Source organism: Ruegeria pomeroyi DSS-3 (genome assembly GCF_000011965.2).
Classification (GTDB): domain Bacteria; phylum Pseudomonadota; class Alphaproteobacteria; order Rhodobacterales; family Rhodobacteraceae; genus Ruegeria_B; species Ruegeria_B pomeroyi.
On the sequence record NC_003911.12, the window covers coordinates 1,787,273 to 1,898,814 of the forward strand.

Here is a 111,542-nt window from a genome sequence, read left to right on the forward strand (position 1 = left end):
ATAACGAGGATTACATCGCCGGGCGCGACAGCCGGGGACAGGAGATTCGCGACGGAAAGGATATTCGCGTCGGCGACTGGGTGCAGGTCTATCGCGCCGGTGACGTGATCCCCAAGATCGCCGATGTCGATCTGAACAAGCGGCCAGAGGGCGCGAACCCCTTTGAGTTTCCAGAGCAATGTCCCGAGTGCGGCAGCCCCGCCATTCGCGAGGAAGGCGACGCCGTGCGCCGTTGCACCGGCGGTGTGATCTGCCCGGCGCAGGCGGTGGAAAAGCTCAAGCATTTTGTCAGCCGCGCCGCCTTTGACATCGAAGGGCTGGGCGCCAAGCAGGTGGAACAGTTTCACGCCGATGGCTGGATCCGTGAGCCCGCCGATATTTTCGAGCTGCGCAGCCGCTATGGCGAGGGGCTGCAACAGCTGAAGAACCGCGAGGGCTGGGGTGAGAAATCGGCAACCAACCTGTTTCAGGCCATCGACGACAAGCGCCGCATTCCGCTGGCCCGTCTGATCTTTGCCCTGGGCATCCGCCACGTGGGCGAGGTGGGCGCCAAGGATCTGTCGCTGCATTATCGAGACTGGGACGCGATGGCAGCGGCACTGGACACAGCGCGCCTCGCCGCACTCGCCCATCGTGCCGCCGATACCGCCGAAGAGCAGGAGCGCCAGCAGGCCCAGGCCGAGGGCCGCCGGGCCCGCATCAGCGATACCCGCGCCGCTGTGATCGCCGCGCAAGAGGTGCCGCCCGAGGCCGCCGCCGCCTGGGCCGACCTGATCGGCGTCGACGGGATCGGCGCTACGCTGGGCCTGTCCTTGTCCGATGCCTTTGCCAATGGTGACGAACGTGCCGCCTTTGATCGGCTGAGCGCGCATCTGACGGTGATCCCCCCCGATGCCCCGGCACGCGACAGCCCGGTTGCGGGCAAGACCGTGGTCTTTACCGGCTCGCTGGAAAAGATGACCCGGGCCGAGGCCAAGGCCCGGGCCGAGGCGCTGGGGGCCAAGGTTGCAGGCTCGGTCAGCAAGAAGACCGATCTGCTGGTGGCCGGGCCGGGCGCGGGCTCCAAGCTCAAGACCGCCGAGAGCCTGGGGATCGAAACCCTGGACGAAGACGGCTGGCTGAAACTGATCGAGGGGCTATGAGCGGGCGGCCGGAACAGCTCTTCCCGCTGTTCGCGGGTCTGGAGACGCTCGAAGGGGTGGGGCCCAAGACCGCGCAGCTGTTTGCGCATCTGGATGTGGAAACCCCGCGCGACCTGTTGTTTTCGCTGCCTTATTCCGTTGTCGACCGACGCCGCCGCGACACGATCCGGGGCGCCGATCTGCCCGCGACGCTGACGGTCGAGGTGACGGTGGGCGCCCATCGCCCGGCCCGCGGGCGTGGCGGCGCCTATCGTATCTTTGTCGAGGATGCGCAGGCCGATTTCCAGCTGGTCTTCTTTCACGCGCGCGGCGACTATCTGAAAAAGGTGCTGCCCGAAGGGTCGCGCCGCGTCGTGTCGGGCAAGGTCGAGCTGTTCGATGGTATGGCCAACATGGTCCATCCCGACCACATCCTGCCGGTGGCCGAAGCGGGCGAGATCCCCGAATTCGAACCAGTCTACCCGCTGACCCAAGGGGTGAGCCAGCGCACTGCCTTCAAGGCGGCGCGATCGGCGCTGGCACGGCTGCCCGATCTGGCCGACTGGATCGACCCGGCCCTGCGCGCGCGCGAAGGCTGGCCGGACTGGGCCGATGCGATGCGCGCGGCCCATGCGCCGCAGGGGCTGGACGATGTGGCCGCCACCGCCCCGGCGCGGATGCGGCTGGCTTACGATGAACTCTTTGCCCATCAGCTGACCCTGGCACTGGCGCGGCGGCGCGAGCGCAAGGCGCGCGGCATCTCCAGCGTGGCGACCGGCGCGCTGCAATCGCGGGTGCTGGCCAGCCTGCCGTATCGCCCCACCAACGCCCAGGCCCGCGCGATCGAAGAGATCGCCGCCGACATGGCGGCGCCCGCGCGGATGAACCGGCTGTTGCAGGGCGATGTGGGCGCGGGCAAGACGCTGGTGGCCTTCATGGCGCTGCTGGTTGCGGTCGAGGCGGGCGGGCAGGGGGTGATGATGGCCCCCACCGAGATCCTCGCCCGCCAGCATCTCGAAGGGCTGCGCCCGCTGGCCGAAGAGGCCGGCGTGGTGCTTGAACTGCTGACGGGGCGCGACAAGGGGGCCGAGCGGCGCGCCAAGCTGGCGGCGCTGAAAAAGGGCGATATCTCGATCCTGGTCGGCACCCATGCGGTGTTCCAGGCGGATGTGGAATTTGCCGATCTGCGGCTGGCCATCGTCGATGAACAGCACCGGTTCGGGGTGCGCCAGCGGATGGAACTGGCGGAAAAGGGCATGAACGCCGATGTGCTGGTGATGACCGCCACGCCGATCCCGCGCAGCCTGGCGCTGGCGCAATATGGCGATATGGATGTTTCGGTGCTGGACGAGAAACCGCCCGGGCGCAAACCGATCCGTACCGCCGTGATCAGCACCGAGCGGATGGACGAGGTGATCGACCACCTTCGCCGCGCCATCGCAGAGGGGCGACAGTGTTACTGGGTCTGCCCGCTGGTGGACGAATCCGAGGTCAGTGACCTGACCGCCGCCGAGGACCGGTTCAAGCGCCTGCGCGCGGTGCTGGGCGAGGGCGTTGTCGGGCTGGTGCATGGCCAGATGCCGCCCGCCGAGAAAGACGCCGCCATGGCCGCGTTCCAGACGGGCGAGACCCAGGTTCTGGTCGCCACCACCGTGATCGAGGTGGGGGTGAACGTGCCCAATGCCACCATCATGGTGATCGAACGGGCCGAGATATTCGGCCTTGCCCAGCTGCATCAGCTGCGTGGCCGGGTAGGGCGCGGCGAGGCGGCTTCGACCTGTTTGCTGATGTATCAGCCGCCCCTGACCGAGGGCGGCCGTCGCCGCCTTGAAGTGCTGCGCGAGACCGAGGACGGGTTCCGCATCGCCGAGACCGATCTGGACATGCGCGGCGCCGGCGACCTGATCGGCACCGCACAATCGGGCCTGCCAAAATTTCGTATCGCCGATCTGGAACGGCACACCGCGCTGATGGCCACGGCGCAGACGGATGCCCGCGCACTTTTGGCCCAGGACCCGGAACTAAGCAGCGAGCGTGGCCGTGCGGCCCGCATCCTGCTGTGGCTGATGAAACAGGATCAGGCGATCCGTTTGATTTCAGTGGGTTGAGCGCGCTTCCCCCTAAAAGTTCACAAATGTTCTCAAAAAGTTCTTTACCGACTCGGCGAGATATGAGAACAAAAGGTCAACAAAGGATTAACTGACGCCCGGAGGAGAGAGCCGATGCTGACCCAGATCAAGACCGTCCTGAGCCGCTCGCAGCATACCCTGTTGCAGGATGCCGCCGGGGCCGCCTCGTTGGTGGTGATGCTGGTTGCGGCTCTGCTGCTGCCCGGCACGTTCTGACCGTTTCTGCCTGCGATCTCGTACCCGGTTTCCGCGCGCATCCTGTCCCATTCGATGCAAGGGTGACCTGCCTATCCCAAGACCCTTCCTGGGCCCCGCCTCGGCCCATGGCGTCGCGGACCGGACCCCATACGAGACCCGCACAACCTGCCGCCGCCCTCCTGCCCGGGAGGAGCGGCGGTTTTTTTGCGAGGCTCCGCCTCGCGCTCCGGAGTATTTTCAACCAGAAAGAAGCAGCAGAGCCCGCTGATCCGATCAGGCGCAGTTGGCGCGTTCGGCCTGTTCCAGCGCCTCGGCCGTCGCCTCGAGCGTCAGCAGGATCGAGGCGTGGCGGTTCTTGTAATCGCGCGCGGGGATCAGCACCTCGAGCCCGTCAAAGGGGGCGTCGGGCACCGGCCCGTCCTGTTTCAGCATCGCCTTGAGCTGGTCGCGCGCGGCCTCGATCTGGGCGCGGGTGGTGCCGATCACCGCGGCGCCGACCACGGCGGCGGCGGCCTGACCCAGCGCGCAGGCCTTCACGTCCTGGCCGAACTGGTCGATACGCCCGTCGCGCAGCGTCACGTCCACCGTCACGGTCGAACCGCAGAGGGGCGAGCGTTTCTTGACGGTGGCGTCGGGGCTGTCCAGACGCCCAAGATGCGGGATGTCCGCCGCCAGTGCCAGGATGCGGCCGGAGTAGAGCTTGATCAGATCGGTTTCGCCGGACATGGCTTTCCCTCGTTCGCTGTTCCCCATACATAGTGGGCGGAAATCCGGATGCAAAAGGTTTTTGCCCATGCCCTTCGACCCTTCGACACTAAAGTATGATGCCGCGGGGCTTATCCCGGCGATCGCTCAGGATGCCGCCACGGGTGAGGTTCTGATGATGGCCTGGATGAATGCACAGGCGGTGGCGCGCACGCTGGAAAGCGGGCGGGTGACCTATTGGTCGCGGTCGCGGCAAAGCTTCTGGGTCAAGGGCGAAAGCTCGGGCCATGTGCAGGAACTGGTGGATTTCCGCGTCGATTGCGACCGCGATTGCCTGCTGGTCACGGTGCGCCAGACCGGCCCGGCCTGTCACACCAACCGGCGCAGCTGTTTCTATACCGCTGTTCGCGAGGGCGAAGAGGTGGAGCTGATGGCGCCGTTGCTCTGAGGTTCAGAGCCCAACCATGGCGCGGATATCGGCGGGGCTGGCGCCTTCGGCCCGGTATTTCGCGATGGCGCGGGCATCGTCGCGCTTGGCCAGCCGCTTGCCGGTCTCATCCCGGATCAGGGGGTGGTGGTGGTAGATCGGGATCGGCAGGTCGAGAAGCGCCAGCAGAATGACCTGAATCGCGGTGAAGTCGAACAGATCCTCGCCCCGGATCACATGGGTGATCCCCTGCGCCACGTCATCCAGCGCCGAGGCCAGGAAATAGGCAACGATATCCTCGCCCTTGCGGGACAGGACCACATCGCCGATCTGGGCCATGGCCTGTTCCGGGTCGATCCGGTGGGTTCCTGCATGGCAGGGGCCGCTTTCGGTGAATTGCGGATAGGTGCCGTCAAACAGTGCCAGCGCCCGGTCCAGATGCAGGCGCAGCGCGTCGCCATCCTGTCGGCTCGTCATCGGGCGGTGTTTGCATAGGCCGGGATAGACCTCATGTGTGACACCCTCCTGCGGGGCGGCCAGTGCGGCCTGGATCTGGCTGCGGCTGCAGGAGCAGGGATAGAGCAGGTCCAGTTCGGCGAAGTGGCGCAGGGCAAAAGCGTAGTCGTCCAGCTTCTCCGACTGGCGCAGCACGGGAGCGTCCCAGGAGAGGCCAAGCCAGGTCAGGTCGTCAATGATCTGCGCATCCCATTCCGGTTTGCTACGTTGCAGGTCGGTATCTTCCATCCGCAACAGGAACCTGCCCTCGGCGGCGCGGGCCATGTCATGGGCCAGGATCGCCGAATAGGCGTGGCCCAGATGCAGCGGGCCGGTGGGAGAAGGCGCAAATCGGGTGGTGAAAGTCATGTCGTTTCAGATGGAAAGCGCATGATGTTCACCCGTTTTCGGCCTCGGCCAGCCAGCTGGTCCAGGCCTCCTTGGCGCGGTCGGTATAAGCCTTGTAACGGTCCTTGCGGCCCCGACGACCACCCTTCAGCCCGTCGACCGGACGGAACAGGCCGAAGTTGACGTTCATCGGCTGAAAGGTCTTGGCCTCGGCGCCGCCGGTGATGTGGTGGATCAGCGCGCCCATGGCGCTGTCCTGCGGCACCTCGGGCAGGGCGCGGCCCTGTATCTCGGCCGCGGCCAGACGCCCGGCCAAAAGACCCATGGCTGCGCTTTCCACATAGCCTTCGACCCCGGTGATCTGCCCGGCAAAGCGGATATTGGGCCGCGATTTCATCCTCATCTGCGCATCGAGCAGGGTCGGAGAATTCAGAAAGGTATTGCGATGAATGCCGCCCAGGCGCGCAAAGCTCGCGTTTTCCAGGCCGGGAATGGTTTTGAAAACAGCGGTTTGCGCGCCGTATTTCATCTTGGTCTGAAAGCCCACGATATTGTAGAGCGTGCCCAGCGCATTGTCGCGGCGCAGCTGTACCACCGCATAGGCTTTGACGTCGGGCTGGTGTGGATTGGTCAGGCCCACCGGTTTCATCGGGCCGTGGCGCAGGGTTTCGCGACCGCGTTCGGCCATCACCTCGATCGGCAGGCAGCCGTCGAAATAGGTCGCGGTCTCGCCCTCGTGAAACTCGGTCTTGTCGGCGGCCAGCAGCGCGTCGATGAAGGCCTCGTACTGGTCGCGGTCCATCGGGCAGTTCAGATAGGCGGTACGCTCTTCCTCGGTCTCGCCCTTGTCATAGCGCGACTGCATCCAGGCGCGCGACATGTCGATCGTGTCGGCATAGACGATGGGGGCGATGGCGTCAAAAAAGGCCAGCGCCTCCGCCCCGGTCTCTGCCTGGATGGCGGCGCCAAGCGCGGGCGAGGTCAGCGGGCCGGTGGCAAAGATCCAGTGCCCGTCACGGGGCAGTTCGGTCACTTCCTCGGCGGTGACCGAGACGCGGGGATGGGCGTGCAGCCGGGCGGTCACGGTCTCGGCAAACGGGTCGCGATCCACCGCCAGCGCGCCCCCGGCAGGCAGGCGATGGGCATCGGCGGCGGACATGATCAGCCCGCCTGCCGCGCGCATCTCCCAGTGCAGCAGCCCCACGGCATTCTGTTCGTCATCATCCGAGCGGAACGAGTTCGAACAGACCATTTCGGCCAGGTTGCCGGTCTGATGCGCGAAGGTGCCGACGGTGGGGCGCATCTCGTGGATCACCACGTCGATACCCTGCTGTGCCGCCTGCCAGGCGGCTTCGGACCCGGCCATGCCGCCGCCCACGATATGCAATCTGTCTGTCATGATCTGCCACATAGGGCAGGGCGCGGCACTGCGCAATGATCGAGTGTGGCCCGCGCGGCACCGCTGCGGAGCTTTGTCAACGACTATGACGGTGCAGACCGGTGCAAGGCAGCAATTGTGGCGGATCAGCGAGGGGGGATTTTTGGGGTCGCCGCTGCGGGAATGTCAACGCCGGAGAGAGAGCCGGCTAGGAGGGACCTTCCGCCCACGGCGACCCAAAAGTCGTCAAGGCATTTACCTTGCCCCAGCTTTGCCACAGTGTTGCCCCGATTGAAAGCTCAAATTTGGAAACAATTCTAAGGGATTGGTGCGATGATCCGTCTATTGGCGCCAATCGGGGTCGCGCTTCTCGATAAAGGCGGCGATTCCCTCGGCGGTGTCCCGATAGAGCATGTTTTCCACCATCACGTCGCCGGTATAGGCATAGGCCTGATCCAGCGGCAGCAGCTGCTGGCGATAAAACGCCTCCTTGCCGATCCGCACCGCCGCGCCCAGCTTGCCGGCCACGGTTTCGGCCAGAGCGCGGGTTTCGGACTCGAGATCGGCGGCGGGCACCACCCGGTTGACCAGCCCCAGCTCGGCGGCGCGGCTGGCCTCGATGAACTGGCCGGTGGTCAGCATTTCAAAGGCCTGCTTGCGCGGGATATTGCGGCTGAGCGCGACCATCGGGGTCGAGCAGAACAGACCGATATTGACGCCGTTGACGCCGAACCGGGTGCCCTCGGCAGCGACCGCCATGTCGCAGGTCGCCACCAGCTGGCAGCCGGCGGCGGTGGCGATGCCATGGGCCTGGGCGATCACCGGCTGGGGCAGCGACTGAATGGTCATCATCATCCGGGCGCAGCGGTCGAACAGATCCTTGAAATAGGCCTTGCCGCCATCCTCGGCCTGACGCCCGGCGGTCATCTGTTTCAGGTCGTGACCCGCACAGAACGCCTTGCCCGCGCCCGACAGGATCACCGCGCGGATGCCCGCGTCGTCGCGCAGCGCGTCGAATTCGGCCTGAAGCGCCGCCAGCATCTCGTCGCTGAGCGCGTTCAGCCGCTCGGGCGCGTTCATGGTCAGATGGGCCACGGCCCCCGTGTCGCGACGTTCCAGAATTGCCATCTTGCCCTCTCTGCCAAACTCGGGGCAACTCTAGGCGCAGGAGACGAGGAGGGAAAGCATGGCGTTGGCACTGAACCGGGAGGAATTGTCGCAATACCTGGCCGAGGTGTTCCCGCAGGTGCGCGAGGATTTCGCGATAGACGCGCTGAGCGAGGACACGATCACCATGCGGCTGTTGACCGCCGAGCGGCATTTGCGCCCGGGTGGCACCGTTTCCGGGCCGTCGATGTTCGCGCTGGCCGATGTCTGTGTCTATGCGATGGTGCTGGCGCGGCTGGGGCGGCAGGCGCTGGCGGTGACCACCAATTGTTCGATGGATTTCATGCGCAAGCCCGAGGGCGGCGCCCAGATCGTGGCAGAGTGCCGCCTGCTGAAACTGGGCCGCTCGCTGGCGGTGGGGGATATCCTGATGTTCTCCGAAGGCTCCGACAAACCGGTGGCGCGCGCCAGCATGACCTATTCGATCCCGCCGCAGGGCTCGGCCGCGGCGCAATTCGGCTGAGACGAAAAAAGGCCGGGGCAAGCCCCGGCCAGTGAAGAGGTCCCAATGAAGGGACTGGGGATTCCGTTTCAGCCCTGCCAGAAGCGGCGGGCAGCCTCGTCGCGGGCGGCCTGTCGGGTCAGGCCCACATCGCGCAGCAGATGATCGTCGAGCTTGCCAAGGTTAAGCCGGGTTCGCCGGTTTTGTTCCCATTTGGTCACGGTCGCCGCGAAACGCACGGCAAGAGCAGCGATCAGCGGCAGCCGGGGGCTGGCGTTCAGCAGCATCAGAGCGGGCGAATGCATCATGCGGGTCATGACATGGGTCCTTTCGAAAATTGTATTGACACAAGTTGTGGTGACTTGATACACGTATTTGATACATTCGAAATTGTCCCAAGATCAAAGGAAAGATTGTAATGGGTACAATTTGGCCCGACTCCTTGCCTCAGTCCAAGGGCGCCAAATACACGCTGGTTGCCGATGTCATCAGAAAAGCGATTGATACCAAGGAGCTGGAGGTCGGGGTGAAGCTGCCTCCGGTGCGGGAACTTGCCTATAAATTGGGCATTACCCCCGGGACGGTGGCGCGGGCCTATACGATCCTCACCGATGAGGGGCTGCTGAATGCCGAGGTGGGGCGCGGCACATTCGTGGCGCCGCCCAAACGCCCGGTTCTGGATGATGTCTGGTCGCGGCAATTGTATCTGCTGGACGAACGCGACGATGACAATGTCAGCCTGTTCAGCCCGCGGCTGGCCGATATGGGGCAGGTGGCCCTGATCCGGGAATGCCTGCAAAAGGTGGCACAGGGCGATCCGGCGATGTTCCTGAACTATCCCACCCGCGACGCCTATGCCGGGGTGCGCCAGGCGGTGGTCGACTGGATGTCCGACCTGTCGCTGGGGCCGCTCACTGCAGACGATATCGTGCTGACCCATGGCGGGCAAAGCGGGCTGTGCGTGGTATTTCAGACCGTGTTCAAGGGGCCCAAACCGGTGGTTCTGGTCGAGGATCTGTCCTATGCCGGGTTCCGTCGCGCGGCCGAGCTGATGCGGGCAGATGTGATCGGGGTGCGGATGGACAAATGGGGCATCGACCCGATGTCGCTGGACCTGACCGCGCGCCAGAGCCCGGCGCAGGCGATCTGCGTCTCGCCCGAGGTGCAGAACCCGACCGGCAGCCGCTCGCCGTTGGAGCGCCGCAAGGAGGTGGTCGAGGTCGCTCGCAAGCATGACCTGCAGATCATCGAGGACGATTGTTACCGGATGGGCGAGCCACAGGCGCCCAGCTATCGCGCCTTGGCGCCCGAGCGGGGCTGGCATGTCTCGTCCGTGTCCAAGACGCTGACCCCGGCGCTGCGGGTTGGGTTCGCCATCGCCCCCGAAGGGCAGAGCGCGGGGCTGCGCCGCTCGGCCGAATATGGCTATTTCGGCCTGGCCCAGCCGCTGGCGGAGCTGACCCGACTGATGTTGAGCGATCCACGCGCCCGCGATCTGGCCCGCGCGGTCCAGCGGCGCATGGCCGAATATGTACGCGTCACGGTCAACACGCTGGGCGGGTTCGATCTGGTCTGGGATTCGGCGGTGCCGTTTGTCTGGCTGCGTCTGCCCTCGGGCTGGCGTTCGGCCGCCTTTACCCGCGCCGCCGAGCGGGCAGGGGTGCAGGTGCGTTCGGCCGACGAGTTTGCCCTGCGCGACGGGCGCGCGCCCAATGCGGTGCGCATCGCGATGAACGCGCATGTCTCGCTGGAGCGGTTCGAGACGGCAATGGTGCGGCTGCGCGCGCTTCTGGACAACCCGCCCGAGCAGATCAGTGTCTGATTTTGTGGGGTAAAATGATACCTATTTTGCAGGTCATTGTTTTTGCAAAATTAAATAGCGCAACATGCGCTTGACCCGCCCCATACATCTCCTTAGAAACCGCCCATCGGATTAGGGCCGGTCGCAAAGGCCGGTCTTTCACATCAAACAGGACTATCCTGCCATGAAAACCTTCTCTGCAACTCCTGCAGACATCGACAAGAAGTGGATCCTGATCGACGCTGAGGGTGTCGTTCTGGGCCGCCTCGCCTCGATCGTCGCCATGCGCCTGCGTGGCAAGCACAAGGCCTCGTTCACCCCGCATATGGACATGGGCGACAACGTCATCGTCATCAATGCCGACAAGGTGCAGATCACCGGCAAGAAGCGCGAAGAGCACTTCTATTGGCACACCGGCCACCCGGGCGGCATCAAGTCGCGCACCAAGCAGCAGATCCTCGAGGGTGCCCACCCCGAGCGCGTGGTCTATCAGGCCGTCAAGCGCATGCTGCCGGGCAACCGCCTGTCGCGTCAGCAGATGACCAACCTGCGTATCTATGCCGGGACCGAACACCCGCATGAAGCCCAGGCCCCCGAAGTTCTGGACGTCAAGTCCATGAACAAGAAAAACACCCGGAGCTGAAACCGATGGCTGATCAGATCAATACTCTCGAAGAGCTGAGCGCCGTTGCAGGCCTCGAATCCCTGGCCGCAGACGAGCCGCGCGAACCCGTTCGCGACGAGCTGGGCCGCTCCTATGCCACCGGCAAGCGGAAAGATGCGGTTGCCCGCGTCTGGATCAAGCCGGGTTCGGGCAAGGTCGTGGTGAATGGCAAGGATCAGGACGCCTATTTCGCGCGCCCCGTTCTGCAGCTGATCCTGCGCCAGCCGTTCCAGGTGGCCGGTGTCGAAGGCCAGTTCGACGTGATGGCAACCGTCAAGGGCGGTGGCCTGACCGGTCAGGCCGGCGCGGTCAAGCACGGCATCTCGAAGGCGCTGCAGCTGTACGATCCCTCGCTGCGTGGCGCGCTCAAGGCCGCCGGCTTCCTGACCCGCGACAGCCGCGTGGTCGAGCGTAAGAAATACGGCAAGCGCAAAGCCCGCCGTTCGTTCCAGTTCTCGAAGCGCTAAGTTTCGGACCCAGAACACGAAAAAGGCCGCGCATTGCGCGGCCTTTTTTGTTGTGTGAGGCACGTCTTGGGGGATGGTTCTGCATCGCAGAGCTCATCGCGGTCGTGGGTAACCCGTGGCCGAACGGTGCCAATACAGCGGCGCGGCCTGTCAAACCTGCCATTCTCTTCAGGCGCGAAATCAGGACGACACCGAACTCACAGAGCGCGGAAGGAGCTGCCGTCCGGTTTGTTCAATCTGAGGTCCGCTTTTTTGCGATACGCGACTGCGACGAAAAGCAAAGGGCGGGGAGCGGCCGTTCGCTGCGCATGCGTAGGACCCTGCTGAATTCGCAAAAGCGGACGCAAACATGTGTCGTGCAGATCAAAGATGCAAGCAAGGGTCTTGGCGCTCGTCTTGTTCGCACATCGCAAGAACTTCGATCTTGCGCAGCGCCAGAAACAATCGCAATCTGCTCCGAGGGGTGTGGATAGTTCTGTAGGCATTGGTGCAGTTTCTACAGTTCAGGATTTCTTCGATGTAGAAGGTATGAAATGAGAATTTCTTATGGAGTTGAGAACCTTAGGTCTCTAACTCGCACACCTGAAATCGAGCTTAGGCCTATTACCATATTGATTGGTAGAAATAGTGCGGGAAAGAGCACCTATCTTCGTTCTTTTGCGCTTATGCGGCAATCACTTGAAGTGAAATCGAGCGCCCCGATTCTCTGGTATGGTGATTACGTTGACTTCGGTGACTTTGATGCTGCAGTGAGCAATGGTGACAAAGATAGTGACATTACTTTCAACTTCCGGGTGGAGGACCTCGATACACGCGATGTTGAAGATGAAATCTACTATTATAATGAATATGCTTACCGCTCCAGCAGAAGGAAAATCTCGTACCAAGCCGTCTCATTGAGCATCTCATTGGGAGAACAACTGAGGCGAACAGTTCGCAGAAGGATAGCTCTGGAAATACCCGAGGATCGCATTTCAGCCGTCGCTTCATTCGAGAAAGATGGGCGAGAATGCAGCGACTTTCAAATCAATGGTCAACGGTTGTCAGACCTGATTCCAAACGTTGCTGTCTATTTTCGAGCTAGTGATATTTTCGATAGGCCGGTTCTTGTAAGGCAGGTTCGGAAAGACGGGAAGTCACTGCGACGTGTTGTTGGAGCTGCTTCCGAAATCGGAAGCGCAATCTCACAGCGTCTTAGGCAACAAGTAGACAAGCGTATTTCGGAAGAAAATTTGGCAATCGAGGCCAGACGCATCCTAAACCATCCTAGACTTGACCCAACTAGTCTTCAACAGTTGCGCTTGCGAGCTGGAAACAGGTCTTTTCGGAAGCTGTATGATCGTTGGTTGAAGGATGAAGCTTCGACCACACTTGCAGAAATCGATCATCTATGTGCGTTAAACCATGCTCTAATAACTGTTGGTCGGGTATCCTCTGTTCTGAAGGGTTTTTTTCGAAATACGACCTACCTAGGTCCCGCAAGAGCTCGCAGTGAGAGATACTATCGTTCTCAAGAGCTAGAAGTGTCTGAAATCAGTCCTGACGGGCAAAACCTTCCAATGTTCCTAGCCTCACTTAGCACTACGGAGCAGGGCCGATTTTCTGACTGGGTCGAGGAGGCTTTTGGGTTCGGCGTCTTAGTGGAGCGGAAAGAAGGTCATGTCAGCATTAAGCTGCGGCAACGCACCATTTCTGTAAATGTCGCGGACACAGGCTACGGCGTGTCTCAGATATTACCGGTTCTCGCGCAGATCTGGTGGGCTACGCAGATACCCCGGAACTACACCAGACAAATGCGCCACGGCTTGAGACCTATTACAATGGAGCAACCGGAACTCCACCTCCACCCTGCTCACCAAGCTAAACTAGCGGATGTTTTTCAAAGCGCTATTGAACGAAGTAACGCTTCCGGTCCAGAGGCGGTATTACTGATTGAGACCCACAGCGAAGCATTGATCAATCGTCTGGGCGAACTGATTGAGTATGGCAAGATTGCTGCGAATGACGTTCAAGTTGTTATATTTTCTGCAAGGGGCGAAGGAGAAGAGCTCAATACAGAGATTTCTACGTCGACATTTGATGACAATGGTGCGCTGCGGGACTGGCCCTACGGGTTCTTTAATTATTAAATGATTATTTCCTTAGAGCTTTCTATCGCACAGCTAGGCGATCTATCAACCAAAAGGTCCGAAGAACTTTTCTCGGAAATTTTAAGGAGCAGTAGACGCGGTCATCACATTGTTATAGTTCCTCGCGAATTGGCGCGTTGGGCGGCCCAAAATCTGGCGCTTTCTGGCCAAGACCGGGCGCACCTTGAGAAAGTCAGGGAAGAGTTTACTCAACTAGGCGGTCTACGTGACGCTCCAACATCCAGAACGCTGAAGATTGATGCACTTCAGCAAAAATTAGCATCGGTTACCGATCATGTTTGGTCAATCGGTGTTGAAGAAGTTCTCGCAAGTCGCTTCCTTGAGAAGACAGTATTGCTGTTGGAGAACGCGACAAATGATGGTGAATTACTTGGTGAGCTCATTTCTCACGAGGCCCGACGCCGTGGCATTAGAGACATAGCGTTTCAGGTCACCAATGGCGGAGGCGGTACGACATATCAAGAGGTGGAACGGATTACCGATTTGAACCAAATTTTTGTCTGCATTTGCGACCATGACAAGCTTACGCCATTTTCTCCAAACTCGGAGACCTTCCGAAAAGCGAAGTCTACCGCGGACAGAAAAAACTTTGTTGGGACAATTATTACTACGCCGGGTAGAGAGATTGAGAATTTCCTTCCTATGGAGATCGTGTGCAGCCTCTATCCGGAATACCCTGTGGCACAGAAACAAAAGCTTGAGGGTTTAATTTTGGCACAAAACGACCCAAATACTGGTGATTGTCTGTGGCTCTACTTCGATGTCAAGGAAGGTGTAAGTTCGTGTAGATATCGTCAGCGATGCGCTTCAGAGAAAGCTCGTCATTGGGTCGAGGAAAAATATCAAATTGATGACCTCAACGAAGATGAAGTGAGAATCGACGGTTTCGGCCAAAACGTAGTTGAGCGATTTCTAGCAAACGGAGCAGGCCGGTCCGCTCTGCACAAATTTTCTCGCTCAGAGTATTGGCTGAGACACTTCGTTTCATGGTTCGACAACTTTTTGCCGTTCATTCAAGGTAGGTCCAACAGTCGCGTCTGATGACGTGTTCCTGAGCACAAAGTACGCTGCTGCTTCGAGTGTGTAGGGAACTGAGGCGCTTGGCTGCATCGCAAGATTGGGAACGAACGGCAGCTTCAGTAGGCCGCATTGCAGCATTTGATGGCCTTGTCCAATGTCCGCAGAGGGCCGAAACCGTCTTGACGCCGGTCAGGGGTGCGGTGCCCTCTGTTGCATCGCCGCATGACGGCTTCGAGCCCAAAATGCCAGATGCTGCGAGGTGCACCAATGACTGCTATGGTTGATTGGCAGCAACAACTAACGGGCTGTTGCGGTCGCTTCACTTGTCGGGAATAATTCAACAAGATGCGCAAAACGACAACACTGCAAGCGTCGGGATGAACTAGACAATAGGATTGAACGCGTTGATTGAAGAACTGAAACGATTGCTAAAGGAATGTGCGACCAAGAAAATCGTTGTTATAGGCGAGTGCGTTCGAGATGTTTTTGTAAACACTCAACGTTTATCTGGCCCGTCGGACTACCAATACACAATAACCAAACAGCTTCAACGAAGAGAATTCCCAGGCGGAGCCTATCCAGTTGCTCGTGATCTTTCGAATTTTGTCTCCAAAGTCCACTTTGTTACCTGTTCGACCCATGAGTTTCCGACAAACTTAGAGAGAATGGATGTCATTCCGATATCACGGGAACGTATTTCAAAAACACGTTTTTTTTCTGGTCATAACAGCAACATTTTTCATTATCACTGTGTTTTTTCGGAGGAAATTACGTTATCTCTGACGCCCCTGCAGGAATTGGCATCGGTATTTTCTGAAGCTGATCTTGTGATTGTCTTGGATTATGGACACGGCTTACTGAATTCTGATGTTAGAAAATCTATCTCTCAAAATGCACGATTTGTTGCACTTAACTGTCAAGCAAACGAGGATAAGTATCCTTTTCATCAGATATGGAAATACGAAAGCACTGACCTTCTGTTGTTGAACAAAGTAGAGGCGGAAATTAATCTTCTGAAAACAGGCGTTCCTGTTCAAGAGTTAGCGCTCCGGCTACATAGCAAATTTAAGTCGACATACACTATTGTGACAGACGCAGAACACGGTGCAGTAATTCAACACGATTACAGAGCATATTCTTCGCCTGCTATGTCAAGTTGTGTTGTCGATGCAGTTGGGTGTAGCGACATAATGCTTGGCTTTGCCGCACTCGCCGCACAGAATGGTAAATCTGCGGAGGAAATCCTGTACTTTGCAAGTGTTGCGGCTGGAGCGAAGACAATGATTAACGTTCATGAAAGACCGTTAAGCCGTGAAGACTTATACGAGATCGCCTTAGGAGTGCAAAATGAAACCTGAAATGGAACTACTATGGCGATTGTATGAAGAAGACCGAACTTTTTCCAAGCACCACGAACAGCAGAGGACTGCCACCTCCGGTTTGCTAGTTACAATCTCAGCAGCACTGATTGCGTTTACAGCCATTGACCAAAAACTTGAGGGGGCCGATGTATTGGCGGGTGCACTGCTGATCATTTTGGGTCTATTTGGAGCAATTTTCACGCACAAACAGTACGAACGAAGTAGATTACATCTAAATCGTTCTTACGCATACTTTGATGCAATGAACAAGGCGATTGAGGGCGTTGATCTTGAAGCACTTCGAAGAAAGGCCAGCGAGAAAAACGAGGCTGACTTTCCGATATCTTCCAAGTATAAACTAAGCACGCTCTGGATCATTCTTCACTATGTCATTCTTGCGAGCGGTTTTCTTGTGACGGGTGCCGCAATTTAGAGTTGTCTCTTTCGGCTCTACGTTGAGATTTGCTGGAATTCACCTTTGCAGACATTGGTGCAAACGCAGCGAATTCCCACTTTGTCCGCAGAGTGTGAGTTCGATCCCATCCAGACTTTGCGGTTGCAGCGAAAGTCGGCAATGCGGGCTGCAGTCGCAGCATCGAGATGAGGTGGCCAACGGCAGCTTCGGGCCGGGAACCGTCGTGACGCCGGTCAGGGGTCCGGTGCCCTCTGTTGCATCGCCGCATGACGGCTTCGAGCCCAAAACAACAAATGCTGCAGCTTGCGCGAAGGTGTTAAATACTGGTGAAACCGGACATTAGTCATGGGAAAATTTCCTGAGAACGAACACTGATATGTGAGTTGATTGCTGTAATCTGCAAGTAACTCTGCGTTCGCGAGTGCCTGCTGGACAGGTTCACATTTCTGTTGACGGCCTGTCCTGTGCTCGGGCAGCCTTTCTGAAGTTGGAAAGAGCGAGAGCCGCCAAATATGGCCCAATGCATGATGGTAAACCAGGGACGTCGGGCAACCGGCTGTGATCTCGTGGTATGACGTGAAGCTGCCTTTTGGCCGATTCAGCAGTTGCTGAACCGGGTATCCACACCTCTTCTAACTTTCCCGCTTTTTTGGTTTCTCAACATGCACAACACGAACGGGTTACGCCTTGCCGTCGATATTGGTGGCACTTTCACTGACACAGTCCTGGTTGATGGGCAGAGGCATATCCTTGCCACCACCAAAACACCGACCACCCCTGAAAATCCGACCCTTGGGGCGCTTGCGGGCGCCCAGCACGTGTTGGCCGAGACCGGGACGGGCTGGTCGCAGATCCGCGGCTTCATCCATGGGACGACACTTGCCACCAATGCCCTGATCGAGCGGCGCGGGGCGGTTGTGGCGACGGTGACGAGTGCGGGGTTTCGCGACATTCTCGAGATCGCCTATGAGCGCCGCTACAGCCAGTATGACATCAACCTGGTCAAGCCCGATCTGATCGTGCCGCGCGCGCGCGCCTTTACCATCGGAGGACGGATGGATGCGCGCGGACACGCTTTGCAACCGCTCGATGAGAAGGCCGTTGCACGGCTGGCGGCGGAGATCGGGGGCAGTGGTGCCGCCGCCGTGGCGATTTGCCTAATGCATGCCTATGCCAACCCGGCGCATGAGCTGAGGCTGCGCGATCTTCTGCTGGAAGCCATGCCCGGTCTGGTGATCTCGCTGTCGCACGAGGTCAGCCCCGAGGCGCGCGAGTTCGACCGGCTCTCAACCACCATCGCCAATGCATATATTCAGCCGCAGATGGCCGGTTACCTGTCCGATTTCCAGGCCCGCTTTAGCAATGAGGGGCTGACCTGCCCGATCCTGATGATGACCGCGGGCGGCGGAATGACGGCGATGGAGACCGCCGCGCGTCTGCCGGTCCGGCTGGTGGAATCCGGTCCTGCGGGCGGCGCCATTCTTGCCGCGCGTATCGCCGCTGAGACCGGCGAGCGGGCGGTGCTGAGTTTCGATATGGGTGGCACCACGGCCAAGCTGTGTCTGATCGACCAGTATCGCCCGCAGACCGCCCGCAAGTTTGAAATCGCGCGCGCTGCGCGGTTCATCAAGGGCTCAGGCATGCCGGTGCGCATCCCGGTGATAGAGATGATCGAGATTGGCGCCGGCGGCGGTTCGATCGCGCATGTGGACCGGTTGGGCCGCATTCAGGTCGGACCCGAAAGTGCAGGGTCCGAGCCCGGACCCGCTGCTTTCGCCAAGGGCGGAACCGAGCCGACGGTGACCGATGCGGACGTGGTGCAGGGGCTGATCGAGCCCGGGCGTTTTGCCGAGGGCCGGCTTGGGATCGACGAGGAAGCAGCTGAAGCTGCGCTTGTATCAGGCGTCGGGCAGGCGTTGGAAGTTGACGCTGCAGAGGCCGCCCATGGGGTCAGCGAGATCGTGGATGAGAATATGGCCGCGGCGGGGCGGATGCATGCCGTTGAATCGGGCAAGGATCTGGGCGCGCGGTTGATGATCGCCTTTGGCGGCAATGGCCCGTTGCACGCCACCCGGGTGGCGCGGCGCGCGCATGTGAACCGCATCCTGATCCCACGCGATCCCGGGGTCGGTTCGGCCGTCGGGTTCCTGTTCGCGCCGGTCTCTTTCGAGATCATCCGCTCGCGCTATAGCACGCTTGAGGCGCTTGATCTGGATGGGCACAACGCGTTCTTTGACGCGATGATCGAAGAAGCTCAAGCCGTGGTTCGGGCCGGTGCGCCTCAGGGTCGGCTGACCGGGCGGCGGCAGGCTTTCATGCGCTATCACGGGCAAGGTCATGAGATCGAGATCCCGCTGCCCGATCGCGCGCTGGAAGAGGCCGACATCCCTGCGCTGCGCCGGGTCTTCGAAGAGGAATACAGCCGCCAGTTCAGCCGGGCCGTGCCCGGAATGACCATCGAGGTGCTGAACTGGGCGCTGGAGATATCGTCAGAGCCGCCGGCGCTGGCCCGACACCAGGAACCCCGACAGAAACGGCTCGCACAACCGACCGGGCAGCGGCGCATCCTGTGCGATGTCACCGGCACATGGCGCGAGGCGGATATTCATGACCGCGACACGCTGAGACCGGGTGATCATCTTAACGGCCCGGCCCTGATCATCGAACCGCAAACCACAACATTCGTCAGCGCCGATTTCTCGGCCAGTGTGGACGGCGGCGGTAACATCTGGCTGATACGCAACCGAGAGGGCGACCGATGAGCACCACCGACACGCGACTGCAGGTCATGTGGAACCGGCTTCTGGCGGTGGTCGAGGAACAGGGGCAGGCCCTGATCCGCGCGGCTTTCAGCCCCATCGTGCGGGAGTGCGGAGATATCTCGGCCGGTATCTTCGATTTGCAGGGGCGCATGCTGGCGCAGGCGGTGACCGGCACGCCCGGCCATATCAACACCATGGCCGAGGCGGTAAAGACCCTGCGCGGGCGTTTCGAGCTTCAGGACATGAAGCCCGGCGACATCTACATGACCAACGATCCCTGGATCGCCTCTGGCCATCTGAACGATTTTCTTCTGATGATGCCGGTGTTTTACCGGGATCGCATTGTCGGCTTCACCTCCTGTACCTCGCATCTGGTGGATCTGGGGGGGCTCGGCATGGGCCCCGAGGGGTCCGACATCTATGACGAGGGGCTTCTGATCCCGCCCTGCAAGCTTGTGGATGGGGGCGCGTTGAACACGCTCCTGATGGAGATCGTCAAGGCCAATTCGCGCGAACCCATCGCCAACGAGGGCGACATCTATGCGCTGATCGCCTGTTGCGAGGCCGGGGCGGAACGGCTTACGGGCATGATGGCGGAATTCGGCATCGACCATCTGGACGAGCTGGCCGACTACATCATCGACACGTCGTATCGCGGTACGATCGAGGCCATCGCGGAATTGCCCAAGGGGACGTGGTGCAATGTCTTGAAGGTGGATGGCTATGAGCAGGAGATCGATCTGCACGCCGCCCTGACCATTGCCGAGGATCGGGTTGCACTGGATTTCACCGGCACATCGGGCCTGTCGAACAAGGGTATCAACGTGCCGCTGAACTATGCCACCGCCTATTCGGTGTTTGCCCTGCGTTGCATCATCGGGCCCGACATTCCCAACAACGCGGGCTCGCTGGCGCCGTTTCACGTCACCGGGCCGAAGAACTGCATCCTGAATGCCCAGCCTCCCGCACCGGTGGCCATGCGTCATACGCTGGGGCAGATGACGCCCGATTTGGTCTATGGCTGCCTGTCGCATGCCCTGCCCGATCGGGTGCCCGCCGAAGGCGCGTCATGCATGTATGACCTGCCGCTTCGCCACACCCCCGAGGCGGTGTCGCGGGGGGACGAACAGTTCGCGCTGGAACTGGTGTTCAGCGGCGGAACCGGGGCGCGGCCGGGCCTGGACGGGTTGTCGGCAACCGCCTTTCCGTCGGGTGTCTGGGGCAGTCAGGTGGAGACCACCGAAGCGGTCGCGCCGGTTCTGATTACCCGGCGTGAACTCAGGCCGGACAGCGGCGGGCCCGGGCGCACACGCGGCGGGCTGGGTCAGGTCATCGAAATGCGGTCCTCCGACAACGCGGATTTCATGCTGTTCCTTTCGGTCGAGCGGGTCCTGAACCCGGCAAATGGGCGTTTCGGAGGACAGGCCGCTGCGCCGGGGCGTATTCGCATCGGCCGTGATGGCCCGGACCTGCCCGGCAAGGGTGAGGTTCGCGTGAAGGCCGGTGAAACGCTGATCTTCGAAACCCCGGGCGGCGGGGGGTTCGGTCCGCCACGGGAGCGCGACCCCGACGACATCCGGCGCGATCTGGACGAGGGGCTGATCAGCAGGCAAGCCGCTCATGACATCTATGGGCTCGAGCCGTGATCAGACCAGCAAGACATATCGCAGCGATGTCGCCATACGCACTGGCCCAGTTGAAGGCACCTGCGGGAAAGCGCCTGATTTCGCTGTCTCAGAACGAAAGCCTGCGTCCACCCAGCCGCCGGGCGATCGAGGCCGCCGCAAGGGCAGGGGACGCCGGGCATCTCTATCCCGATCCGGACTGGAGCGCGCTTCGCGCCGCGCTGTCCGGGCTGCACGGTATCCCTGTCGAAGGCATCCTCTGCGGCAACGGGTCGATGGAACTGATCGCCTGCCTGGCTCAAGCCTTTGCCGACGAGCGAAACGCGATCCTGGCCCCGGCGCATGGCTACCCGTTCTTCCGTAGCGCCGCACAGATGGCGCGGGCCCGCTTCGACCTGGCAGCGGAACGTGACAGGCATGTATGTGTCGATGCAATGCTTGCCGCCGTCCAGCCCGACACGCGCATCGTTTTCGTCGCCAACCCCGGCAATCCGACCGGCACCCGTATCCCGCGCCACGAACTTGTCCGGCTGCGCGAGGGGTTGCCCGACGATACCCTGCTGGTCATCGACGAGGCCTATGGTGAGTTTGCCGATCATCTGGGCGAGGCCATGTTCGATCTGGTCGGGCGTTGCGACACGGTGGTTCTGCGGACCTTCTCGAAGGCCTATGGGCTAGCCGGAATGCGGGTGGGTTGGGGCCTGTTCCCGCCCGAGATCGCCCGGGAGCTTCGCAAGGTGATGAATCCCAACAACATCGCTGTCGCCGGCCAATTGGCGGCCACGGCGGCGCTCGCGGATCAGGACTATATGGTTGAAACCTGCCGACAGACGGCCGCTTTGCGCGACGGGTTGCGCGCGCGCCTGTCGAAGGCGGGGTATGACGTGCCCGAAAGCTTCTCCAATTTCGTGCTGATCCGAATGGAAAGCCCTGACGACGCGCGTCGCGCCGATGAGGCGCTCCGCGCCGAGGGCGTGTTTCTGCGTCCGCAGGGCGGGGTCGGGCTGGCCGATAGCTTGCGTGTGACCATCGGTCCGGCAGAAAAGATCGACATTGCGGCCGGGCTTCTTGAACGCTGGGCAGAGGGGAAAAAGACATGACACAATCGCGCGGACGTGCCCGCTTTGGTATTCTCGTGCCGTTTACCAACACCAATCTCGAACCTGATATGGCCCTTCTGGCCCCCGATGGCGTGTCGATGCATTTCGCCCGTATGGGGGGCTATGATCAGGACGAGATCCCGGATGCCAACCAGATGCACGGGCTGGGCGCGGCCGATCTGGATGAGCCGCTGCGCCTGTTGCAGGGCGTGCGCCCCGGATGTGATCCTTTATGGCTGCACCTCGGCCATGCTTACCCACGGCCCCGTCTTCGACCGGGGTTTGGCCGAACGGATAAAGGCCGACAGCGGGGCCGAAACCGTCACGGCAGCCGGGGCATTGGTGCATGCGCTGCAAACGCTGGGCGTGACCCGCATCGGCTTTGCCTCGCCCTACGTGCCCGCGATCAACGACATGGCGGTGGCGTTTCTGGCGGCATCCGGCTTCGACACCGTTGCGCGCTCCGAGGTGGGCGATGAGCTGGACAATTACGGACAGGGCGCACTGGACCCGCAGGCGGTTCTTGAGCTGGGGCTTGCCGCCGATCACCCAGAGGCCGAAGCGATCGTGCTGTCCTGCACCGACATGCGCAGTGTCGAGAGCATTGCCCGTCTGGAACAGGCCGTGGGCAAACCTGTCATCACGTCAAATCAGGCGATGGTTTTCCAGGCCATGCAGCTTGCCGGTATCGGCGAAGCCCTGCCGGGCTATGGCCAGCTTCTGGAAAGGGAACGGCTATGAGCTTCGACCGGATTGCCAGCTTTTCACTCGCAACCAATGATATGCCGCAAAGCGCGCTCGACATGGGCGCGACGCTGCTGATCGACACGGTCGAGGTGGCGGCGGGCGCGGCAAGCATGGAGGCGGGGCGAATCGCGCGCGATCATGCTTTTGCTTTCCATGTCGCCGGGGCGCCCGAACACGCGGCCCACATGATGTTCGACGGCCGCCGCGCCTCGATCCCCGGTGCTGCCTTTGCGACGGCTACGCAGATCGACAATCTCGACGCGCATGACGGGTACAACCCGCCCAAGGGGCATAACGGTTGCGCCGTGGTGCACGCACTGTTTGCCTTCGCCCAGGCCCGGCCCGGGCTTTCAGCGCGCCAAGCGCTGTCTGCGCTGGTCATGTCTTACGAGGTCGCCGCCCGCGCGGCCCAGGCCCTTCATGCGACGGTGAGCGATTATCACACATCCGGGGCATGGAATGCGCTGGGCGTGGCGGCGCTGGACAGCCGCCTGATGGGTGCCGGCCCCGACCAATTGCGCCAGGCGCTCGGGATCGCCGAATATCACGGGCCGGGCAGCCAGATGATGCGCGAGATCGCCAATCCGACCATGCTGCACGATGGCTCGGGCATGGGCGCGCTGGTCGGATCGATGGCGGCACTTCTGGCGATGGATGGATTCGCGGGTGCACCGGCGATCACGGTCGAGGCCGATGCGGCGGAGGAATTCTGGTCCGATCTGGGAGACGTCTGGACGATTGAGCGCAACCATATCAAACCCTATCCGATATGCCGCTGGGCGCTTGCGGCGCTTGACGCCCTGTCGGGGCTGATACGGGAACACGGTTTTGCCGCCGATGACGTGACCATGATTGAGGTGAACACATTCGCCGAGGCCGCCGCGCTGTTTCCCGACATGCCCGCCACCACATCGCAGGCGCAGTATTCCCTACCTTTCGCACTGGCCGCGTTGCTGGTGCATGGCCGGATCGGGCCGGGGGATATTTCCGGTGCGGCGCTGAGCGATCCGAAGGTGGCCGAAGTGCTGTCGCGCGTCGCGGTGCGCGAGGATGCCCTCTACAGCAAGCGCTTTCACGCCGGACGGTGGTCTGATGTCAGTGTCATGCTGAAGGACGGCACCCGACTTGCCTCGGGCGACGTACAGGCGCGTGGTGGACCCGAGGCGCCGATGAAGAGGAGTGAGGTCGAGGTGAAATTCCGCGTGATGGCCGCAGAACTCCCTGAGCCTCGCGGTACGGCGCTATGGCAGATGCGTGAGCGTTTGTTGCAGCCAGAGGCCAAATTCAGTGAACTGGCAGCACTTGTCCATGCGTCAGCGGAGGAAACCCATGTCTGACACCCCGCGTATCATTCTGCACAACAGCGATACAGCACCGCTTACCCATTGGTTGCGCGCCGCATTCCCGCAGGCAGATTTTCGTGAATGCAACAGCTATGAGGCCCTGCCAGCCTTGATCGAAGGCTACCGGCCCGAGGTTGTGTACTCCGTTCGCTTTGCGGGCACGCCGGGCTTTCCGCGCGACGCACTGTTTGGCCCCGGCGGCCCGCGCTGGATCGCCAATGGCGGGGCGGGCACCGACCATTACGGGCAGTGGGATCCGGGCCAGACCACCGTCACCAATACTGCGGGCGTGGCCGCCGAGATGATGGCGGAGTATATCCTTGGTGGATTTTTGCATTTTTCGCTGGACGTGCCCGGACTGCAAAAGGACAAGGCCGCACGGGTCTGGAACGCCCGCACGGTCAGGCCGCTGGCGGGCAAGACGCTCCTGATTATCGGGCTGGGCCATACCGGTCGGGCGGTGGCCGCCCGCTCCAAGGCCTTTGGCATGAAAGTTCTGGGAACCCGCGCCCGGCCGAAACCGATGGAAAATGTCGATGAGGTGCACGCGGCGGATGATCTGCACGACCTTCTGCCGCACGCGGATTTCATCGCGGTCTCTACCCCGCTTATCCCCGCAACGCGCGGGTTGATCGGCGCGCAGGAGATCGCGGCGATGAAATCCGGCGTAATCTTCGCCGATGTCTCGCGTGGCGGCGTAGTGGATCAGACCGCCCTCTACGATGCACTGAGCGTCGGGCATGTGGCGGCGGCGGCACTCGATGTGTTCGAGACCGAACCCCTGCCCGAGATAAGCCCGCTATGGGCGCTGGAAAATGTGATAATCTCACCGCATTGCTCGTCAGTCTTTGCCGAATGGGAAGAAGCCTCGTTCGAATTGTTCCTACAAAACCTCGGCCGCTGGATGCGCGGCGAGGGGCTGGTCAATATCGTGGACCCGGCACGTGGGTATTGAAGGAAACGCTATGAAAGCCCGCTTGACAGGGGTCGTGACCCCGCTGCTCACCCCCTATGAGGATGACCTTTCCATCGCAGCGGGTCTTTTTCTGGACCATGCCGCGTATTGTCTGGAGGGCGGTGCACATTACCTCTCGCCTTTCGGGACCACCGGCGAGGCGATTTCGAACACCATGAGTGAACGCATTGCGATGCTCGAGCGTCTTGTCGCTTCAGACACGGCGTTACCCGAGCAACTCATGCCCGGCACCGGGCTATGCAATCTCGAGGATACTGTCACGCTTACGCGTCACGCGTCTGATCTAGGCTGCGCTGCCGCAATGGTGCTGCCGCCGTTTTTCTACCCACCCAACGATGATGGGCTTTATCGTTACTTTGCCCAGTTGATCGAAACCCTGGGGGACAAGGCCCCGAGGATAATCCTCTATAACATCCCACAGAATACGGGTGTGCCGATATCGCCGGCCCTGTCCGCCCGGTTAAACCAGGCCTACCCGGACCATGTCGTTGCCTACAAGGACAGCTCTGGTGACTGGGACAATACCGCCGCCGTGATCGAAGCGGCGCCGGGCCTGTCAGTCTTTCCCGCCTCGGAAACGCTGCTGGCCAGAGCAATGGCGCTCGGCGCAGGCGGTTGCATTTCGGCAAGCTGCAATTCGAACATCACCGCCATTCGGGCCATGTATGATGCCGTGCGGGAAGGTGACCACAGCGGAGCAGACATGCTGCAACCGGGACTGGAAACCCACCGCAAAGCAGCGCAGGAGGAAGGGTTGATCAGTGGATTGAAAAGCCTGGTGGCCCACCGGTCAAACGACCAACGCTGGCTCAACCTGCGCCCACCGCAAATGAATGCCGATCCCGCCGCCGGAGCGAGACTGGCCACCACACTTCCGCACTAACCGCAGGACCTCCCAAAAGAGCCCAGGGCAATGTCCGTGACTGCGCAATACCAGGCATTTACCCATTCCAGTTGGGTGGCAGCTTAGTCCGCAGATCGTTAGTTCGAGGCCACTGGTATCAAGCACTTGCAGCGAAAGTCCGGTCTGGTGAAGCTGCACTGCAGCGCGTGACCAATTGGGCAATGGCCGGAAAGGGCCGACCTCGGCGGCGGCATTGCCCGTCACTCAGTCTCGGTACTGCGCCGCCGCAAGTCCGGTCCGAGCCCCATTTTGACCGATGCTACGGTTTGAACAGAGGTCCGCTCCAAGCAAGACGCAGCAGCTACCGTGAGCGCCCCTTCGACTTAGCAAACCTGTTCAAGACGTTGCGTGTGATCTGTTCGACTTGGACGTCCTGCCGGATCAGGCCCGCGACCCATTCGCAGGTCGCGGCAGTGAATATCTCGCCCTTGCCACGCGGCCACGAGATGATCATTCCGTTGCCGCGTTTGCAGGCATCCAAGGTTTCGGGTGTGACCTCTCCGAAAAGCACCTGCGCTTTGAACCTCGCGTCCGCTGACCCGATATAGAGCGTCTCGCCCCAGATGCCGTGATCGGCCTCTATGTTGGTGGCAAGCCCCATAGCGAGAATTTCAATCTCCGGCACGGCCTCGTCCGAGCAGGTAGGAAAGGGCAACCCGTCTTCGAAGCGATAGTCCAGACCGTCAACCTCGTAGCCGAATATGCGTGAGCGCGCGCCCAGCACGTCGCCATAGCCAAGCCCGGCGCCGTCAAAGGCCCAATGATCGGACCGGTAAATCGTGTAGCCACCCGCGCCACCTCCGACGCAGTTGCCAAGACCGGCATACACCCCGCGCAGAGCGTTGACACCGAAGGTCAACGCACCGGGACGATTGACCGGTGCGACCTCAAAGGCGCCCGAAACAAGATGCTCTTGTTCTGTACCCATCAAAGGGTCCCGATCTGCGACATACTTGTAGCAGACCTGTGTGTGGCCTTCGTCCTCAACCCGGGTCTGCCACAGGAAATTCCCAGCGAACCGCGCGACATTGCCGCCACCCTCGACATAGGCATCGACCGCGTCTCGCATCTGCGCGCTCCAGTATTCGTCATGGCCGACGAAAACGGCGCAGGCATAGCGTTTCAGCAGGTCCGGGTCGTGGTGCAGGTCATGCAGAGCGATCACGTCGAAGTCATAGCCTTCACCCTCGGCCCAGCGGGCGAAGTGACGCTCGTAACTGGCCCAGCCTGCCGAGGCGTATTTCTTGGAATAGCCATAGGCATAGGCCCATTCCATGTAGGGGTAGCGCACCATCTCGCCCGGTCTGGTCGGCTGTTGGCGCAGCGCACGGGGCGCGCCCTCGGGGAGTTTGCAAAAGCCACGGGTCCAGGGACGCTGTGTCGAGACAACGGGGGAAAAGGCGTTGCCGTCCGGCCCTGTGATGCCCTCGTAATGGTTCGAACCGCCCCAGCAGTTGTAGGCCAGCCATGTCCCCGTCGCGCAAACCAGCACATAGGGCGGCCGCGCGGCATCGGGGGCGGTTCTGATGAGGATGACATGATGCTCTTCAATCCTGTCGTCTCCCTTCCGGGCGCGAAACGTGACCAGATAACCGCCTGGTGCCCAATCATCGGGGATGGTGAGGGCGTAGGCCTCGGGCCAGCCGCACCCTTTGACCGAGCAATCCAGGGGCGTCGGATGGTGCTCCCCCGGCAGGCCACTCTTGGTCAGCAACGGCACATATTCGAGCCCGTCGCGGCCGATCTCAAACTCCCATTCATCCGCCGTGGTCGACACATGTAGCGCAACACGATCTCCAGGAGCATAGCTCATCTCGGGGGTATTTCCCCAGATCTCTAGCACCTCGTCGTCGCGCGCCGGTCCGATAAAATAGTTATCTAGAATGTGACGCGCTTTTGCGCGGGTGCGAGGCGTGGTTGCTGGTCCGGGTTGATCCTGTTTCATATGTCTACTCTGGCAAATACTTATCCGACCAGCTTTGGGCAGCTGCGCCGCTTTCGATCATGCGCCCGATTTCATCGTCCGCATAGCCTACACCCGCGAGGACCTCGCGCGTGTGCTGCCCGTATTTCGGAGCGGGCCCGGGGATGGTGATCCTGGTTTTTTCGGGCCGCACCGCATTGGGCGCGACAAGGTCTACCCATCGGCCCATCGGATGCCGATCATGGCGCACAGCGCGGAAGGTCGCCTTGGAGATGTCGATCTCGCCTTCGCTTTCACGCTGCAGGCCCGCATCGCGGGTGCCATGCAGAGAGCCAAGCGGCGTGATACCTACCGAGCCGCCAGCAAAGGCTCGCATCCAGTCGGCTACACGTTTTTGCGCAAACCGCTCAGCAAGCAAATCTTCAAGATCGGCATCATCCTTTCCGACGAGATCGGACAGATCAGGAACCCGTTGGAGGGCCGCGTCACGCTCTGTCGGGGCTGCAAAGAACATCCAGCCATCAGCGGCGGCATAACAGCGATAGAACGATCCCCAACCGCGCACCTCACGTCCGGAAGGTTCGTCAAACGCTGGGCGTCCGTCGAAATCATACATGAATTGCGCCTGGATCATTTCCCCTGCGGCGGCCAGTGAGGCACGGGCAACACCGCCCTTGCCGGTCACCCTGAGCCGCTCCAGCGCAGCCCCAAGGGCGACGCAGGCACAATGCCCGGTAAGAGCGTCGATCGTACCGAAATGAGCGTGTTCCTCGGGTGTTTCCGGACCGCCGCCAAAGCGGGTCATCACACCTGTCGCCGCTTGCGCCAGGTCGTCATAGCCAAGGTGATCCGATTTCGGCCCCCGACGGGGCCCACCCCAGGCATCAAGCTGCACAAGAATGAGCCGTGGATTGACTTCGTTTAGGCGGGCCTCGGTCAGACCTAGTGCATCGCGTTGCTGATCGGTGCCGTTCATGGTGATCACATCAGCCTCAGCCACCAATCTCCAAAGCGCCTCTTGCCCCTGTTCCGAGCGCAGATCGAGCAACACACTTTCCTTGCCGCGCTGCGCGTGGAGTCCAAATACCACCGCGTTCCACGGATCGACCGAAGGTCGTACGGGCTGGACCAGCGTGACCTGCGCCCCGAACCGTGCCAGTGTCGATCCAATAGTCGGCCCAGCAATGACGTTCGTCAGATCCAACACCTTCAGTCCGTCCAGCCAAACGCCCTTGCTGTCGCCGCCCGTGGGCCTTCGCGGCGGCTCTGCAAGAACGCCGCTCAGCGCATCGCGAAAGTCGTCCTGCTCTGGCCCTGCGACCTTTTTCATCGCGCCCGGGTCATCGGTCAGCCAAGCGACATTGCCCATTTGCCGCATCTGCCCGTGGCGGGGATCGTCAAGCGCGACCACCAGCCCCGAGGCCAACGCATGGGGATCCACCAGCCATTCCGCTGTGCTGCGTTGTGCCGTAGCCGGAGCCTTGGCCACTCCGAACAGCTCCTCCCATTCATGTGCGGGGCGGGTCAGGAAAGCGGCCTTCATCGCATCCGACAGGCGCTTGCGATCATCCGCCCCCACCGGATAGCTGCGCAGCGCCCATTCCCCGGGCCAATCCGCCTGATCGACATAGACATCGAAATCCGGCAATTCCTTCAACAGCTCGCCAAGGCCCAGAACCTCAAGCACCCTTTGGGGATGGTTCACGATCGAGCAGGATACGATGTAGAACCCGCGTCCGTCGGCACAGGTATAGGTCCGGTAGAACGGATCAAGAAATTCGGACAGCTCGGCAAAGCTCAGGTTGTTGGGCAGACCTTCACCTGCGCGCCGCTCCAACTCCAGCTCACGTGGGGATTTGTAGCGGTCGGGGTAGTCCTCGATCTGCTCGCAATTGTAAATCAGCCCCTCCAGCAGGGCAGACGCAAGCGGCACCTCAATGTGGTCACCTCCCATCCGGCTTCGCGCCCCTAGTGCAAAGAGGACCGACATCGTGCCGAATGCGGCGCCATAGGCTGAAGCCAGTCCCAGCGGCGTAAAGGACGGGTTGATCCCCATCAGCCGACGATTCAGCCCCATGTCGGTAAACTGTCCTGTGCGCGCCGCGATCACCGCCTCCCAAGCGGCCCAGCCGGCGAACTCCGGATCGGTTGACGCGAAGCCGGGAAGCGAGAGCGAAACGATATCGGCGTTTGCCTGTCTCAGCGCATCCGGCCCAAGCCCCAGCCGCTCCATCACGCCGGGGCGGAAGTTCTCGATCACCACATCGGCGCGGCGCACCAGATCAAGTGCTGTATCGCGCCCGTCGGCTGTCTTGAGATCAAGCGTCAGCGCTCGCTTGCCACGCGACAGCATGTCGAAAGCCGGATCCTTCCACCTTGGGCCCGCTGGCGGATCGATGCGGACAACCTCGGCGCCAAGATCGGCCAGCATCATACCGACCAATGGCCCGGCCAGATAGTGCCCAAAATCAAGGACACGAATATGGGAAAGCGGGCGATTCTGCATGGTCAAGTGATCCTGTTCCGGTGGGCTATGGCCAGCACTCTAGGAAATTGTCTCGGCATGTTTCATATTCACCCTGCCAAAAATGAGATCATTTCTGCCAATGCGTTCCATCCGCGTCTCTGTTTTGTTGTGCGATGCCTTTTCCAACATGGTGCTTGCCTGCCTGCTTGAACCGTTGCGGGTGGTGCGTGACCAAACCGGTGCAGATGTCCGCTGGAACATTCTGACGGAGGGCGATCGTGCCGTGAGCAGTTCCAGCGGTCTGAGCGTTTCACCGGAAATGCTGATATCGGACACGCTCGAGCCCGATCTGGTCATCATCATTGGTGGCGACGCCTTTCGAAACACCAAGGGCGTGACCTCCGCTCGCAGTCTTGGGCGACTGATGCAGGGTGCCACGGTGATTGCAGCGGATACCGGTGCCTGGATTCTGGCGCAGGGTGGGTTCCTGAACGCTCGGAAAGCCACGTTGCACTGGCAGCTACTTGAGGAATTCGCCGAGGAGTTTCCTAAGGTTGAGGTTCTCCCCGATCGCCATGTGCAGGATGGCCGGTTCTGGACATGCGGCAGCGCGGCAGCGGCTTTAGATCTGATGCTGCTGTTCATTCGGGAGCGGTTCGGTGCCTCAGTTGCATTTGACGCTGGTGCGATGTTCCTGCACGACAACGCCAGACGGCACGGCGCCTCCTATCCCGATCAGGCATTATCGCAAGCCGTGTCCCCAAAGCTCAAACGCGTCGTTGTGCTCATGTCCGAAGCACTCGAAAAAACGCAACCTGTCCCTTCACTGGCGGAGCAGGCAAATATATCCGAACGGTCCTTGCGTCGTCTGTTCTGGACGGAATTGCAGACCACACCGGGGCGCTACTACTTGCTTCTTCGTCTGGCCCGCGCCCGCGAGCTGCTTCGATACAGCGACATATCACTCGACCAAATCGCCTTGCGTTGCGGGTTTGCCAATGCGACCACCCTGACACGTAGTCTGCGCAAAAATTTCTCATCCGCTCCGCTTCGGGGTCGTTAGACAAATCCGTGACCATTCCAGCCTACGCTTTCGCAAGACACGCCAAAAGCGTGAACGACGCATTTTCGAGCACCGCCAAGCGTGACTTTCTCAAATCGGTATTTGCCAAACCGGCAGTTGGAAAGCTCGCCTCAAATGGCAGCTTCGTCCGCGTTGTGTGAGTTCGAACGCCCTCAGTTTTGCATTCGCAGCGAATGGCAGGTCTGACGGGCCGCACCGCAGCAACCGGTTTCCCCAGTGGACTGCAGCTCTGGGCCGTTCTAATCGGCGCGATCCGAGCTAAGACACAAGATGCTGCGGTCGCTCCGATGGCCGCGAAGAGCCCGTAATGACCAATGCTGCGCAATGCTTGAATGTCTGGTTCTGACGCGCACCGAGTACATCGCGAACGGTGGTCTTCTCCTTTCTTTACCAATTGTAAATAGAACCTGTCTCGCACGCACACGGAGATTCCATGCAACAGGGTTTCGGCGATTTTCTCCGGCATGGCGGTGACAGCCAGTACAGAAAAGCGCAGCGACATGGTCGTCCGGTTGGCTACCACTTGGGATTGTCGCTCAAATCCACTTTCCCAAACTATTCCGCTTTGCGGGCCGATTTCAGTGAACGCCTCGACCAGGTGATTTCCAAAAAACACTCGGATGCTCCTGAACGCGCTGGCGCCGCCTGACACAGTGCCAACTGTTTCGACATCCGATTTGCGAGATGTGTCCGATGCAAACACTGAAGCGCTCAATGCATGGAACGCGCGGCTTGAGAGCATATTCAGCGAGTATCAAAACCACCCGCAACGACTTAGACCGCTTCGAACGGCCATGGAAGAACGTCTTCTGCGGGCCTTTGCTGGGCTGATCAACCAACTCCGGCAGGAAGACCTCGGGATTGAGCAATACATCTGGCGCTCGCAGGATGATGCCAAGGTGCGTGACAGCCATGCGGCCTATGACGACCGCGTATTCCGCTGGAACAATCCGCCGGAAGGCGGGCATCCCGGCGAGGCGCACAATTGCCGATGCTATGCCGAACCGGTGTTGCCGGGCGTACAGAGCATTGTGGTACTTGCTGATTTTGCGCCCGCGGCAGGTGGTGTCCCTGCTCTCGATCCGACGGACGCGATACGTGGCTTGCGCGCTCTGACTGGCATTGGCGCGGCCCTTCTTGCATCTGATGCATTGCAGGACTGGACGGACGCCATGCGTGACCGGCGCGTGGATGCGGCAGGTGCGCGACTAGGGGTCGATGTGACAACTGTCGAAGGTCGCTTGGCGGCGACAGCCTATGCCCTTGTCCAGGAAGGGATAAGCAGCGGCGCATATCCAGTCTTGCCCAAAAATTCCGAATTTGCACGCATCGGAGCTGAGGCCGCCGCGCTTTACGAGTTGATGAACCCCGGCACCATCCTGGAAACCGGCGTGGGCGGCGACCCCGCAAAGCAGCGCGCTTTGCAGGAATTCATCGCAGCCGCTGGGGCAGCGTTTGCGCGCGGGGGTCTACGGCTTCAGGAAGGCGAAATGGCACAAGGCTGGGTCGAAGTCTTTCCGGAACTGACGGAGGATGAGCGCCGTTTGGGAGAGCTACCCGGTTTCACCCCAGCACGGATCGAGCAGTGGCTTGAAACCTATCCGATTGAAGATTTAGGTCTGCCCAACCACACCGGATCGCCGATCCCTGAAGATCCGACCGACAGTATCATTTCGACCCCGATCCCAGAGGAAACGGGGCCGAACATCGTTGAAGCGCGGCCCGGAAACACAACGACACCCGGCGGCAACAGCATTCTTCCCCATGGCGCGAAGGGGGATGGGCGAGAGTACATTGGCCTCAAGGGTCACGATGTTGAGCAAATCGACGATATTATCGCCAATCCTCGTCCCGAATTGAGCGGCGTGGTTGAAGGGCGTGGCAAATTCAAAGGGCAGGATATGACGCTATTGACAGGACAAGACGGTCATTGGGTCTTGCTGGACCCCGATGGTAACGTGTTTGCTGTAAGCAACCGCAACCTGCCGCTCAGGCATCAAGAGAATGACCCGGAAGACATCGTACGTCCACTGGAGCGACCATGATTACACGATTTGAAGAGCTCATAGAGCAGGCACAATCAGGAGCAGGCACGGAATGGATTTCCGAATCTGAGTTGCTGGAGTTCAACAAATATCTCGCTGCGCACGGCTATGGAGTTGCTAGAATGGAGGTTGCTCGGGCAGCGGGAGGGACCGTCAATCGAAATTTTAGCTACGGTGTCTTGCCCCAGCCACTTCCCGGAGACGATGATCACTGGATGAACCACTTCGACCCCGCTCGCTCAGCTGCCTATGTCCGTGCGCAGGTTCAATATGCCAAAGCCGATGGTGCTCTTTTTGACTACAAGGTCTGGGCTGAGCAGCCTTAGATCACCTTGAAACGTATCCGATTGAAGATTTAGGTCTGTCTAACAACACAGGCTCCCCCATACCCGGCGATCCAACCGACAACATTATTTCAACCCCGATCCCAGAAGAAGCGGGGCCGAATATCGTTGACGCTCGACCTGGGGCCACAACGACACCTGACGGCAACAGAATTCTGCCCCATGGCAGCAAGGGGAACGGGCAAGAATATATTGGCCTCAAAGGCCACGATGTTGAGCAGATCGACGATATCATCGCCAATCCGCGTCCCGACTTGAGCGGCTTTGTCAAAGGGCGTGGCAGATACAAAGGGAAAGATATGACGCTGTTGACAGGTCAAGATGGCCATTGGGTTCTTTTGGACCCCGATGATAACGTCATTGCTGTAAGCAACCGCAATGTCCCGCTCGGCGACAATGAAAACATCCCGAGAGAAATCATCCGACCACTGGAGTGATCATGAACGAACGATTTGAAACTCTTCTTGCACAGGCTGAGACGGGCGGTGGAACGGATTGGATATCCGAGGCCGAGCTGCTTTCCTTCAATGTTTATCTGGCGTCTCGCGGCTATGGTGTTTCCCGCATGGAGGTGGCCCGAGCAGGAACTGAGGGCCGGCAGTCTCCAATGGACGTTACCTACGGCATCTTGCCGGCTCCAATCGGTGATGACCCCGAGCACTGGCTCAATCATTTCGATCCACAACGCTCTGCCGCCTATGTTCGCGAAACTGTTCAGTTTGCCAAGGAGGACGGCGCCGTGTTCGACTATAAGGTTTGGGCTGAACAGCCTTAGATCACCGAGAAGTTTGGTCAAAAACCCATACGTCTCTGCCCGGCCAACCCAGAGCCGACATTTGCGCAGCCGCAGCGAAAGCTCGGTTTGTCTAAGATTTTTGGATGCGGGGCAGTGCGTTAGTGTTGTGTTGGGCGGTCAGGCCCGCGTTGACAAATCTGACAAGGTGGAAGCGGCGGGACGCAAGCGCCGTGCTATGGGGAAAGTACAGGCCCCAGTCCCTGATATCGGTTGGAGTTTCGCGGATTTTTCCGAGTTTGGAGGCGTAGCGTCGATGTCTTGGGTTTAGGACCGGGCCCGTTTTTCGGTCTTGCTGCGGCGGCCTGCGTTCCATCGCGACGCATTGATGGCACTGAGCCAAAGCTTGCCTTTGACCGGCATGTTGCGTGTCGGACCTGAGGAGGCGCAAAAGATGGGCGGTTCATCATGCGGCCCGCTTTCTTGGTGGCGCTCGGGTTCGGGGGATTTGGCGACGCCGGAAGGTCTCGATGATGCGCATCTGTCCGCCACAGTCGGGGCATGGCTCACGTAAAGTGAGGGGTGCCGGGGGATCATCTGCGGGCCGGTCTGGCTCGGCCGATCTGGTCGCTCCAAGAAGCGCACGGATTTGGGCGACTTTCGCTCTGCGTCTACTGCCTGCAAGGAAGCCGTAGTGGCGGAGACGATGGAACCGGTCGGGGAGCACATGCATCAGAAAGCGGCGGATGACCTCGGTTGGCAGGCGCATGACCTTCATGCGGTCACCACGCTTGATCCTGTAATCCTTCCATTTGAACGCCACGGTGTTGGCATCAGCGCTGACGAGGCGACGGTTCGAGATGGTGACGCGGTGGGTGTATCGTGACAGGTATGCCAGCACGGCCTCCGGTCCGCCGAAGGGGTGAAGGGCGGCCAGGAATTGATCCAGTGGATCAATTCAGCCCTGAACGGGCGCAGCCCCGGGGCGGCATGGACCACCCAGTCGGTTTTGCGCAGCGGCGTGAGCCATTCGGCGAGAGCACTGGCCTCTGCCAATTCGGTGAGATCACCGAAGAACCTCAGCTGTCCTGCACGGTGCAAAGCCATGAGGCCTTTGACAAGCAACCGCCGGAGTTCAAGCGTCAAGCAAATGATCCGGGGGATCATTTGTAGCGCAGAACCGCGACAGCACGCGCACATGCAAAAAGAACCCTGGTTTGCACGCGACCCACCGGGTGCCGTCCGGGGACAGGCCACCGCCTGGAACGATCATGTGGATATGCGGGTGATGGGTCAGCGCCGATCCCCGGGTGTGGAGGACGCTGGTCATGCCGATGCAAGCGCCAAGACGTTTGGGATCCCCGCGCATGCAAGATCCGGTGATGTTCGAACGTCCGATGCGCAGGACAAAACCATCGATACTCGGAAGCGCCCGATCGCCCGAGGGCAGTCATCGCCCTTTCCATCTGACCAAAGCCATGGTCAAACCGACACGCCCTTCAGAACATCTGCCTTGCTGAGTTCCCCTTTGCGTCCTGCCACAAGCACTTCGCCGCGTCGCAGGACGACGAACCGGTCAGCGAGATCGTAGGCAAATTCGAAATATTGTTCGACCAGAATGATCGCCATCGTGCCCTGGCTGCGCAGATGGCGGATGACCTGGCCGATCTGCTGGATGATGTTGGGCTGGATGCCCTCCGTCGGCTCGTCCAGCAACAGGAGACGCGGTCTGGTGATCAGGGCGCGGGCGATCGCCAATTGTTGTTGCTGACCACCTGACAGGTCGCCGCCACGGCGGTTCTGCATCTGCTTGAGAACAGGGAACAGTTCAAAGATTTCGTCGGGAATGAGCCGGTCCGAGGCGGGCAGGCAACCGAACCCGGTTTCAAGGTTTTCACGCACGGTCAAAAGGGGGAAGATCTCGCGCCCCTGCGGGACATAGGCCACCCCCTTGTGTGCAAGTTGGTGGGCAGGCAGAACACCCAGCGGTTCGCCATCCAGGATCATCTCGCCGCCCGAGCGGGGATGGGTCCCCGAGATCGCCTTGATCAGGCTGGTCTTGCCAACCCCGTTGGTGCCCATGACACAGGTGATCTCGCCCAAGGCGGCCTCCATCGAGATACCGTGCAGGATTTGCGAATGCCCGTAATGCAGCGTCAGGTCTTGGAGTTTCAGCATGTTCTAACGTCCCAGATAGACGTCGATCACGTCTTGATTGGATGTCACATGGTCCAGGCTGCCTTCGGCCAGGACCGACCCTTCGTGCAGCACCGTGACCTTGCAGTTCAGGCGGCGGACAAACTCCATGTCATGCTCTACCACCACCACGGCGCAGGTCTTGGCGGCCTCGACCAGAAGATCGGTTGTATGTTCGCGCTCCTGTGGCGTCATCCCGGCAGCAGGTTCGTCCACCAGCAACAGGCGGGGTTCCTGTGCGAGCAGCATGCCAATTTCCAACCACTGTTTCTGACCGTGACTCAGCTCGCCGGATTTGCGCTTCAGGGCGTCTTGCAACCCGATTTCCTGCGCCAGACCGTAGACCTTTTCGATATCCTCCCTGCTTGGCCGATAGCTCAGAACCGAGACCCAGCTACGTGGTTTTTTCAGCGCCATCAGAAGGTTTTCCTCGACGGTCTGGTCCTCGAACACGGTCGGTTTCTGGAACTTCCGCCCGATCCCGGCCTGAGCAATCCTTGCCTCGCTCATTTTCAACAATGACACCGATCGTTCCCCCCAGATCACCCGGCCTTCGTCGGGGCGGGTCTTGCCTGTGACGATGTCCATGAATGTGGTCTTGCCCGCGCCATTCGGGCCGATGACCGCGCGCATTTCCGCCGGACCGATCCGAAAGCTGAGATTGTTGATGGCGCGAAACCCGTCGAAGGTGACCGATACGCCAGAGACTTCAAGAAGCGTGCTCATTTGTTGGCCTCCTGTTCGCGCAACGCGCCGTCGTCGGGGCCGAGATCTGCGCCGTGACGGCCGGGCGGTTTGCGGTCGGTCCAGAGGTCGATCAATCCGCCCATCCCCTTGGGGGCCAAGAGCGTGACGGCAACAAAGGAGAGCCCCAGAAGCACCAACCACCAATCGACCCATTTGATCGTGTAGAACCCCAAGGGCACGTCGGGGGCCTGACCGCCGGTGAACCAGGTCGACAGCAAGCTGACAAAGGCTGTCCCGATCACCGCGCCATACAGCCGGCCCCGCCCGCCGATGGCCACCCAGACCGCAAGATAGATCGAGGCGATAGGCGCGATCTCCGCCGGGTTGACAATGCCAGCCTGCGGGTAATAGAGCGCCCCGGCAATGGCGGCGATGCAGGCCGTCAGGGTGAAGATCACCAGCTTGTAGGTCTCGACCGAATACCCGAGGAAACGCACCCGCGCCTCGTTGTCGCGGATGCCGCGGATGACCGATCCGAACTTGCCGCTGACAAGCCAGGCCGCCAGAACATAACCAAGCCCGAGCGCAAGCGCCGAGGACCAGAGAAACCAGAGCGAGACGACATCCTGCGACGCATCCACCCCGGGCAGGTTCTGAAGCCCGGAGAGGCCGTTGTTGCCGCGCAAGCCGCTGTCGTTCTGGAACAGGTACAGCGCCAGGGCCAGCGTCATCGCCTGGGTCAGGATCGACAGGTAGACACCGGTCACGCGGCTGCGGAACGCAAGCCAACCGAAGATCAGCGCCAACAGCCCGGGGACAAGCAGCACCAGCAAAAGCTGCAGGAACAGGCTGTCGGCAAAGGCCCAAATCAAGGGAAACTCGCTGGAGCCGACCACGCCGAAGATCTGGTTGCCGATGGCGTCTATGACCTCGGCTTCGGTGGGCGGGATTTCGGATTGCGACAGCGACTCGACCACGATCAGCCGGGTGCGCTCATACATCAGCCACATGCCGATCATGTAGCCCCCCAACCCGAAAAAGGCGAAGTGGCCAAGGCTGAGAATACCGGCGAAGCCCCAGATCAGGTCCATCGCCACGGCGATCAGACACAGGCACAGCGTCTTGCCCAATGTCTTGATGAAGCTGGTCGAGATGATGCCGGTGCCCAATCCCTCGGAGAGCACCGATACGATCAAGGTGAACAGCGCCAGTGCGGCAAGGAAAATCAGGACGGATGGGTTCTTGGCGATGAACGAGTGTTGCATGTCTCAATCTCCCGCCGCACGGCCTTTGAGGGCGATGATGCCTCTTGGCCGGAACTGAATGAAAATGATGATGAAGACGATCATGTAGGTCTGAGCCGCCAGCGTGTTGCTGGGGTTCATCCATTCGATGCCCTTTTGCAGAAAGCCGATCATGGTGGCGCCCGCAAGCGTGCCCCAGATGTTGCCGACGCCGCCGACAACAACGGTCATGAAGCTTTGCACGATATAGTCGCTGCCCAGTTCCGATGTGACCTTGGCAAACAGACCAATGGCGACCCCGGCGATCCCGGCAATGCCCGAGCCGAGACCAAAGGTCAGCATGTTTACGCGGCCCGGGTTGATCCCCATCGAGGCCGCCATGCGCGGGTTCTGGGTCACGGCGCGGGTTTCAAGGCCAAGCCGTGTGCGTTTCATGATGTAGAGGAACACAGCCAGAAACATCAGCGCCAGAAAGAAGATGGCGATGCGGATATAGCTGATCGACACCACGTCGTTCAGCACCAGCGCCCCATCCAGCCACTCCGGGGACGTCAGCGGGCGGGCCTGAGTGCCGAAGATGTTCTTCGCCAACTGTTGCAGCGCGATCGAGATGCCGAAGGTCGCCAACAGGGTTTCCAGCGGTCGTGCGTAAAGCCAACGGATCACCAGCCGCTCCATCGCCACACCGGCGGCGAAGGTCACGGCAAAGGCCAGCGGGATCGCGACCAGGATCGAAATGGTGTGATCCGGAATAAGCTGCTGCACCACGTATCCGGTATAGGCGCCCATCATGATGAATTCGCCATGGGCCATGTTGATCACCCCCATCACGCCAAAGGTGATGGCAAGGCCGATGGCGGCGAGGAAATAGATAGAGGCGAGCGACAGGGCGTCGAGCGTCAGGTCTAACGCTTGGTTCACGCCGACTTTCAGCTCGATGGATTTCAAGGCGGCCAGTGCAGCAGCGGTGACCTGTTTCGAGGGGTCCGCGTAGCTGTCATAAAAGACATGCGCAGCCAGCGCCGCGTCGATTTCGGCATCGCTCAGGATCGGGGGGACGCGCCCTGCTTTTGCCAGCGCTGCATAGGCCCGACTGCGGGCAGTGTCGCTGTCAAGCTGGGCGACGGGGATGCCGGCCACCATCCCGCCGGTGATATTGCCGGCAAGCGCCGAGCGGATGTCGTCAGGCGTGACCTGCGCCGGTGCGTATCCCTTGGCAACCAGAAGGCCATAGGCCTCGTCGCGCGGCAACACCTCGGATCCGGGCCTGAGGCGGGCAGCAACGTTCCTGTCTTCGGGTACCTGACCCGCTGCAACCTCTCGCGTGGTTGCGACCAGCGGGTTCAACGTGGCACGCAGATCGACGCCCAGATCGCCCGACATTTCGTCGATGGCATCGATGCGGGTCTGGATGTCGTTTTCGAAGCTGATCGTCAGCAAGCGTTCCATCCGGCGTTTCTGCGCCTTGAGGATGCCATCGGGCTCACTTTCGATCGACGCCCTGAGGGGCTCCAGATGCGCAGCCTCCGGGTCGCGCTGGATCGAGGTCAGCGCATCCTCCCGCTTGGCCCGATCGGGGTCATTCAACTGGAACTGCACCAGCGCGGTGGCGATCAGGGCGCGGATGCCGCTGTTTGGTTTCAGCTGTTCCAACTCGGTCCTGGGGAACTCTCCCGCAACCTCGCCCGTGTCGAAATCGGTCAGGCGGTAGGTATCGCCGCCCACCATTTCACCGATGAAGAACAATCCGTCGGATTTGCGCATCCACATCGACTTGGCGCCCCAGGTTTCCAGAACGATTTGCGCCTGTGGCAGCCCGCTCGCCGCAATTGCGTCAATGGCCGGGGCGATCGTCTTGCGCGAGCTCTTGGCGATGGCCGCCTGATGTTCCTGCAAGAGCGGCTGGATCGGTGCGTCCTGTGCAGTCGCAGCCAAGCACGACAACACGAGGGCAAGCCCCGCGAATAGAAATCGTTTCATGTCAGTGGGTTCCGATACTTCAGCGCAAAGGGGGCAGGGACCCGCCCCCTTTGTAAACTCAGGACTCAGTAGTTCGACAGGGTCTGAACACAGGTCTTGGTTTCGGTGTTGTACATACCGCACCCAAGCTCCTTCCAATCGGACATCAGAACAGCCGATTCCGGCAGGAAGTCGGTCCAGGCATCGCCCGGGACTTCGGCAGTCTGGCTGATGATGTCGAACTGGCCGTCGGCCTGGATTTCACCGATCAGAACCGGCTTGGTCAGATGGTGGTTGGGCAGCATGACAGCCGTGCCACCGGTCAGGTTCGGGAACTCCTGGCCGTACATTTTGGCGCGCACGGCATCGACATCGGTGCTGCCTGCCTCGGTGGCGGCATTCACCCACATGTTGAAGCCGATATAGTGGGCTTCCATCGGGTCGTTGGTGACACGCTCTTCGCCCATTGTCGCTTTCCAGCTTTTGACGAATTCGGCGTTCACGTCGCTTTCGGCTGACTGGAAGTAGTTCCATGCCGCCAGATGACCAACAAGGTTCGAGGTATCGAGACCGGCAAGCTCTTCTTCACCCACCGAGAAGGCCACGACCGGGATGTCATCCGCCGAAATGCCCGCTGCGGCCAGTTCCTTGTAAAAGCCGATGTTGGCGTCACCGTTGATGGTCGAGATCACGCCGACCTTTTTGCCATCCGCGCCCAGGGCGACGACATCGGCTACGATCTTGGACCAGTCCGAATGGCCAAAGGGCGTGTAGTTGACGAAGATATCGGCCTCGGCGATGCCCTTTTGCTTGAGGTAGCTTTCAAGAATGTTGTTGGTGGTCCTTGGATAGACATAGTCCGTGCCGAGAAGTGCGAATTTCTCGACCCCCAGTTCCTCGAGGAAATAGTCGGTGGCCGGGATCGCCTGCTGGTTCGGGGCGGCACCGGTGTAGAAGACGTTTTTCGAGCTTTCCTCGCCTTCATACTGGACCGGATAGAACAGCAGGCCATTCAGTTCCTCGATCACCGGGAGAACCGATTTACGGCTGACCGATGTCCAGTTGCCGAAGATCACGTCGACCTCATGCACGGTCAGCAGTTCGCGGGCCTTTTCGGCAAACAGCGGCCAGTCCGAGGCGGGGTCGACGACCACGGCTTCCAGCTGCTTGCCCAGAAGGCCGCCCTTGGCGTTCTGCTGCTCAATCAGCATCAGCATGGTGTCCTTGAGCGTGGTTTCCGAGATCGCCATGGTGCCCGAAAGCGAGTGCAGAACGCCGACCTTGATCTTGTCCTCGGCTGCCATTGCCGCGTTGCAAAGGGCAGCGAAGACCACCGAACTGGCGAGCGTTGTTTTGAGAAAGTTCATGCTTGTCTCCTCGCGGGGCGCGGAGAAACGCTTGCGCATTGGCGCTGGCTTCACTTACCTGTCCCCGCAACTTCGTGTTGCAAACCGTGTGGCGGCCGCTTCGAGGTCCAATTCGTATGGTCGCCACACACCCCCGGATATGTTTGGCGTTGCGCCCCCGGCAGGTGACCAATCGATTCTGCATTGCAGCATGATTGGCAAACTCTGGATGCATGTTTCCGCCTTCCGCACCAGCAATCGCCTGTTTTCACGGCAGTTGCGGTCGCGCGCGATTAGAAAACAGTCAAGTAATCACGGAATCGCCCAACAGATTGCCATTTCCAATGGCGGTTGGGGCCTGTCGCACCGAAACCAGATGCATGAGCAGGCCCGGAAGGTAGAGCCATTACACAGCACGCGATCATAGGACCCACGTCGGATTTTGGCGTTCAACCCCGTGCGCGCGGCGTCGTGGAACTCACGACCAAACTTGTGGGCACTTGCAGCGCGCTTGACCGCCTTTATCAGTCTGGGTCGGCCAAATGCCTTTTCCCGCGCAACAGCCGGGCGGGATTGGAAGCTGTGCTGCTGAATACCGCCGGGGGTGTGACCGGCGGCGACCGTCTGTCGTTTTCGGCGCAGGTCCGTGCAGGGACCCGGCTGAGCGTGACCACTCAGGCCTGCGAACGCGCCTACAGGGCGCAACCGGGCGAAACCGGACAGGTTCGCAACCACCTGAGTGTCGCGACCGGTGCGCGGATGAACTGGCTGCCGCAAGAGACCATCCTCTATGATGGCTCGTCACTTGACCGGCGCCTGAGCGTCGAGATCGAACCCGGAGCAAGCCTGTTAATGGTGGAGCCGCTGGTGTTCGGCCGCATCGAAATGGGTGAAAGCCTGAACGATGCCCGGTTTTGCGACCGTATCGAGATCACGCGGCGTGGGCGCCCGATCTTCCTGGACGCCACCCGATTGCAGGGCGGTATCGCCGCGCATTTGGCAAAACCCTTCATTGCCAATGGGGCAGGGGCGATGGCGCTTCTGGTTTACCTAGCCGAAAATGCGGAAGCGGTTTTGCCACGGCTGCGTCAGATGCTGCCCGAATGTGCGGGTGCAAGCCTGATCGGCGAGGACCTGTTGGTGATGCGCGTCCTGGCTGCAGACAGTTTTCTGCTGCGCCAGAGCCTGCTGCCGGCCCTGCGTCTTCTGAACAATAACGAGATCCCCCGATGCTGGACCATCTGAGATGAACCTGACTCCAAGAGAAAAAGACAAGCTTCTGATTGCCATGGCCGCCGAGGTGGCCCGCAAACGGCGCGCGCGCGGCGTGAAACTGAACCACCCCGAAGCGATTGCCCTGATTAGCGATGCGGTTGTCGAAGGCGCCCGTGACGGGCGTTCGGTGGCCGACCTGATGCAGGCCGGGGCCGAGGTCATACGTGCCGAGGACTGCATGGAAGGCATCGCCCAGATGATCCTCGAGGTGCAGGTCGAGGCCACCTTTCCCGACGGAACCAAGCTTGTAACCGTTCACAACCCCATTCGTTGAAGGAGACCTGAAATGAAAACCGCTCTCTTTGCCATTGTGACCGCAGCGGCCACACCCGCATTCGCGCATTCCGGTTTGCACATGCATCCTCATGCAGATGATCCGTCGTGGCTGGTGCTGCTCATGTCAGGGCTCGCCGTCGCGGCGGCCGCAATCGTGGCATGGACTCGCCTGAAATGATCCCCGGCGAGTTGTTCCCGGCGGAGGGTGAGCTGATCCTCAACCAAGGTCGCGCGGTCACACGGTTGATGGTGGCCAATACCGGGGACCGACCGGTGCAGGTTGGATCACACTATCATTTTGCCGAGACCAACCCCGCCCTGGAATTCGACCGGGGTGCGGCGCGCGGCATGCGGCTGGACATCGCCGCGGGAACGGCGGTCCGGTTCGAGCCGGGACAGCGGCGCGAGGTCGTATTGATCCCGATTGGCGGGGCGCGGCGGATTTACGGTTTCAATCAACAGGTGATGGGAGAGCTCTGATGCCGGCAACGATCTCTCGCGCCGATTATGCCGCGATGTTCGGTCCCACCACCGGTGACCGGCTGCGCCTTGCGGATACCGACCTGATCATCGAGGTCGAACGTGACCTCACCACCTATGGCGAAGAGGTCAAGTTCGGTGGCGGCAAGGTGATCCGTGACGGCATGGGCCAGGCCCAGACCACCCGTGCCGAAGGCGCGGTCGACACCGTCATCACCAATGCGCTGATCGTTGACCACAGCGGGATCTACAAGGCCGATGTGGGCCTCAAGAACGGGCGCATCGCCAAGATCGGGAAGGCCGGCAACCCCGACACCCAACCCGGCGTCGACATCATCGTAGGCCCAGGGACCGAAGCGATTGCCGGCGAGGGCCGCATCCTGACCGCCGGTGGGTTCGACAGCCATATCCATTTCATTTGCCCGCAGCAGATTGAGGATGCATTGCATTCCGGCCTGACCACCATGCTGGGCGGGGGCACCGGCCCCGCGCATGGCACGCTTGCCACCACCTGCACGCCGGGGCCCTGGCATATCGGCAGGATGCTGCAGGCGGCGGATGCCTTTCCGATGAACCTGGCCTTTGCGGGCAAGGGCAATGCCTCGCTTCCTGCGGCGCTGGAAGAACAGGTGCTGGGCGGTGCCTGTGCCTTGAAACTGCACGAGGATTGGGGCACGACACCCGCCGCGATTGATTGCTGCCTGTCGGTGGCAGACGCGATGGACGTGCAGGTCATGATCCATACTGACACGCTCAACGAATCCGGCTTTGTCGAGAACACGGTTGCCGCCATGAAGGGCCGCACCATTCATGCGTTCCATACCGAAGGGGCAGGGGGCGGCCACGCGCCCGACATCATCAAGATCTGCGGCGAAGAGCATGTTTTGCCGTCCTCGACGAACCCGACGCGCCCTTTCACCGTCAACACGCTTGAAGAGCATCTGGACATGCTGATGGTCTGTCACCACCTGGACAAATCCATCCCCGAAGACGTGGCCTTTGCCGAAAGCCGCATTCGCCGCGAAACCATCGCGGCCGAGGATATCCTGCATGACATGGGTGCGTTTTCGATCATCGCGTCGGACAGTCAGGCCATGGGCCGCGTGGGCGAGGTTCTGATCCGCACCTGGCAGACAGCCGACAAGATGCGGAAACAGCGCGGGCGATTGGCGGAGGAGACCGGGGACAACGACAATTTTCGGGTGCGCCGCTATATCGCGAAATACACCATCAACCCGGCGATTGCACATGGCATCGGGCATGAGATCGGCAGTATCGAAGAGGGCAAACGCGCCGACCTTGTGCTGTGGAACCCGGCCTTTTTCGGGGTGAAGCCCGAGATGGTTCTTCTGGGCGGCACCATCGTCATGGCCCAGATGGGGGATCCGAACGCGTCGATCCCGACACCGCAACCGGTCTATTCGCGCCCGATGTTTGGGGCTTATGGCCGTTCTGTGGAAAACTGCGCTGTCACCTTTGTCAGCGCCGCAGCACACGAGGACGGGATTGGCGCGCGCCTGGGGCTGGCCAAGGAAACGCTGGCAGTAACGAATACCCGCAACATCGGCAAATCCCATCTGATCCTCAACAACGCCACGCCCCAGATCGAGGTAAATCCCGAAACCTACGAAGTGCGTGCAGATGGAGAGCTGCTCACCTGTCAACCCGCCGAGGTGTTGCCGATGGCGCAACGCTATTTCCTGTTTTGAAGGGGACCAGCATGGACCTTCCCGCCTGTCGCGACATCCGCAGAACCGGTCATTGGTCAGAGGCCGACGACCGCGTGACCCTCAGCTATGACGACCGGTTCCTGCGCCGCAAGCGATTGATCACGGTGCAAGACAAGGCGTTTCTTGTTGATTTGGCCCATACGACGTCACTTGAACATGGCGACGCGTTCCAGTTGGAGGATGGCCGCCTGATCGAATGCATCGCCGCCGACGAAGACCTTCTGGAGGTCACCGGCCCGGACCTGACGCGCCTGGCCTGGCATATCGGCAATCGCCACACACCCTGCCAGATCGAAGAGAACCGCCTGCTGATCCAGCGCGACCATGTGATCCAGGACATGCTGAGCCAGATCGGCGCAACCCTGCGCGAGGTCGTCGAACCCTTCACCCCCGAAGGCGGTGCCTATGGTCACGGAAGAACCCATGGCCACGCCCACTGAGAAACAGATCCTGACCCTGGCTCAGTGGTTTTCACCGGCGTACCCGGTGGGGGCATTTGCCTATTCGCATGGGTTGGAATGGAGCGTAGAGGCGGGCGATGTCGTGGATGCAAGAACCGCGCAGGCCTGGATTACGGATGTTCTGCAACACGGCGCCGGATGGAATGACTGTCTGTTCATTGGCTCGGCCTATCGGGCGGCTTCGCTGCAGGAACTGAAGAACATCAACGACACGGCGCTGGCGTTTTCGGCATCGTCGGAACGGATGATGGAAACCCGCCTGCAAGGCGAGGCCTTCTGCGGTATCACGGCATCGGTCTGGCCCGTTGACCTGGCCGGGCTTTGCTATCCGGTTGCCGTGGGACGTGCGGCCAATCTGGTGGGCCTGCCGCTGACCTTGAGCGGCCAGTTCTATCTGCACGCCTTCATGGCCAATCTCGTGACCGCGGCGACCCGACTTGTCCCCTTGGGGCAGACCGAGGGGCAGCAGATCATCCGCGACCTGACCCCGCTTTGCCAAGCCATCGCCGATACGGCGCTTTGCGCCAACCTGTCCCATCTTACCTCTACGGCTTTCCTTGGTGACATTGCGGCGATGAAACATGAAACCCAATATTCCAGGATGTTCCGAACATGAGCAAAATGAACGGCCCGCTTCGAGTTGGCATCGGTGGCCCGGTGGGCGCCGGCAAGACAACGCTCACTGCCGCTCTCAGCGAAGCGCTGCGCGACAGCCATTCGATCGGCGTGATCACCAACGACATCTACACCAGGGAAGACGCCGAGGCGCTGATGCGCCTGCAAATTCTGCCGCAGGACCGTATCATTGGTGTTGAAACCGGCGGCTGCCCCCACACGGCGATACGCGAAGATGCCTCGATCAACCTTGCCGCGGTGGCCGAGATGGAACGCCGCCATCCCGGTATCGAGATCATTCTGATCGAAAGCGGAGGGGATAACCTGTCGGCCACGTTCAGTCCTGAACTTGCCGATGTTACACTTTACGTGATCGACGTCGCCGCAGGCGAAGAGATCCCCCGCAAGGGAGGACCGGCGATCACGAAATCCGATATCCTGATCATCAACAAGACCGACCTTGCCCCGCATGTCGGCGCGTCGCTTGAGGTGATGGAGCGAGACGCCGGAAGAATGCGCTGTGGGCGCCCCTTCGTCTTTTCGTCGCTACGCAATCGCGACGGTGTCGCCGAGATCGTCAAACTGCTTGCAGAAATTGCAGGGCTGGAGATCCGGTCTGACTTGCAGGTCGCCAACCTTGCCTAGCGGCAGAAATGGGCCCTCTGCGGGGTGGCAAGGCAAGGACGGCCCTGGCGAGCCATTCATCGGGTCGCCCGACGCCGCAATGCAGCTTCACCGAACCTGACATTAGCTGTGCCTGCGAAATCGTGAGATGGTCGAACTCACAGCTTGCGGGACAACCCAGCATTTAGCCACGTTTGCGCAAATTGGCCGTTTTGTTTTGCTTGGCGTCGATCGCCCTGCGCTGTTTGCGGTTCGGGGTTCGTTGCGGCTTGGCCGAGGCCGTCGGCGAATGCACCACCTCAAACGGCTCGTTGCGCGGCATGGCCGATAGCGCCGTACCTTTGAGCGGTTGCACCGGGCCGCGATCCAGCACCATCGGCGCAGGCAGGCGCGGGCCTTGGCTTTCCCATTCGGCGGCCTTGTAGATGTCTTCGAGTGTCGTGCCGGAACACGCCAGCACGAAATCTTCGGGCTGGGGCAGCGTGTCGCCAAACTCCCAATGGAAGGGCATGGGGGCGCCGTCGCCCACGCGGATCAGCTCATCCTCACCGACGACACCGCCGCCATGTTCGATCAGGTCGGCCACAGCGAAGGATCTGCGCTCTTTTCCAGTGCCGACAAGGAAGCGTGTGCCAAGACGAATGCGGCCAGCATCATTCTGTACGACTGTACCATCCGCCTTGCGTTTCCCGGTGACCGCCCGGACAAAGCCGTCGCGGGGGCTGTCCACGGGAGCATTTGTCGCCGCGCGGATCAACGTGCCATCCTGAGGTTTGATCACGCCATCGTCGCGCAGCACGTCGATGAGGGTCTCGTATTTGTAGGATTTCTTGCTGTCCGGGCGGTAGTAGACGTGGCCTGGCGTGACGTGCGTGCCGTGAAAGTTCAGTAGGATTTTGGCGCCGTTCTGGAACGTTCGCGTGACCGGGCCGGGCACGAGGTTGTCGTTCTCGTCAAACGACACGACGATATCGCCCACCCGGATCAGCTCGATCGGATTCTTCCAGACCTTGGCGCACACTTCGTCCTGGTCGTAGATACCATCCGGGCCGGGTTCGAGCGTTGGATCGAGTGGCCACATGTCGATAGAAACTTCAGCGCCGAAGCATTCACTCTCCTGTGGAAAAAGTCTGACGGGAGCGATCTCGGTCAAAGTTGATAGGGACGGAAAGTTGGGATCGCTGTATCCATTTTCTGCTTCGAATTCTCGCTGATACCAGACATCGGAAAAATAGGAGGCTTGTGCCTCAATGCTCCATTCGTGAAGAGGCTTGTTTGCTGCCAGATCATCCCGGTAATCATAAACGTCGATACCAAAGGTATTTTTTAGCCTGGTCAATAAGCCCTCTGAAGGCAACATTTATGCCGCTCTGAAGCTGCAAAATGTGGCCCTTCTCATGAACGAAGGCCCATTTTTACTCTATAGTGCCGTTTGAGAAGTCATCTGCATACGATGTGCTGCCTGATGGGTAATATATGTTTCCGTTCGGAGCCATAGCCCGACTGGTTGGCTGCAATTCGTTGTGTCTATCATTGAAAATCGTAACATCAGAATAATTTATGGAGTACCATAGATCGACCGTGCAATTTCGATTTCTCCGGCGGTGAGAGATCGTCTCTCAGTCATAGTCTCTTTCCTTTATTTCAAACGCCGAAACATTCCCACGTTTTGCGGTCTGTAGTCCAGTTACAGAAGTTTGTGCCTCCCTCGATAAATCGAAAATACAAGGAGGCACCCTTTGATGCAGAACCATCAACAGAATTGTACACCAAGAATATCTCTTGGTCGTCTGTGTTGATGAAGTAAAAAGATGGTGGAGGCACTGTTTCTTCACCTTGCTTTATGAAAATTTCGTCTGCTTCGACCCGCTCCATAATTTCTTGTAAACTTTCGGGGTATTCACCACTCTCAAGGCCAGATAAGTATTGTGTTATTGGGGCGGTAGCGGAAAAACCTTCGCTCGCCGTTTTTGTGTTGTTAGGATCAATGTCGCAAGAGGCGAGCGCAAATATGCATGCGACGTAACTTCCAAGGTTTCTCATCTCTGCCATTAGAAGGCCTATAGGTTGATTAACATTCGCATGTGATCTATCTGGCGCCAGACAGGTTGCTTAAGAGCTACCTGACGCGGCCCTCTTCGTCCCGCCCGGTTTCCGAGCTTCTCTAGCCACAATCTACCCCACTACCTGCACTCTTTGCAACTTGCGATAGACAGTTGGCCGTGACACGGAGAATACCTCGGCCAGGTCGCTGACGGAATAGTCCCCGGAGTCGTACATCCGGCGCAGTTCGCGGGACTGGCGGTCGGAGAGTTTCGGCTGTTTGCCGCGCTATTTACCCTCCAATTTCCAGGTTCATCATGTTCTCGACTCCAGGACCGGAACGAGTTGAGCCTTCATATCGTTCAGTAAGAAAGCACAATTGATCCTCTTGTGACGCGCGCGCCCAAATAGCGTTGACTAGGTGTTTAGTCCCATGTTTTTTGAATTTCCTGAGCTTCGTCTGCTATGTTAATCCCCTGGAGGAAGTCATTCTCCAAGTAATCCGCGCAAACTGACCCTGCTTTCATGATGCTTTGTGTGGATTCGATGAAAATTCCCCCAAAAGTAATTTCTTTGGGGGTCGGTAAAGGTTTTGAACATGCCGAAATATCGCCCGCAATGCAAAAGACCTTAAGCTGAACAATGGCATCATTTACTTGTAACGTTTTGCCATTCAGTATCACTATTCCATCAAATAGGTAGGCGTCATTGATAAATATGGCGCTATTCCCCAAAAAACCTTTACTGTTCTGATCAATATTTTTGCGCTGAGCCCAAATGTACTCAGGTCTGCTTTCTAAAGCTCCAAGTGGACCGGGCTGTAATGTTCCCGAAAAAATTGCATTGTTTGGATCTTCTGCCATCACTTTTAATCTGTATAAGATACCCTCCCTTTCTGATGGTAGAAGATTGCCGTGCAGATCGGTCTCAAGTGGTGGGACACAAGAGCTAGCAAATGTCACGGTAGTAATGAAAGGCAGAAAGAACACTCCTGTCACCGAAACAATGTTCAATATTTTCAGCACTAAGTTACTCGATTGAGATTGCTATGCTCCATGTGCATATTCAAAACGATGGTTTTTGTTATGCCCGGGCTCTCTACGTCTTTACCAGATACTACCCCACGCCCGGCACCCTTTGCAACGTGCGATAGATCGTTGGGCGCGACACGGAGAATACCTCGGCGAGGTCTCTGACGGAATAGTCGCCGGTGTCATACATTCGGCGCAGTTCGCGTGACTGGCGGTCCGGCTGTTTGCCGCGCAGTTTGCCCTTGGCGCAGGCAGGCGCGGGCCTTGGCTTTCCCATTCGGCGGCCTTGTAGATATCTTCGAGCGTCGTGCCGGAGCAGGCGAGCACGAAGTCTTCCGGCTTGGGCAGTTCCGAGCCGCAGATGCTGCTCTCGACAATGGCGACAAGGACTTGATGATCTCCGTGATTGGCAGACTCATCGGTCCACATGCGAAGGTCATGTTGGCCAATACATGAGGCAGTGGCCGGAGTTCACGGGGGCCTTACTCAGGGGATCAGCAGGGATGGAAGCCAGGTAGCGAGCGGCGGGAAGTAGCTGACCGCGAGCAGCACCAGGATATTGGTCAGAAGGAAGGGCATTATCGCGCGCACCACCGGGGCCAGCGGCAGGCGCGCGATATTGGCGCAGACGAAAAGGCAGACGCCGACCGGCGGCGTCGTCAAGCCGATCATCAGGTTCAGAACCGCGAAGGTGGCGAAGTGCAGCGGATCGATTCCGACCGCCTGTGCCAAGGACAGGAGCGGCACGAACAGGATGATCAGCGCCGCGATCGTCTCCATGAACATGCCGACAAAAAGCAGCAGCAGGTTGATCAGCAGAATGACGAGGAACTTGTTGTCCGTTATCGACAGCACGCCATCGGCGATGGCCTGCGGGATCCGCTCAGAGACGAGAATCCACCCGAAGACATTGGCAAAACCGACAAGCGCCAGGATACCCGCCGCCGAGACCGCGCTGTTGGCGACGATGCCCGGCACTTTCCCGAGGGGCAGTTCGCGGTAGATGAAGGCGCCGACGATGAAGGCATAGACGCTGGCGACCACCGCCGTCTCGGTTGGCGTGGCAAGCCCCGAGAGAAGCCCATAGATGATCAGGAAGGTCATCGCGATGGCCCAGATCGCACCTGCGAACGAGCGCGCGACCTCGCCGAAGCCTTGCCAGGGTTGGTGCGGGAAGCCGCGACGCACCGAAATGATATATGCCGTCACCATCATTGCGATACCCATCAGGATGCCCGGAATGGCGCCCGCGAGGAACATCTTGCCGACCGAGATCCCGGAAAGCGCCCCGACGATGATCATGGGCACCGACGGCGGGATGATCGGGCCGACAGTTGATGAGGCCGCGGTAACTGCGGCCGAGAAATCGGCCGGGTAGCCCGCCTTCTTCATGCCCGGGATCAGAACGCCACCAAGCGAGGCGGCATCGGCGACAGCCGTGCCGGTGATGCCCCCGAACAGCATCGAAGCGGCGATGTTGGTCAGTCCGAGCCCGCCCTTGATCCACCCCACGAGAGCATTGGCAAAGCGGATGATCCTGCCCGTGATCCCGCCCTGGTTCATCAGGTTCCCGGCCAGGATGAAGCCTGGGATGGATAGCAGGACGAATACATCCATGCCTGCGTACATTTTCTGGGGCATCACCACCGGAGGCATGCCGGCAGCGATCAGATAGGCAAGTGACGACAGACCCAGCGTAATGGCCACCGGAATGCCCAGCACCAGGCCGCCGACAAAGATCGAGAAGAGGATCGCGACATCCATTTATCTATTCCTCTTCCTCGGCAATGTGTGGTGTGCCGTCATCGGCGCCCGCCAACATTCCGATCACGCGCAGAACCGCGAAAAGCGCCAGTCCAGCCAGCATCAGCCAGACGGTCAGATGGACGAAGTCCATTCGGATACCCATGGCGGGCGCGGTCTGCATCTTGCCGATGGCGACGTATTTCCATGCGTGTGGCAGCAGATAAAGCGCGAGCCCACCGGTGGCGATCGCCGAGAAAAGGCGCAGCGCCCAAGGCAGACGGCCGGGAAGGGACTCGCTGATCACGTCCACGTTGACAAGGTCACCGGTTCGAAAGGCAAGCCCGGCGCCGAAGGCCACCATGTAGAGCAGGGCATAGCGCGTCAGTTCCTCGGTCCAGACCGGCGACGAGCCATAGATCCGGCCCACGACCTGAACAAGAACTGCGGCCATGATGACGGCAAACGCCAGGCCCGCGCCGAACCGTGCGAGAACGACTACGATCTGGATCAGTCTTCCGGCCATTCTCGCAATGTCCTTTCAAAAGGAGGGCCGGCGCCACCTGGACGCGGCGCCGACCCCTTCAGGTAGTCGTCGCCTGTTACTCGGCAAAAAGGCCTTCCACGATGGGCTTGATCTCTTCGTTGACGTTGGCCAGCACGGCGTCTTTTGCAGCGGCCTGGAAGGCGGCGGCATCGACCTCGACAAACGTCATGCCCTTGCTTTCGAGGAAGGCACGGTCGGCGGCAAGGCTCGCCTCAAAGAGGCCACGCTCATAGGCCTGGGCGCGGGCAGCGGCTTCCATGACCGCATTCTGGTCGTCAGCCGACAGCTTGTTCCAGGTCGACTCGGCGATGGTCAGGTAGATCCACGAACGGACATGATCGGTCAGGTTTACGTGGCTCTGCACCTCATAGAAGCTTGCCGAACGGATCAGGGCCAGCGGGTTTTCCTGGCTTTCGATGGTGCCATTCTGAAGCGAGGTGAATACCTCCGAGAATGCCATCGGACCGGGGTTGGCCCCAAGCGCTTTCCAAACGTCGACAAAAAGAGGCACGTTCGGGACGCGCATCTTCAGGCCGTTCAGGTCGGCGGGCGAGGTGATCGCGCGGTTCGAGGTCAGGTCACGGGCGCCACGAGCAAAATAGGCGATCGGTCGGATCTGCACTTTCTCGATGATCTGCGCCTTGATCTCGTCACCGATCGGGCCCGCGGCAAAAGCGTCCATGTCCTCGATGGTCTTGAACGCGTAGGGCACGGCCAGCAGGGCGGCCTTGGGCGCCCAGTTCTGGAGGCTCTCGCCGGTGATCGTCATGTCGACCGTGCCAAGCTGCATGCCGTTGATCAGATCGATCTCCTTGCCGAGCGACTCGTTCGGGAAGACCTCGACAGCGATCCGGCCGTCGGTCAGGGCCGACAGCTCCTGACCAAACTTGACCGAAGCCTTGTGCCACGAGTTTTCCTCGTTGGCGAGGTGGCCAAGCTTCAGCGTCATTTCTTGCGCGGCAACTGGCGCGGCAACGGCAACGGCGACCGCCGCAGCAAGAGCCGAGACCTTAAAAGTGAATTTCATGCTAGTTTCCTCCTTGGATGGGTGCATTGACCGGCAGGGGCATGTCCCCATCCGGCAGTTGGAATGAGCTTCGATTGGCTTCGACGATCTGCGGAAGATCCTTCAGAACCTCGCGCAGGTGGTGGCGAACGGCCTTGTTCGAGCCGGCAACATCGCCGAGTTCTATCTGGTCCACGATTGCGCGATGCTGCCGGACAAGTGTTTCGATGCCGAATTCGCCGAGTGCGAGATAACGGACGCGGTCCATCTGGGACTTCAAGCCCTCGATCTGTTTCCAGGCGCCCCCCTTTCCGGCAGCCTCGGCGAGGGTGCGGTGAAAAAGTTCGTCCAGACGAATGAAAGCGCCGGGATCGCGACGGTCCAGGGAGGCTTGCCGCGCGAGTTGGTCGCGCAGTTCGGCGATCACATGCCGGTCAGGATCGGCAGCCAGTATCTTGGCGATGTCGGCCTCGATGGCCTCGCGCAGGAAGCGGGCGTCCAGAACCGCCGCATATCCGATTTTCGTAATGATCGTGCCGCGTTGCGGGCGAACTTCGACCAGCCCCTGATCGGCAAGTTTGATGAATGCCTCGCGGATCGGCTGGCGGCTGACGTCATAGGCCCGCGCCAGCTCGGATTCCGAAATACGGTCGCCGGGCTTGAGATCGTTCTGAATGATGCGTTCGCGCAGGATCCGCGTGATCTGCGGTGTAATGGGCACCGCAGGGTCCAGTTCCCAGGCTGAATTCCGTTCTATCCGCATGATTCCTCCCTTGCAGAGCTGCGTTACCATACTTCCATACTAGTCGGCAATGGGCGATAGTGCTATGACGGCTTATGCAGCGACTCGAGGAGGGCGGAATGGAAAGAACATGGCGATGGTTCGGTCCGAGCGACAGGGTGACACTCGCCGATGTTGCCCAGGCGGGGGCCACAGGCATTGTCACGGCGCTGCATCACGTGCCGACCGGCGCCGTGTGGTCGCCGGACGACATAGAGCTCCGTCAGAACCAAGTCGCGACCTTGCCAGATGGCAAGCCCTCGAACCTGGAATGGTCGGTTGTCGAGAGCCTTCCGGTTTCCGAGGACATCAAGAAGCAACGGGGTGACTGGCGTCAGCACATCGCCAACTATCGCGAGAGCCTGCGCAACCTTGCGGCCGCCGGGATCGAGGTGATCTGCTACAACTTCATGCCCGTCCTCGACTGGACCCGGACCGACCTGGCTTGGCGCCTGCCGAACGGCGCGACCTGCATGAGGTTCGATCTGATCGACTTCGTTGCCTTCGATCTGCACATCCTGAAACGGGAACGGGCCGGCGAGGATTACGAAGAGGAATTGCGCGCTCAGGCTGCCCGCCGGTTTTCCGAGATGTCGGCGGAGGCTGCGGAAACGCTCGCCGGCAACGTCGTCTTCGGCCTTCCCGGTGCGGCGGAGAGATTCACCTTGGAGGATGTGCGCGAACACCTCGCCGAATACGCGGGGATGCGCGAAGAGGCGCTGCGCGGACATCTGGTCGACTTTTTGTCCGAGGTCGTGCCCCTGGCTCAGGAACTCGGCCTGCGGATGTGCTGCCACCCGGACGATCCGCCCTTTCCGCTTCTGGGCCTGCCCCGGATCATGTCGACCGAAGCACATTACAAGGCCGTGATGGATGCGGTCGATGTTCCCGCCAACGGGATCACGCTTTGCTCTGGCTCACTCGGGGCGCGCCCCGACAACGACCTGCCCGGGATGATGGATCGACTGGGCGACAGGGTGCACTTCCTGCACCTGCGAAACGTAAAGCGCGAAACCGCGAATGTGCGCGGTTCCTTCTACGAAGCCGAGCATCTTGGCGGCGATACCGATATGGTCGCGCTGGTCGAGGCCGCGTTGCGTGAAGAGGCCCGTCGCAAGGCTGCCGGACGGCGCGATCAGTCTATCCCGTTTCGTCCCGATCACGGGCAAGACATCCTCGATGACCTCGGGCGTCGCGCCCAGCCAGGCTATCCCTCGATTGGCCGGCTCAAGGGGCTGGCGGAATTGCGCGGCATCATCGCCGCGCTCGAGCCGAGGATCGCCGCAAGATGATAACACCGCTTGCCGGGCTCGACGGTTTGCCCAAGACCGTCCGGTGCCCCGCCTACAGGCGCGAAGATCACGGGCCGGGTATCGTCCACATCGGGTTGGGGGCCTTCCACAAGGCGCATCAGGCCGTCTATACCGATGACGCCCTTGCCGCCGAGGGCGGCAACTGGCGCATCATCGGCGTTTCCCTGCGCAGCACGGCGCCGGCGACGGAACTTGGGCGGCAAGACGGTCTCTACACGGTTATCGAGCGCAGCGTCGAGGGCACCTCGGCGCGCGTGATCGGGGCGATTGCGGCGGCCTATTCGCTGGGCCGGGACCGCCAGGCCGTGCTGGACGCGCTTTGCGATCCCTCGACCAGGATCGTCTCTCTGACCGTGACCGAAAAGGCCTATGGTATCGACCGCAAGACCGGCGGGATCGACCGGAACCATCCTGCCATCGCCGCGGATATCTCGGACCCGGACAACCCTCAGGGCGTCGCGGGCCTGTTGGTCTGGGCGCTGAGCCGCAGGAGAGACGCGGGCACGCCCCCGTTTACCGTGCTGTGCTGCGATAACCTGCCGGAAAGCGGAAGCATGCTTCGGGCTCTGCTGGTGGATTACGCACGCTTGGCCGCCCCGCATCTGGTCGATCACATCACGAATGCTGTCGCTTTCCCCTCGACCATGGTGGACAGGATCACGCCCGCGCGCACCCCCGCGACGCTTGCCCTTGCTTGCGACCTCATTCAACACAGTGATGCGGCCGCCATCGAATGCGAGGCTTTCCGGCAATGGGTCATCGAAGATGACTTCCCGACCGGGCGCCCGGCCTGGGAAGCGGGCGGCGCGCTTTTGGTTCGCGATGTGAGACCGTTCGAGGACATGAAGCTGCGCATGCTGAACGGAACGCATTCGATGATCGCCTATGCGGGGTTCCTGGCGGGCCATAAATACGTGCGCGATGTCATGGCCGACACCTCCCTTGCCGTGCTGGTCGAAAGGCATCTCAAGGCGGCGGCGACAACGCTTGATCCCCTCTCTGGCGTTGATTTCAGCGCCTATGCGGCAGAGCTTCGGGCCCGGTTTTCGAACCCGCATCTGGAGCATGAGACCTACCAGATCGCCATGGATGGATCGGAAAAGATGCCGCAGCGCATCTTTGCCCCTGCACTCGATGCGCTTGAAAAAGGCCAGCCACTGGATGCCTTTGCTTTCGCGACGGCCTGTTGGTTGCGCTACCTGATGGGTCGAACCGACGGGGGGCATGCCTATGCGCTGCGCGACCCCCGCGAAACGGAGATCACGGCAGCCCTGACTGGTGCGGCAACAGCGGAAGACATTCTTTCAAGCATTTCCCGGCTGCCCGGAATTCTGCCGCAACGCCTTGAAGAGAGCGCGACCTGGCGGCGTCTTGTCATAAACATGACCACCGAATTGCTCAGCGGCGATATTCCAGCTGTCCTCGACCGGTTCGCCTCGGATGCAGGGCGCTTGGGCTGAGGCCGGTACTCGTGAAGATTACCCGATATCCATGCAGAGGTGCTTTGGGAACAGGCCTTTAGATCGAATTGCCTCCATTGGCGAATGAGCGGTGGAGAGCGGCATGCCAGGCCCGTCCCGATACGCGGGCCTTGACGCCTGACGGGGTACAGTGAACTGCGGCGCCGCAGGACCGGTGCCGCTTGATCCCGCCGGACCCCTTCCGGTTGACCGACAGAAAATGCGAGTGATTGACACTGCTGCTGGCGACAGCTTCGAGTGCGCCTACCTTGCCCCGGTCGCGCCGGGCGGGCCAGCCACCGATGGCCTGCTGGCAGGGCAAGAAATTGCTGGGGTAGCCAACGCGAACCCCTGGCGCCCAACGCTTCACTTGTTTCTGCGTATGCTTCGAATCAAGCGTGCAGAAAGTCGACTTTCTTCAGCCTTACATGAATGTCGGTTTGTGTTTGAGTGCGCCTTCGCCGCACAGCCGCAGCGAAGGACCATTCCACGCCGATGGGCAGTTCCGCCTTTCGCAGCAGCCCGATGGCGCACCTTGCCTGGCGGCCACACTGATAGCGCGCGAACCGGCGTCTCCCAAGTCATGCCCGGGAAAGGGAGGCTTCACCCCTCGCGCAGGTACCAGTCGTCAAAGCGTGAGATATCCTGCAACACCCGGCGATACCCCTTGCCGGTCAGCAGGGCGTGGATGTCCTCGCGCTGGGGGGCGTGGTTGTGTTCCACCGTCATGACCCCGAATGTCCAGCGATCAAAGTCGAAGGCGTTCAGGATGTCGAACTCGCTGCCCTCGGTGTCGATCGAGATATAGTCGATATGGGCCGGGGCCTGGTGGGTTTCCAGAAGCTCGACCAGCGAGATCGTTTCGACCTTGTAGTTCTGACCGCGGATGCGGCGCGAGGATTTGACGAAGGTCGAGATGCCCGAGTTTTCACCGCGCGGCGCCTCGGTAAAGCCCAGCGTTTCGCCCGACGTATGCCAGACGCAGCGGGTTTCGATGGTGGCGGCGCGGTTGGCCTTGAGGGCGGCATGCCAGCCGCGTGCCGGTTCGGCCAGGATGCCGCTCCAGCCGAAACCGGTTTCCAGCAGATAGGAGTTGTTCAGCTCGATCCCGTCGGTGGCGCCGAATTCGACAAAGAAACCATCCTCCTTGAACCCGGTCTGGCACAGAGCGAACAGGTCCTGACGCAGCTGCGATTTCGAGCGGTCCAACAGGTCGATGCAGCGGCTGCGATCCTCGGGCGCTATCGCCTTGAGGAACTCCAGATCGAACCAGGCTTTTTCCCGTTGTTGCAACTGGCGCAGGCGGTCGCGGCGGACAAGAGTGGTGTTGGAGATCGAATGGCTCACGGCAAGGTTACTCCGTCAATGTCCCTGTCTGGGTAGCGGGACACCCGGGGTGAGGCAAGGGGCTTTGTCAGTCGGGCGGGATCAGGCCCAGCCCGCGCAGATAGATGCCGACCCCGGATTCCAGCAGATCCTCGGGCGCAAAGGGCGCGGTGGCGCCGGCATTGCGCGCATAAAGTTCGACCACCCCGTGGCTCATCGCCCAGATATGGGCCGAGACCATGGCCGCCGGCGGCCGTTTTCCGGGCGGGATATGATCGCTCAGATCGGCGGCGGCCTGTTCCAGCACCGCTTTGGCGCGGTTGGAGGCGGCGGCCAGTTCCGGGCTGCGATTGACCGAGATGCCGCTTTCGAACATGGCGATGTAATGGCCGGGATGTTTGCGGGCAAAGGCCAGATAGGCGCGGCCGGTTGCCTCGAACGCGGCCAGCGCCGAGGGCTGTCCCTTGTCATAGGCATATTGCATCAGGTCGGCGAAGATCTCGAACCCCTGGCGGGCGGCCTCGGCGATCAGCTCTTCGCGCCCGTCGAAATGGCGATAGACCGCCGCGGGGGTCACCCCCGCGGTCTTGGCGGCCTCGGACAGGGTAAAGCCGGTCGGCCCCTTGGCGCGGATCAGCTCCAGCGCCGCGTCGATCAGCGCCTGTTTCAGATTGCCGTGATGATAGCCTTGCTTACGCATCCCAGATGTCGGGGCCTCCGCAGATTGCCGCATCGGGCTGGCCGACCGCAGCGCGGTCCTTGTTGTCATAGTCGATGCCCGACAGCACGGTACGGATCGCCGCCAGACGTGCGCGTTTCTTGTCGTCCGAGCGGATCACGGTCCAGGGCGCCCTGTCGGAATGGCTGCGGGTCAGGGTCTGCGAGATGGCGGTGGTATAGGCCTCCCATTTGTCCAGCCCGGCAATGTCCACCGGGCTCAGCTTCCACTGTTTCAGCGGGTCGCGCTCGCGGTCGTGGAACCGTCGCAGCTGCTCGGCGCGGCCCACGTTCAGCCAGAACTTGAACAGGTGGATGCCGTCATCGACCAGGTCATGTTCGAACGGCATGACCTGGCGGAAGAAGCGTTCGCGCTGTTCCTCGTCGCACCAGCCGAACACATGTTCCACCACCCCGCGATTGTACCAGCTGCGGTCGTAGAACACCAATTCGCCCGCCGAGGGCAGGTGCTGAATGTAGCGCTGGAAATACCATTGGCTGCGCTCGGCCTCGGTCGGTTTCGAGAGCGCGACCACGCGGGCACCGCGCGGGTTCAGGTTCTCGCGGAACCGCTTGATGGTGCCGCCCTTGCCGGCGGCGTCGCGCCCCTCGAACAGGAGGGCGACGCGGGCGCCGCTCTGCTTGATCCAGGCCTGCAGCTTGACCAGTTCGATCTGCAGCGCCTCCATCTGGGCGCGATAGTCTTTCGCGGTCATCTCCGCGTCATAGGGATAGGTGGTGCTCAGGATATCGTCCTTGTCCGCCTTCTCGATGGCGCGGCGAATGTCCTTTGGAGCCTTGTCGTTGAAATACCGGGAAATCTCGCCAGTTGCCGCGCCTGTCATTCGCCTGGGGTCCTTTGTGCTGCCGTTCCGGTTCAATATGGAACCTGTTGCCGATTAACGCAAACCCGCGCGTGTCGCGGCCCGCAGAACCGCATCGGCCACCACCTGTGCCGCCACATGCTGGGGCATGTGGCCGACGCCGGGCAGGGGGGTCAGCACCGCGCCGGAAATCTGACCTGACAGGGTGGTCGAATGCAGGTCGAAATTCACCGTGTCATCCTCGGTTCCATGCACGATCTCGGTGGGCACCGCGATTTCGCCATAGCGGGGATGTAGCGCCTCGATCTCGCCCAGCAGGCTGGCGCGGTGCGCGGCGTTGGCCCTGAGCGAGGCGCGGCGCAGCGACAGGCCGGGGCCGAAATGGTCGGCGTAGCCTGCCGGTGCCGGTTGCGGCGCGAACACGTCCTCAAGCGCGCGGGTGACATAGCTGTCGGGCACATAGGCGGTGATCAGCGGCACCGCCACAGCCGCGCCCAGCCGGGTCGAGGTGACCCGATAGAGCAGGTCGAGTGGCGTGTTCCAGGGGTTCGAAGGGGCCGCCACCGGCACCAGCGCCGCCAGTCGGTCGGGGTGATGCACCGCCCAGGCCAGCGCCACCGACCCGCCATAGCTGTGGCCCAGCACGATCGGACGCTTGGCGCCCAACTGCTCGGCCGCAAGCATCAGCAGTCGCGCCTGACCGGCGATATCCGCCGCCCCTGCGGGGGCGGGATCGGAAAAACCCAGCCCGGGCCGGTCCAGCAGGATGACGCGGAAGTGGTCGGCCAGGATCGGCGCCAGCACGAAACTCAGATCGCGGGTATTGCCGTTCGAGCCGTGGATCATCACCAGATCGGGGCCGCTGCCCATCACCTCGGCATGGATGCGCAGCCCCTCCACGGTGACGAACTGGCCCAGCGGCGGATGGCTGGCCTGCGCGCGCGCCTCGTGCCGGGCGGCGCGCCACAGGGTCAGCGCCCAGAACCCCGCCGCCAGCAGCGCAAGGATCAGCACCACCCGCATGACCGCTCAGCCCCGCAGGTCGGTGGATTCCAGCCCGATCCGCGCCATGTCATAGGGCGTCGTCTCATAGATCTCGCTGATCCAGTTGCCATAGAGCAGATGCGCATGGCTGCGCCAGCGGTTGAGCGGCTTCCGCGAGGGGTCGTCATCGGGGTAATAGTTGATCGGTACGTTGATCGCGGTGCCGCCTTCGACGTCGCGGTCATATTCCTGTTTCAGCGTGTCGCTGTCATATTCGAAATGGTTGAAGATATAGAGCGCGCGATGCCCCGGATCCGAGATCAGGCAGGGCCCCACCTCGTCACTGCCCAACAGGGTCACAAGCTCGGGCACCGCGTCGACCTCGGCCTGTTTCACCTCGGTCCAGCGGCTGACCGGGATCACGAAATCGTCCGAGAATCCGCGCAGGTATGGCGAGGCCGGGTCAAGGTTGCGATGCCGGAAACAGCCGAACGCCTTGTGGTCCAGCATATGTTTGCGGATGCCGTGGAAATGGTTGATCATCGCCATCCCTCCCCAGCAGACGCCAAAGGTGGAATGCACGTTGCTCTGGGTCCAGGCAAACACCTCGCCCAGCTCGTCCCAATAGGTGACATCGGAGAACTCTAGATGCTCGATCGGGGCGCCGGTGATGATCAGCCCGTCGAACTTCTCGTCGCGCACCTCCTGAAAGGGGCGATAGAATTCTTCCATATGCTCAGAGGCGGTGGTCTTGGTCTGATGCTCGGTCATCCGGATCAGGCTCAGCTCGATCTGCAGCGGCGTCGCCCCGATCAGCCGGGCAAACTGGGTCTCGGTCTGGATTTTCTTGGGCATCAGGTTCAGAAGGCCGATCCGCAGCGGGCGGATGTCCTGGCGCGCGGCCTGGTCCTCGGACATGACCATGACGCCCTCGCGGGTCAGAATGTCATAGGCGGGCAGATGTGCGGGGATTTTGATAGGCATGTCGCGGGCTTCCTTTCCGAGATTTTGAGGTAAGCCATCACATGCAAAAGTGCCAGCCCCTATCACGGTCCCGTGGTCGGCTTCGCGCCGACGCAATCGCTGCGCGCGGGTAAGGGGGTGAGCATCGTGGGAAAATGGCAGCCCGTAGGGGAATCGAACCCCTCTTTCCAGGTTGAAAACCTGGCGTCCTAACCGATAGACGAACGGGCCGCGCTTGGCGTGAGGCGGCTTTTACGGAGAGTCGCGGCACGGCGCAAGAGGGGAAATGCGAAATTCTCTCGGCATTTGTCGCCTGCCTGGCTGCTCTGGAAAGGCCCGCATTCGGGCAGCACAACATATGCGGAACAGCCGCTGCACCGGCGGCGATGCGGGGTAGACCAAGAGGATATCAGGGAGAAATGGCAGCCCGTAGGGGAATCGAACCCCTCTTTCCAGGTTGAAAACCTGGCGTCCTAACCGATAGACGAACGGGCCACGCTGGCTTGTGGAGGGCGTTTTATGGTGTCCCCTTGCCCCTCGCAAGCGGAAAAACGCAATTTGTGAAACTTTTTTGCAAGGCCCTGAAAAGTCTTTGTTTTCAATTGCTCAGGCGCGCGCGACGTCATCGACGCGCAGCTGCACGCTCTGCCTGCCGCCCCAGGAGTTGATCTCGAGCCGGCCGGCGAAATGGAACCGGGCACCGCCGTGGTTTTCCAGTATCGGGCCGATCTCTCCATCAAAGGCACCAAACAGGATCGCGTCCAGCCCGCCGCCCATCCCGTCGGCCAGCGACAGTTTCAGATGCGACGCGCCGACGCGCTTGGCAAAGCGGATCTGCAGGTCGGGCAGGGCAAAACGCGGGGCAGGGGCGCTGGCGCCATAGGGGCCGGCCAGTTCGATCTGTTCCAGCAGCTCGACCGTGGCCGCGCCCGGCATCAGGACCCCGTCCAGCCGCAGATCCGCCGGTCCGCCTTGCCCGGCGCCCTGTTTGGCCAGCAGTTCGGACAGCCGTTCCATCGCCGGTTCCAGCCGGTCGCGCAGCACCGTCAGCCCGGCGGCCATCTTGTGGCCGCCGCCCTTGACCAGCAACCCCTCGGCCGCCAGCCGCTGGATCGACGCGCCCAGATCGACCCCGGCCACCGACCGGCCCGAGCCTTTGCCCTCGTCGCCGTCAAAACCGATCACGATGGCGGGCCGGTTGGCGCTTTCTTTCAGGCGCGAGGCGACGATGCCGACAACGCCCGGATGCCAGCCCTCGCCCGCCGCCCAGACCAGCGGCGCCTCCAGCCCGCGGGTCTCGGCCTGATCGAGGGCCGCGGCGCGCACCGCGGCCTCGATCTCGCGCCGCTCGGTGTTGAGCAGATCCAGCCGTTCGGCCAGCGCCTGCGCCTCGCTCATGCTGTCGGTGCTGAGCAGGCGGGCGCCCAGATCGGCCTGCCCGATCCGGCCCCCGGCATTGACGCGCGGGCCCAGTAGAAAGCCCAGGTGATAGGTGTTGGGCATGGCGTCCATGCGCGCGATATCGGCCAGCGCCACCAGCCCGGGCCGCTGCCGCTGCGCCATCACCTTCAGCCCCTGGCGCACCAGCGCCCGGTTCGCCTCGATCAACGGCGCCACATCGGCTACGGTGGCCAGCGCCACCAGGTCGAGCATCGCCATCAGGTCGGGGCCGCGTTGTCCGCGTGCGCGCAGCTGGCGGCCCGCCTCGACCAGCATCAGGAACACCACGCCGGCGGCGCAGAAATAGCCCAGATCGCCGCTCTCGTCCTGCCGGTTGGGGTTCACCACCGCCACACATTCGGGCAGGGTCTCGGCCCCCAAATGGTGGTCCAGCACGATCACATCGGCGCCCTTGGCGGCGGCGATCGGGCCATGGCTCAGCGTGCCGCAATCGACACAGACGATCAGGTCGTGACCCCGGGCCAAGTCCGCCATCGCCACCTCGTTGGGGCCATAGCCCTCGTCGATGCGGTCGGGCACGTAAAGCGTTGCGGTTTGCCCCATCTCACGCAGCCAGCAGATCAGCAGCGCCGCCGAACTGCCGCCATCCACGTCGTAATCGGCAAAGACCGCGATCCGCTGACGCCCGGCCACCGCGGCCAGGAACCGCGCCGCCGCGATTTCCATATCCTTCAGCTTGCGCGGATCGGGCAGCAGCTCCTTCAGCTTGGGGTCAAGAAAGCCGCGCGCCTCGATTGCCGGAACCCCGCGTCGCGCCAGCACCTGACACACTGCCTGCGGCAGGTCGGTCTGCTGCCGCATCATCTGCGCCGCCCGCTCGGTCTCGAGATCGGGGCCGACCCAGCGCCGCCCGCTCAGGGACTGTTCGATGCCCAGATAACTCACCACTCACCTCATGCGCAAAGGCCGGACCCGACCCGGACCCGGCCCTTCATTTCGCTCCAGATACGCCCGCCGGAGGCTGCGGCACCAGCCGCATCCCTCGCCAAAGGCTCAGACCGGGGTGCGATAGCTCATCCGCCGCACCGATCCGGTCTTGGACCGCATCAGCAGGGTGGTGGTCTCGACCCAGCCGGGCTCGCGCTTGATGCGCGGCAACAGCGAGCCGCCGGTCACGCCCGTCGCGGCAAAGATCACGTCCTGCGTCACCATCTCGTCGCGGGTATAGACGCGGTCCAGATCGGTGATGCCGGCCTTGGCGGCGCGGCCACGCTCGTCATCGTTACGGAACAGGAGCCGGCCGAAGATTTGACCGCCCATACATTTCAGCGCGGCCGCCGCCAGCACGCCCTCGGGCGCGCCACCGGAACCCATGTACATGTCGATGCCGGTGGTTTCGGCTTCGGCGCAATGCATCACCCCGGCGACGTCACCATCGGTGATCAGCCGGATCGAAGCGCCGGTTTCGCGCACCTCGGCAATCATCGCCTCGTGGCGCGGACGCTCCAGAATGCAGACGGTGATGTCCGACGGTTTGCAGCCCTTGGCCGCTGCCAGCGCCTCGACCCGTTCGCGCGGCGACATGTCGAGCGAGACCACGCCCTCGGCATAGCCCGGGCCGATGGCCAGCTTGTCCATATAGACGTCGGGCGCATGCAGCATCGAGCCGCGCGGACCCATGGCGATCACGGTCAGCGCGTTGGGCATGTCCTTGGCGGTCAGCGTGGTGCCTTCCAGCGGATCCAGCGCGATATCGACGCCCGGGCCGTTGCCGGTGCCCACTTCCTCGCCGATATACAGCATCGGCGCCTCGTCGCGTTCGCCTTCGCCGATCACCACCACACCGGCGATGTCGAGCAGGTTCAGCTGTTCGCGCATGGCGTTCACGGCGGCCTGGTCGGCGGCCTTCTCATCGCCGCGTCCAATCAGCGAGGCCGAGGCCAGCGCTGCCTGTTCGGCCACGCGGGCAAGGCCCAGGGAAAGCATACGGTCATGAAATTCGGGCATGGCGGACATGAATAGTTCCTTGCAGATGGGCTTATTGACCCTCTACCGCAGGGCGGCGGGGGTCCACAAGCATGTTTGCGACAATGGCGCGCGCGTGGCTCAGACCGCCTCGATCCTCAGCGCCACCGGTTCGGCGGCCAGAACACCCGCCGCCGTCATGGCCTCCAGCGCTGCGTCGAGGTCGGCGCGCTGGGTCTTGTGGGTGACGATCACCACCGGCGCCTCGGCGCTGTCGTGGCCGGTCTGGCGCATCCGGTTTATACTGACCCCGGCATCGCCCAACGCGGCAGCCACCTTGGCCAGCGCGCCCGGACGATCGGGCAACAGCAGACGCAGGTAATAGGGGGCCGGAGAGTTCGATTGGGCACTGTCGGCCTCGGCCAGCGCGGTGGCGGGCTGGCCGAACACCGGCAGGCGGAAGCCGCGCGCGATATCGCAGATATCGCCCAGCACGGCGCTGGCGGTGGGGCCTTCGCCCGCGCCGGGGCCACGCAGCACGATCTGTTCCACGGCGTCACCTTCGATCACCACCATATTGGTACCGCCCTCGAGCTGGCCCAGCGGCGAGTCCGCCGGCACCAGGCAGGGCCGCATCCGCTGTTCCAGCCCGCGCCCGCTGCGCTGGGCCACACCCAGCAGCTTGATGCGATAGCCCATGTCCGCGGCATAGGCGATGTCTTCGAGGTTGATGCGCTCGATCCCCTCGATGTCGATCCCGTCGAAATGCGGTTTGGTGCCAAAGGCGATGGCGGCCAGCAGCGCCAGCTTGTGCGCGGCGTCGATCCCGCCCACGTCAAGCGTCGGGTCGGCCTCGAGATAGCCCAGTTCGGCGCATTCCTGAAACAGCGCGTTATAGCCTTTACGCTGCGATTCCATGCGGGTCAGGATATAGTTGCAGGTGCCGTTCATGACGCCCATCACGCGGGTGATCTCGTTGCCGGCCAGCCCTTCGGTCAGCGCCTTGATCACCGGGATGCCGCCGGCGACGGCGGCCTCGAACCGGATCACCCGGCCCGCGGCCTCGGCCTGTTCGGCCAGCGCCTGACCATGGATGGCCAGCAGCGCCTTGTTGGCGGTGACCACGTCCTTGCCCGTTTCCAGCGCCGCCTCGATCGAGGCCTTGGCGGGGCCGTTCTCGCCACCCATCAGTTCGACGAACACATCGACATCGTCGCGGCGGGCCAACGCGACCGGGTCGCTCTCCCAGGCGTAGGAGGACAGGTTGACGCCCCGGTCCTTGCCCGCGTCGCGGGCCGAGATGGCGGTGATTTCGATGCGGCGCCCGGTACGCGCCTCCAGCAGATCGGCCTGACGGCGGATGATGCGCACAACGCCGACGCCCACGGTTCCCAATCCCGCGATCCCAAGCCGCAATGCCGGTTTCATGCTGTCTGTCCTTTCTGCTCGTGCCTGTCGCGGCCCTGCCGGGCCGGTCCCTTGCCGCGTGCCTTAGCCCGTTCGGGGCGGGCGTGCAATTGGTGGGCGTGTTATTCGGTGCTGGTTTGTGTGCTGTCGTCGTGGCTGGCCTGTTGCAACCGCCGGGCGCGCCCGGCCAATGCGGCGCGGCGCGCCTCGAGCGCTTCTTGCACGGCGCGCGCCTCGCCCTCGGGATCGACCGGCGGCCCCAGCGCCTCGTCCAGCGGGACCAGCTTGGGAAAGGCGGCAGTGCGCAAGTCGGGGCCAATCCGCTCGTTCAGTTCGGGCACCTGGGTGCAGGCCGCGGCCATCAGCAGCAAAAGAGGGAAGAGCGCGGTTCTGGACATTCGGGTACCGGAGCTGTTGACGCCTGGCCCCTTTGTCGTAAATTGCGGGCGCGGGTGCAAGCGGGGCTTTTATCTGAACATATGTTCAGATAGCGTGCCCCCATGGCACGTACGCAAGGCTCTCATTCCGATATCACCGGCCCGCGCATTCAGGATGCGGCGCTCAGGCTGTTTGCGCGGCACGGGTTTGCCGCGGTGTCGATGCGCCAGATCGCCGGAGAGGTGGGGGTGCAGGCGGGGGCGCTCTACAATTACACACCGGACAAGCAGAGCTTGCTGTTCGGGCTGATGCACCGGCATATGGACGAATTGCTATCGGCGCGCCGCGATCAGGCGCGGGGCGATGCGCTGACCCGGTTGCGCGATTTCGTGGGCTTTCACATCCGGTTCCACCTGAACCGGCCCGACGAGGTGTTCATCGCCTATATGGAACTGCGCAATCTCACGCCCGAGAATTTCGCGACCATCGAGGGGCTGCGGCGACGCTATGAGGATGATCTGGAGGCGATCCTGCGGGCGGGGGTGGCGGAGGGCGTCTTTGCGGTGCCTGATACCAAGATCGCGACTCTGGCGGTGATCGCCATGCTGAACGGGGTCAATACCTGGTACCGGGCCGAGGGGCGGTTGTCGCTCGACGAGGTCGAAAGCGTCTATTGGGACATGGTGCGCAAGGCGGTGGCGGCCTAGTCGTTTTCCGTTTCGGAAAACGACCCGGAAAACAGATGTTTTCCGGGCCGGAATTCTCGCAGAATTCCGCGCGCCTTAATGCGCGGGGCGAATGAAGGTGCCGTTGCGCAGGTCGCGCATGGCCTGCATCAGCTCTTCCTGCGTGTTCATCACGATCGGCCCGTGCCAGGCCACCGGCTCGGCGATCGGCGCACCCGAGATCAGAAGAAAGCGTACCCCCTGCGGCCCGGCCTGCACCGTCACCTCGTCTCCGGTGCCGAAGCGGATCAGGGTGCGGTCGCCCGAAAGGTCACGGATATTGACCTCCTCGCCCGCCACCTCCTTTTCCAGCAGCACACCGGTTGGCGCCGAGGCATCGGCAAAGGCGCCGGCCCCTTCGAACACATAGGCAAAGGCGCGGCGATAGGTGTCGATCCTGAACGTCTTCTTCACCCCCGCCGGAACGAAGATATCGAGATATTGCGGATCGGCGGCGATGCCGTCCACCGGCCCGGTCTTGCCCCAGAAGCTGCCCACGATCACCCGCACCCGTGTGCCGTCATCGTCGATCACCTCGGGGATTTCGCTGCCGGCCACATCCTGATAGCGCGGTGCCGTCATCTTCTGGCTGGCGGGCAGGTTGCCCCAAAGCTGAAAGCCGTGCATCTGCCCCTGCGGATTGCCCTTGGGCATCTCCTGATGCAGGATGCCCGACCCGGCCGTCATCCATTGCACGTCGCCTGCGCCCAGCGTGCCGCTATTGCCCAGCGAATCCCCGTGCTCCACCGTACCGGCCAGCACATAGGTGATGGTCTCGATGCCGCGATGGGGATGCCAGGGAAAGCCGCGCAGGTAATCCTGCGGATGCTCGTTGCGGAAATCGTCGAACAGCAGGAAGGGATCAAGCTCGGTCGGGTCCTGAAAGCCGAAGGCGCGGTGCAGCTTGACCCCGGCGCCTTCGAGTGCGGGGGTGGCGCGGCGGGTTTCAAGGATGGGACGAATGGACATGATCGGGGCTCGCTTGGGCTGTGAAAGCTGGGGCTAAGATAGGGGACGCCGGTGCCAAGGCAATTCCGCGCTGTGCCACCGGCCGTGTGCGGCGGCGCACAGCCGTCGCGTTCGTGGGTCAGGTCCCGGCCCACCATTCCGCAGGTTTGCGCCGCTTGCCGTGCCCGCGCGCCAGCCGCAGCGCCAGGTGGCGCAGCGGCGACAGCGCGAGCCGCAGCCACAAGCGGTTGCGCCGCCGCGCATAGTCGCGGTTGAAGGGGCAGACCCGCATGCAGATCGCGCAATCCGAGGCGAGCTTGGCCCAGAAGCCGAAACATTTCTCGGCATCCGAGGTCCATTTGCGCACGCCCCGGATGGCCGAGACATTCGGCGCCACATCCGAGGGCGGCCCATAGGGCAGCGCCTTGACCGGGCAGGCATCTGCACAGGCGGTGCAGATGTCGCAAAAGGCGCGCACGCCCCGCGGGCGCGGCACATCATGGGCAAGCGGCAGGTTGGTGAACACCTTGGAGAACCGCAGCCGGGGGCCAAACTCCGGCGTGATCACCATCTGGTTGCGGGCATATTCGCCCAAGCCCGCCTTGACCGCATAGGGGATCACCAGCCCGGTGTCGTTCATCGAGGCCACGGCCTCGTAGCCGAGGTTGCGGATATAGGTGGCCAACTGCATCACCACCGCAGCCTCGTGGCTGTATTCGCGCCCGGTGGCGGCACCGGCCAGGGCCGAGGGGTAGGTGGCCACCAGATCGCGCTCCATCTCGTGGCCCAGCACGATGACCGAGGTCAGCCCATCGGGCAGGCCCAGCGGCGCCTCGCTCATGTCACGGGTATCGACGCGGGCGGTATAGTGCCAGCGCTCGTCCAACTCGGTCACGCCGCACAGATCGGCGCCGAAGAAACGGGCGATGCGCTTGATCTCGGCACTCATGGCGGCGGGATCGTCGACCCCGACCTGTTGCGGCGCCACCGGCGTGTCATAGCTGATCGGGGCCTGGAATCCCTCGCGCCGCCCCTCGGCGGCAAACCGGTTAGTGACCACGTCCGAGATCAGCCAGGCGGCATTGCGCAGGGCGAAATCGCGCTGGGTGAAGCCATCGCCCCGGCGCGGCGCCGCCTCCATCCGGTAGGAGGCAAAGAAGGCATCCGTCTGTTTGGAGCGCACCTGCGGATCCCACATGGCGCGGGTGAATACGTCATTGCGCTGTGCAAAGCGCTCGAACGCCTCTGTGGTCTCGATCCCGGCGGCGGTATCGGTGGGGCGGGTGCGGTCTGGCCGGTTTGCGGGATAGCTCATGGCCGTCACGCTAACTCGGGGTTTGTGGGTAGGGCAAGGAGCCTGTTCGACGCCCGCGCAATCGGCTATGCAGGCGCAACGAATAAAAGGACGACACCATATGCAGGACGAGGTTTTGGCGACGATCGAGGCATCGGCACCCCGACGCTGGCTGGCGCTGGCAGTGCTGACGATATTGGGGGGGCTGCTGATCTATGTGGCGGTGGTCACACCGCCCGAGCTGATCTGGCAGGTTTTCCTGATCGTGCTGGGGGCGCTGACGCTGTGGCTGGCGCAGCGCATGTTCCAGGCGACGGCGGGGCGGGTCGAGATGACCGCGACCGAGCTGCGCGGCAGTGACGGAACGGTGATTGCCCGCATCGCCGATATCGAGGGGCTGGACCGCGGCGTGTTTGCCTTCAAACCGTCGAACGGGTTCCTTCTGCGCACTTCGGTGCCGGGTGAGCGCACCTGGCAGCCCGGCCTGTGGTGGCGGATGGGGCGCCGGATCGGCATTGGTGGCGTCACCCCTGGATCGCAGACGAAATTCATGGCCGAGATGCTCTCGGCCATGATGGCGGAACGGGACGGAACGCTGCCGCGCTGAGGTTCAGACGCTGCCGGCGATCTCGTTGGTGAAGCGCGGCCGGGTAAAGATGAACGTTTCCATTTCGGTATCTTCCAGCCCGACGCGGAACGGCGATCTGTAGATGTTCTTGGTCTCGACCAGGATCAGGGTGTCCTGATCCGACATCGGCGGCAGGCGCGAACTGACCGTGGCAACATTGGCATTGCTCAATGCGGTGTCATAGCCGCGATTGGCGGACCAGCGCACCCGGTGGCGGTCACGCTTCTTATCGTAGCGCAGCAGCGAGATGCGGACCTGAAGGCTGGCGGTATCCTGCACCATGCGTTCGAACAGATCGACCATCGAGTCGATATAGGCGTCATCGACGGTGCGTGTTTCGCGCGAGATCAGGTCGCCGATCGTATAGGCCGCCTTCACGTTCGATGCGGCCTCGCGGTAGCCATCGAAATAGGTGTAGCCGATCATGATGGTCCAGAACAGCATCGGCACCGTCAGCAGCGCCTCGACCGCGATCGAGCCATCCTCGTTCCGGCGGAACAGGCGCAGCGAGTTCAGTATGCGGGACTTAAACATGGCGTTACAACGGCTCCTGCACAAAGACGGACATGGCGGTCAGAGAGTACTGGCCCTCGTCATTGGCCAGCGTCGCCCCCAGGGTTGAGGTGGGAAAGATCGGGTCGATCTTTGCGCAGGCGCGCAGCACCATCAGCTCGTTGGCCTGACCGTTTTCAAAGTTGCGTACCGGGCGCACCTCTGCCGAGAGGTCGGTGCAATCCGGGTCGGCGGGCAGGGTAATGCCGGCAAACGGGTCCTGGCGGATCATCTCAAGCTTGAGGTTGCTGCTGCAACCGCGGATAAACACGGCCTTTTCGCAGATCTTGCTCTTGAGCTCGTTATGGCTGGGATTGGAACCGGTGTTCAGGCGCAGGTCGCGCACCACTACATCCACCGCCCGTTCCAGCATGGCGTGGTTCAGCGTCATGAAGGTCAGTTCGACCCCCGCCAGCATCACCCCGATCACGGCGGGGAACACGATGACGAATTCGACCGTTGCGTTGCCATCCTCGCCCCTGCGGAAGCGGCGAAGGAAATTGCTCAGGCGCCGTTTCATTGGGTCAGCCTCAGCTTACGGATCGACGAGGCGATCGAGGTGAATGCATCGCTGATCTCCAGCCCATCGGCGTCGTAATAGTGGCTGTCCGAGCTGGCGCAGCGCTTGAGCACGCGGCGGCCGCTATAGGGGGCCTCGAAGCCGACGGTATAGACGATGATGCCTTCGTCCTTGGCCGCGTCACAAACGTGGTCGGTGCGCTGGTCCTTGGCCGAGGCCTCTTTGTGCGTCATGGCCGCGGTGTACCATTCCGCCCAGGCGTTGCTGTTGAATTCGAAGTTGTAATAGGCGTTATAGGCCAGCGAAACCTTGGCAAAGAGCTCGGCATAGGTCAGCCGCACCGCTTCACCCGGCTCGTCCCGCATGGCGCAGCTGTAATAGCCGCTGGAGTTATACCCGCAGGCCTCGCTTTGACCATTGCCATAGGGGTGGTCGGCCCAGCGGTTCTGATCCGGCCAGTAATAGCTGTTGTTACCATTGTCGTGATAGATGCTGAACGCATTGGTGGTGTTGTTGTCGGGCGAGCCGCTGATGACGTCCTCGGCTGCATTGTACCAGACCGGCGAGTCACCGTCGCGCAGCGACGGGTTCAGCATGTACTGGTTGGTGTTTTCGCCGTCCGACATGACGATCAGCACCTTCAGCACATCGCCCGAGTCATAGGCGCTGGGGCGGCCCTGGAACGAGGCCGGCACCTTGTTGTCCGAGATCAGGCCGCTGATCACGCTTTGCGTGCCCGGGTCCAGCATCACGACACCCCATTTGGTGCCGATGTCGATCGAGGTGTTGCCGCGCCCCGTCAGCCCGTCGATATAGTTGTTCAAGACGGTCTGGTCGTTGGAGAACGGCAGGATTTCGGTGCTCGCACGCACCGGGCAGACCGGGGTCGAGATCGGATCCTTGGTATAGCTGAACGGATCGAAATGCATGGTCCGCTCCAGCGGCGTCACGCGGGACAGGCCGGGCTGGCTGAACTCGTCATCGATGAAGTTCACGCAATGCGAGTAGTTATGCTCGGTGCTGACATTGTAGTAAGACAGGATGTCGGCGCCCGCATTGACCTGGGTGGCATAGGGGACGATCGAGATCGAGACCGTGCCCGGCTCGGTCGCCGACAGCATGTGATCGACGAATTCCTTGGCCGCGTTCTTGAGGTTGTAGAGCCGGCTGTTGCTGTTCATCGAGCCCGACACGTCGAGCACCAGCGAGATTTCCACGTTGCCGATGCTTTCCTCGGCGGTGCTGGCGGCGGGGATCGTCAGGCTGTCATAGCCCGAAAGCTTCATGAAATGGGTCGGCAGTTCGGCGGTGGCGGTGGCCGACACCTTCCGGTAGCCAAGCCCCTCCTGAACAGTGACGCTGGAGAGATATTCCAGCAGACCGGCCTTTTCCAGATAGCTGCGCACGACCGTTTCCGGCGAAACCTGCTGGTCGAGGTCGGCGGCGGCCAGGACGGCGCGATCCATCGTGTATTGCAACGCCGCGCGTTTCTGTTCGTACCGCATCAGGTCGACCCCGATCCCCGCGGCCCCGACAAGGGCCAGGAACAGGAACAGGGCCATCACGGTCATCAGGCCGTCTTCTTCGCGCGCAAAGGCATTGGCGCGGTCCTTGAGCCGGTTACGAACACGACGCGATGCCGCACCGATGCTGATCAGTGTATTGAACATCATCCACCTACCTGTCCGGCAGAACCCCAGCCGGAGAATACATTTCCAGTCTGGAGTTTTGCCCTGCAAAGATGGCAGGAATGGGGCGCAAATCGCCCGAAAGGGTGAACGTTAACCGATAGTTAAGGACATTGCCGGCAAATGAACCGGCTTTGTTTCGTCAGAGCGGACAATGCCACCCGTACGCCATGCGAATCGTTGTTTTGCCCTGATTCAAATTCTTCAAGCGATTAAAAATGTCGCACTTACGTAACGAAGCGTCATATGTTGCCTGCGACAAGGTGTCATCATCCGAGTCGCATAAGGTCATAGAGGATTTGTAGTTAATGGCCCCCAAGAACGAGCCCAGTTTCAGACAGAGCGTGGATATGATGTTCAACAGGGCGGTGGCCCTGATGGACCTGCCGCCGGGACTGGAGGAAAAGATCAGGGTTTGCAACGCCACCTATACGGTGCGCTTCGGCGTGCGTCTGCGCGGTCAGATCCAGACCTTTGTCGGCTATCGTTCGGTGCATTCCGAACATATGGAGCCGGTCAAGGGCGGTATCCGTTACGCGATGTCGGTGAACCAGGACGAGGTCGAGGCGCTGGCGGCGCTGATGACCTATAAATGCGCGCTGGTCGAGGCGCCCTTTGGCGGTTCCAAGGGCGGGTTGTGCATCGACCCGCGCCAGTATGAAGAGCATGAGCTGGAACAGATCACCCGCCGCTTTGCCTATGAACTGGCCAAGCGCGACCTGATCAACCCCTCGCAGAACGTGCCCGCGCCCGACATGGGCACCGGCGAGCGCGAGATGGCCTGGATCGCCGACCAGTATGCGCGCATGAACACCACCGATATCAACGCGCGCGCCTGTGTCACCGGCAAGCCGCTGAATGCGGGCGGCATCCATGGTCGGGTCGAAGCCACTGGGCGCGGCGTGCAATACGCCTTGCAGGAATTCTTCCGCGACCGCGTCGGGGTAGGCAAATCGGGCCTTGACGGCAAGCTCGACGGCAAGCGCGTCATCGTGCAGGGCCTGGGCAACGTGGGCTATCACGCGGCCAAGTTCCTGAGCGAGGAAGACGGCTGTGTGATCACCGGCATCATCGAACGCGACGGCGCGCTGGTCAGCGACGAGGGGCTGGATGTCGAGGCGGTGCACAACTGGATCGTCAAGCATGGCGGTGTCACCGGCTTCCCGGACGGGACCTTTGTGGCCGAGGGTGCCAAGGTGCTGGAAGAGCCGTGCGACATCCTGATCCCGGCGGCGATGGAAGGGGTGATCAACCTCGCCAATGCCGATCGGATCAAGGCGCCGCTGATCATCGAGGCGGCGAACGGTCCGGTGACCGCCGGTGCCGATGAGATCCTGCGCAAGAAGGGCTGCGTGATCATTCCCGACATGTATGCCAATGCCGGCGGTGTGACGGTGTCCTATTTCGAATGGGTCAAGAACCTCAGCCATATCCGGTTCGGCCGCATGCAGCGCCGCCAGGAAGAGGCACGCCATCAGCTGGTCATCGACGAGCTGGAGCGGCTCGACCGCTATCTGGGCGATGCCTGGTCGATGACGCCGCAGTTCAAGGAGAAGTACCTTCGCGGCGCCGACGAGCTGGAACTGGTACGCTCGGGGCTCGATGACACCATGCGCATCGCCTATCAGGCCATGCGCGATGTCTGGCACGAACGGGGCGATGTCGAGGATCTGCGCACCGCCGCCTATCTGGTCTCGATCGACCGGGTCGCCAAGAGCTATCGCGCCAAGGGTCTCTGAGCCGAGAGTGCCGCATTGGAAAAGCGGGGCGCGCGGGCAACCGGGCGCCCTTTTTCGTTGTTGGCCGGGGCGGTCGTGGTGTCGTGGTGGCGACAGGATTGGTCGCTGATCGACAATTCTCTGTCGATAACCGTCTTGAGCTGCGGCCCATCGGTGATACTCGTTATGTCAGTGACAGGGCCGGCAGGGAGAGACGGGCATGCGGTTTTCGGGCCTTCGGGTGTTGAAAGAGGGGCTGACCGGCAACAAGGGCTGGCGGCCGCATTGGCGCGACCCGGCACCCAAGCCGGAATATGACCTTGTCATCATCGGCGGCGGCGGCCACGGGCTGAGCACCGCCTATTACCTCGCGCGCGATCACGGGCTGACCAATGTGGCGGTGCTGGAACGCGGCTATATCGGCGGCGGCAACATTGGCCGAAACACGACCATCGTGCGGGCCAACTACTTTCTTCAGGGCAACTCCGAATTCTACTCGCATTCGCTGAAACTGTGGGAGGGTCTGGAAGAGGACCTGAACTACAACGTGATGCATTCGCAGCGCGGCATCCTGAACCTGTTCCATTCCGACGGTCAGCGCGATGCGGCGGCGCGCCGTGGCAACATGATGCTGAGCCAGGGCGACGATGCCATCCTGCTGGGGCGCGAGGAACTGCGCGCCAAGGTGCCGTTCCTGAATTTCGACGATCAGCGCTTTCCGCTTTACGGTGCGCTCTATCACCCGCGCGGTGGCACCGCGCGCCATGACGCGGTGGCCTGGGGCTATGCCCGGGGGGCGGACAGTCGCGGCGTCGATCTGATCCAGAACTGCGAGGTGACGGGGATCGACGTCGAGAACGGGCGGGTGAGGGGCGTGCAGACGGTGCGCGGTCCGATCCGGGCCAAGAAGGTGGCGATGGTGGCGGCGGGCCGCTCCAGTCAGGTGGCGGCGATGGCGGGCATGCGCCTGCCGATCGAAAGCCATATCCTGCAGGCCTTTGTCACCGAGGGGTTGAAGCCGGTGATCGACCAGGTGATCACCTTTGGCATGGGGCATTTCTATATCAGCCAGTCCGACAAGGGCGGGCTGGTCTTTGGCGGCGATCTTGATTTCTATGCCTCTTACGCGGCGCGCGGCAACCTGCCCACGGTGGAACACGTGATGGAGGCGGGCATGGCGCTGATGCCGATGATCGGCAAGGCGCGGGTGCTGCGCAGCTGGGGCGGCATCATGGACATGTCGCCCGATGGCTCGCCCATCATCGACCGCACCCATATCGACGGGCTCTATGTCAATTGCGGCTGGAACTACGGCGGGTTCAAGGCGGTACCTGCCTCGGGCAATGTGTTCGCGCATCTGCTGGCGACGGACCAGTATCACCCGGCGGCGACACGGTTCCGGCTGGACCGGTTCCGCACCGGGCGCGGCATCCTGGATGAAGAGGGCACCGGCTCTCAACACAACCTGCATTGAGGGGGGAGAGGCCGGACATGCGTATTTTTGGCGGAATGAAGATTGAGGGACGGCGATGAGGATCACCTGTCCGCATTGCGGCGATCGCGACAGCCGCGAGTTTTCCTATAAGGGCCACGCGCTGGCACTGGAGCGCCCGGCGCCCGAGGCGGGGGGTGAGGCCTGGGACAACTATGTGCATCTGCGCGAGAACCCGGCCGGGGAGACCCGCGACCTGTGGCATCACCATTTTGGCTGCGGCGCCTGGCTGGTGGTCACCCGCAACACGCTGACCCACGAGGTGCTGGGCTGCGAACTGGCCTCGGAGGCACGGCGATGAGGGTTCAGGGCAAGGGGCTGATCGACCGGGACCGGCCGGTCTCGTTCACCTTCGACGGGGTGGGTTACAGCGGGTACCAGGGCGACACGCTGGCCTCGGCCTTGCTGGCCAATGAGGTGCGGCTGGTCGGGCGCTCGTTCAAGTATCACCGCCCGCGCGGCATCCTGACGGCGGGCAGCGAGGAACCCAACGCGCTGGTCACCATCGGGCGCGGCGGGCGGCAGGACCCCAATGTGCGCGCCACGGTGCAGGAGATTTATGAGGGGATGGAGGCGCAGAGCCAGAACCGCTGGCCCTCTCTCAGCTTCGACCTGATGGCAATCAATGACCTGGCTGCGCCGTTCCTAGGGGCCGGGTTCTATTACAAGACCTTCATGTGGCCACGCAGCTTCTGGGAGAAACTGTACGAGCCGGTGATCCGCCGCGCCGCCGGGTTGGGCGCACTGTCTGGGCAGGACAATGCCGACCGCTACGAGCGCGCTTTTGCCTTTTGCGATCTGCTGGTGATCGGGGCCGGGCCTGCAGGGTTGATGGCCGCGCTGGTGGCGGGCCGGGCCGGGGCCGATGTGATCCTGGCCGAGGAGGACGCGCGCATGGGTGGGCGCCTCTTGGCCGAGACCTATGAGATCGACGGCAAGCCGGGGGCGGTCTGGGCCGAGGAGGTGCTGGCCGAGCTGCGCGGGATGGAGAATGTGCGGCTGATGACGCGCACCACCGTTGCGGGCGCCTATGACCAGGGCACCTATGCGGCGCTGGAGCGGGTCTCGCATCACCGCGCCGACCGGGGCGCGGGTGCGCCGCTGGAATGTTTCTGGCGCATCGTGGCGCGGCGCGCGGTGCTGGCGGCGGGTGCGCTGGAACGCCCTATCGCCTTTGCCAACAATGACCGGCCCGGCATCATGACCGCTGGCGCGGTGCGTGCCTATCTCAACCGCTGGGGCGTCAGCCCGGGCCGCGCCGTTACCGTATTCGGCAACAATGACGATGCCCATCGCACCGTGCGCGACCTGCTGGCGGCGGGGGTACATGTGGCGGCCCTGATCGACAGCCGCCATGACGCGCCGCGCCTTGATGGGGTGCGGATGATCCGGGGCGGTCAGGTCTGCGGCAGCGGCGGGCGGCAGGGGCTGGAGCGGATCACCGTTCGTCATCCCAGTGGCGAAGAACGCATCGCCACCGACTGCCTGGCCATGTCGGGCGGCTGGAACCCCAGCCTGCACCTGACCTGCCACATGAACGGGCGGCCCGAATGGCGCCGCGACATCGCAGCCTTTGTGCCCGTGGCGGGCATGGTGCCCGGCCTGCGCGCGGCAGGTGCCTGCAACGGCGCCTTTTCGACGACGGCCTGTCTGCGCGAGGGGGCCGAGGCCGCGGCCGAGGCACTGGGCGCGCTGGGGATCAAGGCGGCGCAAGGCGTACTGCCGGTGGCCGAGGAGACGCCCTATGCTCTGGAGCCGCTCTGGGCGGTGCCGGGGCGCGGGCGCGCCTGGCTCGATTTTCAGAACGATGTCACCGTCAAGGATGTGAAACAGGCGGCGGTCGAGAATTTCCGGTCGGTCGAGCATATGAAGCGTTATACCACGCAGGGTATGGCGACCGATCAGGGCAAGAGCTCGAACGTGGCGGCGCTGGCGGTGCTGGCCGATGCCACCGGACGCGGCATCCCCGAGACCGGCACCACCACCTTTCGCCCGCCCTATAGCCCGATAGCCATCGCAGCGCTGGGCGCGGGGGGCGAGGGCAAGGGGTTTCAGCCCGAGCGCTTTACCACCTCGCACGCCGCCACCCTGTCGCGCGGCGCACCGATGATCGAGGCGGGGCTGTGGTACCGGCCCAGCTATTTCCCGCAGCCGGGTGAGACCGACTGGCAGCAGAGCTGCGACCGCGAGGTGGGTTACGTACGCAACGCGGTGGGGGTGGCCGATGTCTCGACCCTGGGCAAGATCGACATTCAGGGGACGGATGCGGCGCGGCTGTTGGATTTTGTCTACACCAACATGTTCTCGACACTGAAGGTCGGGCGCGTGCGCTATGGGCTGATGCTGCGCGAGGACGGTCATGTGATGGATGACGGCACCACCGCGCGGCTGGGCGAGGATCACTACCTGATGACCACCACCACCGCCGCTGCCGGTCAGGTGATGGCGCATCTGGAATTTGTGGCCCAGGGTCTGCATCCCGAATGGGACGTGTCGATCTGTTCGGTGACCGAGCAATGGGCGCAATTCGCCGTTGCCGGCCCCAGGGCGCGCGAGGTGCTGAACGGGCTGCTCGACACGCCGATCGATGCGGCGGGCTGGCCCTTCATGTCCTGCGGCGCGGTGTCGGTGCTGGGCGTTGGTGGGCGGCTGTTCCGGATCTCGTTCTCGGGTGAGGAAGGGTACGAGATCGCGGTGCCCGCGCGCTATGGCGCCAGCCTGTTCGACCTGCTGGTCACCCGCGTCGAGGCGCTGGGCGGCGGCGCCTACGGGATGGAGGCGCTGAATGTGCTGCGGATCGAGAAAGGCTTCATCACCCATGCCGAGATCCATGGCCGCGTCACCGCTTATGACATCGGCATGGGGGGCATGGTCTCGGCCAGGAAGGACTGTATCGGCAAGACCATGGCGCAGCGCCCCGGGCTGGAGGAGCCGGGGCGCGAACGGCTGGTGGGGCTGAAACCCATCACGGCCGAGGGCACGCTGCTGGCGGGCGCGCATCTTTACCGGCAAGAGGATACCGCGCGGCGCGAGCATGATCAGGGCTATGTGACCTCGGTTTGTCATTCGCCGGTTCTGGGCCGGATGATCGGGCTGGGCTTTCTGGCCGATGGGCCGGATCGGATCGGAGAGATCGTCAAGATGGTCGACGGGCTGCGCGGGGTGACCACCTATTGCGAGGTGGTCACCCCGGTTTTCTTTGACCCCGAGGGAGGGCGGATGCGTGGATAAGCTGATCGCGAAAACGCCCTGTGCGGGGCAGGTGCCGCTGAGTGTCGGCGCAATGACGGTGAGCGAGGTGGACCTGGGCGCGATGACGTCACTGTCGCCGCGCAAGGGGCAGGGGGCCGCGCTGGCCCAGGCGCTGCGCGCGGCGCATGGGCTGGACTGGCCCGGCGCGGGCCGGGTCACTACGGCGGGCGATGCGCGCGCGATCTGGTTCGGCCATGACAGCGTGCTGCTGACCGGCGCCGCGCCGGATGCGGCGCTGGCCGGGCCGGGTGTGCTGGTCGATCAGTCCGATGCCTGGACCGTGGTGCGCCTTGAGGGGACCGGCGCCGAGGCGGTTCTGGCGCGGCTGGTGCCGGTCGATCTGCGCGCGCCCGGATTTGGCCCGGGCGCCACGGCGCGATGCCGGATCGGACATATGGCGGGCTCGGTCACGCGGCTGGAGGATGGCGGATTTCTGCTGATGGTCTTCCGCTCGATGGCGCAGACCCTGCTGCATGACCTGAAATCGGCGATGGAAGCGGTGGCCGCGCGCGGGTAAGCTCCGGGGAACCTTCGAATCCCGGGAGACGACCGATGTACCGTTACGCCCTTGTCGCGCTGCTTGCGGCCTCGCCGCTGGCGGCGGCCGAGACGAAGCAGCAGAGCTGCCAGTACCAGGCCGATGTGGTGGCCGCGATCCAGCAGGCGCGGCTGGACCGGGTCAAGGAACGCGATGTGCCCGCCGCGGTAGCAGCCACCAGCCCGACCTGGCCCGAGAATTACAATGCGGCGATCCCGCTGATCGCGCCCTGGGTCTATCAGCAGAAGATGCGCGATGTGCGCGACCAGGACCTGTCGGCGGCCTGGCTGGAACTGTGCCTGAAGCAATAGGCGCGCTTATCCGGCCCTGACGGGCCGTCTTCGCTGTGGATAAGGCGCGCCGCCCGCTTGGCGCGCCTTGCGCTTTCTGCCATCGTGGTCCCATGTCACTGCCCCCCGGATTTCTGGACGAGTTGCGAAGCCGCCTGAGCCTGACCCAGGTTGTCGGGCGCAAGGTCATGTGGGACATGCGCAAGTCGAACCAGGGCAAGGGCGACATGTGGGCGCCTTGCCCCTTCCACCATGAAAAGTCGGCCTCGTTCCATGTGGATGACCGCAAGGGGTTCTATTACTGCTTCGGCTGTCAGGCCAAGGGCGACGCGCTGACCTTTGTCCAGCAGACCGAGAATGTCGGTTTCATGGAGGCGGTCGAGATCCTGGCCCGTGAGGCCGGTATGACGATGCCCGCGCGCGACCCCAGAGCGCAGGAGAAACAGGACCACCGCAGCCAGCTGGCCGAGGTGATGGAACAGGCGGTGCGCTTCTTCCGCCTGAACCTGAGCGCCGGGGGCGGCGGAGCCGCGCGCGACTATCTGGCCCGGCGTGGCCTCAGCGCACAGGCGCTGGAACGCTGGGAGATCGGCTTTGCCCCCGATGGCTGGCAGGGGTTGTGGGATCACCTGCGCGGCAAGGGCGTGGGCGAGGAGCTGATCACGGGCGCGGGTCTGGCCAAACCCTCGACCAAGGGCGGCAAGCCCTATGACACCTTCCGCAACCGGATCATGTTCCCGATCCGGGACGCGCGCGGGCGCTGTATCGCCTTTGGCGGTCGGGCGATGGACCCAAAGGATAATGCCAAATACCTGAACTCGCCCGAGACGCTGCTCTTTGACAAGGGGCGCAGCCTGTTCAACCACGGTCCCGCGCGCACGGCGGCAGGGCAGGGCCAGCCGCTGATCGTGGCCGAGGGTTATATGGATGTGATCGCGCTGGCCGAGGCCGGGTTCGGCGCTGCCGTGGCGCCGCTGGGCACGGCTGTCACCGAGCATCAGTTGCAGATGATCTGGCGCATCGCCGACGAGCCCATCGTGGCGCTGGATGGCGACACGGCGGGCCTGCGCGCTGCGCTGCGGGTGGTCGATCTGGCACTGCCGCTGCTGGAGGCGGGCAAATCGGTGCGCTTTGCGATAATGCCCGAGGGTAAGGACCCCGACGACCTGATCCGCGCCGAAGGACCGGCAGCCATGCAAAGCGTGCTGGATCAGGCCCGGCCCATGGTGCAGCTGCTTTGGCAGCGCGAAACCGAGGGGCGGGTGTTCGACAGTCCCGAACGCAAGGCGGCGCTGGACAAGGCGCTGCGCGAAAAGATCAAGCTGATCCGCGACCCCTCGATCCGCGCCCATTACGGGCAGGAGATCAAGGATCTGCGCTGGCAGCTGTTCCGCCCGCAGCGCGGGACGAAACAGCCCTGGCAGCCCCGGGGCGGTCGCGGCGCCGCGCCTGCCGCCGCAACGGCGGGCACCCGGGCCTCGTTGCTGGCCAGTTCGGGCGAAGCGGCCCAGATCCGGCTGCGCGAGGCGGTGATCCTGGCCGCCGCCATCGCCACTCCGGCGGTGATCGTGCGGTTCGAGCACGCGCTGGAGCGGCTTGACTGTCATGACCCCGATCTGGCGATGCTGCGCGACCTGGCGCTGCGCATCGGTATCGACGATCCCGAGGGGCTGCGCGAGCGGATCGACCAGACTCTTGGCCCCGAGGCCCTTGAAAACCTCTATGCGCTGCGCCATGTGCAGGTGATCCCCTGTATGCGCCGACCGGGTGACGTGGACCTGGCCGAAATGACCCTGGCCGAGGAACTTGCGAAAATCCAGGCGCTGAGGGGGTATGACGCCGAGATCGAGGAGGCCCGAGAGGACATCGCCGAGGACGCCGACGAGTCGCTGACCTGGCGCGTCGCGCAGGCCGCCGAAGAGAAGCAGCGCGCCGCGCGCAGCCAGAACGAGGACAAGGCGCTGTTCGACGTGGCCGACAATGGCGCGCGAATCAAGCGCGACGAACGCGAGGCTTTTGACGCGATCATGGCGGGAATCGATTTTCGCCGGAAACGCCGCTAGGGCGTTTTCCTAAGGAAAAGGCAAAATAAAACCGGTAAACGGGTGGCCGAATCAATTCTGAGCACTAATGATTCGGCTCACACGAATCGCCCATCCCTGCAGGAGCACTGAATGGCCGCCAAGGACACCGCCGAAGACCAGAAGCCCGAAGACCAGGAAGACGAAGTCTCGCTCGACATGAGCCAGGCCCAAGTCAAGAAGATGATCGCCGAGGCCCGTGAAAAGGGCTATATCACCTACGATCAGCTCAACCAGGTTCTGCCGCCCGATCAGGTGAGTTCCGAGCAAATCGAGGATGTGATGTCGATGCTCTCCGAGATGGGCATCAATATCATCGAGGATGAAGAGGCCGAAGAGGAAGAGCAGAAGGGCTCGACCGACCTCATCACCACCGAAAGCAACCGCGAGGTTGCGCTGGCTGGCGCCCAGGCAGAAAAGCTCGACCGTACCGATGACCCGGTGCGCATGTATCTGCGCGAGATGGGTTCGGTCGAACTGCTCAGCCGCGAGGGCGAGATCGCCATCGCCAAGCGGATCGAGGCCGGGCGCAACACGATGATCGCCGGGCTGTGCGAAAGCCCGCTGACCTTTCAGGCGATCACCATCTGGCATGACGAACTTCTGTCCGAGGACATCCTGCTGCGCGACGTGATCGACCTGGAGGCCACCTTCGGCAACCAGCTGGATGACGAAGATGACGAGCCGGTGGTCGCGACCAGCGCGGTGCAGGCGGTCAAGCCGCAGCGCGAGGAGACCCCGGAATACGACGCCGACGGCAACCCGATCGTCACCGAGGATGACGAGGACGAGGACGATCAGGCCAACATGTCGCTGGCCGCGATGGAGGCCGCGCTCAAGGACAAGGTGCTGATCACGCTCGAGCGGATCTCGTCCGATTACGCACAGCTGAGCGAGATGCAGGACAGCCGTATCTCGGCCACGCTGAACGAAGACGGCTCGTTCAGCGCGCATGACGAGGCGACCTATCAGTCGCTGCGCTCGGAAATCGTGCTGCTGGTGAACGAACTGCACCTGCACAACAACCGGATCGAGGCGCTGATCGACCAGCTCTACGGCATCAACAAGCGGGTGATGTCGATCGACAGTTCGATGGTCAAGCTGGCCGACCAGGCGCGCATCAACCGGCGCGAGTTCATCGACGCCTATCGCGGGCGCGAACTGGACCCGAACTGGCTGGCCGAAATGGCCGAAAAGCCCGGTCGCGGCTGGCAGATGTTCATCGAACGCTCGTCCGACAAGGTTGAGGAGCTGCGCGCCGACATGGCCCAGGTGGGTCAGTATGTGGGTCTGGATATCTCTGAATTCCGCCGCATCGTGCAGCAGGTCCAGAAGGGCGAGAAAGAGGCCCGTCAGGCGAAAAAGGAAATGGTCGAGGCCAACCTGCGCCTGGTGATCTCGATCGCCAAGAAATACACCAACCGCGGGTTGCAGTTCCTCGACCTGATCCAGGAGGGCAACATCGGCCTGATGAAGGCGGTGGACAAGTTCGAGTATCGTCGCGGCTACAAGTTCTCGACCTACGCGACATGGTGGATCCGCCAGGCGATCACCCGCTCCATCGCCGACCAGGCCCGCACGATCCGCATCCCAGTCCATATGATCGAGACGATCAACAAGCTGGTGCGCACCGGTCGCCAGATGCTGCACGAGATCGGCCGCGAACCGACGCCGGAAGAACTGGCCGAAAAACTGCAGATGCCGCTGGAAAAGGTCCGCAAGGTGATGAAGATCGCCAAGGAGCCGATTTCGCTGGAAACCCCGATCGGGGACGAGGAAGACAGCCAGCTGGGCGATTTCATCGAGGACAAGAATGCCGTGCTGCCGCTCGACAGTGCCATTCAGGAGAACCTCAAGGAAACCACGACCCGCGTGCTGGCCTCGCTCACCCCGCGCGAGGAACGTGTTCTGCGGATGCGGTTCGGCATCGGTATGAACACCGACCACACGCTGGAGGAAGTGGGCCAGCAGTTCAGCGTTACCCGCGAGCGTATCCGCCAGATTGAGGCCAAGGCGCTCAGGAAACTGAAACACCCCAGCCGCTCGCGCAAGCTGCGCAGCTTCCTGGACCAGTGATCAAGGCGCCCCCGCAAGGGGGCGTTTTCTTTTGGGGTGTGGCTGGCGCGACATGAACAGATCGCAACGCCCGTCTGCTTACCCTGCGCTGCCACCTCTGTGTAGCGGTTGTTCGGATACACTCCCTGTCCGGTGGGCGAGCCAAAGTTCCGGCATATGTTTCCGTTATCTGCGGCAAATCCATGCGATCGGGCAATTTTTGCGTGATCTCCCCTGTCTCTGCCCGCAGATGCGCCCTAGATAGGGCATATAGGCAAAACGGATTGAGACCATGACCGGACTGACAAAGATTCTCGCCCTTGCGGTGTTTCTCGGGGCTGGCGCTCAGGCCCAGGCGTTGACCACGCGGATGGGGCACCGGGTTCTGCCGGTCAATGATGCGGTGTTCGAGGTTGTTCCGCGCGGCAAACAGCGGGTCGGCGATTTCTGGTGCGCGGCCTCGGAATATGCCCGGCGCGAGCTGGGCGCGGGCTGGAATGATCGGATCTATCTGGTGCGCGGGCGCGGGCCCAGCGTGACCACCGGGCGCAAGACGGCGGTGCAATTCTCGATGACGCCCGAGGCGGTGGGCGTGACACCGCTGGAAAACGAGCTGACCACCATCCGCACCGGGCTCAAGGTCGGCGACAACATGACCGTCAACCAGGGCAACAGCTATTGCGAATTCGGCCCGGTGCGGCCCTGAGGCCAAGGGCGCAGGTGCCATGCTGACCGAGTTTTCGATCTCGACCCGGGGCGTGGGCCTTTACGAGTTTACCGGCGAGGTGACCCGCTGGCTGGCGGGGCAGGGCGACGGGCTGCTGACGCTGATGGTGCGGCATACCTCGTGCTCGCTGTTGATCCAGGAAAACGCCGACCCAGAGGTGCAGAGCGATCTGACCGCCTATTTCGACCGGCTGGTGCCGCCCGCCGATCACCCCTCGATGCGCTATCTGCGCCATACCTACGAAGGCCCCGATGACATGCCCGCCCATATCAAGGCGGCGCTGATGCCGGTGTCGCTGGGCATTCCGGTGCGGGCGGGGGCGCCCATGCTGGGCACCTGGCAGGGTCTCTATCTGGTCGAACACCGCCGCGCGCCCCATGACCGCCGGATCGCCGCCCATTTCGCCTGACCCGGGCCCCTCATTATCTAGGGGCTGCAAATCTCCTCTACCCAAATCCTAGCGTTGGGCCTATAGTTGTGGATAAGTGAGCCGAAGCGTTCACAAAAGAGGCGGATTAACGGACGAGGAGACGGCGGATGCGCTGCCCGTTTTGCGGAAATATCGACACTCAGGTCAAGGATTCACGCCCGGCAGAGGATCATGTCTCGATCCGCCGACGCCGGTTCTGCCCCGCGTGTGGCGGCCGGTTCACCACCTACGAACGGGTTCAACTGCGCGATCTGGTGGTCATCAAGACCAGCGGCAAGCGCGAGGATTTCGATCGCGACAAGCTGGAACGCTCGATCCGCATCTCGATGCAGAAACGGCCGATCGACCCCGAACGGATCGACCAGATGATTTCCGGCATCGTGCGGCGTTTGGAAAGCATGGGCGAAACCGACATCCCGTCGAAGAAGATCGGCGAGATCGTGATGGAGGCGCTGGCTCGGATCGACACCGTCGCCTATGTTCGTTTTGCCAGCGTTTACAAGAACTTCCAGGCGGCTGACGACTTCGAGGACTTTGTCCACGAGCTGCGCCCGCCAAGCCCGCCAACCGAAGAGTGAGCATGTCTGACGCGCGATACATGGCGCTGGCCCTATCCCTGGGCCGGCGTGGGCAAGGTGTCTGCTGGCCCAATCCGGCAGTGGGCTGCGTCATCGTCAATGAGGGTCGCATCGTCGGGCGGGGCTGGACCCAGCCGGGCGGGCGGCCCCATGCCGAGGTGGTCGCACTGGCCCAGGCCGGTGGGGCGGCGCGCGGCGCCACCGCCTATGTCACGCTGGAACCCTGCGCCCATCACGGCAAGACGCCACCCTGCGCCGAGGCGCTGATCGCTGCTGGCGTGGCGCGGGTGGTCGCCGCCATCGAGGATTGCGATCCGCGTGTGGCGGGCAACGGGTTCGAGATGCTGCGCCGCGCCGGGATCGAGGTGTCGGTCGGCATCGGCGAGGATGCGGCAGCGCGCGATCTGGCGGGCTTCTTCCTCAAGACCGAGCTGGGCCGGCCTTGGGTCACCCTGAAACTGGCCAGCAGTTTTGACGGCCGCATCGCCACGGCCTCGGGCGAAAGCCAATGGATCACCGGACCCGAGGCGCGGCGCGCGGTGCACGCCATGCGCGCGCGCCACGATGCGGTGCTGGTGGGGGCCGGAACGGCGCGCTCGGATGATCCCTCGCTGACGGTGCGCGACATGGGCGTGGCGCAACAGCCGGTTCGGGTGGTGGTGTCGCGCTATCTCGACCTGCCGTTGATGAGCCAGCTGGCCCGGACCGCGCGGCAGGTGCCGGTCTGGCTCTGCCATGGGCCCGGCGTGGATGGTGACCGCGTCCGCGCCTGGGAAGGCACCGGCGCGCGTCTGATCCCCTGTGCGGTCGAGGCCGGACAGATCAGCGCGACCGACCTGCTGCGGCAATTGGGCGGGCAGGGGCTGACCCGGGTGTTCTGCGAAGGCGGTGCCTCGCTGGCCGCCTCGCTGTTGGCGGCCGACATGGTGGACGAGCTGGTAGGCTTTACCGCGGGCCTTGCGATCGGGGCCGAGGGCTTGCCCGCCGTGGGTGTGCTGGGGCTGGAACAGTTGTCCGAGGCGGCGCGCTTCGACCTGATCGAGACCCGCGCCATCGGCGCCGATATCCTGCATCGCTGGCAACGCCAATAGGTGGGCCTTGATCCCATTGAGCGCCTTCGGCGCGCTTTATCCTGGGCTTTGTGGCGCGGCAACGCCGGTTTTCAGGCGACGGGCCCTGTTGCGCGAACGGATGCTTCCGGCGGGAGTTTTTGTTGCGAAATGAAGGGGCTGCTGCTTCTTTCTGGTCCTAAATACTCATTTCCGGCCCCGTCAAGCGCGCAAGGATGCGGGTTTCAGCGCCACAGATGGGCATGGGTAGCCAGCAGGCCTTGCAGCTTTGACAGCAGCCGGTTGGCGGGCCCGGGATGGGGGATGGCGCCAGAGGCGAGGCGTTGGGCGGCAACCTCGACCGGGCAGGGCTGGCCCGTACGCGGATCCCAGTAGCGCGGGTAGTCGATCAGCGCGGCATGGACGAGGCCGGCCAGGTCCGGCCGCGCCTGCCGCCGCGCCGGGATGGGGCCCAGGTCGCGGGTGAGGCCCCAGCCAGCATAGAAGGGCGCGCCGAGCGTGGTCACCGGCAGGCCGCGCAGCAAGGCCTCGAAGCCCAGCAGAGAGGTCAGCGTCCAGACTTCGTTCACCTGATCCAGAAGCTGCATCGGGTCGGCTTGGGTCGCGATCACATCGGCCAGCGTGCCCGGGTCGATGCCGCCGACACGCAACCCCGCCTCGACGTCGGGGTGTGGCTTGTAGACGATCACCGCCTGCGGATGCGCGGCGCGGACGCTGCGCAACAGGTCCAGATTGCTGCGTATCTCGCCGGTGCCGGTCAGGATCGAGGCGTCGTCCTCGACCTGGCCGGGCACCAGGATGCGGTGGCCGGGGGGCAGGTCGGGCAGGGCGCCGCCGAGGTTGTATTTGCTGATGCGCGCGGTGGTGAGCATGCGGATCAGCGCCTCGGCCCGCTGGCGCTGGTCGGCGCGCAGCTCGGCGCGGCGGGCGATCAGGCTCTCCAATGCGCTGGGGCGGGTCGGGTCGTAATAGATGCCACTGTCATCGGTGACCAGCGACAGCGGCGGCACCAGTTCCGCCCCCAGCCCGCGCGAGCGCAGAAAGCCGTCCTCGACCCGGGTGGCTGTGTCGCTGGCCGCTGCGCGCGCGGCCCAGACCATATGCGGGCGCGGATCCCCGGCGGCGGGCGTGTCGGTAAAGCTGATCCGGCCAAAGCGTCCGAACATGCGTTTCAGCGGGCGGCGTTTCCACAGGCGCATGCCTCCCGCTGTCCATCCCGCCCGATCCTGCCGCCAGGCGCGGGTCTGCGCCTCAAGCGTGTCGAGCACGGTTTCCAGCTCGCAAAGCTTGTCGCCGAACGGATCGTACCAGGTGGGATAAAGGATCATTGCGGCGGCAAAAAGCTGTGCGCGCGTCAGGCGGCGCTCGCGGCGGGGCACCGGGTGTTCGTCCAGCGTCAGCCCCCAGCCGGCATAGAAGGGCTGGCCAAAGACGCGCGGCTTGTGCCCGGCCAGGATCGCCTCGAACCCCAGTTGCGAGGACAGGGTGTAGACGCCCACTGCGCCGTCGAGCAGGGCCCAGGGGCTGAGCGGGGCGTCGTAAAGGCTGACGCGTACGCTGATATCGCGCTCGCCATAGTAGCCGGGGCGGAACCCGGCGGCGGTTTCGGGATGGGTCTTGATCAGCACCCTTGCGCCGGGGTGTTCCTCTTGCGCAAAGACAAGCATCTCGCGGAACAGCGCGTCATTGCCGCCGCTGGCGGTGACCGAAGCATCGCCGCGGGTCTGGTCGATCACCAGAACATAGCCCGGTTCGGGCAGCGGCAGATCGGGATCGGTGGCGCAGTACTTGCTCAGATGGTTTTCGCGGATGCGCGCCATGGCGTCGCGGGCCCGGTTCAACAGCGTGGTATCGTCCAGCGGGGCGCTGGTCAGCAGCTGCTCCAGATCGCTGGGCGTTGTGGGGTCGAAATGCACGCCCGCGCGGTCCAGCAACAGGCCCAGCGGCGGTTCGCCCGCGCGGCCGGGAAAGAGCGAGCGCAGAAAGGCATCCTCGACCCGCAGCAGCGGGGCCGCGTGGCGCGCGGCCACGGCCAGGCCGCGATGCGCGGTCGGGCTGTTGCCCCAGATACCGACCTGATCGCCCTCGGACGGCAGGCCCAGCCGGATATCGTAGCCCGCCAGCGTCAGGATGCGGCGCAAGCGGCGTTGGGTGAGAAAACCACCGTTATAAACGAACAGCCGGGAGCGGTCGCTCCCGGCTGCCCGGTTCATGCCACTGGGCGACATGCGTCAGCTGCCAGCGATCGTCTGCAGGTTGGCCAGCGGGGTCAGGCCGCCGGAGATAAGCGAGATGGTCTTGGTCCACTGGGCATAGGGCGCTTCGGTGACGTAAAGCGTGTCCTCGTCCCGGATCACGAAATCGCGGGCGGTGAACAACCCGTTGGGTTCGGTCAGGTTCAGCACGTAAACCATGCGCTGCGCGCCCTGCAGGTCGTCGCGGCCCAGAACCAGGCCGGCAATCTCGGCCGGCTCGTTGCGGAACACAAAGACACCGGTCGGATCCGAGGCCGCCGAGATCAGGCCGCCGACCTGGGCGATGGCCTCGAGTGCGGAGAGGTCCTGTGTTTCAAAGGGCACGCGGGCCTGGGTGTTGGTGGCGCCCAACGCCGTGAACGAGCGGGTGTCTTCCTCGACCAGGATGCGGTCGCCGCCGCGCAGGGCGATGTCCAGCTCGGGGTGGTTGAACAGGTCCTGATACCAGACCTTGCCCTGTTGGTTGCCGCGGATCACGGTGACCTCGGCGATATCGGGCTGGATGGTCACGCCGCCAGCCTGGGCCAGCATGGTCGACAGGGTGCGGGTGGGGCGTTCGATCGGATAGATGCCCTGGCCGCCCACGGCACCGGTCAGCGACACGGTCGAGCCGTCGCCCGCAACGCGGCGCACCTGTACCTGCGGGTCCGGGGTCTGCTCTTCGAGGCGGGCGGTGATCACTTCGCGCAGCTGGTCGGGCGTGTTGCCCGAGGCGCGCAGGCGCCCGGCATAGGGCACAAAGATGAACCCGGCGCTGTCCACCTGCACCTCTTCGAGGATGGTGGCGTTCGACGCCTCGTTGGCCAGCAGGCCGTCATCGACGTTTTCCCAGACCGTCAGGCCCAGAACGTCACCCGGGCGGATCGTGTCCGAGGTCAGCGGGGACGCATTTTTGAACGCATCCGAAAAGCCCAGCGCCGGCACCACGGCGGTGGCGCGGGTCACGCGGTCATTGACGGCGACGATAAAGGCATCGCCCTCTTGCTGGACGGATCCGGCAAAGATTTCCCGTTTATTGGGGCCGACTTTCGGCAACGAACACGAGGCCGCGACAGACATCGCAGCCAGCACAAGAACGGGCTTCGCCCAACGGACGGGGATCAGTTTCACTGCTCGGTCTCCTCGACCTTATATGTTTCTGCCTCAGTTTTTTTGTCAAACTATCGGAATCCGGATGAAAAATCCAGTCCCGGTTGCAGCTGGAGTCAGTTCACCAGGCGCAACTGTTGCCGTGGTGCCGCTTTGCCTGATTTCAGCGCGTCATAGGGGTCGTCCGGCGACAGCATCATGTCGACCACCTGGCGCAGCAACTGGCGCCGGCCCTTGCGCGAATAGAAGCCGCCGGGCAGTTGGCTGGTTTCCAGCAGATAGCGGCGGTATTCCTTATAGGCGCGGGCATCGGGCCGGTTGGCGGCCGCAAAGAACTCGCTTGCGGTCTGGGTCGAGACGAATTCGGGCTTGTCATAGACCGCGCGACCAAACACCTTGAGCGGGATGCCGCGCCACAGCACCTGCTGGCCGGCGGTGGAGTTCACCGTGACCGCGCTGCGCGCATCGTTCAACAGCTGCGCCAGCTTGCCGCCACGCACGTAATGCACCCGCCCCTCCAGCCCGTGCTGGCGGGCCAGCCGACGGACCTCGCGCCGGAGCGGCACCCGGCCGTTTTCCAGCGGATGCGCCTTGACCACAAGGTGATGATGTTGCGGCGCGCCCCGGGCGAAGCCGTCAAAGATCTCCTCGAGGAAATCGGTCATCGTGGAAAAGGGTGAATGCTGCTGGAACGAGCTGTCATGTTCCAGCTGCAGCAAGGCCAGGTGATAGGGAAAGCCGCCATTGCGGATGCGCGCGGTGGCCAGCATCCGTTCGACCGCCAGCGCCGGCATCAGCAACAGGCGTTGCAGATATAGCTGGAATTCCTTGGTTACCGGCAGATCGCGATGCGGCTTGAACCGGCGATAGCCCTGATTGGTGAACATGACGAACCAATGATACAGCGCGCCGTAGAAGATATGCTGGCGCATGTCGCCCCAATGCGAGGGCGGCAGCGGCGTTTCCAGATCCGACAGCGCCAGCGCCGCGCGCATTTCCTCCAGCGTCATGTCCATCAGGCGCGAGTTGCCGTTCGAGCCCTCGCGCTCGTAAGTGACCCAATAGGGGCGCAGATAGCCTTCCTCGAACACATGCACGCCCAGTCCGCGCGCCTTGGCCGCCGCAACCGCACTGGCATGGATGGGCCTTGTATCGCCGTAGAGGACAATATCGGTGACGCCCTTGCGCTCCAGCAGGTCCGCAAAGGCCTGCGGCCAGTCCTCGTGCGCGCCCTTGTAGGGGATGAAGCTTGGCGGATGGAACCAGAACGCCCGGTCGCCCGCATTGAAACCGACCCGCCACACCTCGGCCCCCGCCGCGCGCAGCATCCGGCCAAGCGCGTGGAAAAAGGGCCCATGCGGACCCTGGAGGAACAGAAAGACCCGTCTTGTCTGGGCCTGTTCGGGCATGGTGGCGCCTTTCCTGACTAGCTATGCCCGGTTTTCGGGCTTGGCCTCGATCCTGACCGGCCAATCGGGCGAAACTATGACCCGGGTGGGGCAGGCGGGCAAGCGGGGGCTTGCCGCGCGCGTGGCGGGGCGTTACCTCGGTGCAGGAATGGCACAGCAAAGGTAAGAACCATGTTTACGGGCATCGTCACCGATATCGGCACCGTGGTCGAGCTGGAACAGCGCGGCGATCTGCGTGCGCGCATCCGCACCGGATACGACACCTCGGGCATCGACATCGGCGCCTCGATCGCCAGCGACGGGGTCTGCCTGACCGTGATCGCGCTGGGGCCGGACTGGTATGATGTCGAGATCAGCGCCGAGACCGTGTCCAAGACCAATCTGGGCGGCTGGTCGGTGGGCAAGCGGGTGAACCTCGAACGCGCGCTCAAGGTGGGCGACGAGCTGGGCGGCCATATCGTGTCGGGCCATGTGGACGGGGTGGCCGAGGTGGTGGCCATGGCCGACGAGGGGGACAGCACCCGCGTTACCCTGCGCGCGCCTGCTGATCTGGCCCGCTTCATCGCGCCCAAGGGATCGGTGGCGCTGAACGGCACCTCGCTGACCGTGAACGCGGTCGAGGGGGCCGAATTCGGCATCAACTTCATCCCTCATACCAAAGAGGCGACCACCTGGGGCGGTGTCGCGGTTGGCGACCGGGTCAACCTGGAAATCGACATGCTGGCGCGCTATGTCGCGCGGCTGGCCGAGGCGCTCTGAGCCATGGCCGGGATCGGGCATAATGGCGGTCCGTCGATGGAGCACGGCCGTCTGTGGCGCACCCATGCCTGGCGGCAGGCGCAAAAGGCGCTGATGCCCGAGGCGATCCCGATGCTGGTTTTGCGGATGCGCATGCGCCGCGCCGCCGAACTGGGCATGACCTACCGCACATATGCAAAGGTACGGCAGTATTCCGGGCAGGATATCCTGGGGCTGCTGTTCTCGTCGAACGCGCTGCGCATCTTTGGCTCGGGCGGCGAGATACCCGAGGCCGAGGCGCAAATCGTGACGCAGGTGGCCGCAGCCGCGCGTCTGAGCCTGGTGCATCCGCCCGCCACACCACAGGCGGTGCTGGCCGCCAACCGCGCGCTGGCCGCCGCCGACCGCGCGCCGCATCTTTCCGACAGCTGGGCGCAGATGCGCGATCGGGTGCAGGGCCTGATCCACAGCCAGCGCCTGCCATCCTCGGGTGTGCTGGTCATCGGTGACGCCCCGCTCGAGGCCGACTGGGCCGCCGCCGGGCGCGCCGCCGGATACCTGCCCTCGGCCGAGTATTTCGCCCATCAGGCCGGTTAGGGCGCAAACCCGCCCCTTCATTTCGCCAAAAATACTCCGGGGGAGGCGCCACAGGCGCCGGGGGCAGCGCCCCCAAAACCGAACCCCGAACGCCGCGTCCCGCACCCGCCCTGCCGTTTGTGCACTGGCATTCGCGCGCGCGGTGGTCTATCTGCGCAGACAGACAAGACAGCTGAAAGGCCGCCCCATGAGCTTTGAGACGCCCGGACCCGTCGAGGCCCGCCTGCGCGACGCGATCAGCCCGATCGAAGAGATCATCGACGAGGCGCGCAAGGGCCGGATGTATATCCTGGTCGATCACGAGGATCGCGAGAACGAGGGCGATCTGTGCATCGCCGCCGAGTTTGCCGATGCCGCCGCGATCAACTTCATGGCCACGCATGGGCGCGGACTGATCTGCCTGCCGATGACCGCCGACCGGATCGACCGTCTGGGCCTGCCGATGATGGCGGTCAACAACTCCTCGCGCCACGAGACCGCCTTTACCGTCTCGATCGAGGCGCGCGAGGGCGTGTCGACCGGCATTTCCGCCGCCGACCGGGCGCTGACGGTTGCCACCGCGATCAATGAACAGAACACCATGGCAAGCCTTGCCACCCCCGGACACATCTTCCCGTTGCGCGCCAAGCGGGGCGGGGTGCTGGTGCGCGCCGGTCATACCGAGGCGGCGGTGGATATCTCGCGTCTGGCGGGGCTGAACCCTTCGGGCGTGATCTGCGAGATCATGAAGGAAGACGGCACCATGGCGCGGCTGCCCGATCTGGTCGATTTCGCCGAGCGGCACGGGATGAAGATCGGGACCATCAGCGACCTGATCTCCTATCGCGCCCGCAACGACAATCTGGTGGACGAAACCGCCCGCAGCACCGTCACCTCGGAATATGGCGGCGACTGGGAGATGCGCATCTTTACCGACCAGACCCACGGCATCGAACATGTGGTGCTGGTCAAGGGCGACATCTCGACCCCCGAACCGGTGCTGACCCGCACCCATGCGCTGCACGAGGCCTCGGACGTGCTGGGCCTCGGCCCCAAGCCGACCCAGGAACTGCCCCGCGCGATGGAGAAGATCGCCGCCGAAGGGCGTGGCGTCGTCTGCCTGTTCCGCCAGCCGCGCAACGCGCTTTACGCCAGTGACGAGGACGGCGTGCGCACCATCAAGCAGACCGGTCTGGGTGCCCAGATCCTGTCCAAGATGGGCCTGCACGAGCTGATCCTGCTCACCGACTCGCCGCAAACCAGATATCTCGGGCTCGACGCCTATGGCCTGACCATTGTCGGCACCCGCCCCATTCTGAAGGACGCCTGACATGGCTGGACACGAGACCCATTACACGCTGCCGCGCCCCGAATTCGACAAGCCGGTGAAACTGCTGATCGTGGTAGCGCCCTATTACAAGGATATCGCCGACAATCTGGTCGCCGGCGCCAAGGCCGAGATCGAGGGTGTCGGCGGCAGCTGGGATCTGGTCGAGGTGCCCGGTGCGCTTGAGGTGCCCACCGCCATCGCCATGGCCGACCGGCAGAGCAATTTCGACGGCTACGTGGCGCTTGGCTGCGTGATCCGGGGCGAGACCACCCATTACGATACCGTCTGCAACGACAGCAGCCGCGCGATCCAGTTGATGGGGCTTCAGGGCCTGTGCATCGGCAACGGCATCCTCACGGTCGAGACCCGGCCCCAGGCCGAGGTCCGCGCCGATCCGGGCGCGATGAACAAGGGCGGCGGCGCGGCTGCTGCGGCCTTGCATCTGATCGCGCTCGGACGTAAGTGGGGCGCTTCGAGAAAGGACGTGGGATTCCGCCCCAAGGCGGATGACATCCTTCTCGCCGAGGACAAGAACGGATCCCGCACCGCATGAGCCAGAGCGACACCCCCAAACCGGTCAACCGGAAACGCCAGATGAAATCCGCCGCGCGGCTTTATGCCGTGCAGGCGCTGTTCCAGATGGAGCATTCGGGCCAGACGGTCGAATCCGTCGTGTCCGAGTTTCTCGAGCACCGCTTCGGCGCCGTTTACGAGGGCGACGAACTGGCCGAGGGCGACGCGGCGCTGTTTCGCGCGCTGGTGGGGGATGCGGTCAACAATCAGGCGCTGATCGACCAGATGACCGACCGCGCGCTGGTGGCGAAATGGCCGATCGCGCGGATCGACCCGACGCTGCGCGCATTGTTTCGCGCCGCCGGTGCCGAGTTCAGCCAGAACGACACCCCGCCCAAGGTGGTGATCACCGAATTCGTCGATATCGCCCGCGCCTTCTTTCCCGAGGGACGTGAGACCAGTTTCGTGAACGCGGTGCTGGACCACATGGCCCGCGAGGCACGCCCGGACGCGTTCTGAGCCGCAGGCGCCCCGGTCTCTGCCCGGGCTGACGCAGGAAAACCGGCGGCGGCCGTCCATGGGACTGCGCCGCCGCCGCTCGTAAAAATGCCTGGATAAAATTCACCGGGGCCACCACTCACGACTGGAACCCGGCCCCTGAGAACTAGCGCAAGTCTGTTGTCAAAGATACCTATCTGTTCCGATAGGCGGGGTCGCTCAGCAGGCCCATCTGCATCGCCCGCACCAGCGCCGCCTCGCGGGTGGGGGCGCGCAGCTTGTCGCGGGCCGATTTCAGATGCATCCGCACGGTGACCTCGCTGATTTTCATAGCGGCGGCGATCTGTTCATTGCGCAGCCCGTCGGCCAGCAGGTGCAGCGCCTCGCGCTCGCGGCGCGACAGCGGGGCAGTGGTGCCCAGAATCGGGGTCAGGTCCTGGCCCGACGATTGCCCATGTTCGGTTCCAGGCCCCAGATTGGTGCCGATGACCGTGGCCAGAATACGCATTCCGGCCGATTGTTCGGTCATCCAGGAATCGGCCTCGGGGTGATCGGTGAACAGCGCCACCAGCATCGCCTGATTGCCGGGGCAGGGCACGATCAGGCTGAAGACATGCCGATATCCATGTTCGACCAGCCCGGAATACAGCGCCAGCGCGGTGTCCGAATTGCTTTCCTGCAAACGGCGGCCCGAATCGATGTAGAGGCTCTCGGGCCCCTGACGGGCCTGGGCCAGTACCAGATCGGCATCCGAATACCCGCCTTCGGCATAGAGCTTGAGCCAGTTCGGCGCCATCGAACTGCGGGCCCAGTGCAGGATCCCGGATTTGGGGGTGAACTGCCCCATGTTCAGCGCCTTGAAGCCAAACTCGTTCAGACGGGCGACCGCGTGCTCCCAGCGCGCCGCATCGTCGAAGATATGAGAGAGGCTTTCCAGCAGATCGAGGGCAAACTGAGTGACGTTTCGCATTCCGGCTCCGGCATATATTGTCGCAGATCCGTCGGGGTACCCTGCCTTCCGGGTCATTTTGCGCTAGAATGATGCAGGACAACAAGGAGTAAGGCCATGCCCCGTCTGATCCGTCTCTACGTCACCCAGGTTCTGGTCGGTTTCGCGATCTCGGCGGTGTTCATCGCGGGCCTCCTGTGGCTCGATATCGCGGGGCTGCGGGGGCTGATTGTCCGATCCGATTCGGCGCTGCTTGCCGTGTTCATGCTGTGGTTCATGAACGGGATCGTCTTTGCCGGGGTGCAATTCGCCTGGAAGATCATGAGCCTGGCCGAGGACGACACGCCGCCGCGCGGCGGCAGCAAAGTGTCCGACCTGCGCCCGGTCCCGGTCCGGCAGGAAGCCCCGGCGCACCGGGGCTGAGTTCCGCCTGATGGGCAGAAAGCGGCGGGAACCACCAGGGGTCGACCGTGCGGTTTGATTCCCGAGGACCTGTATGTACAGGTGGGCGCCAGATAATCAGGCCAGGACCTGAACAGAGCCAGCCCCCTCGGAAATGTTTAAGGCCACCGGAATGCTACCTGTCACGAGAAGGGCAGAACCCGCCATTCCCATAGGTAGGGCCAGGAGCGGGCGCCCGCAAGGGGGCAGGCGCCGGGAACGGGCTTGAATTTTGTTCACCTATTGTTCACCATGTGCCCATGACACTCGATTTGCAACCCGGACAGCGGCTGGCACGCGGCGTCGCGCGCCATCTCAGGGCGCATGGATTCGTCTCGGTCGAGGAGTTCGTGCCCGCCCGCGGGTTGCGCGTGGATGTGATGGGGCTGGGCCCCAAGGGTGAAATCTGGGTGATCGAATGCAAGTCGAGCCGGGCCGATTTCCAGGCGGATGCCAAATGGCAGGGCTATCTTGAGTGGTGCGACCGGTATTTCTGGGCGGTGGATATGGAGTTTCCGGCCGAGCTGCTGCCTGCGGAAAGCGGGCTGCTGATTGCCGATGCCTATGACGCCGAGATCGTGCGCATGGCACCCGAGCAGAAGCTGGCCCCGGCCCGGCGCAAGGTGCTGATCCAGAAATTCGCCACCCACGCGGCGCGGCGCCTGCAGGCGCTGCGCGACCCCGAGGGCCACGGCATTTTCGAATGAAGCGTATCGAGTGCGGACAGCGCCGTTTTCCGCACCGGAAAACGGCCCGGAAAACGTATCGTTTTCCGGCGCCCCCTCAGCGTTTGGACATCAGGCGGGCGGCCTGGGCGGCGGCGCGGATTTCCTCGGCTATCTCCTCGGCCTCTTCGGGATCGAAATCCATCGGCACCTCGACCCCGTGCGCCTCGACAAAGAGCCGCACCATCCCCGCATCGGTCGGACCGATCTGAAGATTCGCCTCGATATCGCGTTCGGTATTGATGCCCATGTCGTCCTCCGGGAAAACTGTTGCCGGACTAGACCGGGGCGGGTTGAGAATCAAGCCGCTTCCGGGCTCTGATAGGGTATGGACACACCCGTTTTGCGCCTCTTTCGCCCCGATGACGCCCCCTGGCTGGTCGAACAGCATGGGGTTCACTATGCCCGCGCCGAGGGGTTCGATGACAGTTTCGGGCCGCTGGTGGCGCGCATCCTCGACGATTTCATCGCCGACCATGACCCCGATCGCGAGCGCGGCTGGATCGCCGAGGCGGATGGCCAGAGGCTGGGCAGTATTTTCTGTGTCCGCCTCGACGAGACCACGGCCAAGCTGCGCCTGTTCCTGCTGGTGCCCGAGGCGCGCGGGCGGGGCCTGGGCCGCCGTCTCCTCGACACCTGCATGGGGTTTGCGCGGGACAAAGGGTATACGCAAATGCAACTCTGGACCCATGAGAGCCACCGCGCCGCCTGCGCCCTTTACGCCGCCACCGGCTGGCAGTTGACCGATAGCAAACCGGTGCATTCCTTTGGCGTCGACCTGGTCGAACAAAGCTGGAAAATTACGCTCTGACCCTCTTGCAATCCGCAACCCGGTTGGGTACATCGCCCCTCACGGTGCCGCCTTAGCTCAGTTGGTTAGAGCGCTGGATTGTGGATCCAGAGGTCCCCTGTTCAAGCCAGGGAGGCGGTACCATAAACGGTTTCCCCCATATCGCATGATGTCGCGCCCTCGGGCGCCGGGGCCGGGCTTCAGCGCAGCCACAGCCCCTTGGATTTGATCCGGTTGCGGATCGCCTGTTCCTTGTGCGGCAGGTTTTCGCGATCGAACATCTCGCGGATCTTCTCGCCCTTGCCCTGATAGACCATCTTCTTCAGCGGCTCGTAATTCTTCAATACTTTCTTGATCTTGTTGGGGGATGCGACCTCTTCCAAAACCTCGATCACGCGGTCTGACTCGCGTGCATAAAGCAGCGGAAACAGGCGGTAGTGACAGCTGACCGCGCCGTCCAGCAGCCCCTCGGGCAGGCAATCGCGCCCGCCGCCAAACGAGTGGATCACCAGCGGCAGCGCCACCTGGTCGAGCCAGGGATTGAGGCTTTGGCAGATCAGCTCGGGCAGCGGCGTGTCGCGGATCGAGCGGGCATAGGTCAGGAACCGGTGCCCGAACTTGTGGGGGCATTCGTAATAAAAGAAACCGGCGTTGAAGTAGAGATAGCGCTTCCAGTATTCGTCCGGCTGCTCGAAATCCAGCGAGCTTTCGAAATCCAGCCCGAAGCGGGAATAGAGCGCCCGCCAGATCTCGGTATAGCCAGGGCCATAGAGGGTAGGCTGGGGCCAGGTGCCCTCGCGTTTGAGCGAGGCGGTGGGGCGGCTGAAATCGAAGGGCACCGACATCAGATCGCCGGTGATCAGCGTGTCGGTGTCGAAAAACACGAAAGGTTCGCCCTCGGGCAGGGCCAGCAGCGCCTCGATCTTGTTTCCATGTGGATAGGTCTGGCCGAACACCTTGTTCTCGAACGGCAAAAGCTCGGCCCCGAGCGTGTCGAGCGCGGCGCGTACCTCGTCACTCTGGATGCTCGGGTCCTCGTCCCATTTCGGGCCGGGCTGCGGATGGGCGACGAACAGGCGGCCGTTGAAACCGGGCGATGAATGGCGCAGCGAGGCGGCAAACAGCACCGCCTCGTATTGCAGGCGGTTGTTCTGCCCGACCACCACGATGTTGAAGGGCTTGCGCCCCGTATCTGCTGCGACCTGAGTCTGTGCCATATGCTGCCCGCCGCCGGAATTGGTGATGCGGCGCCCCTCTTTTGGCGTAGTATAGGGGCAGGGGCCGGGCGTCAAAAGCCCGGATTTCCCGCCAACTGATTTTGAAAGGCCCGATCCAGATGCTCGACATTCTGCTCTTTCTCATCGCCGGTGCGGCGCAATCCGGTCAGGTGGAAGGCAAGACGCCCGCCCCAAGCGACAGCGCCGCGGTTACGGCCCCGGCCGAAGCGCCGGCGGCCCCCGCCTTTCTGGCGCCCGAACCCAAGGCCGAGGCCCCCGCGACCCCGGCCTTCCTGTCTCCGGCGCCGCAGCTGGTGGCCGAGCCGCAGGTGCCCAGCGGCAAGTTCACCACCGCAACCGAGGTCAAGCCGATCCTGAATGCCACGCGCGGCAACTGGGTGGCGCTGCGCGATTACAACGGGCAGGATCTGCTTTATGTCACGCATCTGTGGTCCTGGCGCTGCGGGCTGGCGCAGATGTCGGTCTCGATCAACGGGGCCGCGCCCGAGATCTGGCCGTTGCCACCCTGCCATGCCGAGACGGCTGCGCCCAACGCGATCATCGACAGCGACGGCCTGCCGTTTCGCAGCTACCCCTCGGGTTCGGTCGCGCAGATCGCGGTCGAGCTGATCTATGACGATCTGAGTGCGGACAGTGCCAGCTTTGCGCGTGCACAGGTGCTGATGCCCTGAGGTCGGCTGTCCAGCTTACCATCCCCGGATCGCGCTGCGATCCGGGGCACAGGCGTGACGCCGATGACGATCAGATCAGCGCGGTGCTCAGGATGGGGAAATAGCTCAGCATTACCAGCACCACCGCCACCGCCAGCAGGAACGGCCAGAGTGCGGTGAAGATGGTGAAGGGGCGCACCCCCGACATGGCCGAGGCGATGTACAGGCCCACGCCCACCGGTGGCGTCAGCAGGCCCAGCACCAGGTTCAGGCTGATCACCACCCCAAACTGATAGGGGCTGATGCCATAGCTGTTCATCGCGATCGGCAGCAGGATCGGCGTGATCAGGATCAGCGCCGCGATGCCGTCGATCAGCATGCCCACGAACAGCAGGCACAGGTTGACGATCAGCAGGAAGGTGAACGGGTCCGAGGTGACGGTGGACAGAAACGCCGCCAGTTTCTGCGGCAGTTCCTCGTAGATCACCACCCAGCCGAACACATTGGCTGCCGCGATCATGAAGATCACCAGCGAGGAATTGGTGGCCGTGCGTGCGAACATGGCGCCCAGATCGCGGATATGGATCTCGCGATAGACCAGCCAGCCCACGCCAAAGGCGATGAGCGAGGCGACGGCGGCGCTTTCGGTCGGGGTGGCGATGCCAAAGAGGATGCCGCCGACGATGGCCAGAGGGATCAGAAAGGCGGGCAGGGCGTCGCGCAGGGCACGCAGCGCCTGCGGCATCGTCATCCACTCGCCCTTTGGAAACTGCTGGCTGAGCCCGATCAGCGCCACCACCACGAAAAACGACCCGGCCATGATCAGGCCGGGGATGATGCCGGCGATGAACAGATCGCCGATCGGCAATTGCGCCAGCACGCCATAGATCACGAACAGCATCGAGGGCGGGATCACTGGCGCCAGCAGCCCGCCGGCAGCGGTGGTGGCGGCGGCGAAACCGGGGTCATAGCCTTCGTCCTTCATGGCGGGCACCATGGCCCGGCTCATAACCGCGATCTGGCTGGCCGCCGATCCGATGATCGCGGCCATGAACATGTTGGCCAGCAGGTTGATATAGGCCAGCCCGCCGCGAAACCCGCCGACAAAGACGCGCGCGGCATGCACCAGGCGCTGGGTCATGCCGCCTTCGTTCATCAACTCTCCGGTCAGGATGAACAGGGGAATGGCAAGCAGCCCGTAATTCTCGACACCTGCGAACATCTGCTGGGCGAAACTGTCATACAGTACCAGATTGCCGCTGTCATAGATGTACCAGAGCGCGGTCAGCGCCAGCACCAACGCGATGGGAACCGAGGCAAAGAGCAGGACCAGGAATAGGATCGGGGTCATTGCGCGGCCTCCGCCTCGGGGTGTCGCCCCGGATTAATCAGGTTGGCCGCCGAATGCAGCAGCGCCCCCAGGGTAAAGAGCGGCATCACCAGCCAGACCCAGACCTTGGGCAGGCCCAGCGTGTTGGTCGGTTCGGCATAGATGAAGTTGAAGGTCTGACCCTGGAACGCCTTCACGTCCCAGCCCGCCCGCATCAGTTCCAGCGGCATGAACCAGCGCAGGCAGATCCAGACCATCAGGCAGGCAAAGAGGAACAGCACCAGATCGACCACCCGTTCCAGCAGGCGCGCGCTATGGCTTCCCAGCATCTCGTTCACCAGGGTGACGGCGATGGCGCTGCGGAAATGGATCGCGGCAGAGGCGGCCAGAAAGGTCATCCAGACCATGGCATAGATCGCCGCCTCGTCCACCCAATAAATGGCGTTGCCAGCCGCGCGGGTGACGACGTTGAGAAGTATGAGTCCTGTGACCGAGGCCGCCAGCGCGGCGGCGCAGACCAGTTCGACGCTGGCCCAGAGATGCGATGCCCGATACAGCATGTGCCTGCCTTCAGCTGTCGTGAAACGGGCCGGCACAGGGCCGGCCCGACGCGGGGTTTTCAGGGGTTATTGCAGGTCGGCCGCGGTCTTGCGCAGCTCGGGCAGCGACGGGGCCTTGTCTGCCCAGATCGTTTCCCATTGCGCGATGGCGTCACCGAAGAAACTTTGATCCACCCGCTTGAAGGTCTTGCCCACCTTGGTCAGCGCATCGGTCCATTCCGGCTCTTTGACCATGTAAACGTCCAGCGTGCTGTCCACATGCTTGGCCATCAGCTCGGAAATCATCGCCTTGTCGGCATCGCTCATCCCGGCATAGACCCGGGCCGAGATCAGCCCGACCATCGGGAACATCATGTGGTTCGAGATCAGGATCGTGTCGGCATGTTCGTGATATTTCAACACGTTGATCAGCTCGACATCCATGTCGATCGCATCCACCTGGCCATTGGCCAGCGCGTCATAGACCGCCGGCAGCGGCATCGGCGTGGGTGCGGCCCCCAGCGCGTTGTAGAAATCGAGGATCGGGTCAAAGGGCGTGATCCGCAGCTTGAGCCCGGACAGATCGGCCGCGGAATTCACCGCGCCCCGGCTGAGGATCTGGCGCATCCCGGCGCTGCCGAATCCAACGCCGACCACACCCGCCTCTTGCGGCAGCACCGCCAGCATGCCACGCGCGGTGTCCGAGCGCAGGATCGCGGCGGCATGGTTGATGTCACCGGCCAGGTAAGGGGCATAGAAAGCGCCCATGTTGGGCACCCGGTTCGACACTTCGGCCACGGTCATGAAGGCCATGTCCAGCGCCCCGGTCTGCAGCTGCTGCAGCATCTGCGCCTCGTTGCCCAGCTGGCGGGCAGGGAAGACCGATACCGAATGCGCGCCGCCCGATTTCTCGGACAGTTCGGCGCCAAAGGCCTCGGCGGCCTTGGTCCAGGTATGCGGGGGCGGGGTGATCAGGCCCAGGCGAAATTCCTTGGCCGCCGCCGGCAGCGCGGCCAGTACCAGCGCGGCACAGGCAACCCCCCGGGCCAGTCCCTTGAAGCTGATTGTCATGTGGTTCTCTCCCTTTTGGAATCGGTGTTTTTTGGCAGTCTAAACGCGGTTTACAGTTTCACCCAACCCTCTGGCGGCTCTTTGCCGGGATGTATCTCGCCGCAATTGGGGCAGGTGCGGGCCTGTTCGTCGGCATAAAAGGCCTGATAGACGGGCGGCAGATCGCGCACGATGCTTTCCAGCAGCAGCTCGGCCCGATGCACCAGGCTGCCGCACCCAAAACAGAACCATTCGATGGCGTCATGGGCGCCTTCGGGGCGCTTGGGTTCGATCACCAGCCCGATCGAGCCCTCTTGCGGGCGCTGGGGCGAGTGGCGCACATGCGGCGGCAACAGGAAAATGTCGCCCTCGCGGATCGGCACGTCATAGAACTCGCCGCCTTCGTAGAGCTTCAGCACCATGTCGCCCTTGAGCTGGTAAAAGAACTCCTCGACCGGGTCGTCATGGTAATCGGTGCGCTTGTTGGGGCCGCCGACCACGGTCACCATCAGATCCGCATCCTCCCAGACCTGCTGGTTGCCGACGGGCGGTTTCAGCAGGTGTTTGTGTTCGTCGATCCATTTCTGGAAATTGAAGGCGCTCAGCCGTGCCATTTCGTGTTCCTCCTCACCGGTCCTGCCCCTTGGGGCCTGGTTCAGCGTCGGGCCGGGCGGGGCCACAAGACAAGGAATTTGTCCGAATGCCGCTATCGAAAATCGCGATAACAGCCCTGTTTGGGGACTGATGGCAGAGGGGAGGATGGATCGCTTCCTTCATGCATGAAATTTTAAGCTTAAAGAAAACCCGTCTGTCAAGAGCCTTGACCGCAGGCGCGGGGAATGGGGCAGGGTGCTTGATCACCTCTGTGTGAACATGCTTTCTTCGTGCCCGCGCTGCGCCAGTTCGAGCGGCAACAGAGCAAGCAGGAGATACCCCATGCGGATCAACGCGGATTTCACTCGGCGCGCGGCGGTGCATTTCGATCAGACGGACTGGGTTCCATCGCCCGCGCCCGGGGTCGAGCGCAAGATGCTGGACCGGATCGGCGCCGAGGTGGCACGGGCCACCACCATCGTGCGCTTTGCACCGGGCAGCGCCTTTTCTGCCCATACCCATGACGGGGGCGAGGAGTATCTAGTGCTGGACGGCGTGTTCCAGGACGAGCTGGGCGATTTCCCGGTTGGGTCCTATGTGCGCAACCCGCCGACCTCGTCGCATACCCCCGCGACCGAGCCGGGGGCGACCATCCTGGTCAAACTGCATCAGTTTGACCCGGCCGATCGCACCGAGGTGCGCCGCTCGATCAATGGCAAGAGCGACGAGACGCTGTTTTCGGATTCACATGAAGAGGTGCGGCTGGAAAGCTGGGCGGCGGGTGCGCAGGTGACGCGCGATCTGCCCGGCGGGATCGAGGTCTTCGTGCTGGAAGGCGGGTTTCAGGAAGGTGGCGAGACGTTCTCCCGCTGGGACTGGCTGCGCCTACCGCCCGGTGCGCGGCTTGATTTGACAGCAGGCGCCGAGGGCGCGCGGGTCTGGGTGAAATCCGGACATCTGGCCGCGATGGTCTGACACCGGCGCGGCGCAGGCCGAGAATTTTCGACGAAAATTCTTGCGCCCAGCCTGACTGACCCGGGCGATTTCGCCCGGGTTTTTCATTTTTGACCGAAAGATAAATTTTACCAGTTGATAAAATTTCTGGATGTGGCAAGCTGATCCCAATAACGAACATATCTTCAGGGAGAAGAGTGATGGCACAGGGCCAGATGGCTCCCGGCATTGTCGCCGGGCGGCTTTCCAGCGAAGAACTTGCCGCGAATTTCGACGATCTGCATCCGGCCTATGCGCCGCATGAGGCGGCGGTGGCGGCGGATCGCTGCTATTTCTGTTACGACGCGCCGTGTCAGACGGCCTGTCCGACCGAGATCGACATTCCGTTGTTCATCCGTCAGATCCAGACCGGCCACCCCGAGGCCGCCGCGCGCACCATTCTGGAACAGAACATCCTGGGCGGCATGTGTGCCCGGGTCTGTCCCACCGAGACACTGTGCGAAGAGGCCTGTGTGCGCGAGGCGGCCGAGGGCAAGCCGGTCGAGATCGGGCGCCTTCAACGCTATGCCACCGACACGCTGATGGCGCGCGGCGTGCATCCCTTTACCCGCGCGGCGCCCAGCGGCAAACGCGTGGCGGTCGTCGGGGCGGGGCCTGCCGGCCTGGCCTGCGCGCATCGTTTGGCGTTGCTGGGCCATGACGTGGTCATCCACGAGGCGCGCCCCAAGGCCGGCGGGCTGAACGAATTCGGCATCGCCGCCTACAAGGCGACCGGCGGATTTGCCGGGACCGAGGTGGACTGGCTGCTGCAAATCGGCGGCATCACGGTTGAGCAGGGCTCGGCGCTGGGGCAGGGCCTCACGCTCGATGCGCTGCGCGCTGGCTATGACGCAGTGTTCCTGTCGATCGGCCTGGCCGGGGTGAATGCCTTGCGCGCCGCGGGCGAGGACAAGGACGGTGTCCGCGATGCGGTCGATTTCATCGCCGAGCTGCGCCAGGCGGGCGACCTGTCAGCACTGCCGGTTGGGCGCAATGTGGTGGTGATCGGCGGCGGCATGACCGCGATCGACGCCGCCGTACAGTCAAAGCTGCTGGGCGCTGAGAATGTCACCGTCGCCTACCGCCGCTCGCGCGCCGAGATGGGGGCCAGCGGGTTCGAACAGGATCTGGCCGCCTCCAAGGGGGTCCGGCTGATGTTCAACGTGATGCCGGTTGCCGTGCACGGCAATGGCGCGGCGGTCGAGATCGAGCTGGAATACACCACCAGCGCGGGCGGCTCGGTGACGGGCACGGGCGAGACCGTGCGCCTGGCTGCTGATCAGGTGTTCAAGGCCATCGGCCAGACACTTGAAGGCGTGCCGGAAGGGCTGGAACTTGAGGGGCGCAAGATCAAGGTCGACGGGTCGGGCCGCACCTCGGTTCCCGGGGTCTGGGCCGGCGGCGACTGTGCCAGCGGCGGCGAGGATCTGACGGTGACCGCCGTGGCCGAGGGCCGCGACGCCGCCATGGACATCCACGCCCGGCTGAGCGCGTGACACCGAACAAGGATGCGAAAGCACATCAGGGAGGCCGTATAAATGGCTGATTTGAAGACAAACTTTCTGGGCATCGAAAGCCCGAACCCGTTCTGGCTGGCTTCGGCGCCGCCGACCGACAAGGAATACAATGTCCGCCGCGCCTTCGAGGCCGGTTGGGGCGGTGTTGTCTGGAAGACGCTCGGCTCCGAAGGGCCGCCGGTGGTGAACGTGAATGGCCCGCGCTACGGGGCCATCTATGGCGCCGACCGGCGCCTGCTGGGCCTCAACAACATCGAGTTGATCACAGACCGCCCGCTGGAAACCAACCTGGAAGAGATTGCGCGGGTCAAGGCGGATTATCCAGACCGCGCCGTGATCGTGTCGATCATGGTGCCCTGCGAGGAAGCGGAATGGAAAGCGATCCTCCCGCGGGTGGCCGAAACCGGGGCCGATGGTATCGAGCTCAATTTCGGCTGCCCGCATGGGATGAGCGAACGCGGCATGGGTGCGGCGGTGGGCCAGGTGCCCGAGTATATCGAGATGGTGACCCGCTGGTGCAAGACCTATTACGACAAGCCGGTGATCGTGAAGCTGACCCCCAATATCACCGATATCCGCTATCCGGCACGGGCCGCCAGGAACGGTGGTGCGGATGCGGTTTCTCTCATCAATACAATCAGTTCCATCACGTCGGTGAACCTGGATAACTTCAGCCCCGAACCCTCGATCGACGGTAAGGGCAGCCATGGTGGTTATTGCGGTCCGGCGGTGAAACCGATTGCGATGAACATGGTGGCCGAGATCTCGCGCGATCCCGCCACGCAAGGCCTGCCGATCAGCGGTATCGGTGGCGTGACCACCTGGCGCGACGCGGCCGAGTTCATGAGCCTGGGTTGCGGCACCGTGCAGGTCTGCACCGCCGCGATGACCTATGGTTTCCGCGTGGTCGAGGAGATGAAGACCGGTCTCAGCCAGTGGATGGACGAAAAGGGGTATACCAGCGTCAATGACTTCATCGGGCGCGCGGTCCCCAATGTGACCGATTGGCAGTATCTGAACCTGAACTATGTGGCCAAGGCCAAGATCGATCAGGATCAGTGCATCAAATGCGGGCGCTGCTATGCCGCCTGCGAGGATACCTCGCACCAGGCGATTTCCATGTCCGAGGACCGGGTGTTCGAGGTGATGGATGACGAATGCGTCGCTTGCAACCTCTGCGTCGATGTCTGCCCGATTGATGGCTGTATCTCGATGGTGCCGATGCAGCCGGGCGAGACCGACCCGCGCACCGGCAAGGTGGTGCAGGCCGATTATGCCAACTGGACCACGCATCCCAACAACCCGATGGCACGGGCGGCAGAGTGAGGACCGAGATTTTTCGACGAAAAATCTCTGCTTGAGAAAATTCGACGAATTTTCTCAGAACAAGAGGCGGATCGGTCCGTTGTGGCAGACCACGACGAATTGATCCGCCGTTTCGATCACGTGAAAGTTGCGGCGGCGCATTTCGGTCAGAAACCGCTCCTTCCCGACCTCCCGGTCGACCCAGGCGATCGAGCGGCGTACCACCGCGCCACGCTGTACCGCGCGGGTCGCAAAGATCTGCTCCAGCCAGCGCCGGGCCTGATCGGGGTGAGGCAGGGTCTGCATGACCCCAGCTCAGCAGGTCTTGGTTAAGAAAGCTTGAAGCAGGCCTCAGAGCATCGCTTGCGTCGCGACCTGCCTGTCGATACTTCGAGACAGGGCATGTTTAGTCAGCAGGACCACATGGTACGTCAGCTTCTTCCCGTAAGTGCCTTGTTGCTCGGCTCTGCCTTGCTGTTGTTTGCCGGCGGCATGAACAGTCTGATTCTGCCGATCCGGGGCGCGCAGGAGGGGTTCAGTGCCTCGGCGCTGGGTCTGCTCGGTACCGGCTGGGCGCTTGGTTATGTCGCGGGTTGTTTCTATACACCCCGGCTGGTGGGCAAGGTCGGGCATGTGCGCGCCTTCAGCGTGATGTCCGGGATCGCCGCCGTTGCCGTTCTGCTTTCGCTGCTGTTGTTGACGCCCTGGACCTGGATTCCGCTGCGTGCGATGTCGGGTTTCTGCTTTGCCGGGGCGGCGATGATCGTCGAAAGCTGGCTGAGCGAGCGGGCCGAGCCAAGCACGCGCGGCCGCATCTTCGGCCTTTACACGATGGTCAACCTGGGCGCTTCGACCGCCGGGCAGCTGGTGCTGACGATGGGCGACACCACGGGTTTTATGTTCTTCGTGCTGCCGGCGATCTTTTACTGTCTGGCGCTGATGCCCACCGCGATGTCGTCCAAGACGGTGCCAAAGCCGCTGGTCAGTGTCCGACTCGATCTGATGGCGCTGTGGCGGAATTCGCCGGTGGCGGTGATCGGGGTTCTCTGTGTGGGCGTGTCCAACAGCGCTTTTGGCACGCTCTCGGCGGTCTATGCGGATGGGATCGGGCTGGCGCTTACGACGGTGGCGCTGTTTGCCAGCCTGCCGGTACTGGCCGGGGCGGTGTCGCAGATCCCGATCGGTTGGCTGTCGGACCGGCTGGACCGGCGCGCGGTGCTGATCGGTGTGGCGGTTCTGGCGCTGGCGGTCGATACGATCTTTATCGTGCTGTCGCCCGAGACCCGGATGCTGAACCTGGTGCTGGCCTCGCTGTTCGGCGCGGCGATCTATGCCATGTATCCGATCATCATTGCCCATGCCAATGATCACGCGGCGGCCGATCAGGCGATCCAGGTCAGCGGCGGGTTGCTGATGCTCTACGGGTTGGGGTCGATCCTGGGGCCTTTGCTGGCGGGGTTCGGGATGGAGACGCTTGGCGGCACCGGCCTGTTCATGACCTCGGCCGGGGCGCATGTGCTGCTGATCCTGTTCTCGGGCCTGCGCATCCTGCTGCGTGCGCCGGTGGCCGAGGCCGACAAGTCGAGCTTTGTGCCCGCTCCCGCCGGCCGGGCGACGACGCCGGAAACCGCGGCACTGGCAAGTGCCGAGTCCGATGAGGTCGATGAGGACGAGGAAGAGACGCCTAGTCCGGACGCGGGCTGAGCAGCCGCCGATAGAGCGTGTCGAGGAACACGTCGGCGCCGTCGAACGGGTCTTCATCGCCCAGCACCGCGCGCACCTGCACGTCGAAATCCGCGTAATGCTGGGTCAGCGACCAGATCGAGAACAGCAGGTGATAGGGATGCACGCGGGCGATCCGGCCCGCCGCCATCCAACCCTCGAGAAGCGCCACCTTGTCATCAACCAGCACCTTGAGATCCTCGCTCAGCGCCTGATAGATGCGGGGGGCGCCCTGCACGATCTCGTTGGCGAACAGCCGGCTTTCGCGAGGATAGTCACGGCTCATCTCCAGCTTGCGATGGACATAGGCCAAGAGTTCCGTCAGCGGTTCTCCCTGCTCGTCGAGCGCGCGCAGCGGGTCGAGCCAGGTATCGAGAAGCTCGGCCAGCAGCGCCTCGTGCATCGCCTCTTTCGAGGGGAAGTAGTAGAGCAGGTTGGGTTTGCTCAACCCCGCCTCGGCGGCGATCTGATCCACCGTTGCGCCGCGGAACCCATGTGCCGAAAAGACGTTCAGCGCCGCGTCCAGGATGGCGGCGCGGTTTTTCTTCTGGATACGGGTCGGTGCACGGTCCTGAGGCATGATCTGCTGATTTTTCCTTCGCTTGCCCGCTGATGTGGCGGGAATCTTGCATTGGGACTCGGCTATTTCTTGACTGGTGTCAAACCCGTGATAGCGTGAGTTTGACCAGTTGGTCAAATAGCTAGGCCAGCGTGAACGCAAAGCAAGCAACAGGGGAACAGGTATGGCGGCTCCGGCGCAGAATCTCAGAATCAATGTTGACCGGTTGTGGGACAGTCTGATGGAGATGGCCCAGATCGGCCCCGGCGTGGCGGGGGGCAACAACCGCCAGACCCTGACGGATGAGGATGGCGAGGGCCGCGCCCTGTTCCAGAAATGGTGCGAGGCGGCGGGCTGTTCCATGGGGCTTGACCAGATGGGCAACATGTTCGCCATGCGCCCGGGCACCGACCCGGACGCGCTGCCGGTCTATGTGGGCTCGCATCTGGATACCCAGCCCACCGGCGGCAAATACGACGGGGTGCTGGGGGTTCTGGCCGGGCTGGAGGTGATCCGCACCCTGAACGATCTGGGCATCCGCACCAAGCACCCGATCGTCGCCACCAACTGGACCAACGAAGAGGGCACGCGCTTTGCCCCCGCGATGCTGAGTTCCGGCGTCTTTGCCGGGATGCATACGCAGGACTGGGCCTATGCGCGCACCGATGCCGAGGGCAAGAGCTTTGGCGACGAGCTGTCGCGGATCGGCTGGCGCGGCGAGGAAGAGGTTGGCGCGCGCAAGATGCATGCGTTTTTCGAGCTGCATATCGAACAAGGGCCGATTCTGGAGGCCGAGGGTAAGGATATCGGCGTTGTCACCCATGGTCAGGGGCTGAGCTGGACCCAGGTCACCATCACCGGCAAGGACGCGCACACCGGCTCGACCCCGATGCCGATGCGGCGCAATGCGGGGCTGGGCATGGCGCGGGTGCTTGAAAAGGTGGACGAGATCGCGCTCAGCCACGCGCCCCATGCGGTGGGGGCGGCGGGTCATATCGACGTCTATCCCAACTCGCGCAACG

111 protein-coding genes, 3 tRNA genes and 1 pseudogene (2 of these 115 running past the window's edge) are annotated in these 111,542 nt (G+C 62.6%); 65 read left to right on the forward strand and 50 right to left on the reverse strand.

Annotation, left to right across the window (positions count from 1 at the left end; all coding sequences use genetic code 11):
* The 3 genes from ligA to SPO_RS23420 form a co-directional block, all read left to right on the forward strand.
* A protein-coding gene (gene ligA, locus SPO_RS08530) for an NAD-dependent DNA ligase LigA (RefSeq protein WP_011047415.1) crosses the window boundary here: on the forward strand, positions 1-1,142 show its 3' portion. The gene continues 1,078 nt to the left of window position 1, outside the view; only the last 1,142 of its 2,220 coding nucleotides appear in the window; its start codon lies beyond the left edge, outside the window; the stop codon is at positions 1,140-1,142.
* On the forward strand, positions 1,139-3,229 hold the full coding sequence (gene recG, locus SPO_RS08535; protein WP_011047416.1) for an ATP-dependent DNA helicase RecG: 2,091 nt from the start codon (positions 1,139-1,141) through the stop codon (positions 3,227-3,229). Before ligA ends, recG begins: the two co-directional genes overlap by 4 nt.
* A 114-nt stretch (positions 3,230-3,343) precedes the next feature.
* Positions 3,344-3,466, forward strand: coding sequence for a hypothetical protein (locus tag SPO_RS23420; RefSeq protein ID WP_011047417.1), 123 nt, complete (start codon positions 3,344-3,346; stop codon positions 3,464-3,466).
* Positions 3,467-3,721: 255 nt separating this feature from the next.
* Here SPO_RS23420 and SPO_RS08540 read toward each other — a convergent pair whose 3' ends face one another.
* Positions 3,722-4,174 carry an iron-sulfur cluster assembly scaffold protein gene (locus tag SPO_RS08540; RefSeq protein ID WP_011047418.1) on the reverse strand — a complete coding sequence of 151 codons (453 nt, stop codon included), beginning with the start codon at positions 4,172-4,174 and terminating at the stop codon, positions 3,722-3,724.
* A 67-nt stretch (positions 4,175-4,241) separates the two neighbouring features.
* Here SPO_RS08540 and hisI point away from each other — a divergent pair, with 67 nt between their 5' ends.
* Positions 4,242-4,601: a phosphoribosyl-AMP cyclohydrolase gene (gene hisI, locus SPO_RS08545; protein ID WP_011047419.1), complete on the forward strand. Its 360-nt coding sequence runs from the start codon at positions 4,242-4,244 to the stop codon at positions 4,599-4,601.
* 3 nt (positions 4,602-4,604) lie between these two features.
* Here hisI and gluQRS read toward each other — a convergent pair whose 3' ends face one another.
* From gluQRS to SPO_RS08560, 3 genes are all read right to left on the reverse strand, one after another.
* Complete coding sequence (gene gluQRS / locus SPO_RS08550) at positions 4,605-5,444, reverse strand: tRNA glutamyl-Q(34) synthetase GluQRS (protein ID WP_011047420.1); 840 nt, start codon at positions 5,442-5,444, stop codon at positions 4,605-4,607.
* 28 nt (positions 5,445-5,472) lie between these two features.
* On the reverse strand, positions 5,473-6,822 hold the full coding sequence (gene trmFO, locus SPO_RS08555) for a methylenetetrahydrofolate--tRNA-(uracil(54)-C(5))-methyltransferase (FADH(2)-oxidizing) TrmFO (protein ID WP_011047421.1): 1,350 nt from the start codon (positions 6,820-6,822) through the stop codon (positions 5,473-5,475).
* 321 nt (positions 6,823-7,143) lie between these two features.
* A complete protein-coding gene (locus SPO_RS08560; protein ID WP_011047422.1) occupies positions 7,144-7,929 on the reverse strand; it encodes an enoyl-CoA hydratase in 786 nt (261 codons plus the stop codon).
* A 58-nt stretch (positions 7,930-7,987) separates the two neighbouring features.
* On the opposite strand from SPO_RS08560, the gene SPO_RS08565 reads away from it, so the two are divergent.
* Positions 7,988-8,431 (forward strand): PaaI family thioesterase, encoded by a 444-nt coding sequence (locus SPO_RS08565; protein ID WP_011047423.1) that lies wholly within the window; start codon positions 7,988-7,990, stop codon positions 8,429-8,431.
* 68 nt (positions 8,432-8,499) lie between these two features.
* Here SPO_RS08565 and SPO_RS08570 read toward each other — a convergent pair whose 3' ends face one another.
* Entirely contained in the window at positions 8,500-8,727 is a 228-nt protein-coding gene (locus tag SPO_RS08570; RefSeq protein WP_011047424.1) for a DUF1127 domain-containing protein, read from the reverse strand.
* 101 nt (positions 8,728-8,828) lie between these two features.
* Between SPO_RS08570 and SPO_RS08575 the strand changes: the two genes are divergently transcribed.
* The 14 genes from SPO_RS08575 (at position 8,829) to SPO_RS08630 (ending at position 25,724) form a co-directional block, all read left to right on the forward strand.
* Entirely contained in the window at positions 8,829-10,232 is a 1,404-nt protein-coding gene (locus tag SPO_RS08575; protein ID WP_011047425.1) for a PLP-dependent aminotransferase family protein, read from the forward strand.
* A 163-nt stretch (positions 10,233-10,395) separates the two neighbouring features.
* Positions 10,396-10,854, forward strand: a complete 459-nt coding sequence (gene rplM / locus SPO_RS08580; RefSeq protein ID WP_011047426.1) for a 50S ribosomal protein L13 — start codon at positions 10,396-10,398, stop codon at positions 10,852-10,854.
* Between the two features lie 5 nt (positions 10,855-10,859).
* A complete protein-coding gene (gene rpsI, locus SPO_RS08585) occupies positions 10,860-11,342 on the forward strand; it encodes a 30S ribosomal protein S9 (protein ID WP_011047427.1) in 483 nt (160 codons plus the stop codon).
* 533 nt (positions 11,343-11,875) lie between these two features.
* Positions 11,876-13,471: an AAA family ATPase gene (locus SPO_RS22480; RefSeq protein ID WP_011047428.1), complete on the forward strand. Its 1,596-nt coding sequence runs from the start codon at positions 11,876-11,878 to the stop codon at positions 13,469-13,471.
* On the forward strand, positions 13,472-14,533 hold the full coding sequence (locus tag SPO_RS22845; protein WP_144083983.1) for a hypothetical protein: 1,062 nt from the start codon (positions 13,472-13,474) through the stop codon (positions 14,531-14,533).
* Between the two features lie 383 nt (positions 14,534-14,916).
* Positions 14,917-15,870: a hypothetical protein gene (locus SPO_RS22850; protein WP_144083984.1), complete on the forward strand. Its 954-nt coding sequence runs from the start codon at positions 14,917-14,919 to the stop codon at positions 15,868-15,870.
* A complete protein-coding gene (locus tag SPO_RS08595; RefSeq protein ID WP_144083985.1) occupies positions 15,860-16,306 on the forward strand; it encodes a hypothetical protein in 447 nt (148 codons plus the stop codon). The genes SPO_RS22850 and SPO_RS08595 overlap by 11 nt, the downstream gene beginning before the upstream one ends.
* 644 nt (positions 16,307-16,950) lie before the next feature.
* Positions 16,951-19,050 carry a hydantoinase/oxoprolinase family protein gene (locus tag SPO_RS08600; protein ID WP_011047430.1) on the forward strand — a complete coding sequence of 700 codons (2,100 nt, stop codon included), beginning with the start codon at positions 16,951-16,953 and terminating at the stop codon, positions 19,048-19,050.
* Positions 19,047-20,696, forward strand: coding sequence for a hydantoinase B/oxoprolinase family protein (locus tag SPO_RS08605; protein ID WP_011047431.1), 1,650 nt, complete (start codon positions 19,047-19,049; stop codon positions 20,694-20,696). The genes SPO_RS08600 and SPO_RS08605 overlap by 4 nt, the downstream gene beginning before the upstream one ends.
* 26 nt (positions 20,697-20,722) lie before the next feature.
* Positions 20,723-21,775 carry a pyridoxal phosphate-dependent aminotransferase gene (locus SPO_RS08610; protein WP_044028141.1) on the forward strand — a complete coding sequence of 351 codons (1,053 nt, stop codon included), beginning with the start codon at positions 20,723-20,725 and terminating at the stop codon, positions 21,773-21,775.
* Between the two features lie 144 nt (positions 21,776-21,919).
* Entirely contained in the window at positions 21,920-22,516 is a 597-nt protein-coding gene (locus tag SPO_RS08615; protein ID WP_144083986.1) for a maleate cis-trans isomerase family protein, read from the forward strand.
* Positions 22,513-23,859 carry an MmgE/PrpD family protein gene (locus SPO_RS08620; protein ID WP_011047434.1) on the forward strand — a complete coding sequence of 449 codons (1,347 nt, stop codon included), beginning with the start codon at positions 22,513-22,515 and terminating at the stop codon, positions 23,857-23,859. Before SPO_RS08615 ends, SPO_RS08620 begins: the two co-directional genes overlap by 4 nt.
* Positions 23,852-24,820 carry a D-2-hydroxyacid dehydrogenase gene (locus SPO_RS08625; RefSeq protein WP_011047435.1) on the forward strand — a complete coding sequence of 323 codons (969 nt, stop codon included), beginning with the start codon at positions 23,852-23,854 and terminating at the stop codon, positions 24,818-24,820. The genes SPO_RS08620 and SPO_RS08625 overlap by 8 nt, the downstream gene beginning before the upstream one ends.
* Before the next feature lie 34 nt (positions 24,821-24,854).
* A complete protein-coding gene (locus tag SPO_RS08630; RefSeq protein WP_202807078.1) occupies positions 24,855-25,724 on the forward strand; it encodes a dihydrodipicolinate synthase family protein in 870 nt (289 codons plus the stop codon).
* A gap of 322 nt (positions 25,725-26,046) precedes the next feature.
* Here SPO_RS08630 and SPO_RS08635 read toward each other — a convergent pair whose 3' ends face one another.
* Both SPO_RS08635 and SPO_RS08640 read right to left on the reverse strand, forming a co-directional pair.
* Complete coding sequence (locus SPO_RS08635) at positions 26,047-27,558, reverse strand: N,N-dimethylformamidase beta subunit family domain-containing protein (protein ID WP_230981789.1); 1,512 nt, start codon at positions 27,556-27,558, stop codon at positions 26,047-26,049.
* Between the two features lie 136 nt (positions 27,559-27,694).
* Positions 27,695-30,175, reverse strand: coding sequence for a CoA transferase (locus tag SPO_RS08640; RefSeq protein WP_011047438.1), 2,481 nt, complete (start codon positions 30,173-30,175; stop codon positions 27,695-27,697).
* 82 nt (positions 30,176-30,257) lie between these two features.
* On the opposite strand from SPO_RS08640, the gene SPO_RS08645 reads away from it, so the two are divergent.
* The 6 genes from SPO_RS08645 to SPO_RS08665 all read left to right on the forward strand — a co-directional run bounded on the left by SPO_RS08645 (position 30,258) and on the right by SPO_RS08665 (position 34,384).
* The gene (locus tag SPO_RS08645; RefSeq protein ID WP_044028143.1) at positions 30,258-31,199 is read left to right on the forward strand and encodes a GlxA family transcriptional regulator; all 942 of its coding nucleotides are present in this window, start codon (positions 30,258-30,260) and stop codon (positions 31,197-31,199) included.
* A 454-nt stretch (positions 31,200-31,653) separates the two neighbouring features.
* Positions 31,654-31,869, forward strand: coding sequence for a hypothetical protein (locus SPO_RS22855; protein WP_144083987.1), 216 nt, complete (start codon positions 31,654-31,656; stop codon positions 31,867-31,869).
* A complete protein-coding gene (locus SPO_RS08650) occupies positions 31,841-33,265 on the forward strand; it encodes a phage minor head protein (RefSeq protein WP_011047440.1) in 1,425 nt (474 codons plus the stop codon). Before SPO_RS22855 ends, SPO_RS08650 begins: the two co-directional genes overlap by 29 nt.
* Entirely contained in the window at positions 33,262-33,591 is a 330-nt protein-coding gene (locus SPO_RS08655; RefSeq protein ID WP_044028145.1) for a hypothetical protein, read from the forward strand. The genes SPO_RS08650 and SPO_RS08655 overlap by 4 nt, the downstream gene beginning before the upstream one ends.
* 317 nt (positions 33,592-33,908) lie before the next feature.
* Positions 33,909-34,046, forward strand: coding sequence for a hypothetical protein (locus SPO_RS23080; protein ID WP_158454166.1), 138 nt, complete (start codon positions 33,909-33,911; stop codon positions 34,044-34,046).
* A 2-nt stretch (positions 34,047-34,048) separates the two neighbouring features.
* Positions 34,049-34,384 (forward strand): hypothetical protein, encoded by a 336-nt coding sequence (locus tag SPO_RS08665; protein WP_044028149.1) that lies wholly within the window; start codon positions 34,049-34,051, stop codon positions 34,382-34,384.
* Between the two features lie 424 nt (positions 34,385-34,808).
* Here the strand turns inward: SPO_RS08665 and SPO_RS22485 are convergent.
* The 6 genes and pseudogenes from SPO_RS22485 to urtA form a co-directional block, all read right to left on the reverse strand.
* Positions 34,809-35,702, reverse strand: a pseudogene (locus SPO_RS22485) (IS91 family transposase); the annotation flags it as partial.
* 122 nt (positions 35,703-35,824) lie between these two features.
* On the reverse strand, positions 35,825-36,520 hold the full coding sequence (gene urtE / locus SPO_RS08680) for an urea ABC transporter ATP-binding subunit UrtE (protein WP_011047441.1): 696 nt from the start codon (positions 36,518-36,520) through the stop codon (positions 35,825-35,827).
* 3 nt (positions 36,521-36,523) lie between these two features.
* Positions 36,524-37,264 (reverse strand): urea ABC transporter ATP-binding protein UrtD, encoded by a 741-nt coding sequence (urtD, locus tag SPO_RS08685; RefSeq protein ID WP_011047442.1) that lies wholly within the window; start codon positions 37,262-37,264, stop codon positions 36,524-36,526.
* Entirely contained in the window at positions 37,261-38,490 is a 1,230-nt protein-coding gene (gene urtC, locus SPO_RS08690; protein WP_011047443.1) for an urea ABC transporter permease subunit UrtC, read from the reverse strand. Before urtC ends, urtD begins: the two co-directional genes overlap by 4 nt.
* 3 nt (positions 38,491-38,493) lie before the next feature.
* Entirely contained in the window at positions 38,494-40,449 is a 1,956-nt protein-coding gene (gene urtB / locus SPO_RS08695; protein WP_011047444.1) for an urea ABC transporter permease subunit UrtB, read from the reverse strand.
* A 65-nt stretch (positions 40,450-40,514) separates the two neighbouring features.
* Positions 40,515-41,795 carry an urea ABC transporter substrate-binding protein gene (gene urtA, locus SPO_RS08700; RefSeq protein WP_044029188.1) on the reverse strand — a complete coding sequence of 427 codons (1,281 nt, stop codon included), beginning with the start codon at positions 41,793-41,795 and terminating at the stop codon, positions 40,515-40,517.
* Between the two features lie 561 nt (positions 41,796-42,356).
* Between urtA and SPO_RS08705 the strand changes: the two genes are divergently transcribed.
* Genes SPO_RS08705 through ureG form a run of 8 tightly spaced genes read left to right on the forward strand, consistent with a single transcriptional unit; the run spans position 42,357 to position 47,256 of the window.
* On the forward strand, positions 42,357-43,019 hold the full coding sequence (locus SPO_RS08705; protein WP_322786983.1) for an urease accessory protein UreD: 663 nt from the start codon (positions 42,357-42,359) through the stop codon (positions 43,017-43,019).
* Between the two features lies 1 nt (position 43,020).
* Positions 43,021-43,323 (forward strand): urease subunit gamma, encoded by a 303-nt coding sequence (locus SPO_RS08710; RefSeq protein ID WP_011047447.1) that lies wholly within the window; start codon positions 43,021-43,023, stop codon positions 43,321-43,323.
* Positions 43,324-43,335: 12 nt separating this feature from the next.
* Positions 43,336-43,503 carry a hypothetical protein gene (locus tag SPO_RS23200; RefSeq protein WP_193385776.1) on the forward strand — a complete coding sequence of 56 codons (168 nt, stop codon included), beginning with the start codon at positions 43,336-43,338 and terminating at the stop codon, positions 43,501-43,503.
* Positions 43,500-43,805 (forward strand): urease subunit beta, encoded by a 306-nt coding sequence (locus SPO_RS08715; protein WP_011047448.1) that lies wholly within the window; start codon positions 43,500-43,502, stop codon positions 43,803-43,805. The genes SPO_RS23200 and SPO_RS08715 overlap by 4 nt, the downstream gene beginning before the upstream one ends.
* Positions 43,805-45,514 carry an urease subunit alpha gene (ureC, locus tag SPO_RS08720; RefSeq protein WP_011047449.1) on the forward strand — a complete coding sequence of 570 codons (1,710 nt, stop codon included), beginning with the start codon at positions 43,805-43,807 and terminating at the stop codon, positions 45,512-45,514. Before SPO_RS08715 ends, ureC begins: the two co-directional genes overlap by 1 nt.
* Positions 45,515-45,525: 11 nt before the next feature.
* A complete protein-coding gene (gene ureE / locus SPO_RS08725) occupies positions 45,526-45,975 on the forward strand; it encodes an urease accessory protein UreE (RefSeq protein WP_011047450.1) in 450 nt (149 codons plus the stop codon).
* Positions 45,959-46,612, forward strand: a complete 654-nt coding sequence (locus SPO_RS08730) for an urease accessory protein UreF (protein ID WP_011047451.1) — start codon at positions 45,959-45,961, stop codon at positions 46,610-46,612. Before ureE ends, SPO_RS08730 begins: the two co-directional genes overlap by 17 nt.
* Positions 46,609-47,256 (forward strand): urease accessory protein UreG, encoded by a 648-nt coding sequence (gene ureG / locus SPO_RS08735; protein WP_011047452.1) that lies wholly within the window; start codon positions 46,609-46,611, stop codon positions 47,254-47,256. Before SPO_RS08730 ends, ureG begins: the two co-directional genes overlap by 4 nt.
* A gap of 163 nt (positions 47,257-47,419) precedes the next feature.
* Here the strand turns inward: ureG and SPO_RS08740 are convergent, their stop codons facing one another.
* The 5 genes from SPO_RS08740 to SPO_RS23495 form a co-directional block, all read right to left on the reverse strand.
* Positions 47,420-48,595: a hypothetical protein gene (locus SPO_RS08740; RefSeq protein ID WP_011047453.1), complete on the reverse strand. Its 1,176-nt coding sequence runs from the start codon at positions 48,593-48,595 to the stop codon at positions 47,420-47,422.
* Positions 48,596-48,879: 284 nt separating this feature from the next.
* Entirely contained in the window at positions 48,880-49,278 is a 399-nt protein-coding gene (locus SPO_RS22860) for a hypothetical protein (RefSeq protein WP_144083988.1), read from the reverse strand.
* 132 nt (positions 49,279-49,410) lie between these two features.
* The gene (locus SPO_RS23285) at positions 49,411-49,515 is read right to left on the reverse strand and encodes a helix-turn-helix domain-containing protein (protein WP_230981790.1); all 105 of its coding nucleotides are present in this window, start codon (positions 49,513-49,515) and stop codon (positions 49,411-49,413) included.
* 188 nt (positions 49,516-49,703) lie between these two features.
* Entirely contained in the window at positions 49,704-50,141 is a 438-nt protein-coding gene (locus SPO_RS22865; RefSeq protein ID WP_216700158.1) for a hypothetical protein, read from the reverse strand.
* 253 nt (positions 50,142-50,394) lie between these two features.
* Positions 50,395-50,586 carry a helix-turn-helix domain-containing protein gene (locus SPO_RS23495; RefSeq protein ID WP_011047454.1) on the reverse strand — a complete coding sequence of 64 codons (192 nt, stop codon included), beginning with the start codon at positions 50,584-50,586 and terminating at the stop codon, positions 50,395-50,397.
* Here SPO_RS23495 and SPO_RS23155 point away from each other — a divergent pair.
* Complete coding sequence (locus SPO_RS23155; RefSeq protein WP_044028156.1) at positions 50,574-50,765, forward strand: hypothetical protein; 192 nt, start codon at positions 50,574-50,576, stop codon at positions 50,763-50,765. The genes SPO_RS23495 and SPO_RS23155 overlap by 13 nt on opposite strands.
* A gap of 30 nt (positions 50,766-50,795) precedes the next feature.
* On the opposite strand, the gene SPO_RS08750 is transcribed toward SPO_RS23155, so the two are convergent.
* The 4 genes from SPO_RS08750 to SPO_RS08765 all read right to left on the reverse strand — a co-directional run bounded on the left by SPO_RS08750 (position 50,796) and on the right by SPO_RS08765 (position 54,368).
* A complete protein-coding gene (locus SPO_RS08750; protein WP_011047455.1) occupies positions 50,796-52,073 on the reverse strand; it encodes a TRAP transporter large permease in 1,278 nt (425 codons plus the stop codon).
* 4 nt (positions 52,074-52,077) lie between these two features.
* Positions 52,078-52,578, reverse strand: coding sequence for a TRAP transporter small permease (locus SPO_RS08755; protein ID WP_011047456.1), 501 nt, complete (start codon positions 52,576-52,578; stop codon positions 52,078-52,080).
* A gap of 76 nt (positions 52,579-52,654) precedes the next feature.
* Complete coding sequence (locus SPO_RS08760) at positions 52,655-53,653, reverse strand: TRAP transporter substrate-binding protein (protein WP_413243704.1); 999 nt, start codon at positions 53,651-53,653, stop codon at positions 52,655-52,657.
* Positions 53,628-54,368, reverse strand: a complete 741-nt coding sequence (locus SPO_RS08765; RefSeq protein WP_011047458.1) for a GntR family transcriptional regulator — start codon at positions 54,366-54,368, stop codon at positions 53,628-53,630. The genes SPO_RS08760 and SPO_RS08765 overlap by 26 nt, the downstream gene beginning before the upstream one ends.
* Before the next feature lie 98 nt (positions 54,369-54,466).
* On the opposite strand from SPO_RS08765, the gene uxuA reads away from it, so the two are divergent.
* Positions 54,467-55,678 carry a mannonate dehydratase gene (gene uxuA, locus SPO_RS08770; protein WP_011047459.1) on the forward strand — a complete coding sequence of 404 codons (1,212 nt, stop codon included), beginning with the start codon at positions 54,467-54,469 and terminating at the stop codon, positions 55,676-55,678.
* Complete coding sequence (locus SPO_RS08775) at positions 55,675-57,159, forward strand: mannitol dehydrogenase family protein (RefSeq protein WP_011047460.1); 1,485 nt, start codon at positions 55,675-55,677, stop codon at positions 57,157-57,159. The genes uxuA and SPO_RS08775 overlap by 4 nt, the downstream gene beginning before the upstream one ends.
* 603 nt (positions 57,160-57,762) lie before the next feature.
* On the opposite strand, the gene SPO_RS08780 is transcribed toward SPO_RS08775, so the two are convergent.
* The 11 genes from SPO_RS08780 to SPO_RS08830 form a co-directional block, all read right to left on the reverse strand.
* Positions 57,763-58,506: an FkbM family methyltransferase gene (locus SPO_RS08780; protein ID WP_011047461.1), complete on the reverse strand. Its 744-nt coding sequence runs from the start codon at positions 58,504-58,506 to the stop codon at positions 57,763-57,765.
* Positions 58,507-58,573: 67 nt separating this feature from the next.
* Entirely contained in the window at positions 58,574-59,185 is a 612-nt protein-coding gene (locus SPO_RS08785; protein ID WP_011047462.1) for a TetR/AcrR family transcriptional regulator, read from the reverse strand.
* Entirely contained in the window at positions 59,178-60,047 is an 870-nt protein-coding gene (ppk2, locus tag SPO_RS08790) for a polyphosphate kinase 2 (protein ID WP_044028160.1), read from the reverse strand. Before ppk2 ends, SPO_RS08785 begins: the two co-directional genes overlap by 8 nt.
* Positions 60,048-60,101: 54 nt before the next feature.
* Positions 60,102-61,049, reverse strand: a complete 948-nt coding sequence (locus SPO_RS08795) for an alpha/beta fold hydrolase (protein WP_011047464.1) — start codon at positions 61,047-61,049, stop codon at positions 60,102-60,104.
* Between the two features lie 6 nt (positions 61,050-61,055).
* Positions 61,056-61,994 (reverse strand): homoserine O-acetyltransferase MetA, encoded by a 939-nt coding sequence (metA, locus tag SPO_RS08800; protein WP_011047465.1) that lies wholly within the window; start codon positions 61,992-61,994, stop codon positions 61,056-61,058.
* A 135-nt stretch (positions 61,995-62,129) separates the two neighbouring features.
* A tRNA-Glu gene (locus tag SPO_RS08805) sits at positions 62,130-62,204 on the reverse strand.
* Positions 62,205-62,393: 189 nt separating this feature from the next.
* A tRNA-Glu gene (locus SPO_RS08810) sits at positions 62,394-62,468 on the reverse strand.
* A 111-nt stretch (positions 62,469-62,579) separates the two neighbouring features.
* Complete coding sequence (gene recJ, locus SPO_RS08815; protein WP_044029190.1) at positions 62,580-64,319, reverse strand: single-stranded-DNA-specific exonuclease RecJ; 1,740 nt, start codon at positions 64,317-64,319, stop codon at positions 62,580-62,582.
* 108 nt (positions 64,320-64,427) lie between these two features.
* A complete protein-coding gene (gene glpX, locus SPO_RS08820) occupies positions 64,428-65,381 on the reverse strand; it encodes a class II fructose-bisphosphatase (RefSeq protein ID WP_011047467.1) in 954 nt (317 codons plus the stop codon).
* Positions 65,382-65,480: 99 nt separating this feature from the next.
* Positions 65,481-66,767, reverse strand: coding sequence for a homoserine dehydrogenase (locus SPO_RS08825; protein ID WP_011047468.1), 1,287 nt, complete (start codon positions 66,765-66,767; stop codon positions 65,481-65,483).
* Positions 66,768-66,868: 101 nt separating this feature from the next.
* Complete coding sequence (locus SPO_RS08830) at positions 66,869-67,144, reverse strand: hypothetical protein (RefSeq protein WP_216700159.1); 276 nt, start codon at positions 67,142-67,144, stop codon at positions 66,869-66,871.
* Positions 67,145-67,246: 102 nt separating this feature from the next.
* Here SPO_RS08830 and SPO_RS08835 point away from each other — a divergent pair, with 102 nt between their 5' ends.
* Positions 67,247-67,831 (forward strand): TetR/AcrR family transcriptional regulator, encoded by a 585-nt coding sequence (locus SPO_RS08835; protein ID WP_011047470.1) that lies wholly within the window; start codon positions 67,247-67,249, stop codon positions 67,829-67,831.
* Between the two features lie 75 nt (positions 67,832-67,906).
* Here the strand turns inward: SPO_RS08835 and SPO_RS08840 are convergent, their stop codons facing one another.
* Both SPO_RS08840 and SPO_RS08845 read right to left on the reverse strand, forming a co-directional pair.
* On the reverse strand, positions 67,907-68,818 hold the full coding sequence (locus tag SPO_RS08840; protein WP_011047471.1) for a pirin family protein: 912 nt from the start codon (positions 68,816-68,818) through the stop codon (positions 67,907-67,909).
* Between the two features lie 118 nt (positions 68,819-68,936).
* A complete protein-coding gene (locus SPO_RS08845; RefSeq protein WP_044028164.1) occupies positions 68,937-70,112 on the reverse strand; it encodes a 4Fe-4S double cluster binding domain-containing protein in 1,176 nt (391 codons plus the stop codon).
* 100 nt (positions 70,113-70,212) lie between these two features.
* On the opposite strand from SPO_RS08845, the gene SPO_RS08850 reads away from it, so the two are divergent.
* A complete protein-coding gene (locus SPO_RS08850; RefSeq protein ID WP_044028166.1) occupies positions 70,213-70,698 on the forward strand; it encodes a hypothetical protein in 486 nt (161 codons plus the stop codon).
* A 3-nt stretch (positions 70,699-70,701) separates the two neighbouring features.
* Here SPO_RS08850 and SPO_RS08855 read toward each other — a convergent pair whose 3' ends face one another.
* Genes SPO_RS08855 through SPO_RS08865 form a run of 3 tightly spaced genes read right to left on the reverse strand, consistent with a single transcriptional unit; the run spans position 70,702 to position 73,464 of the window.
* A complete protein-coding gene (locus tag SPO_RS08855) occupies positions 70,702-71,253 on the reverse strand; it encodes a TadE/TadG family type IV pilus assembly protein (protein WP_044028168.1) in 552 nt (183 codons plus the stop codon).
* 4 nt (positions 71,254-71,257) lie between these two features.
* Positions 71,258-71,791 (reverse strand): TadE/TadG family type IV pilus assembly protein, encoded by a 534-nt coding sequence (locus tag SPO_RS08860; RefSeq protein WP_011047475.1) that lies wholly within the window; start codon positions 71,789-71,791, stop codon positions 71,258-71,260.
* Positions 71,788-73,464, reverse strand: coding sequence for a TadE/TadG family type IV pilus assembly protein (locus tag SPO_RS08865; protein ID WP_011047476.1), 1,677 nt, complete (start codon positions 73,462-73,464; stop codon positions 71,788-71,790). The genes SPO_RS08860 and SPO_RS08865 overlap by 4 nt, the downstream gene beginning before the upstream one ends.
* A 323-nt stretch (positions 73,465-73,787) precedes the next feature.
* Here SPO_RS08865 and SPO_RS08870 point away from each other — a divergent pair, with 323 nt between their 5' ends.
* From SPO_RS08870 to ribD, 12 genes are all read left to right on the forward strand, one after another.
* Complete coding sequence (locus tag SPO_RS08870; protein ID WP_011047477.1) at positions 73,788-75,218, forward strand: Glu/Leu/Phe/Val family dehydrogenase; 1,431 nt, start codon at positions 73,788-73,790, stop codon at positions 75,216-75,218.
* A gap of 199 nt (positions 75,219-75,417) precedes the next feature.
* Positions 75,418-76,671, forward strand: coding sequence for a sarcosine oxidase subunit beta family protein (locus SPO_RS08875; protein WP_011047478.1), 1,254 nt, complete (start codon positions 75,418-75,420; stop codon positions 76,669-76,671).
* Positions 76,672-76,726: 55 nt separating this feature from the next.
* Positions 76,727-76,990: a sarcosine oxidase subunit delta gene (locus SPO_RS08880; protein ID WP_011047479.1), complete on the forward strand. Its 264-nt coding sequence runs from the start codon at positions 76,727-76,729 to the stop codon at positions 76,988-76,990.
* The gene (locus SPO_RS08885; RefSeq protein WP_011047480.1) at positions 76,987-79,920 is read left to right on the forward strand and encodes a sarcosine oxidase subunit alpha family protein; all 2,934 of its coding nucleotides are present in this window, start codon (positions 76,987-76,989) and stop codon (positions 79,918-79,920) included. The genes SPO_RS08880 and SPO_RS08885 overlap by 4 nt, the downstream gene beginning before the upstream one ends.
* The gene (locus tag SPO_RS08890; RefSeq protein WP_044028170.1) at positions 79,913-80,458 is read left to right on the forward strand and encodes a sarcosine oxidase subunit gamma; all 546 of its coding nucleotides are present in this window, start codon (positions 79,913-79,915) and stop codon (positions 80,456-80,458) included. Before SPO_RS08885 ends, SPO_RS08890 begins: the two co-directional genes overlap by 8 nt.
* Positions 80,459-80,493: 35 nt before the next feature.
* A complete protein-coding gene (locus SPO_RS08895) occupies positions 80,494-80,790 on the forward strand; it encodes a hypothetical protein (RefSeq protein ID WP_011047482.1) in 297 nt (98 codons plus the stop codon).
* Positions 80,791-80,882: 92 nt separating this feature from the next.
* Positions 80,883-82,832, forward strand: a complete 1,950-nt coding sequence (dnaG, locus tag SPO_RS08900; RefSeq protein WP_011047483.1) for a DNA primase — start codon at positions 80,883-80,885, stop codon at positions 82,830-82,832.
* A gap of 111 nt (positions 82,833-82,943) precedes the next feature.
* Positions 82,944-84,926, forward strand: coding sequence for an RNA polymerase sigma factor RpoD (gene rpoD, locus SPO_RS08905; RefSeq protein WP_011047484.1), 1,983 nt, complete (start codon positions 82,944-82,946; stop codon positions 84,924-84,926).
* Between the two features lie 271 nt (positions 84,927-85,197).
* The gene (locus SPO_RS08910) at positions 85,198-85,611 is read left to right on the forward strand and encodes a hypothetical protein (RefSeq protein ID WP_011047485.1); all 414 of its coding nucleotides are present in this window, start codon (positions 85,198-85,200) and stop codon (positions 85,609-85,611) included.
* Between the two features lie 19 nt (positions 85,612-85,630).
* Positions 85,631-86,041, forward strand: a complete 411-nt coding sequence (locus SPO_RS08915) for a secondary thiamine-phosphate synthase enzyme YjbQ (RefSeq protein ID WP_011047486.1) — start codon at positions 85,631-85,633, stop codon at positions 86,039-86,041.
* A gap of 128 nt (positions 86,042-86,169) precedes the next feature.
* Positions 86,170-86,640: a transcriptional regulator NrdR gene (nrdR, locus tag SPO_RS08920; RefSeq protein ID WP_011047487.1), complete on the forward strand. Its 471-nt coding sequence runs from the start codon at positions 86,170-86,172 to the stop codon at positions 86,638-86,640.
* 20 nt (positions 86,641-86,660) lie between these two features.
* Entirely contained in the window at positions 86,661-87,731 is a 1,071-nt protein-coding gene (gene ribD / locus SPO_RS08925) for a bifunctional diaminohydroxyphosphoribosylaminopyrimidine deaminase/5-amino-6-(5-phosphoribosylamino)uracil reductase RibD (protein ID WP_044028172.1), read from the forward strand.
* Positions 87,732-87,934: 203 nt separating this feature from the next.
* Here ribD and SPO_RS08930 read toward each other — a convergent pair whose 3' ends face one another.
* The 3 genes from SPO_RS08930 to SPO_RS08940 form a co-directional block, all read right to left on the reverse strand.
* Complete coding sequence (locus SPO_RS08930) at positions 87,935-89,938, reverse strand: capsular polysaccharide biosynthesis protein (RefSeq protein ID WP_011047489.1); 2,004 nt, start codon at positions 89,936-89,938, stop codon at positions 87,935-87,937.
* A 3-nt stretch (positions 89,939-89,941) separates the two neighbouring features.
* Positions 89,942-91,024 (reverse strand): polysaccharide biosynthesis/export family protein, encoded by a 1,083-nt coding sequence (locus tag SPO_RS08935; RefSeq protein WP_413243712.1) that lies wholly within the window; start codon positions 91,022-91,024, stop codon positions 89,942-89,944.
* Between the two features lie 146 nt (positions 91,025-91,170).
* The gene (locus tag SPO_RS08940; RefSeq protein ID WP_011047491.1) at positions 91,171-92,463 is read right to left on the reverse strand and encodes a capsule biosynthesis protein; all 1,293 of its coding nucleotides are present in this window, start codon (positions 92,461-92,463) and stop codon (positions 91,171-91,173) included.
* Positions 92,464-92,634: 171 nt separating this feature from the next.
* On the opposite strand from SPO_RS08940, the gene SPO_RS08945 reads away from it, so the two are divergent.
* From SPO_RS08945 to nusB, 5 genes are all read left to right on the forward strand, one after another.
* The gene (locus SPO_RS08945) at positions 92,635-93,222 is read left to right on the forward strand and encodes a riboflavin synthase (RefSeq protein WP_011047493.1); all 588 of its coding nucleotides are present in this window, start codon (positions 92,635-92,637) and stop codon (positions 93,220-93,222) included.
* Between the two features lie 3 nt (positions 93,223-93,225).
* On the forward strand, positions 93,226-93,798 hold the full coding sequence (locus SPO_RS08950) for a hypothetical protein (RefSeq protein WP_011047494.1): 573 nt from the start codon (positions 93,226-93,228) through the stop codon (positions 93,796-93,798).
* A gap of 187 nt (positions 93,799-93,985) precedes the next feature.
* The gene (gene ribB / locus SPO_RS08955; RefSeq protein ID WP_011047495.1) at positions 93,986-95,107 is read left to right on the forward strand and encodes a 3,4-dihydroxy-2-butanone-4-phosphate synthase; all 1,122 of its coding nucleotides are present in this window, start codon (positions 93,986-93,988) and stop codon (positions 95,105-95,107) included.
* A gap of 1 nt (position 95,108) precedes the next feature.
* The gene (locus SPO_RS08960) at positions 95,109-95,660 is read left to right on the forward strand and encodes a 6,7-dimethyl-8-ribityllumazine synthase (RefSeq protein WP_011047496.1); all 552 of its coding nucleotides are present in this window, start codon (positions 95,109-95,111) and stop codon (positions 95,658-95,660) included.
* Positions 95,657-96,139: a transcription antitermination factor NusB gene (gene nusB / locus SPO_RS08965; RefSeq protein WP_011047497.1), complete on the forward strand. Its 483-nt coding sequence runs from the start codon at positions 95,657-95,659 to the stop codon at positions 96,137-96,139. The genes SPO_RS08960 and nusB overlap by 4 nt, the downstream gene beginning before the upstream one ends.
* Positions 96,140-96,311: 172 nt before the next feature.
* On the opposite strand, the gene SPO_RS22185 is transcribed toward nusB, so the two are convergent.
* The gene (locus tag SPO_RS22185; RefSeq protein ID WP_011047498.1) at positions 96,312-97,088 is read right to left on the reverse strand and encodes a response regulator transcription factor; all 777 of its coding nucleotides are present in this window, start codon (positions 97,086-97,088) and stop codon (positions 96,312-96,314) included.
* Between the two features lie 96 nt (positions 97,089-97,184).
* Between SPO_RS22185 and SPO_RS08975 the strand changes: the two genes are divergently transcribed.
* Together SPO_RS08975 and SPO_RS08980 are read left to right on the forward strand one after the other, a co-directional pair.
* Positions 97,185-97,490, forward strand: coding sequence for a hypothetical protein (locus SPO_RS08975; RefSeq protein ID WP_011047499.1), 306 nt, complete (start codon positions 97,185-97,187; stop codon positions 97,488-97,490).
* Positions 97,491-97,768: 278 nt separating this feature from the next.
* Complete coding sequence (locus SPO_RS08980) at positions 97,769-98,215, forward strand: MmcB family DNA repair protein (protein WP_044028175.1); 447 nt, start codon at positions 97,769-97,771, stop codon at positions 98,213-98,215.
* A gap of 76 nt (positions 98,216-98,291) precedes the next feature.
* Here SPO_RS08980 and SPO_RS08985 read toward each other — a convergent pair whose 3' ends face one another.
* Positions 98,292-98,483: a DUF6324 family protein gene (locus SPO_RS08985; protein WP_044028177.1), complete on the reverse strand. Its 192-nt coding sequence runs from the start codon at positions 98,481-98,483 to the stop codon at positions 98,292-98,294.
* Between the two features lie 78 nt (positions 98,484-98,561).
* Between SPO_RS08985 and SPO_RS08990 the strand changes: the two genes are divergently transcribed.
* Positions 98,562-99,044 (forward strand): GNAT family N-acetyltransferase, encoded by a 483-nt coding sequence (locus SPO_RS08990; protein ID WP_011047501.1) that lies wholly within the window; start codon positions 98,562-98,564, stop codon positions 99,042-99,044.
* A gap of 46 nt (positions 99,045-99,090) precedes the next feature.
* A tRNA-His gene (locus SPO_RS08995) sits at positions 99,091-99,167 on the forward strand.
* Between the two features lie 56 nt (positions 99,168-99,223).
* On the opposite strand, the gene SPO_RS09000 is transcribed toward SPO_RS08995, so the two are convergent.
* Positions 99,224-100,240 carry a hypothetical protein gene (locus SPO_RS09000; RefSeq protein WP_051420345.1) on the reverse strand — a complete coding sequence of 339 codons (1,017 nt, stop codon included), beginning with the start codon at positions 100,238-100,240 and terminating at the stop codon, positions 99,224-99,226.
* 119 nt (positions 100,241-100,359) lie between these two features.
* Here SPO_RS09000 and SPO_RS09005 point away from each other — a divergent pair, with 119 nt between their 5' ends.
* A complete protein-coding gene (locus SPO_RS09005) occupies positions 100,360-100,932 on the forward strand; it encodes a hypothetical protein (RefSeq protein ID WP_044028179.1) in 573 nt (190 codons plus the stop codon).
* A gap of 70 nt (positions 100,933-101,002) precedes the next feature.
* On the opposite strand, the gene SPO_RS09010 is transcribed toward SPO_RS09005, so the two are convergent.
* The 4 genes from SPO_RS09010 to nbaC form a co-directional block, all read right to left on the reverse strand.
* Complete coding sequence (locus tag SPO_RS09010) at positions 101,003-102,262, reverse strand: TRAP transporter large permease (protein WP_011047504.1); 1,260 nt, start codon at positions 102,260-102,262, stop codon at positions 101,003-101,005.
* On the reverse strand, positions 102,259-102,801 hold the full coding sequence (locus tag SPO_RS09015; protein ID WP_044028182.1) for a TRAP transporter small permease: 543 nt from the start codon (positions 102,799-102,801) through the stop codon (positions 102,259-102,261). Before SPO_RS09015 ends, SPO_RS09010 begins: the two co-directional genes overlap by 4 nt.
* Positions 102,802-102,867: 66 nt before the next feature.
* Positions 102,868-103,851: a TRAP transporter substrate-binding protein gene (locus tag SPO_RS09020; protein ID WP_011047506.1), complete on the reverse strand. Its 984-nt coding sequence runs from the start codon at positions 103,849-103,851 to the stop codon at positions 102,868-102,870.
* A 50-nt stretch (positions 103,852-103,901) separates the two neighbouring features.
* Positions 103,902-104,444 carry a 3-hydroxyanthranilate 3,4-dioxygenase gene (gene nbaC, locus SPO_RS09025; protein ID WP_011047507.1) on the reverse strand — a complete coding sequence of 181 codons (543 nt, stop codon included), beginning with the start codon at positions 104,442-104,444 and terminating at the stop codon, positions 103,902-103,904.
* Positions 104,445-104,766: 322 nt separating this feature from the next.
* On the opposite strand from nbaC, the gene SPO_RS09030 reads away from it, so the two are divergent.
* From SPO_RS09030 to preA, 3 genes are all read left to right on the forward strand, one after another.
* Positions 104,767-105,399 carry a cupin domain-containing protein gene (locus SPO_RS09030; RefSeq protein WP_044028183.1) on the forward strand — a complete coding sequence of 211 codons (633 nt, stop codon included), beginning with the start codon at positions 104,767-104,769 and terminating at the stop codon, positions 105,397-105,399.
* Positions 105,400-105,578: 179 nt separating this feature from the next.
* Complete coding sequence (locus tag SPO_RS09035) at positions 105,579-106,913, forward strand: NAD(P)-dependent oxidoreductase (protein WP_030003207.1); 1,335 nt, start codon at positions 105,579-105,581, stop codon at positions 106,911-106,913.
* 42 nt (positions 106,914-106,955) lie between these two features.
* Complete coding sequence (gene preA, locus SPO_RS09040; RefSeq protein WP_011047510.1) at positions 106,956-108,260, forward strand: NAD-dependent dihydropyrimidine dehydrogenase subunit PreA; 1,305 nt, start codon at positions 106,956-106,958, stop codon at positions 108,258-108,260.
* A gap of 54 nt (positions 108,261-108,314) precedes the next feature.
* On the opposite strand, the gene SPO_RS09045 is transcribed toward preA, so the two are convergent.
* The gene (locus SPO_RS09045; protein WP_011047511.1) at positions 108,315-108,545 is read right to left on the reverse strand and encodes a hypothetical protein; all 231 of its coding nucleotides are present in this window, start codon (positions 108,543-108,545) and stop codon (positions 108,315-108,317) included.
* A gap of 186 nt (positions 108,546-108,731) precedes the next feature.
* Here SPO_RS09045 and SPO_RS09050 point away from each other — a divergent pair, with 186 nt between their 5' ends.
* Positions 108,732-109,943 (forward strand): MFS transporter, encoded by a 1,212-nt coding sequence (locus tag SPO_RS09050; RefSeq protein ID WP_230981791.1) that lies wholly within the window; start codon positions 108,732-108,734, stop codon positions 109,941-109,943.
* On the opposite strand, the gene SPO_RS09055 is transcribed toward SPO_RS09050, so the two are convergent.
* A complete protein-coding gene (locus SPO_RS09055) occupies positions 109,924-110,541 on the reverse strand; it encodes a TetR/AcrR family transcriptional regulator (protein WP_011047513.1) in 618 nt (205 codons plus the stop codon). The genes SPO_RS09050 and SPO_RS09055 overlap by 20 nt on opposite strands.
* Positions 110,542-110,704: 163 nt before the next feature.
* Here SPO_RS09055 and SPO_RS09060 point away from each other — a divergent pair, with 163 nt between their 5' ends.
* Positions 110,705-111,542, forward strand: partial view of a Zn-dependent hydrolase gene (locus tag SPO_RS09060; protein WP_011047514.1) — the 5' portion only. 413 nt of this gene lie beyond the right edge of the window; 838 of the gene's 1,251 nt are visible here — the first part of the coding sequence; its start codon is at positions 110,705-110,707; the stop codon falls past the right edge of the window.

Excerpts from the sequence above, each read along its gene's own strand:
- recG (WP_011047416.1), top strand. The coding sequence starts at position 1,139 with ATGAGCGGGCGGCCGGAACAGCTCTTCCCGCTGTTCGCGGGTCTGGAG.
- SPO_RS23420 (WP_011047417.1), top strand. The coding sequence starts at position 3,344 with ATGCTGACCCAGATCAAGACCGTCCTGAGCCGCTCGCAGCATACCCTG.
- SPO_RS08540 (WP_011047418.1), bottom strand. The coding sequence starts at position 4,174 with ATGTCCGGCGAAACCGATCTGATCAAGCTCTACTCCGGCCGCATCCTG.
- hisI (WP_011047419.1), top strand. The coding sequence starts at position 4,242 with ATGCCCTTCGACCCTTCGACACTAAAGTATGATGCCGCGGGGCTTATC.
- gluQRS (WP_011047420.1), bottom strand. The coding sequence starts at position 5,444 with ATGACTTTCACCACCCGATTTGCGCCTTCTCCCACCGGCCCGCTGCAT.
- trmFO (WP_011047421.1), bottom strand. The coding sequence starts at position 6,822 with ATGACAGACAGATTGCATATCGTGGGCGGCGGCATGGCCGGGTCCGAA.
- SPO_RS08560 (WP_011047422.1), bottom strand. The coding sequence starts at position 7,929 with ATGGCAATTCTGGAACGTCGCGACACGGGGGCCGTGGCCCATCTGACC.
- SPO_RS08565 (WP_011047423.1), top strand. The coding sequence starts at position 7,988 with ATGGCGTTGGCACTGAACCGGGAGGAATTGTCGCAATACCTGGCCGAG.
- SPO_RS08570 (WP_011047424.1), bottom strand. The coding sequence starts at position 8,727 with ATGACCCGCATGATGCATTCGCCCGCTCTGATGCTGCTGAACGCCAGC.
- SPO_RS08575 (WP_011047425.1), top strand. The coding sequence starts at position 8,829 with ATGGGTACAATTTGGCCCGACTCCTTGCCTCAGTCCAAGGGCGCCAAA.
- rplM (WP_011047426.1), top strand. The coding sequence starts at position 10,396 with ATGAAAACCTTCTCTGCAACTCCTGCAGACATCGACAAGAAGTGGATC.
- rpsI (WP_011047427.1), top strand. The coding sequence starts at position 10,860 with ATGGCTGATCAGATCAATACTCTCGAAGAGCTGAGCGCCGTTGCAGGC.
- SPO_RS22480 (WP_011047428.1), top strand. The coding sequence starts at position 11,876 with ATGAGAATTTCTTATGGAGTTGAGAACCTTAGGTCTCTAACTCGCACA.
- SPO_RS22845 (WP_144083983.1), top strand. The coding sequence starts at position 13,472 with ATGATTATTTCCTTAGAGCTTTCTATCGCACAGCTAGGCGATCTATCA.
- SPO_RS08595 (WP_144083985.1), top strand. The coding sequence starts at position 15,860 with ATGAAACCTGAAATGGAACTACTATGGCGATTGTATGAAGAAGACCGA.
- SPO_RS08600 (WP_011047430.1), top strand. The coding sequence starts at position 16,951 with ATGCACAACACGAACGGGTTACGCCTTGCCGTCGATATTGGTGGCACT.
- SPO_RS08605 (WP_011047431.1), top strand. The coding sequence starts at position 19,047 with ATGAGCACCACCGACACGCGACTGCAGGTCATGTGGAACCGGCTTCTG.
- SPO_RS08610 (WP_044028141.1), top strand. The coding sequence starts at position 20,723 with ATGTCGCCATACGCACTGGCCCAGTTGAAGGCACCTGCGGGAAAGCGC.
- SPO_RS08615 (WP_144083986.1), top strand. The coding sequence starts at position 21,920 with ATGCCAACCAGATGCACGGGCTGGGCGCGGCCGATCTGGATGAGCCGC.
- SPO_RS08620 (WP_011047434.1), top strand. The coding sequence starts at position 22,513 with ATGAGCTTCGACCGGATTGCCAGCTTTTCACTCGCAACCAATGATATG.
- SPO_RS08625 (WP_011047435.1), top strand. The coding sequence starts at position 23,852 with ATGTCTGACACCCCGCGTATCATTCTGCACAACAGCGATACAGCACCG.
- SPO_RS08635 (WP_230981789.1), bottom strand. The coding sequence starts at position 27,558 with ATGAGCTATGCTCCTGGAGATCGTGTTGCGCTACATGTGTCGACCACG.
- SPO_RS08640 (WP_011047438.1), bottom strand. The coding sequence starts at position 30,175 with ATGCAGAATCGCCCGCTTTCCCATATTCGTGTCCTTGATTTTGGGCAC.
- SPO_RS08645 (WP_044028143.1), top strand. The coding sequence starts at position 30,258 with ATGAGATCATTTCTGCCAATGCGTTCCATCCGCGTCTCTGTTTTGTTG.
- SPO_RS22855 (WP_144083987.1), top strand. The coding sequence starts at position 31,654 with ATGCAACAGGGTTTCGGCGATTTTCTCCGGCATGGCGGTGACAGCCAG.
- SPO_RS08650 (WP_011047440.1), top strand. The coding sequence starts at position 31,841 with ATGCTCCTGAACGCGCTGGCGCCGCCTGACACAGTGCCAACTGTTTCG.
- SPO_RS08655 (WP_044028145.1), top strand. The coding sequence starts at position 33,262 with ATGATTACACGATTTGAAGAGCTCATAGAGCAGGCACAATCAGGAGCA.
- SPO_RS23080 (WP_158454166.1), top strand. The coding sequence starts at position 33,909 with ATGACGCTGTTGACAGGTCAAGATGGCCATTGGGTTCTTTTGGACCCC.
- SPO_RS08665 (WP_044028149.1), top strand. The coding sequence starts at position 34,049 with ATGAACGAACGATTTGAAACTCTTCTTGCACAGGCTGAGACGGGCGGT.
- urtE (WP_011047441.1), bottom strand. The coding sequence starts at position 36,520 with ATGCTGAAACTCCAAGACCTGACGCTGCATTACGGGCATTCGCAAATC.
- urtD (WP_011047442.1), bottom strand. The coding sequence starts at position 37,264 with ATGAGCACGCTTCTTGAAGTCTCTGGCGTATCGGTCACCTTCGACGGG.
- urtC (WP_011047443.1), bottom strand. The coding sequence starts at position 38,490 with ATGCAACACTCGTTCATCGCCAAGAACCCATCCGTCCTGATTTTCCTT.
- urtB (WP_011047444.1), bottom strand. The coding sequence starts at position 40,449 with ATGAAACGATTTCTATTCGCGGGGCTTGCCCTCGTGTTGTCGTGCTTG.
- urtA (WP_044029188.1), bottom strand. The coding sequence starts at position 41,795 with ATGAACTTTCTCAAAACAACGCTCGCCAGTTCGGTGGTCTTCGCTGCC.
- SPO_RS08710 (WP_011047447.1), top strand. The coding sequence starts at position 43,021 with ATGAACCTGACTCCAAGAGAAAAAGACAAGCTTCTGATTGCCATGGCC.
- SPO_RS23200 (WP_193385776.1), top strand. The coding sequence starts at position 43,336 with ATGAAAACCGCTCTCTTTGCCATTGTGACCGCAGCGGCCACACCCGCA.
- SPO_RS08715 (WP_011047448.1), top strand. The coding sequence starts at position 43,500 with ATGATCCCCGGCGAGTTGTTCCCGGCGGAGGGTGAGCTGATCCTCAAC.
- ureC (WP_011047449.1), top strand. The coding sequence starts at position 43,805 with ATGCCGGCAACGATCTCTCGCGCCGATTATGCCGCGATGTTCGGTCCC.
- ureE (WP_011047450.1), top strand. The coding sequence starts at position 45,526 with ATGGACCTTCCCGCCTGTCGCGACATCCGCAGAACCGGTCATTGGTCA.
- SPO_RS08730 (WP_011047451.1), top strand. The coding sequence starts at position 45,959 with ATGGCCACGCCCACTGAGAAACAGATCCTGACCCTGGCTCAGTGGTTT.
- ureG (WP_011047452.1), top strand. The coding sequence starts at position 46,609 with ATGAGCAAAATGAACGGCCCGCTTCGAGTTGGCATCGGTGGCCCGGTG.
- SPO_RS08740 (WP_011047453.1), bottom strand. The coding sequence starts at position 48,595 with ATGTTGCCTTCAGAGGGCTTATTGACCAGGCTAAAAAATACCTTTGGT.
- SPO_RS22860 (WP_144083988.1), bottom strand. The coding sequence starts at position 49,278 with ATGAGAAACCTTGGAAGTTACGTCGCATGCATATTTGCGCTCGCCTCT.
- SPO_RS23285 (WP_230981790.1), bottom strand. The coding sequence starts at position 49,515 with ATGTACGACTCCGGGGACTATTCCGTCAGCGACCTGGCCGAGGTATTC.
- SPO_RS22865 (WP_216700158.1), bottom strand. The coding sequence starts at position 50,141 with ATGGCAGAAGATCCAAACAATGCAATTTTTTCGGGAACATTACAGCCC.
- SPO_RS23495 (WP_011047454.1), bottom strand. The coding sequence starts at position 50,586 with ATGGGAAAGCCAAGGCCCGCGCCTGCCTGCGCCAAGGGCAAACTGCGC.
- SPO_RS08750 (WP_011047455.1), bottom strand. The coding sequence starts at position 52,073 with ATGGATGTCGCGATCCTCTTCTCGATCTTTGTCGGCGGCCTGGTGCTG.
- SPO_RS08755 (WP_011047456.1), bottom strand. The coding sequence starts at position 52,578 with ATGGCCGGAAGACTGATCCAGATCGTAGTCGTTCTCGCACGGTTCGGC.
- SPO_RS08760 (WP_413243704.1), bottom strand. The coding sequence starts at position 53,653 with ATGCACCCATCCAAGGAGGAAACTAGCATGAAATTCACTTTTAAGGTC.
- SPO_RS08765 (WP_011047458.1), bottom strand. The coding sequence starts at position 54,368 with ATGCGGATAGAACGGAATTCAGCCTGGGAACTGGACCCTGCGGTGCCC.
- uxuA (WP_011047459.1), top strand. The coding sequence starts at position 54,467 with ATGGAAAGAACATGGCGATGGTTCGGTCCGAGCGACAGGGTGACACTC.
- SPO_RS08775 (WP_011047460.1), top strand. The coding sequence starts at position 55,675 with ATGATAACACCGCTTGCCGGGCTCGACGGTTTGCCCAAGACCGTCCGG.
- SPO_RS08785 (WP_011047462.1), bottom strand. The coding sequence starts at position 59,185 with ATGCGTAAGCAAGGCTATCATCACGGCAATCTGAAACAGGCGCTGATC.
- ppk2 (WP_044028160.1), bottom strand. The coding sequence starts at position 60,047 with ATGACAGGCGCGGCAACTGGCGAGATTTCCCGGTATTTCAACGACAAG.
- SPO_RS08795 (WP_011047464.1), bottom strand. The coding sequence starts at position 61,049 with ATGCGGGTGGTGCTGATCCTTGCGCTGCTGGCGGCGGGGTTCTGGGCG.
- metA (WP_011047465.1), bottom strand. The coding sequence starts at position 61,994 with ATGCCTATCAAAATCCCCGCACATCTGCCCGCCTATGACATTCTGACC.
- glpX (WP_011047467.1), bottom strand. The coding sequence starts at position 65,381 with ATGCCCGAATTTCATGACCGTATGCTTTCCCTGGGCCTTGCCCGCGTG.
- SPO_RS08825 (WP_011047468.1), bottom strand. The coding sequence starts at position 66,767 with ATGAAACCGGCATTGCGGCTTGGGATCGCGGGATTGGGAACCGTGGGC.
- SPO_RS08830 (WP_216700159.1), bottom strand. The coding sequence starts at position 67,144 with ATGTCCAGAACCGCGCTCTTCCCTCTTTTGCTGCTGATGGCCGCGGCC.
- SPO_RS08835 (WP_011047470.1), top strand. The coding sequence starts at position 67,247 with ATGGCACGTACGCAAGGCTCTCATTCCGATATCACCGGCCCGCGCATT.
- SPO_RS08840 (WP_011047471.1), bottom strand. The coding sequence starts at position 68,818 with ATGTCCATTCGTCCCATCCTTGAAACCCGCCGCGCCACCCCCGCACTC.
- SPO_RS08845 (WP_044028164.1), bottom strand. The coding sequence starts at position 70,112 with ATGAGCTATCCCGCAAACCGGCCAGACCGCACCCGCCCCACCGATACC.
- SPO_RS08850 (WP_044028166.1), top strand. The coding sequence starts at position 70,213 with ATGCAGGACGAGGTTTTGGCGACGATCGAGGCATCGGCACCCCGACGC.
- SPO_RS08855 (WP_044028168.1), bottom strand. The coding sequence starts at position 71,253 with ATGTTTAAGTCCCGCATACTGAACTCGCTGCGCCTGTTCCGCCGGAAC.
- SPO_RS08860 (WP_011047475.1), bottom strand. The coding sequence starts at position 71,791 with ATGAAACGGCGCCTGAGCAATTTCCTTCGCCGCTTCCGCAGGGGCGAG.
- SPO_RS08865 (WP_011047476.1), bottom strand. The coding sequence starts at position 73,464 with ATGATGTTCAATACACTGATCAGCATCGGTGCGGCATCGCGTCGTGTT.
- SPO_RS08870 (WP_011047477.1), top strand. The coding sequence starts at position 73,788 with ATGGCCCCCAAGAACGAGCCCAGTTTCAGACAGAGCGTGGATATGATG.
- SPO_RS08875 (WP_011047478.1), top strand. The coding sequence starts at position 75,418 with ATGCGGTTTTCGGGCCTTCGGGTGTTGAAAGAGGGGCTGACCGGCAAC.
- SPO_RS08880 (WP_011047479.1), top strand. The coding sequence starts at position 76,727 with ATGAGGATCACCTGTCCGCATTGCGGCGATCGCGACAGCCGCGAGTTT.
- SPO_RS08885 (WP_011047480.1), top strand. The coding sequence starts at position 76,987 with ATGAGGGTTCAGGGCAAGGGGCTGATCGACCGGGACCGGCCGGTCTCG.
- SPO_RS08895 (WP_011047482.1), top strand. The coding sequence starts at position 80,494 with ATGTACCGTTACGCCCTTGTCGCGCTGCTTGCGGCCTCGCCGCTGGCG.
- dnaG (WP_011047483.1), top strand. The coding sequence starts at position 80,883 with ATGTCACTGCCCCCCGGATTTCTGGACGAGTTGCGAAGCCGCCTGAGC.
- rpoD (WP_011047484.1), top strand. The coding sequence starts at position 82,944 with ATGGCCGCCAAGGACACCGCCGAAGACCAGAAGCCCGAAGACCAGGAA.
- SPO_RS08910 (WP_011047485.1), top strand. The coding sequence starts at position 85,198 with ATGACCGGACTGACAAAGATTCTCGCCCTTGCGGTGTTTCTCGGGGCT.
- SPO_RS08915 (WP_011047486.1), top strand. The coding sequence starts at position 85,631 with ATGCTGACCGAGTTTTCGATCTCGACCCGGGGCGTGGGCCTTTACGAG.
- nrdR (WP_011047487.1), top strand. The coding sequence starts at position 86,170 with ATGCGCTGCCCGTTTTGCGGAAATATCGACACTCAGGTCAAGGATTCA.
- ribD (WP_044028172.1), top strand. The coding sequence starts at position 86,661 with ATGGCGCTGGCCCTATCCCTGGGCCGGCGTGGGCAAGGTGTCTGCTGG.
- SPO_RS08930 (WP_011047489.1), bottom strand. The coding sequence starts at position 89,938 with ATGTCGCCCAGTGGCATGAACCGGGCAGCCGGGAGCGACCGCTCCCGG.
- SPO_RS08935 (WP_413243712.1), bottom strand. The coding sequence starts at position 91,024 with ATGTCTGTCGCGGCCTCGTGTTCGTTGCCGAAAGTCGGCCCCAATAAA.
- SPO_RS08940 (WP_011047491.1), bottom strand. The coding sequence starts at position 92,463 with ATGCCCGAACAGGCCCAGACAAGACGGGTCTTTCTGTTCCTCCAGGGT.
- SPO_RS08945 (WP_011047493.1), top strand. The coding sequence starts at position 92,635 with ATGTTTACGGGCATCGTCACCGATATCGGCACCGTGGTCGAGCTGGAA.
- SPO_RS08950 (WP_011047494.1), top strand. The coding sequence starts at position 93,226 with ATGGCCGGGATCGGGCATAATGGCGGTCCGTCGATGGAGCACGGCCGT.
- ribB (WP_011047495.1), top strand. The coding sequence starts at position 93,986 with ATGAGCTTTGAGACGCCCGGACCCGTCGAGGCCCGCCTGCGCGACGCG.
- SPO_RS08960 (WP_011047496.1), top strand. The coding sequence starts at position 95,109 with ATGGCTGGACACGAGACCCATTACACGCTGCCGCGCCCCGAATTCGAC.
- nusB (WP_011047497.1), top strand. The coding sequence starts at position 95,657 with ATGAGCCAGAGCGACACCCCCAAACCGGTCAACCGGAAACGCCAGATG.
- SPO_RS22185 (WP_011047498.1), bottom strand. The coding sequence starts at position 97,088 with ATGCGAAACGTCACTCAGTTTGCCCTCGATCTGCTGGAAAGCCTCTCT.
- SPO_RS08975 (WP_011047499.1), top strand. The coding sequence starts at position 97,185 with ATGCCCCGTCTGATCCGTCTCTACGTCACCCAGGTTCTGGTCGGTTTC.
- SPO_RS08980 (WP_044028175.1), top strand. The coding sequence starts at position 97,769 with ATGACACTCGATTTGCAACCCGGACAGCGGCTGGCACGCGGCGTCGCG.
- SPO_RS08985 (WP_044028177.1), bottom strand. The coding sequence starts at position 98,483 with ATGGGCATCAATACCGAACGCGATATCGAGGCGAATCTTCAGATCGGT.
- SPO_RS08990 (WP_011047501.1), top strand. The coding sequence starts at position 98,562 with ATGGACACACCCGTTTTGCGCCTCTTTCGCCCCGATGACGCCCCCTGG.
- SPO_RS09000 (WP_051420345.1), bottom strand. The coding sequence starts at position 100,240 with ATGGCACAGACTCAGGTCGCAGCAGATACGGGGCGCAAGCCCTTCAAC.
- SPO_RS09005 (WP_044028179.1), top strand. The coding sequence starts at position 100,360 with ATGCTCGACATTCTGCTCTTTCTCATCGCCGGTGCGGCGCAATCCGGT.
- SPO_RS09010 (WP_011047504.1), bottom strand. The coding sequence starts at position 102,262 with ATGACCCCGATCCTATTCCTGGTCCTGCTCTTTGCCTCGGTTCCCATC.
- SPO_RS09015 (WP_044028182.1), bottom strand. The coding sequence starts at position 102,801 with ATGCTGTATCGGGCATCGCATCTCTGGGCCAGCGTCGAACTGGTCTGC.
- SPO_RS09020 (WP_011047506.1), bottom strand. The coding sequence starts at position 103,851 with ATGACAATCAGCTTCAAGGGACTGGCCCGGGGGGTTGCCTGTGCCGCG.
- nbaC (WP_011047507.1), bottom strand. The coding sequence starts at position 104,444 with ATGGCACGGCTGAGCGCCTTCAATTTCCAGAAATGGATCGACGAACAC.
- SPO_RS09030 (WP_044028183.1), top strand. The coding sequence starts at position 104,767 with ATGCGGATCAACGCGGATTTCACTCGGCGCGCGGCGGTGCATTTCGAT.
- SPO_RS09035 (WP_030003207.1), top strand. The coding sequence starts at position 105,579 with ATGGCACAGGGCCAGATGGCTCCCGGCATTGTCGCCGGGCGGCTTTCC.
- preA (WP_011047510.1), top strand. The coding sequence starts at position 106,956 with ATGGCTGATTTGAAGACAAACTTTCTGGGCATCGAAAGCCCGAACCCG.
- SPO_RS09045 (WP_011047511.1), bottom strand. The coding sequence starts at position 108,545 with ATGCAGACCCTGCCTCACCCCGATCAGGCCCGGCGCTGGCTGGAGCAG.
- SPO_RS09050 (WP_230981791.1), top strand. The coding sequence starts at position 108,732 with ATGAACAGTCTGATTCTGCCGATCCGGGGCGCGCAGGAGGGGTTCAGT.
- SPO_RS09055 (WP_011047513.1), bottom strand. The coding sequence starts at position 110,541 with ATGCCTCAGGACCGTGCACCGACCCGTATCCAGAAGAAAAACCGCGCC.